The organism is Arthrobacter sp. efr-133-R2A-63, assembly GCF_030209795.1.
In the GTDB taxonomy this organism is placed as follows: Bacteria; Actinomycetota; Actinomycetes; order Actinomycetales; family Micrococcaceae; genus Arthrobacter; species Arthrobacter bambusae_A.
Map to the genome: position 1 here is coordinate 229,399 of NZ_JARVRG010000017.1, position 86,806 is coordinate 316,204.

Annotated in this window: 97 protein-coding genes and 3 pseudogenes (1 of these 100 cut by a window edge); 55 read left to right on the forward strand and 45 right to left on the reverse strand. The window is 65.1% G+C overall.

Annotated features, from left to right (window positions below):
• On the reverse strand, nt 1-65 hold the 5' end (the start) of the coding sequence (locus QRN45_RS09155; protein WP_284763050.1) for an NAD-glutamate dehydrogenase. It extends 4,765 nt beyond the left edge of the window; the window shows 65 of its 4,830 coding nt (coding positions 1-65); it begins with the start codon at nt 63-65; its stop codon lies beyond the left edge, outside the window.
• Between the two features lie 174 nt (nt 66-239).
• Nucleotides 240-416: a CsbD family protein gene (locus QRN45_RS09160; RefSeq protein ID WP_241708619.1), complete on the reverse strand. Its 177-nt coding sequence runs from the start codon at nt 414-416 to the stop codon at nt 240-242.
• Between the two features lie 145 nt (nt 417-561).
• On the opposite strand from QRN45_RS09160, the gene QRN45_RS09165 reads away from it, so the two are divergent.
• A complete protein-coding gene (locus QRN45_RS09165) occupies nt 562-1,533 on the forward strand; it encodes a magnesium transporter CorA family protein (RefSeq protein WP_284763051.1) in 972 nt (323 codons plus the stop codon).
• Between the two features lie 10 nt (nt 1,534-1,543).
• On the opposite strand, the gene QRN45_RS09170 is transcribed toward QRN45_RS09165, so the two are convergent.
• The gene (locus QRN45_RS09170) at nt 1,544-3,202 is read right to left on the reverse strand and encodes a phosphodiester glycosidase family protein (RefSeq protein WP_284763052.1); all 1,659 of its coding nucleotides are present in this window, start codon (nt 3,200-3,202) and stop codon (nt 1,544-1,546) included.
• Between the two features lie 462 nt (nt 3,203-3,664).
• Here QRN45_RS09170 and QRN45_RS09175 point away from each other — a divergent pair, with 462 nt between their 5' ends.
• Together QRN45_RS09175 and QRN45_RS09180 are read left to right on the forward strand one after the other, a co-directional pair.
• The gene (locus tag QRN45_RS09175; protein ID WP_241708624.1) at nt 3,665-4,249 is read left to right on the forward strand and encodes a histidine phosphatase family protein; all 585 of its coding nucleotides are present in this window, start codon (nt 3,665-3,667) and stop codon (nt 4,247-4,249) included.
• The gene (locus tag QRN45_RS09180) at nt 4,215-5,654 is read left to right on the forward strand and encodes an alkaline phosphatase family protein (protein ID WP_284763053.1); all 1,440 of its coding nucleotides are present in this window, start codon (nt 4,215-4,217) and stop codon (nt 5,652-5,654) included. The genes QRN45_RS09175 and QRN45_RS09180 overlap by 35 nt, the downstream gene beginning before the upstream one ends.
• Nucleotides 5,655-5,675: 21 nt before the next feature.
• Here QRN45_RS09180 and QRN45_RS09185 read toward each other — a convergent pair whose 3' ends face one another.
• The 9 genes from QRN45_RS09185 to QRN45_RS09225 all read right to left on the reverse strand — a co-directional run bounded on the left by QRN45_RS09185 (nt 5,676) and on the right by QRN45_RS09225 (nt 14,012).
• Entirely contained in the window at nt 5,676-6,785 is a 1,110-nt protein-coding gene (locus tag QRN45_RS09185; RefSeq protein ID WP_284763054.1) for an AI-2E family transporter, read from the reverse strand.
• 62 nt (nt 6,786-6,847) lie between these two features.
• Nucleotides 6,848-7,300 carry a DUF1003 domain-containing protein gene (locus tag QRN45_RS09190; RefSeq protein WP_241708628.1) on the reverse strand — a complete coding sequence of 151 codons (453 nt, stop codon included), beginning with the start codon at nt 7,298-7,300 and terminating at the stop codon, nt 6,848-6,850.
• A 26-nt stretch (nt 7,301-7,326) separates the two neighbouring features.
• Nucleotides 7,327-8,496 (reverse strand): carboxylate-amine ligase, encoded by a 1,170-nt coding sequence (locus QRN45_RS09195; protein ID WP_284763055.1) that lies wholly within the window; start codon nt 8,494-8,496, stop codon nt 7,327-7,329.
• Between the two features lie 100 nt (nt 8,497-8,596).
• Nucleotides 8,597-8,800, reverse strand: coding sequence for a hypothetical protein (locus tag QRN45_RS09200; RefSeq protein WP_078105172.1), 204 nt, complete (start codon nt 8,798-8,800; stop codon nt 8,597-8,599).
• Nucleotides 8,801-8,879: 79 nt separating this feature from the next.
• The gene (locus QRN45_RS09205; protein ID WP_241708632.1) at nt 8,880-9,494 is read right to left on the reverse strand and encodes a TetR/AcrR family transcriptional regulator; all 615 of its coding nucleotides are present in this window, start codon (nt 9,492-9,494) and stop codon (nt 8,880-8,882) included.
• 222 nt (nt 9,495-9,716) lie between these two features.
• Nucleotides 9,717-10,883, reverse strand: a complete 1,167-nt coding sequence (locus QRN45_RS09210) for an NAD(P)/FAD-dependent oxidoreductase (RefSeq protein ID WP_284763056.1) — start codon at nt 10,881-10,883, stop codon at nt 9,717-9,719.
• On the reverse strand, nt 10,880-11,074 hold the full coding sequence (locus tag QRN45_RS09215) for a ferredoxin (RefSeq protein WP_241708636.1): 195 nt from the start codon (nt 11,072-11,074) through the stop codon (nt 10,880-10,882). Before QRN45_RS09215 ends, QRN45_RS09210 begins: the two co-directional genes overlap by 4 nt.
• The gene (locus QRN45_RS09220; protein ID WP_284763057.1) at nt 11,071-12,243 is read right to left on the reverse strand and encodes a cytochrome P450; all 1,173 of its coding nucleotides are present in this window, start codon (nt 12,241-12,243) and stop codon (nt 11,071-11,073) included. Before QRN45_RS09220 ends, QRN45_RS09215 begins: the two co-directional genes overlap by 4 nt.
• Before the next feature lie 47 nt (nt 12,244-12,290).
• The gene (locus QRN45_RS09225; protein ID WP_284763058.1) at nt 12,291-14,012 is read right to left on the reverse strand and encodes an MFS transporter; all 1,722 of its coding nucleotides are present in this window, start codon (nt 14,010-14,012) and stop codon (nt 12,291-12,293) included.
• Nucleotides 14,013-14,230: 218 nt separating this feature from the next.
• Between QRN45_RS09225 and QRN45_RS09230 the strand changes: the two genes are divergently transcribed.
• From QRN45_RS09230 to QRN45_RS09255, 6 genes and pseudogenes are all read left to right on the forward strand, one after another.
• Nucleotides 14,231-15,241, forward strand: a complete 1,011-nt coding sequence (locus tag QRN45_RS09230) for a phosphotriesterase family protein (protein WP_284763059.1) — start codon at nt 14,231-14,233, stop codon at nt 15,239-15,241.
• Between the two features lie 189 nt (nt 15,242-15,430).
• A pseudogene (locus tag QRN45_RS09235) lies at nt 15,431-16,246 on the forward strand (phosphotriesterase family protein); the annotation flags it as partial.
• 78 nt (nt 16,247-16,324) lie between these two features.
• Nucleotides 16,325-17,467 carry an FAD-dependent oxidoreductase gene (locus QRN45_RS09240; protein ID WP_284763061.1) on the forward strand — a complete coding sequence of 381 codons (1,143 nt, stop codon included), beginning with the start codon at nt 16,325-16,327 and terminating at the stop codon, nt 17,465-17,467.
• 5 nt (nt 17,468-17,472) lie between these two features.
• Nucleotides 17,473-18,405, forward strand: coding sequence for an alpha/beta hydrolase (locus tag QRN45_RS09245; protein ID WP_284763062.1), 933 nt, complete (start codon nt 17,473-17,475; stop codon nt 18,403-18,405).
• The gene (locus QRN45_RS09250) at nt 18,402-19,370 is read left to right on the forward strand and encodes an MBL fold metallo-hydrolase (protein ID WP_264637893.1); all 969 of its coding nucleotides are present in this window, start codon (nt 18,402-18,404) and stop codon (nt 19,368-19,370) included. Before QRN45_RS09245 ends, QRN45_RS09250 begins: the two co-directional genes overlap by 4 nt.
• A complete protein-coding gene (locus QRN45_RS09255; RefSeq protein WP_284763064.1) occupies nt 19,363-21,075 on the forward strand; it encodes a CocE/NonD family hydrolase in 1,713 nt (570 codons plus the stop codon). The genes QRN45_RS09250 and QRN45_RS09255 overlap by 8 nt, the downstream gene beginning before the upstream one ends.
• Here the strand turns inward: QRN45_RS09255 and QRN45_RS09260 are convergent.
• The 5 genes from QRN45_RS09260 to QRN45_RS09280 all read right to left on the reverse strand — a co-directional run bounded on the left by QRN45_RS09260 (nt 21,065) and on the right by QRN45_RS09280 (nt 24,460).
• On the reverse strand, nt 21,065-21,658 hold the full coding sequence (locus tag QRN45_RS09260) for a hypothetical protein (protein WP_284763066.1): 594 nt from the start codon (nt 21,656-21,658) through the stop codon (nt 21,065-21,067). The two genes, QRN45_RS09255 and QRN45_RS09260, sit on opposite strands and share 11 nt — an antisense overlap.
• Nucleotides 21,659-21,730: 72 nt before the next feature.
• On the reverse strand, nt 21,731-22,336 hold the full coding sequence (locus QRN45_RS09265) for a DUF1326 domain-containing protein (protein WP_284763068.1): 606 nt from the start codon (nt 22,334-22,336) through the stop codon (nt 21,731-21,733).
• 78 nt (nt 22,337-22,414) lie between these two features.
• Nucleotides 22,415-22,753, reverse strand: a complete 339-nt coding sequence (locus tag QRN45_RS09270; RefSeq protein ID WP_264637890.1) for a YciI family protein — start codon at nt 22,751-22,753, stop codon at nt 22,415-22,417.
• Complete coding sequence (locus QRN45_RS09275; protein WP_284763070.1) at nt 22,750-24,090, reverse strand: RNA polymerase sigma factor; 1,341 nt, start codon at nt 24,088-24,090, stop codon at nt 22,750-22,752. The genes QRN45_RS09270 and QRN45_RS09275 overlap by 4 nt, the downstream gene beginning before the upstream one ends.
• A 43-nt stretch (nt 24,091-24,133) precedes the next feature.
• Complete coding sequence (locus QRN45_RS09280; RefSeq protein WP_319801850.1) at nt 24,134-24,460, reverse strand: YciI family protein; 327 nt, start codon at nt 24,458-24,460, stop codon at nt 24,134-24,136.
• A 214-nt stretch (nt 24,461-24,674) separates the two neighbouring features.
• Between QRN45_RS09280 and QRN45_RS09285 the strand changes: the two genes are divergently transcribed.
• The 12 genes and pseudogenes from QRN45_RS09285 (at nt 24,675) to QRN45_RS09335 (ending at nt 37,769) form a co-directional block, all read left to right on the forward strand.
• Entirely contained in the window at nt 24,675-25,553 is an 879-nt protein-coding gene (locus QRN45_RS09285; protein ID WP_241708658.1) for an FAD binding domain-containing protein, read from the forward strand.
• A gap of 5 nt (nt 25,554-25,558) precedes the next feature.
• Nucleotides 25,559-26,095, forward strand: coding sequence for a (2Fe-2S)-binding protein (locus tag QRN45_RS09290; RefSeq protein WP_284763072.1), 537 nt, complete (start codon nt 25,559-25,561; stop codon nt 26,093-26,095).
• Nucleotides 26,092-28,485, forward strand: a complete 2,394-nt coding sequence (locus QRN45_RS09295) for an aerobic carbon-monoxide dehydrogenase large subunit (RefSeq protein ID WP_284763074.1) — start codon at nt 26,092-26,094, stop codon at nt 28,483-28,485. The genes QRN45_RS09290 and QRN45_RS09295 overlap by 4 nt, the downstream gene beginning before the upstream one ends.
• A 1-nt stretch (nt 28,486) precedes the next feature.
• Entirely contained in the window at nt 28,487-29,452 is a 966-nt protein-coding gene (locus tag QRN45_RS09300; RefSeq protein WP_284763076.1) for an XdhC family protein, read from the forward strand.
• 43 nt (nt 29,453-29,495) lie between these two features.
• Entirely contained in the window at nt 29,496-30,380 is an 885-nt protein-coding gene (locus tag QRN45_RS09305) for an AAA family ATPase (RefSeq protein ID WP_350309760.1), read from the forward strand.
• A pseudogene (locus tag QRN45_RS21005) lies at nt 30,373-30,609 on the forward strand (hypothetical protein); the annotation flags it as partial. The gene QRN45_RS09305 and the pseudogene QRN45_RS21005, both read left to right, overlap by 8 nt.
• A gap of 357 nt (nt 30,610-30,966) precedes the next feature.
• Nucleotides 30,967-31,668 (forward strand): annotated as a pseudogene (locus QRN45_RS21010) (VWA domain-containing protein); the annotation flags it as partial.
• A complete protein-coding gene (locus tag QRN45_RS09315) occupies nt 31,661-32,599 on the forward strand; it encodes an ABC transporter ATP-binding protein (RefSeq protein WP_284763080.1) in 939 nt (312 codons plus the stop codon). The pseudogene QRN45_RS21010 and the gene QRN45_RS09315, both read left to right, overlap by 8 nt.
• On the forward strand, nt 32,596-33,705 hold the full coding sequence (locus tag QRN45_RS09320) for an ABC transporter permease (RefSeq protein ID WP_284763082.1): 1,110 nt from the start codon (nt 32,596-32,598) through the stop codon (nt 33,703-33,705). The genes QRN45_RS09315 and QRN45_RS09320 overlap by 4 nt, the downstream gene beginning before the upstream one ends.
• Nucleotides 33,705-34,805: an ABC transporter permease gene (locus tag QRN45_RS09325; protein ID WP_264637881.1), complete on the forward strand. Its 1,101-nt coding sequence runs from the start codon at nt 33,705-33,707 to the stop codon at nt 34,803-34,805. Before QRN45_RS09320 ends, QRN45_RS09325 begins: the two co-directional genes overlap by 1 nt.
• A 16-nt stretch (nt 34,806-34,821) precedes the next feature.
• On the forward strand, nt 34,822-36,537 hold the full coding sequence (locus tag QRN45_RS09330; protein ID WP_284763084.1) for an FAD-dependent oxidoreductase: 1,716 nt from the start codon (nt 34,822-34,824) through the stop codon (nt 36,535-36,537).
• Complete coding sequence (locus QRN45_RS09335; RefSeq protein ID WP_264637879.1) at nt 36,534-37,769, forward strand: cytochrome P450; 1,236 nt, start codon at nt 36,534-36,536, stop codon at nt 37,767-37,769. The genes QRN45_RS09330 and QRN45_RS09335 overlap by 4 nt, the downstream gene beginning before the upstream one ends.
• Nucleotides 37,770-37,783: 14 nt before the next feature.
• Here the strand turns inward: QRN45_RS09335 and QRN45_RS09340 are convergent, their stop codons facing one another.
• Nucleotides 37,784-38,683, reverse strand: a complete 900-nt coding sequence (locus QRN45_RS09340; protein WP_284763085.1) for a diacylglycerol/lipid kinase family protein — start codon at nt 38,681-38,683, stop codon at nt 37,784-37,786.
• A 364-nt stretch (nt 38,684-39,047) separates the two neighbouring features.
• Between QRN45_RS09340 and QRN45_RS09345 the strand changes: the two genes are divergently transcribed.
• Nucleotides 39,048-39,929 (forward strand): transglycosylase domain-containing protein, encoded by an 882-nt coding sequence (locus QRN45_RS09345; protein ID WP_264637877.1) that lies wholly within the window; start codon nt 39,048-39,050, stop codon nt 39,927-39,929.
• A 57-nt stretch (nt 39,930-39,986) separates the two neighbouring features.
• On the opposite strand, the gene QRN45_RS09350 is transcribed toward QRN45_RS09345, so the two are convergent.
• The 3 genes from QRN45_RS09350 to QRN45_RS09360 form a co-directional block, all read right to left on the reverse strand.
• Nucleotides 39,987-40,427 (reverse strand): hypothetical protein, encoded by a 441-nt coding sequence (locus tag QRN45_RS09350; RefSeq protein ID WP_284763086.1) that lies wholly within the window; start codon nt 40,425-40,427, stop codon nt 39,987-39,989.
• Nucleotides 40,428-40,517: 90 nt separating this feature from the next.
• Complete coding sequence (locus QRN45_RS09355; RefSeq protein WP_264637875.1) at nt 40,518-41,549, reverse strand: aldo/keto reductase; 1,032 nt, start codon at nt 41,547-41,549, stop codon at nt 40,518-40,520.
• An 8-nt stretch (nt 41,550-41,557) separates the two neighbouring features.
• Entirely contained in the window at nt 41,558-42,430 is an 873-nt protein-coding gene (locus QRN45_RS09360; protein ID WP_264637874.1) for an NAD-dependent epimerase/dehydratase family protein, read from the reverse strand.
• Between the two features lie 137 nt (nt 42,431-42,567).
• On the opposite strand from QRN45_RS09360, the gene QRN45_RS09365 reads away from it, so the two are divergent.
• Complete coding sequence (locus QRN45_RS09365) at nt 42,568-43,152, forward strand: HhH-GPD-type base excision DNA repair protein (RefSeq protein ID WP_078105204.1); 585 nt, start codon at nt 42,568-42,570, stop codon at nt 43,150-43,152.
• A 48-nt stretch (nt 43,153-43,200) separates the two neighbouring features.
• Nucleotides 43,201-43,623: an alternative ribosome rescue aminoacyl-tRNA hydrolase ArfB gene (arfB, locus tag QRN45_RS09370; protein ID WP_264637873.1), complete on the forward strand. Its 423-nt coding sequence runs from the start codon at nt 43,201-43,203 to the stop codon at nt 43,621-43,623.
• A 5-nt stretch (nt 43,624-43,628) separates the two neighbouring features.
• On the opposite strand, the gene QRN45_RS09375 is transcribed toward arfB, so the two are convergent.
• From QRN45_RS09375 to trxA, 4 genes are all read right to left on the reverse strand, one after another.
• Nucleotides 43,629-44,018, reverse strand: a complete 390-nt coding sequence (locus QRN45_RS09375; RefSeq protein ID WP_284763088.1) for a peptidase associated/transthyretin-like domain-containing protein — start codon at nt 44,016-44,018, stop codon at nt 43,629-43,631.
• A gap of 14 nt (nt 44,019-44,032) precedes the next feature.
• Nucleotides 44,033-44,503 carry a cupin domain-containing protein gene (locus QRN45_RS09380; RefSeq protein WP_264637871.1) on the reverse strand — a complete coding sequence of 157 codons (471 nt, stop codon included), beginning with the start codon at nt 44,501-44,503 and terminating at the stop codon, nt 44,033-44,035.
• A 69-nt stretch (nt 44,504-44,572) separates the two neighbouring features.
• Nucleotides 44,573-44,962, reverse strand: a complete 390-nt coding sequence (locus QRN45_RS09385) for a heavy metal-responsive transcriptional regulator (RefSeq protein WP_502870706.1) — start codon at nt 44,960-44,962, stop codon at nt 44,573-44,575.
• Between the two features lie 65 nt (nt 44,963-45,027).
• Nucleotides 45,028-45,354: a thioredoxin gene (gene trxA, locus QRN45_RS09390; protein ID WP_264637869.1), complete on the reverse strand. Its 327-nt coding sequence runs from the start codon at nt 45,352-45,354 to the stop codon at nt 45,028-45,030.
• 194 nt (nt 45,355-45,548) lie between these two features.
• Between trxA and QRN45_RS09395 the strand changes: the two genes are divergently transcribed.
• On the forward strand, nt 45,549-46,286 hold the full coding sequence (locus QRN45_RS09395; RefSeq protein WP_264637868.1) for a hypothetical protein: 738 nt from the start codon (nt 45,549-45,551) through the stop codon (nt 46,284-46,286).
• 10 nt (nt 46,287-46,296) lie between these two features.
• On the opposite strand, the gene QRN45_RS09400 is transcribed toward QRN45_RS09395, so the two are convergent.
• Both QRN45_RS09400 and QRN45_RS09405 read right to left on the reverse strand, forming a co-directional pair.
• Nucleotides 46,297-46,794: an SDR family oxidoreductase gene (locus tag QRN45_RS09400; protein WP_264637867.1), complete on the reverse strand. Its 498-nt coding sequence runs from the start codon at nt 46,792-46,794 to the stop codon at nt 46,297-46,299.
• 22 nt (nt 46,795-46,816) lie between these two features.
• On the reverse strand, nt 46,817-47,413 hold the full coding sequence (locus QRN45_RS09405) for a dihydrofolate reductase family protein (protein WP_241708712.1): 597 nt from the start codon (nt 47,411-47,413) through the stop codon (nt 46,817-46,819).
• 287 nt (nt 47,414-47,700) lie between these two features.
• Between QRN45_RS09405 and QRN45_RS09410 the strand changes: the two genes are divergently transcribed.
• The gene (locus QRN45_RS09410; protein ID WP_241708482.1) at nt 47,701-48,114 is read left to right on the forward strand and encodes a hypothetical protein; all 414 of its coding nucleotides are present in this window, start codon (nt 47,701-47,703) and stop codon (nt 48,112-48,114) included.
• Between the two features lie 77 nt (nt 48,115-48,191).
• Nucleotides 48,192-49,265 carry a DNA polymerase IV gene (locus QRN45_RS09415; RefSeq protein WP_241708481.1) on the forward strand — a complete coding sequence of 358 codons (1,074 nt, stop codon included), beginning with the start codon at nt 48,192-48,194 and terminating at the stop codon, nt 49,263-49,265.
• A gap of 17 nt (nt 49,266-49,282) precedes the next feature.
• On the opposite strand, the gene ggh is transcribed toward QRN45_RS09415, so the two are convergent.
• Nucleotides 49,283-50,638 (reverse strand): glucosylglycerate hydrolase, encoded by a 1,356-nt coding sequence (gene ggh / locus QRN45_RS09420; protein WP_241708480.1) that lies wholly within the window; start codon nt 50,636-50,638, stop codon nt 49,283-49,285.
• 184 nt (nt 50,639-50,822) lie between these two features.
• On the opposite strand from ggh, the gene QRN45_RS09425 reads away from it, so the two are divergent.
• From QRN45_RS09425 to QRN45_RS09460, 8 genes are all read left to right on the forward strand, one after another.
• A complete protein-coding gene (locus QRN45_RS09425; RefSeq protein WP_242598675.1) occupies nt 50,823-51,419 on the forward strand; it encodes a sulfite oxidase-like oxidoreductase in 597 nt (198 codons plus the stop codon).
• Between the two features lie 10 nt (nt 51,420-51,429).
• The gene (locus QRN45_RS09430) at nt 51,430-52,167 is read left to right on the forward strand and encodes a ferredoxin reductase (protein WP_241708479.1); all 738 of its coding nucleotides are present in this window, start codon (nt 51,430-51,432) and stop codon (nt 52,165-52,167) included.
• On the forward strand, nt 52,164-52,511 hold the full coding sequence (locus QRN45_RS09435) for a DUF6510 family protein (protein ID WP_241708478.1): 348 nt from the start codon (nt 52,164-52,166) through the stop codon (nt 52,509-52,511). Before QRN45_RS09430 ends, QRN45_RS09435 begins: the two co-directional genes overlap by 4 nt.
• Before the next feature lie 81 nt (nt 52,512-52,592).
• Nucleotides 52,593-53,576 (forward strand): MTAP family purine nucleoside phosphorylase, encoded by a 984-nt coding sequence (locus tag QRN45_RS09440; RefSeq protein WP_241708477.1) that lies wholly within the window; start codon nt 52,593-52,595, stop codon nt 53,574-53,576.
• The gene (locus tag QRN45_RS09445) at nt 53,573-54,637 is read left to right on the forward strand and encodes an NAD-dependent epimerase/dehydratase family protein (RefSeq protein ID WP_241708476.1); all 1,065 of its coding nucleotides are present in this window, start codon (nt 53,573-53,575) and stop codon (nt 54,635-54,637) included. The genes QRN45_RS09440 and QRN45_RS09445 overlap by 4 nt, the downstream gene beginning before the upstream one ends.
• 74 nt (nt 54,638-54,711) lie before the next feature.
• Nucleotides 54,712-55,536: a glycosyltransferase family 2 protein gene (locus QRN45_RS09450; protein WP_308196788.1), complete on the forward strand. Its 825-nt coding sequence runs from the start codon at nt 54,712-54,714 to the stop codon at nt 55,534-55,536.
• A complete protein-coding gene (locus tag QRN45_RS09455; protein WP_241708475.1) occupies nt 55,533-56,234 on the forward strand; it encodes a TIGR04282 family arsenosugar biosynthesis glycosyltransferase in 702 nt (233 codons plus the stop codon). The genes QRN45_RS09450 and QRN45_RS09455 overlap by 4 nt, the downstream gene beginning before the upstream one ends.
• Nucleotides 56,177-56,995, forward strand: coding sequence for an SAM-dependent methyltransferase (locus QRN45_RS09460; RefSeq protein ID WP_241708474.1), 819 nt, complete (start codon nt 56,177-56,179; stop codon nt 56,993-56,995). Before QRN45_RS09455 ends, QRN45_RS09460 begins: the two co-directional genes overlap by 58 nt.
• Here QRN45_RS09460 and QRN45_RS09465 read toward each other — a convergent pair.
• Together QRN45_RS09465 and QRN45_RS09470 are read right to left on the reverse strand one after the other, a co-directional pair.
• Nucleotides 56,956-57,468, reverse strand: coding sequence for a hypothetical protein (locus QRN45_RS09465; protein ID WP_241708473.1), 513 nt, complete (start codon nt 57,466-57,468; stop codon nt 56,956-56,958). The two genes, QRN45_RS09460 and QRN45_RS09465, sit on opposite strands and share 40 nt — an antisense overlap.
• Nucleotides 57,468-58,685 (reverse strand): molybdopterin-dependent oxidoreductase, encoded by a 1,218-nt coding sequence (locus QRN45_RS09470; protein ID WP_284763093.1) that lies wholly within the window; start codon nt 58,683-58,685, stop codon nt 57,468-57,470. The genes QRN45_RS09465 and QRN45_RS09470 overlap by 1 nt, the downstream gene beginning before the upstream one ends.
• Before the next feature lie 111 nt (nt 58,686-58,796).
• Here QRN45_RS09470 and QRN45_RS09475 point away from each other — a divergent pair, with 111 nt between their 5' ends.
• The gene (locus tag QRN45_RS09475) at nt 58,797-60,197 is read left to right on the forward strand and encodes a glycosyltransferase 87 family protein (RefSeq protein WP_284763094.1); all 1,401 of its coding nucleotides are present in this window, start codon (nt 58,797-58,799) and stop codon (nt 60,195-60,197) included.
• Here QRN45_RS09475 and QRN45_RS09480 read toward each other — a convergent pair.
• The gene (locus QRN45_RS09480) at nt 60,190-60,321 is read right to left on the reverse strand and encodes a hypothetical protein (protein ID WP_284763096.1); all 132 of its coding nucleotides are present in this window, start codon (nt 60,319-60,321) and stop codon (nt 60,190-60,192) included. The two genes, QRN45_RS09475 and QRN45_RS09480, sit on opposite strands and share 8 nt — an antisense overlap.
• 14 nt (nt 60,322-60,335) lie before the next feature.
• Nucleotides 60,336-60,914, reverse strand: a complete 579-nt coding sequence (locus tag QRN45_RS09485; protein WP_241708470.1) for a TetR/AcrR family transcriptional regulator — start codon at nt 60,912-60,914, stop codon at nt 60,336-60,338.
• A gap of 133 nt (nt 60,915-61,047) precedes the next feature.
• Here QRN45_RS09485 and QRN45_RS09490 point away from each other — a divergent pair, with 133 nt between their 5' ends.
• Nucleotides 61,048-61,758 (forward strand): SDR family oxidoreductase, encoded by a 711-nt coding sequence (locus QRN45_RS09490; protein ID WP_284763097.1) that lies wholly within the window; start codon nt 61,048-61,050, stop codon nt 61,756-61,758.
• Nucleotides 61,759-61,811: 53 nt separating this feature from the next.
• Entirely contained in the window at nt 61,812-62,360 is a 549-nt protein-coding gene (locus QRN45_RS09495; protein WP_284763098.1) for an NAD(P)H-dependent oxidoreductase, read from the forward strand.
• A 132-nt stretch (nt 62,361-62,492) separates the two neighbouring features.
• Here QRN45_RS09495 and QRN45_RS09500 read toward each other — a convergent pair whose 3' ends face one another.
• Together QRN45_RS09500 and QRN45_RS09505 are read right to left on the reverse strand one after the other, a co-directional pair.
• A complete protein-coding gene (locus QRN45_RS09500) occupies nt 62,493-62,789 on the reverse strand; it encodes a hypothetical protein (protein WP_284763099.1) in 297 nt (98 codons plus the stop codon).
• A gap of 113 nt (nt 62,790-62,902) precedes the next feature.
• Nucleotides 62,903-63,385: a MarR family winged helix-turn-helix transcriptional regulator gene (locus tag QRN45_RS09505; protein WP_241708466.1), complete on the reverse strand. Its 483-nt coding sequence runs from the start codon at nt 63,383-63,385 to the stop codon at nt 62,903-62,905.
• A gap of 158 nt (nt 63,386-63,543) precedes the next feature.
• Between QRN45_RS09505 and QRN45_RS09510 the strand changes: the two genes are divergently transcribed.
• Together QRN45_RS09510 and QRN45_RS09515 are read left to right on the forward strand one after the other, a co-directional pair.
• Entirely contained in the window at nt 63,544-64,239 is a 696-nt protein-coding gene (locus QRN45_RS09510; RefSeq protein WP_241708465.1) for a maleylpyruvate isomerase family mycothiol-dependent enzyme, read from the forward strand.
• 110 nt (nt 64,240-64,349) lie between these two features.
• The gene (locus tag QRN45_RS09515) at nt 64,350-65,252 is read left to right on the forward strand and encodes an alpha/beta fold hydrolase (RefSeq protein ID WP_284763101.1); all 903 of its coding nucleotides are present in this window, start codon (nt 64,350-64,352) and stop codon (nt 65,250-65,252) included.
• A gap of 28 nt (nt 65,253-65,280) precedes the next feature.
• Here QRN45_RS09515 and QRN45_RS09520 read toward each other — a convergent pair whose 3' ends face one another.
• Nucleotides 65,281-65,742 (reverse strand): GyrI-like domain-containing protein, encoded by a 462-nt coding sequence (locus QRN45_RS09520; protein ID WP_241708463.1) that lies wholly within the window; start codon nt 65,740-65,742, stop codon nt 65,281-65,283.
• 12 nt (nt 65,743-65,754) lie between these two features.
• The gene (locus tag QRN45_RS09525) at nt 65,755-66,060 is read right to left on the reverse strand and encodes a hypothetical protein (protein WP_078105227.1); all 306 of its coding nucleotides are present in this window, start codon (nt 66,058-66,060) and stop codon (nt 65,755-65,757) included.
• 219 nt (nt 66,061-66,279) lie between these two features.
• Here QRN45_RS09525 and QRN45_RS09530 point away from each other — a divergent pair, with 219 nt between their 5' ends.
• Both QRN45_RS09530 and QRN45_RS09535 read left to right on the forward strand, forming a co-directional pair.
• Entirely contained in the window at nt 66,280-67,398 is a 1,119-nt protein-coding gene (locus QRN45_RS09530; protein ID WP_241708462.1) for an alanine racemase, read from the forward strand.
• A 535-nt stretch (nt 67,399-67,933) separates the two neighbouring features.
• Nucleotides 67,934-68,059, forward strand: a complete 126-nt coding sequence (locus QRN45_RS09535; protein WP_284763104.1) for a hypothetical protein — start codon at nt 67,934-67,936, stop codon at nt 68,057-68,059.
• A gap of 229 nt (nt 68,060-68,288) precedes the next feature.
• On the opposite strand, the gene QRN45_RS09540 is transcribed toward QRN45_RS09535, so the two are convergent.
• Nucleotides 68,289-68,636 (reverse strand): UBP-type zinc finger domain-containing protein, encoded by a 348-nt coding sequence (locus QRN45_RS09540; RefSeq protein WP_241708460.1) that lies wholly within the window; start codon nt 68,634-68,636, stop codon nt 68,289-68,291.
• A 90-nt stretch (nt 68,637-68,726) separates the two neighbouring features.
• A complete protein-coding gene (locus QRN45_RS09545) occupies nt 68,727-69,647 on the reverse strand; it encodes a DUF5996 family protein (RefSeq protein WP_241708459.1) in 921 nt (306 codons plus the stop codon).
• Between the two features lie 95 nt (nt 69,648-69,742).
• Here QRN45_RS09545 and QRN45_RS09550 point away from each other — a divergent pair, with 95 nt between their 5' ends.
• The 11 genes from QRN45_RS09550 to QRN45_RS09600 all read left to right on the forward strand — a co-directional run bounded on the left by QRN45_RS09550 (nt 69,743) and on the right by QRN45_RS09600 (nt 78,736).
• Complete coding sequence (locus tag QRN45_RS09550) at nt 69,743-71,014, forward strand: phosphatidylserine decarboxylase family protein (RefSeq protein ID WP_284763106.1); 1,272 nt, start codon at nt 69,743-69,745, stop codon at nt 71,012-71,014.
• Between the two features lie 166 nt (nt 71,015-71,180).
• Nucleotides 71,181-71,597: a hypothetical protein gene (locus QRN45_RS09555; RefSeq protein WP_284763108.1), complete on the forward strand. Its 417-nt coding sequence runs from the start codon at nt 71,181-71,183 to the stop codon at nt 71,595-71,597.
• Nucleotides 71,598-71,606: 9 nt separating this feature from the next.
• A complete protein-coding gene (locus QRN45_RS09560; protein WP_284763109.1) occupies nt 71,607-72,407 on the forward strand; it encodes an MIP/aquaporin family protein in 801 nt (266 codons plus the stop codon).
• Nucleotides 72,408-72,427: 20 nt separating this feature from the next.
• A complete protein-coding gene (locus tag QRN45_RS09565; RefSeq protein WP_284763110.1) occupies nt 72,428-72,880 on the forward strand; it encodes a hypothetical protein in 453 nt (150 codons plus the stop codon).
• A 465-nt stretch (nt 72,881-73,345) separates the two neighbouring features.
• Nucleotides 73,346-74,065 (forward strand): EamA family transporter, encoded by a 720-nt coding sequence (locus QRN45_RS09570; RefSeq protein ID WP_284763111.1) that lies wholly within the window; start codon nt 73,346-73,348, stop codon nt 74,063-74,065.
• A complete protein-coding gene (locus QRN45_RS09575) occupies nt 74,040-74,282 on the forward strand; it encodes a hypothetical protein (RefSeq protein ID WP_284763113.1) in 243 nt (80 codons plus the stop codon). The genes QRN45_RS09570 and QRN45_RS09575 overlap by 26 nt, the downstream gene beginning before the upstream one ends.
• A gap of 99 nt (nt 74,283-74,381) precedes the next feature.
• Nucleotides 74,382-74,795: a hypothetical protein gene (locus tag QRN45_RS09580; RefSeq protein WP_241708452.1), complete on the forward strand. Its 414-nt coding sequence runs from the start codon at nt 74,382-74,384 to the stop codon at nt 74,793-74,795.
• Entirely contained in the window at nt 74,792-75,928 is a 1,137-nt protein-coding gene (locus QRN45_RS09585) for a cysteine desulfurase family protein (protein WP_284763114.1), read from the forward strand. Before QRN45_RS09580 ends, QRN45_RS09585 begins: the two co-directional genes overlap by 4 nt.
• Before the next feature lies 1 nt (nt 75,929).
• Entirely contained in the window at nt 75,930-76,496 is a 567-nt protein-coding gene (locus QRN45_RS09590) for a cysteine peptidase family C39 domain-containing protein (RefSeq protein WP_284763116.1), read from the forward strand.
• Between the two features lie 398 nt (nt 76,497-76,894).
• The gene (locus tag QRN45_RS09595) at nt 76,895-77,464 is read left to right on the forward strand and encodes an RNA polymerase sigma factor (protein ID WP_284763117.1); all 570 of its coding nucleotides are present in this window, start codon (nt 76,895-76,897) and stop codon (nt 77,462-77,464) included.
• Between the two features lie 3 nt (nt 77,465-77,467).
• Entirely contained in the window at nt 77,468-78,736 is a 1,269-nt protein-coding gene (locus QRN45_RS09600) for a hypothetical protein (RefSeq protein ID WP_284763118.1), read from the forward strand.
• Here the strand turns inward: QRN45_RS09600 and QRN45_RS09605 are convergent.
• The 3 genes from QRN45_RS09605 to QRN45_RS09615 all read right to left on the reverse strand — a co-directional run bounded on the left by QRN45_RS09605 (nt 78,733) and on the right by QRN45_RS09615 (nt 81,832).
• Nucleotides 78,733-80,325, reverse strand: coding sequence for a GMC family oxidoreductase (locus tag QRN45_RS09605; RefSeq protein ID WP_241708446.1), 1,593 nt, complete (start codon nt 80,323-80,325; stop codon nt 78,733-78,735). The genes QRN45_RS09600 and QRN45_RS09605 overlap by 4 nt on opposite strands.
• Nucleotides 80,322-81,089 carry a glucose 1-dehydrogenase gene (locus QRN45_RS09610; protein ID WP_284763120.1) on the reverse strand — a complete coding sequence of 256 codons (768 nt, stop codon included), beginning with the start codon at nt 81,087-81,089 and terminating at the stop codon, nt 80,322-80,324. Before QRN45_RS09610 ends, QRN45_RS09605 begins: the two co-directional genes overlap by 4 nt.
• Before the next feature lie 236 nt (nt 81,090-81,325).
• Complete coding sequence (locus tag QRN45_RS09615; protein ID WP_284763122.1) at nt 81,326-81,832, reverse strand: hypothetical protein; 507 nt, start codon at nt 81,830-81,832, stop codon at nt 81,326-81,328.
• 937 nt (nt 81,833-82,769) lie between these two features.
• Between QRN45_RS09615 and QRN45_RS09620 the strand changes: the two genes are divergently transcribed.
• Nucleotides 82,770-83,513 (forward strand): hypothetical protein, encoded by a 744-nt coding sequence (locus tag QRN45_RS09620; RefSeq protein ID WP_284763124.1) that lies wholly within the window; start codon nt 82,770-82,772, stop codon nt 83,511-83,513.
• A 119-nt stretch (nt 83,514-83,632) separates the two neighbouring features.
• On the opposite strand, the gene QRN45_RS09625 is transcribed toward QRN45_RS09620, so the two are convergent.
• The 4 genes from QRN45_RS09625 to map form a co-directional block, all read right to left on the reverse strand.
• Nucleotides 83,633-84,643: a LacI family DNA-binding transcriptional regulator gene (locus tag QRN45_RS09625; protein ID WP_284763126.1), complete on the reverse strand. Its 1,011-nt coding sequence runs from the start codon at nt 84,641-84,643 to the stop codon at nt 83,633-83,635.
• 81 nt (nt 84,644-84,724) lie between these two features.
• Nucleotides 84,725-85,366 (reverse strand): VC0807 family protein, encoded by a 642-nt coding sequence (locus QRN45_RS09630; RefSeq protein ID WP_241708441.1) that lies wholly within the window; start codon nt 85,364-85,366, stop codon nt 84,725-84,727.
• Nucleotides 85,356-85,505: a hypothetical protein gene (locus tag QRN45_RS09635; RefSeq protein WP_284763128.1), complete on the reverse strand. Its 150-nt coding sequence runs from the start codon at nt 85,503-85,505 to the stop codon at nt 85,356-85,358. The genes QRN45_RS09630 and QRN45_RS09635 overlap by 11 nt, the downstream gene beginning before the upstream one ends.
• 66 nt (nt 85,506-85,571) lie before the next feature.
• Nucleotides 85,572-86,354 (reverse strand): type I methionyl aminopeptidase, encoded by a 783-nt coding sequence (gene map, locus QRN45_RS09640; protein WP_284763129.1) that lies wholly within the window; start codon nt 86,352-86,354, stop codon nt 85,572-85,574.
• A gap of 43 nt (nt 86,355-86,397) precedes the next feature.
• Here map and QRN45_RS09645 point away from each other — a divergent pair, with 43 nt between their 5' ends.
• Nucleotides 86,398-86,700, forward strand: a complete 303-nt coding sequence (locus QRN45_RS09645; RefSeq protein WP_284763130.1) for a helix-turn-helix domain-containing protein — start codon at nt 86,398-86,400, stop codon at nt 86,698-86,700.
• Nucleotides 86,701-86,806 lie beyond the last annotated feature (106 nt).

An 86,806-nucleotide genomic window follows, 5' to 3' on the forward strand; every position in this document is an offset into this window, starting at 1 on the left:
TCTTCGCTGGGCTCAAAGGAATCCACTGAATCCGACTGCTCCGCCGGGACCGATTTACGTGCCATGTCACCGCGCCTCCACTGCGGGTACCACTCGCAAAACTGCGGTTGACGATCCAGCCCCCGCGCCTTCATTCATCATGGCGGGCGGCGGGAACCCCGTCCAGTAGTGGAATGAGGCCACAATGCAGATGCGGGCGCGGGCCGCATGGCCCGCGCCCTGCTGTCGACGTCGGAAGACTAGTGCTTCCTGAAGGCGCCTTTGATCTTTTCGCCTGCCAGCTTCAGATCGGCCCGGACCTGACGGGACTTGCCCTCAGCCTTCAGCCGGTCATTGCCGGTGGCCTCGCCGGCCGCTTCCGTGGCCTTGCCATGGAGCTTCCCGGCAGCGTGATGGATCCTCTCACCCCAACCCATGATGGCTCTCCTTAGTCGGCGGCCCGCGGCAGGACACCGTGAGGCCGCACTTAAATTGTAGGGACGGAAGTCCGGCAAGGCACGTCCCCGCCGGGAAACCTCACCACTCAGGAAGCACGGATTCTCGTCCCGTACCATGGGGCGGATGGTGTTCATACGGCTATACCGCGAAGGCAAACTCGAACGCGACGACGTCCGCGCCCACGAAATCGAAGCCCTGGCCCGCCAGGATGACGTGGTGCTGTGGATCGACTACACGGACCCGGCGGCGGATGACCTGCTCGGCGTCGAAACGGTATATGGGCTCCACCGCCTCGCCGTCGAGGATGCCGTCCACGACTTCCAGCGGCCCAAACTGGACCGGTACCCGAACCATCTGTTCCTCTCGGCCTACCAGGCGGCGCTGCAGCCCGGCACCGGCGAACTGGCCGTCGTCGAGCTCTCGGCATTCGTGACCCACAACGCCCTCGTGACTGTGCACGGGCCCGAGTTCGACACCGACAAGCTGACGGCGCACTGGGACGCCGAACCCGACCTGGCGCAGCACGGGGTGCCATTCCTCTTCTGGGGCCTGTTGGACATGATCGTCGACGGACATTTCGATGCCGTCCAGGAGCTCGATGGCTACATCGACGCCCTCGAGGAGTCGCTCTTCGAGGACCACTCCCCTGACCACGACCTGCAGCGGAAGACCTTCGAACTCCGCAAAAACCTCGTCCGGCTCCGCCGCATCGTCCTGCCCATGCGTGAAGTCCTCAACACCCTCCTCCGGCGGGAGGACCTGGTCGGCTGCAGCCCGGCGATGCAGCCCTTCCTGCAGGACGTTTACGACCATGTGCTGCGTGCCTCGGAATGGACGGAGTCGCTCCGCGACCTGGTCACCACCATCCTGGAAACCCACATCAGCATCCAGGGGAACCAGATGAACCTGGTCATGAAGAAGGTCACCAGCTGGGCCGCGATCATCGCCGTCCCCACAGCAGTGACAGGCTTCTTCGGGCAGAACGTGCCGTTCTTCGGCTTCCAGAACGATTACGGTCTCTGGCTATCCAGTGCACTCATGGCCGGCGGTTCGATCTTCCTGTACCTGGCCTTCAAGAAGCGGGACTGGATCTAGCGCGGGAGCCCTACTGTCCGTCCTTGCGGCCGGGAAGCACCAGCAGCGCGTCCCCGATGGCACGTTCCGATCCGCCGGACGGGCTGTTCTGGACCTTCCCTTGGGCAACCGCTGTTGTTGAACCTCCGCCATCGAGGTTCATGGCCTGGACCATGCCGAGCGAGAGTGCGACGTCCGCCTCTTCCTTCAGGCTCAGTCCCAGCGAGGCAGTCGATCGTCCATCCGCGGTTACAAGCATGGTCCTGCCCTGGGCGTCGGTCCCGGCGAAGGTCCGGGGGTTCCGCTTGTGGACCCACCCGTAGTAGAAGCTGTTTCCATCGTTGGGGTGCACCATGCCGTCATGCCGCACCGTCACGTCTTCACTGCCGTCCTTGACCAGCAGCGGGCCGCCGTTGACCACGCTCGTGGCCTTGTTCGTGTGCAAGGGTTTCCCGTCCTGGCCGAGCAGTCCGGCGTCGATCCTCAGCTTCGCGCCTACAGGAGCGAGGGCGCGGAGCCGTGCGACGTCGGTTCCGGTGGCCTGGATGGTGTGTCCGCCCGCAGGGACGGCCGCGCCACGGGTATCGGCGATGGAGGTAACGGTGTCATGGCTGTCTACCATCACTTCAAGGCCTGGACCGGCAGGCGTGGTCGGACCGAACTTCGGAGTGAAGGTGACGAGCTCGTTGGAGTTCGTGCAGGTCACGTCCTGGAGCGGGCCTGAGGTAGGCAGGTCGTTGGCGCCCCCGCAGTTGCGGATCAGGCCGGGTACCCGGTCGATGCCGTCCAGAGCGGCTTCCCCGGAAGGGGCGGAGACCTTCCCCGCCCAGGTCAGCCGCTGGATGCTGCTGGAATTCTTCTTTCCGTCAATGACGAAGGCCGGACGGTCCGCCACGGCTTCGCTGAGAACCCTCCCTCCGTACACACCGACGCCGGCGGGGTCACCTTCGGCGCCGGCCTTCGGGTCGAAGACGAAGAAGCCCGCGTTGACAGCCGCGAGGGCGTGGGCGTCCGATGCCAGCTGGCTGGTCGTCTCCCGCTTCTCAAGATCCGGGCCGAACGAGGCGGCGAGCTGGCCTTGGTACTTCCCCGGGTCGACCGTGATGACGTCAAGGTTCCACGGTCCGCGCGTCGTGGTGCTGGTCCCGGCGTCGCCGTCCCACCCGGTGTAGATCACGGAGGAGGCGAAACCGGCGGCCTTGATCTGCGCGACGAGGGCCGCGCCGTCGGCCTGCGCGGCAAGGTGGCCGGCACGGACCCGGTAACCCAGATCGCCTCCGGCGTCGGCAAGCTGCGGAGACTGGACATGTTCAACGCGGGCATCGACGCCGCCAGCCTTGAGCTTGTCCGCCGTGCGCTGGGCGGTGTCCTGGCTTGAGAGCGCCGACGCCGGAGCATCCGGATCCGGCGAATCCGCGGGGATGGCCACTTCGGCCGTCCAGAAAAGCGAAGAGTCCGCTCCGCCGCGGCTGATTTTGGTCAACGTAACGCCGGGGGCGAGGGTCGTCACCGTCCGGCTCTCGGGAAGGTCCGCGGCGCCAAGGTTGAGGTGCGAACTCTGATCCGTGCCGTTGTCACCAATCCGGCCATCATCCGCCTGGGCTGGGCTCACGGGGCTGAGGAGCGCCGACACGACAGCCACGACCAGTCCGCCGGTGAGGGCAGTGCGGTGCTTAAGGGAGTCATTCATGCGTCCACCGTATAAAGACCGGGCCGTCGCCCGGGCCGGTTTTACGGGTTGACGATGCCTATTGACCGAACCTTCATGCCACGTTCACTTGTACGCGGCATGTTCCCTACGGCCAGAAATCCCGGTTCCGCCAGACCCCGACGGTGGGCCTGGGAACCCGGCTTAACCCCACGGGGTCGAAGGAACCATCCTTGGGCGCCGCGGCGTCCGTATACGACTCTTGAGTATCACCTTGCGATACGTCGTGTGGCTCGTCAGGCGACTGCTGGCTGTTGGACACAACTCCCCCTTGATATTTGTCCAGATTGGCGTGGGTACGAGCTGCCCCTCAGTCCCCACACGCACAATATTATGAACAGCTGGTTATTGAAAGAGTTATAGGCGGTTAACCGAGAGATCTTCGGTGGAATCCCGGATTCCGGCTTGGAGCCACGTCGAAGGACTCAAGGCAGAATGGACAGCATGCCCCAGACTACGTTTGCCCTCGTCCGCCACGGCCAGACAGACTGGAATGCCCAGCGCCGGCTGCAGGGATCCACCGACATCCCGCTGAACGGCGTCGGCCGCGGCCAGGCGCGCGACGCCGTCGCTGTCCTCTCCGGTGACGAGTGGGACGCCGTCGTGTCGTCCCCCCTGAGCCGGGCTGCGGAAACCGCCGCGCTGATTGCTGCAGGGCTGGGGCTGAGCGTGGACCGCCACATACCTGAGCTCACCGAGCGCCGCTTCGGGCCTGCCGAGGGCCTGCGCGCAGGACCAGAACTGGAAGCACTGCGCATTCCCGGAGGCTTCCGCGGGGCGGAAAGCGAGGAGGAAGCAGCGTCCCGCGGCTTGGCCGCGCTGGAAGCCCTGGCCGAAGAGTTCCGCGGCGGACGCGTGCTTGTTGTCGCCCATGGGACATTGCTCCGTCTGAGCCTCGGCCGCGCGGTCGGCCGCACCCTGGACAGCATCGACAATGCCGTGCTCAACCTTGCCCACCACCATGCCATTGACGGGTGGCGGCTCGAATACTTCAATGGTGAACGCGTCATGGCGAACGTTCCCGGCTGAACACCGCCGAACCGAAGGCATATCCGCCAGGACGGCGGCGTGGGAGACTGTTCAGCACGCACAGGAACTCTTTCCGAAGGGGATGGTCACCGTGGCGGCAACCGGTCTCAACGCCGTCGAGCACATTGTCGTCTTGATGCTTGAAAACCGCTCATTCGATCACATGCTCGGATACCTCCATGCCGATTCCGGCAATGTTTCCCCCGCGGGCGACCCGTTCGAGGGCTTGACCGGCACGGAGTCCTGCCCCGGAACCGATGGCAGTCAAGTGGGCGTCTATCGCTTGCTCCCCTCCACTCCTGACGTCTACTTCATGCCGGGCGCCGACCCCGGAGAGGGATACCAGGCAACGAACGAACAGCTCTATGGCACCGCCGCCGCGCCGAAAGCGGGGACGGTTCCGTCCATGACCGGCTTTGTGAGCAACTATGCCGGCGCCATCAAGGACAACCTGGCCAAGGGCTGGCATGTGGTGCCGGGAACAACGGAGCACATGATCATGGGCTGCTTCACTCCGGAGACCCTGCCCGTGTTGTCGGCAATGGCTAAGGGATTCGCCGTCTGCGACGCGTGGTTCGCGTCAGCTCCCACCATGACGATGCCCAACCGGGCCTTCGCCTGTGCCGGCACCAGCCAGGGCAACCTTGATGACAAGGCCAAGCGGTTCACCGTACCGAGCATCTTCGGGCACCTGGGCAACCACGGGATTCCGTGGAAGATCTATGGCGAAACCGCGTCGCCCTTGACGAAACTCGACTTCGACGACACCCGGCACGCTCCGGCGTCGAACATTGGCCTGTTTACGGACTTCCAAGCCGACGCTGCGGCCGGCAAGCTGCCCGCGTACGCGTTCCTTGAGCCTTCCTGGTCCTCGACGGGCAACAGCGAACACCCCAACTACAACGTCGCGCTCGGCGAGCAGTTCCTGCTCGACGCTTATCGCGCCGTCCACGACGGGCCGGCGTGGGACTCCACCCTGTTCATCGTCACGTATGACGAACACGGCGGCTGCTACGACCACGTGGCTCCGGCCTGGGGCGCGACGCCGCCGGACAACACCCCAGGGGAATTCGGCTTCGATTTCACCCGGTTCGGGGTGCGGGTGCCGACGGTATTGATCAGTCCGCTCATCCCGGACGGCACCGTCTTCCGGGCTCCAGGTCCTGTCCCGCTCGATCACACCAGCATCCTGGCGACCGTCGAACATCGATGGAATCTGCCGCCCCTCACCCACCGGGATGCAGCGGCGCCCGACGTCGGCGCGGCCTTGAGCCTCGCCGTCCCCCGCACCGACGACCCCCTCGCGGGCGTTCAGGCACCTGCTCCTCCGCCGACCACGAGGGCACTGGCAGAACAACCGTCCCACCTGCAGCAGTTACACGACGAACTCCTCGCGCAACCGTAGCATTTTGGCCCTGGGTTCTGTTCAGGCCACGGTTCCATCGCCGGACTCGATGCCCGCCGCTTCACCGCGCCCCGACCACGTCTTGATGGCGGTCCAGGCAACAGCTGCGGTGGGCACTGCCAACAAGGCACCGATAATCCCTGCGAGCATCGTGCCGATGGCCAATGCCAGCAAAATGGCCAGTCCATGAATGCTCAGGACCTTGCCCATCAGGACGGGTTGGAGAAAATGGTGCTCGAGCTGGTTGGCCGCCACAAGAACAGCGAGGACGATGAGCGAGGTCACCGGACCGTTCGAGATCAGGGCGACACCCACGGCGAGAGTACCTGCCGCAGTGGAACCAATGATGGGGATGAACCCGCCGATGAACACAAAAACGCCCAGGGGCAGGGCGAGCGGGACACCGAGGATAGCCAGGACGGTCCCGATGATCAGGCCGTTCACTGCTGCGATCAGGGCTGTGCCCCGGACATAGCCTCCCAGCACGGTGGCGCTTCTTTCCGCAGCCAGGTGCGCCTTTCCGCGATGGGCCGCCGGAAGGAATCCGAACAGGAACGTCCTGATCCTCTCGCCGTCCTTGAGGAAGAAGAACAAGATCACCACCATGAGAACCAGGCCGGCCAGGATTTCACCGACAGTACGGGCGCCGGTCAGCGCTTCGGCACCGAAGCTGCTGCTCGTGAAGAAGCGCTGGATGGAATCGGCTACGGAGCGGAGTTGCTCGTCGCTGACTCGGAAGGGCCCGTTGTTCAGGAATTGGTGCAGTTGGTCGATACCGGCAGTGAATTTCACGGCAAGTTCCTTGGATTGCGCCCTGATAAGGAGGACGATTCCGGTGATGACCCCGCCGAAAACTGCAAGGATCCCCACGAACGATGCTGCGACAGCAAGGGCACGTGGCCACCGGTGGTCAGTCAGCCAACGCACCAGAGGTGAGATTGCGGAGGCAAGAATGAGCGCGATGGTGACCGGGATCATGACGAGCGGCACCCTGGTCATCGCCCACACAATCACCGAAACAAAGATGATGACCAGGAGCATCTGTGCCGAACGGATCCCGGCGCGGCCCAGGCCGTCAGACCAGATCGTTGACATTTTGGGATTGTTCGGCGAGTCATTGCTTTCAGTCATGGAGTTCCTTCCTGGTGGTTCCGGCGCGGATGCCCCGCCGTCGTGCCTTTAGCCATCGTGCATTAAGAACGTTCCAAGCTCTTGCCTGCGCTTGTGTCGATCCTGATGTTCCCTGCGGCTGCCAGTTCCTGAAGTTCCCTAAGGATCTCCAGTTGCTGGCTGTTGATGGCCATGAGCAGGTCGATTTCCTCTTTGGATTTCACGTTGGTGTCATGATCGTGCCGGGACATCACCGCGGCAATCGCATCCTGGCGCTTGGCGGCGATGAGGAGGATGGCTCCCTGCAGCCCTGCCAGCATCGAGAGGAAGAGATTCAACAAAATGTAGGGATATGGATCCCACGAGTTGTTCGCCAACGCCCAGCTGTTGATGACCGCCCAGAGAATCATGAACCCGACAAAACCGCCGACGAACGGCCAACTGCCCATCCCGTTGCGCATGACATCCGCGGCGCGTTGACCCTTCGTCAGTGATTCCTTGTGGCTTTCGTGCCAGGTCTTTCCCTTATCGCTCATGCCTCACCCTAACGGGGCACGACCAGCTAGCCCGCAACGAGCGCGGCGGTCCCTGCTTCAGAAGCGAGGTACGGTTCGCCGTTGTGCTGGTGATCAGCGGGGTCGAGGTGGGTAACGCCTGTTGCGTATGCGACGACTCCGGCGAAGCTGCCGGTGCGTTCGTAGGCCTGCCGTTGCCGGGCGGCTCCCGTGCCCTGGCTGAAGATCCTCTGCAAACCGTCCGTGGCGTAGAGTGCGTCCCCGGTCTCTTCGAGGGCATCGCGGACGTGGGAGAGGAGAGCACCGAGGACATGCGCTGCCGTAGCGGGCTTGTGGGTTATCGGGTCGAGCAACTCTCCGTGCAGGCCGAAACGGCTCGACCGCCACGTGGCCTGGCGCAGGACCGTGGCAGAAACCATGTCCGGCAGTTGGCCGGACTGCCATTCCCTGGCGGCAGTCTCCACCAAAGCACGCACCAAGGCCGCAATCAGGACGGAATCGCGGGCATCAAGGCAAACATCCGACACACGGATCTCGACTGTAGGGTGCCGGACGGAAAGCCTTGCATCAAAGTCCGGGTTCATGACCACCCCGGTACCCGACAGGTCCGCCACCAAGGAGTGATAAGCCGCGGCTGATCCGAAGACATCGGTGGGACCGGCGCTGGACCATCGGTTCCAGGCTTGGGTCCGGAAACTGGCATAACCGCTGTCGGCCCCGTTCCAGAACGGTGAATTCGAACTCAGGGCAGTCAGCACCGGGAGCCATGACCTGATCCGGTCCAGCACTGCGACGCCTTCCTCATCCGAGTCGACGGAAACATGGACGTGATATCCGCAGGTCAACTGCTCTCTGGCCGTCAAGGCGAACTTTTCCAGGAGGGCGTCGTAGCGCTCAGTGTTTGTCGCATGCGGCGTGACCGCCAGCGGCGACGTCGCGAGAGCGGCAATTCGGGCCCCCGCCTTCCGGGCGAGCGAATCGGCGTACGAACGTCCGGCCCGTATTTCGGCGGCGAGCCCACTCAGCCTGCTGTGCGGCGAGGTGATGACTTCGACTTGCTCCTGCTGAAGCTCGATCGCCAGCGTCGGGCCGACAGGAGGAGCCACGCCCTGGAGGCCGGCGCCATGAAGGCGCAAGATATCCCCGGCGAGGGGCACCGGACTGCCGTTCTGGGGATCTACGATCAGGAATTCTTCTTCAACGCCAAAAGTACGCACTTGCCAAGTGTGGGCCACAAAAGCTGCCGCCGATGACCACAAGTCGCAGGACCTCTAAAGTCAAACGTCTCTCGCCTGTGTCCGAGGCGCGCAAGTGCTCTCAGCTGGCCGGCGTCACGACGTCTTCCAGGACTGACCTGTCAAAGAATCGGATCTCGCCGGTCGCCTGGAAGTACACGGGAACAACCGATGTGTTGGCGTCCTTCGAGGTTTCGTAGATCTCCGGCGCGCTGCCGTGTTTCCGGGCGATGGTTCCTACCAACTCGGTGCCGCGAACGCGGACGGTTCGATACTTGTAGCTCATGTGGACCCCTATCCTCAGCCAAGGCAAACGCTACTCCTGTGAAGCGCAAAGACCAGCTGAGCAGCTGCGTAGAGCTTGATTATCCTTCATCGCAGAGCAAGTGGTACCAGCTGTCGGCGAGGACTTCGAGCGCGTGGTCGCGGTGTGGTTCGAGCTTGCGGCGCGTCCAGAGCGTCGCGACGTAGTCCAACTGGGTGAAGGCGAGTGTTCCGCGGATGTGGTGCGTTTCTTCGGGGAAGCGCCCCGCCAGCTGCATGCCACGGACGATGTCGGAAATCACTTCCTGATGCCATCCATCCACCAGGGTCCGCACTTCGCGATCGACTGCAGCGGCTTCGTCCAGCACATCGAGGTACGGACGGAAGACCGGCCAGAGCGCAGCACGCGACTCGAGCCAGCCAAGGATGCCCGGTAGCTTGCCCTCCCGTACCACGTCGACGAGTTCGACGGCGGTAGACGCCTTGTCGGGGCCGTCGGCGCGGTCGAGCACGGCGTTGACGCGCGCCATGAAGTCCCGCATCAGGTCACTTCGCGAGGGGTAGTAAGCGTAAAAAGTCACGCGGGTGGTGCCTGCAGCAGCGGCGATCTCGTCGATCGTCGTGGCAGCGTAGCCCTTCTCGGTGAAGAGCTCCAGCGCCCGTTCCACGATCATGTCGCGGGTCAGCTGCTTCTGGGCTTCTCGCAACGACGACATGGCTCAATCCTAACCGTGGTGTGCGGCAATTGTGCGGAGGAAGAACAAAGGATGCACGTCGCCAAGCGGCCTGACATGCCGTAAAGATGGTCCCGCCTCCTGGAATTTGGCGATATAAGTGAGCGAGGGTCTTGGAATCTGGCGGTTTATCTGAGCCGGGGTCCGGGAATTTGGGCGTATATGTGAGCGAGCGTCTGGGTTGAGGCGCCACCGCTGGTTCCGTTAGGGGCCGGCGTCGGCCAGGCGACGCAATTTCGGGACCGGGATCCGATAGTTGATCGCCGCCGCTGTCCCGGAACCGTCCTTGTTCGTCCAGCGCAGGAGCATCGAGTCGCGGCCCTCCCCCGGCTCGCAATAGTCCGGTGCGCCGGCCACCGGCGTGAAGCCGATTGACTTGAGCGACAAGCCGAAGGCCTCCGTCCAGAAGTATGGCTGGAAGGTAAACCGTGGCGCCGCGTCGCCCTTGAGCAGTCCGACGGCGGCAGCCTTGGCCTGGTCGATGGCACTCGTCCATAAGGGCACTCGCCGTACCCCGCGGCTGCTCGGGAAGTACGCGACGTCTCCGGCGGCGACGATATCCGGCCGGAGCCTGCCACGGGAGTCCACCCGCAGCCCTCCATCGACGAGGAGTGGCGTGCCAGCCAACCAGCCGGTGTTCGGCTCGTCGCCGACGGCGGTGACCACCAGATCCGCCGAAAGCTCGGTGCCGTTGGCCAGCGCAACCCGCGCTCCGTCGTCGGAGTCCAGCAGGCGGGCTTTCCCGCCGGCAACCACGCGCACTCCACGCCGGATGGCAGCGGAGGTGAACACCTCCGCCAGGTGGTCGCCAAGCTGGCGCGTTAGGGGCTTGGCGTCGGCGACAAGCGTGACGTCGCAGCCAAGGTGCAAGCATCCCGAGGCGACCTCCATTCCGAGTGGCCCACCGCCGATCACGACTACCGAGGGACGCGATGCAAGGCGTTCCTTGAGCATGATCGCATCGTCGATGGTGCGCAGCGTGAGTTCCCGGGTGGAGCCATGACCGTCCGCTCCCGCCGCGAGTCGCTTCGCCCGGGAACCGGAGGCGATGACGAGGCCGTCGTACGGCAGTGCATCGCCTCCATCGAGACGGACCAGCCGTGCGTCGACGTCCAGTCCCTTGGCGCTCACGCCCAGCAGTTCGATCGCCCCGTGGCCCGGCTCGGGAAGTTCGTGCGCCTTGAGAGCGTCAATTCCGTTCCCTTCTGTACCGTGCAGCAGGGCCTTCGACAGGGCCGGACGGCTGTACGGTTGATGGCGCTCGGCGCCTATCACGGTCAATTCGCCATCGAAGCCCGCCGCGCGCAGCGAGTCGCAGGCTGTGAGCCCGGCGATGCCGTTGCCGACCACCACGATCCTGCGCATGGTCATGCCGCAGCCAATCGGAGCGCCGCGACCGGGCAAACCCTGACCGCCGCCTTCGCGGCATCAAGACCGGCCCCCTCCACGACCGGCACATCGATGACCAATTCGCCGTCGAGATCCAGGTGCATCAGCGTGGGCGCGGCCTCTTCGCACAGGCCGTGGCCTTCGCACCGCGGACGGTCCAGTTCGATCCTCATGCCGCCACCACTCTTTCAACCTGGAGCGCCTCGAAGCTCCGCGTAATATTGCTTGGCTCACGGACCCCATCGGAGAGGGTCAGGGATTTCACCCTGCGGGCAAGCGCTTCGATGATCGCATGCGCCTCGAGTTTCGCGAGTCCCTGGCCGGCGCAGCCATGCGGTCCGTAACCGAACGAGAGGTGGTCCACGGGGTTGCGTTTCACATCGAAGGTGTCGGGGTTCGCGTAGTGGCGAGGATCCCTGTTGCCGGCGCCGAAGAGGATGCCCACTTGGGCGCCTGAAGGAATGGTGACTCCATCGACCTCCACGTCGCGGGTAGCCTTGCGCCCCCAAATGTGGACCGGCGCCCAATAGCGCAGCACTTCGGCGAAGGCCGCGGGAACCAGGTCCGGGTTCGCCCGCACCAGTTCGAACTGATCGGGGTGGTGGCCGAAGAGCGCGACGATGTTGCCAATGGAGGCGATGGTCGTGTCGACGCCGGCTCCCAGGTACTGGTGGATGATGTGGCCCGCGGAGCCCGCCGGAATGTCCCCGCGGGTCTCGGCGTCGAAGATGCCGCGGCCGATGGAGCCGGGAGCAAGGTCGTCCGCGGTAACCGATGAGCACCAACCGTAGAGTTCGCCGGCGATCGGGAAGCTCTCCTGGGTGCGCTGGTTCAACGGACCTATGACCTGCATCGCTGCCTGGCCCCAGCGCAGCATGTTCTCCTTGACATGACCGCTGAAGCCAATGAGGTCGGCGACGATTTCGATCGGGAATGCCCGGGCCAGGGCATCGATTGCCTCGAAGCTACCGCTCGCGGCCAGTTCGGCGACGAGTTTGTCCGCCTTTTCGTCGATGACGACTTTGAGGCCGCGGAGGGCCCGCGGGGTGAGGTTCTGCGACAGCGTGGCGCGGAGCTGCGTGTGGATCGGCGGGTCGGAGGCCAGGGAGGTGCCCTGAAGTGCCTCGTTCACCATGGGGTTGAATCCGATGCTGGTGGACGAGAAGGCCTCCGGATCACCGAGCGCGTTGCGGATGGCGTCGTAGCGCGTCAGGACGTAGAGATCGTTCTGAGGAAGGTGGACCACGGAAGCCTCCTCGCGGAGCGCAGCGTAGCTGGGATAGGGGTCTACGAGGATGTCGTCGTCCCAAATGTCGATGTCTGACTCGATGGGTGCAGTCATGGTGTTCTCCTTGCGGTTCGTAGGTGGTCGGGTCAGTGCCGGAGGACTTAGACGGCGGCCTCGGCGCTTGCTTCGGTGGTCTCCGCCATGGCGTCCGCGGCAGGCGCCGAGGACCGCGCGGAGATGAAGAGTGTGAGAACTGCGGAGAGCGTCGCCGCGATGCCCGCGCAGAGGTAGACGGTCTGGAAGCCTTGGCCGAGGGACGTCCCTGCGACCCCTTGGATGTGCGGCTTGGCGGCGGTGAGGGCCTTGACCACGCCGTCGACCGCCTGCGCTGGTGCACCACCCGCCGCTGCTTGGCCGGAGAATTGGGCGACGACGCCGTCCCAGCCTGAGAGGAAACCCAGGGGCGGAACGTGCGCCAGTCCCGCCACGGCATCTGCGGGCAAGCCTGCCGCCCCGAGGATCCCGGCAAGGGGACCCGCGAAGACTGTGGCTCCGATGCCGAAGGCGATGGCCGAGCCGATGACCGGGCCAAGGGCGAAGCCAAGGTCGCGCAGGAGATTCGTGGTGGCGGAGGCCATGCCGATTTGCCCGGCCGGGACGGTGTTGATGGCCACGGCCGTCACGGAACCGACCGTGAGGGCGAAGCCGATACCCAGCAAGAGCAGCGGCGGGATGAATGCCGTCCACGGGGTGCCACCGAAGGTCTCCGGAGTGCCGAGGGCGAACGTGGAGAGCCAGAAACCGGAGACGGCCATGAAAGCGAACCCCGCCGTGAGCACCCACCGTGGAGCGACGTGATGAATGAGCCACCCGACAACCGGGATGAAGGCGAACGCCGGGCCTTGGATGAAGACGAACAGAACTCCGACCTTCCAGGTCTCGGCCAAGGCCAGGCCGCTGACGGCGACGCTCGTGCTGAAGCAGATGGCGAGGAAGGCGAACATCCCGGTGACTGCCACAACGCCGGTGATCGAGTAGGAGCTGTTCTTGAACAGCGAGAGGTGGATCAGCGGCTGCGCGGTGCGTGACTCGATGACAACGAAGGCGAGCAGCAGGGCACCTCCCGCGATGTAGCTTGCGATCACCTGCGCGCTGCCGAAGCCGGCGTCAACCGCCGTCACCGTGGCGTACAGGACGGCGATGAGGCCGACGGCGAGGGTGAATTGGCCGGGCATGTCCGGTTTGCGCCCCTCGGCGGCCGCGGAATCTTTCGCCCGGACCGCGATGAGAAGCACGACGACGGCAACAGCTGCCGCGATCAAATACGCCGCCCGCCAGCCGCTGAAGGTGTTCGGGGCGCCGGGCCCACGCCCCGCCACGGTGAAGAACTGCGCCGTGAACCCAGCGAGAACCGGGGAAATCACCGCGCCGAGTGACAGGAATCCGGCCCAGGTGGCGATGACCTTCGCCCGGGCACGGTGGTCGGGAGTAATCGCCGCGATCATGGAGAGCGAAATGGGAAACAGGATGCCGGCTCCGATCCCGCCGATGGCCTGCGCCGCGATCATCATCCCGGTGGAGGGCGCCATCGCGGCCATGACGGAGCCGACGATGCTGACGGCAGCGCCGGCATAGAGAAGCTTCTTGCGTCCGAACATGTCGCCGAGGAGTCCCCAGCTGAGCTCGAAGACCACAATGCCCATGAGGAACATGCCCGCGATCCATGTCAGTCCGGCGCCCGAGGTGTGGAATTCGACGGCGAACGTGCCGCTCAGGGCTCCCGGCAACGCGTTGGTGATCTGCGCAAGGGTGACCGCGCTGTAGGCGGCGACGAAAGTGGCCCGTACAGAGCCGCGGCTCTGCACGGAAATGGGCTGACTCATCGATGAAACTCCTTTGTTCCGGTCGATCTGACGGAGAGGGACTGTATGAGACAGTGTGGAGTTAAGTCTTACAGTGTGTCAAGGAAAATTCGAAAAGATAATGTTCTTGACATGATGTAAAGGAAAATGTGATGCTGGCAGCACCGCAACGGAGCGACGGCATGGTCACACTCCGCGGCGTCCCTGCATTCCGAACCCGATCTATAGGGAGAAGCCCCGTGAGTCACACCACCCCCGCCGGCACCGCCGACGAGACTGCTGCCCCCGGCGGGCAAACCGTCAACACGGTCCTGGGTCCCGTACCCGCAGCCGAACTCGGCGTCGTGGCGGTCCATGAGGCCTTGTTGTCCGTACTCCCGGGCGCCCAATACGCTCCGGACATCTCCATGGACCGGGCAGGGATCTTCAAGGCCCTGGCCGCGAAACTCACCGAGTTCCGCGAGCACGGCGGGCAAACGATCGTCGACAGCACCGGAATGTTCCACGGCCGCGACCTCAGGCTCTACGAGGCGCTTTCCCGGTCCACGGGCGTCCACATCGTCGCTTCCACAGGCCTGGGCCCGGAAGAAGAACTCGGCGGCTACTTCCTGACGCCACAGACCAACCCGCCCACCCCGTGGCCGGCCGAAAAGTTCGCCGAGCTCTTCGGCAAGGAGGTCAGCGAGGGGATGGTGGTTCCCCGGCTTGAGCGCCGCGCCCCCGCAGGCATCGTTGCCACCATCGCCGACCGTGCCGGGATGACCCCCACCGAGGAGAGCCTGTTCCGGGGCTCCGCCCGCGCCGCCAAGGACACCGGCGTTCCGGTCTCCATGCGCTTCGGCGCCGATGTCCTGCACGATCTGGACATCGTCCTGGATGAGCAGATCGACGCCGGGCGCGTGCTTGTCGGCGAACTGGACCGCAGGGACGCCGCGGGCTCAGCCCTTGAGGTGGCCCGCCGCGGAGCATTCGTCGGGATCGACCACGTGGGCTTGAACGACCATCCGGGCTACCTCGGCGACGACGAACGCACCGCGCTGGTTCTCGAGCTTGTCCACGCCGGCCACGCCGACAAGATCATCCTTTCCGGCAACTCGATCGGAGTGGCCAAGGGACTCCCCGAGTACAACCTGCCTTACAGCCACGTGCTGTCCACGTTCGTGCCCTACCTCAAGGCCTGCGGCCTGAGCGATGAGGACTCCCGACGCATCCTTGTGGTCAATCCACGCCGGTTGCTCACTGTGCGCTAACCGCGCCTACGACCCACCCCCAACAAGCTTGAGAACCCCCGAGGTGAACGAATGACCAAGGTCAACACAGTGCTGGGAACCATCCCGGCCGAAGAACTGGAAATCGTGGCGGTCCACGAACACATCGGCTACGGCATGCCCGGTTCCGAACTCGACACCAAATAGTGGAAAACCCCGGAACAGGCCTACGAAGAAACCGTGCCCAAGCTGCGGCAGTTCCGGCAATACGGCGGCGGCACCTTCGTCGATGCCACGGGTATCTGCAACGGCCGCGACGTCGACTATTACAAGTCTCTGTCCCGGAAAACCGGCGTGCACATTGTGGCCAGCACGGGGTTCGTCGGCGGCGACACCGCCTTGCCGCATTTTTCCCGCGCCACCGTTGACTACCTTGCGAAAGTCTTCATCCACGAGCTCACGGTGGGCATCGGAAACACCGGCGCCAAGGCCGGCGTCATCAAGGTCGGCGTGAGCCGCGGTGGACGGATGACATCCTTGGACAAACGCATCTACCGGGCCGCGGCCCGCGCCGCCGTCGTCACCGGCGCGCCGATCCTGACTCACCTGGCGATCGACCCCGAACCGGCGGTGTCCATCTTCAAGGAAGAGGGCCTCTCCCTGGACCGCGTGCTCTTCGGCCACGCCGACGACGGGCTAAACGCTGCGATCACGCCGCACGACTGGATCTACGAGCAGGGCGGCCGAATCGGCTTCGATACCTTCGGCTACGACCTGGAGCTTCCGGATCCCCCGTTTTGGGGCCGCAAGCGCGCCGAACGCATGCAGCACTTCGTCAGCCTCGTGAACAAGGGCTACGTGGACAAGCTCCTCGTTTCGGCAGACGCGAATTGCAGCCCGCTGGGCTGGCCGGGGGTGAAGGGCCACACCATCAACTACATCTTCGAGGACATGATCCCCGACATGCGCGCGGCGGGAATCGACGACGCCACGCTCAAACTCCTGCTCGAAGACAACCCGGCCGACTTCCTGTCGCTGCACGCCTGACGCCGGTCAGGCACCCCAAGCTACCGCTTCGCCAGACTTGGCCGCGGCCAAGGAAGAGTCCAGAAAGTGATCCACGCAATGAAATCTGAAGATATCAAGAAGCTCAATATCGCCATCATCGGCGCAGGGTATGGCGGCGCAGCTGCGGCCAAGGCCCTGAGCCTGCTCGGTGCGAACGTCAACGTGTATGAGCAAGCGTCGCAGATGCGGGAGGTCGGCGCCGGCATAGGATTGCGTCCCGCCACGATGGACCGTTTCAGCACGTGGGGCATCTTCGACGCAATCGCGAAGGTCAGCTCGCCGAGCGACTATTTCGAAATCCTCACGGCCGCCGGTGTTCCGATCATGAAGGACACCTGGCCGGAGTTCGGCGGACAGGCCCGCACCTACCTCATCCACCGCGGCGACTTCATCGAAGCCTTGCTGGGCGTGCTCCCGGAGGGAATGGTGCACCTGGGCCACAAGCTCGAGAGGATCGAGGAGAAGGACGGCCATTCCGTGCTGAGCTTCACCAACGGCAACACTGTCGAGGCAGACCTCGTGGTTGGTGCCGATGGCATCAAATCCGTGGTGCGCGAGCAGCTCTTCAGCGACAAGGGCCCCGTGTTCTCCGGAGAGCACGCCTATCGCGTGGTCATTTCCGCCGACGACGCCCACGGACTGGTGGTCGACGACAACCTTCGGATGTACATCGGCAAGGGCACCAAGGTCTATCTGTTGCCGCTTCGCCACCGGAACCAGGTGTCCTTCGACATCACTGCACTGAACCCGGACGGCACCTGGGCGCCTGAAGTAGGCAAGGAAAGCCTCCTGGAAACCGTGCGCGGATTCGACGAGCGCATCGTGAACATCACGCGCGGCCTCGACATGAGCGCGGTCAACATCCGTGCCGTCTACGACATCAACCCCGTCGACTCATGGCACACCGACTCCGTGGTGCTCGTGGGCGACGCAGCGCACTCGATGCTGCACCACCAAGGACAAGGCGCGAACTCCGCCATCGAGGATGCAGGCGCGCTCGCCGACGCGCTCGGCGAGGCCGAGACGGTCAAGGAGGCACTGGCCCTCTTCCAGGCAACCCGCAAGCCCGTGACGGACGAGCTCCAGCGCATTTCCCGCCAAGGCTGGAGCGAGGAAGAAGTCGACGATGTCTTCCCGGGTCAGAAACCTACGTCCCAAAAGCCCTCCAGCACGCCAGCAACAACAGAAGCGAGGGCCTGAAAGCCATGGCCATCCACCCGCAAATCGCCAAGGTCCTGGCCACTTTGCCGGCACCCGATGGTTCCCCCTTGGACCCCGGCGCCCTGCGCGCCGGGGAGGCAGCCCAGGTCCCGCCGCTGGCGGAGCGGCTACCGCTGTACTCGGTGGACGACGCCACAGCCGTGACGCCGTCGGGCGAGGTCCCGGTGCGGATCTACACGCCGATGGAGGCCGACTCCTATGGCCTGCTGGTGTACTTCCACGGCGGCGCCTTCTTCCTGGGCAGCCTGGACACCCACGACCACGTGGCACGGGCCTTGGCACAGGAAACCGGGCACAAGGTCATCTCGGTGGGGTATCGTTTGGCCCCCGAGGCCGCCTTCCCGGCAGGGCTCGAAGACTGCTACGCCGTGGTCCGCTGGGCGGCCGGGAAGGGTGGAAGCCTGAAGTGGGACGGGAAGAACCTCGCCATCGCCGGCGACAGCTCCGGCGGCAACTTCGCCGCCGCCGTCGCCGCGATGGCCCACGACGACGGGTTCAACCGGATCACCCACCAAGTCCTGTTCTACCCCTCGTTGGACCTGGACTTCGACGTCGAGCGGTACCCCTCATTGCGCGAGAACGCCGAAGGGTACGGCCTGGAGACAGCGGGCCTTAAGCCTTTCAACTCCTTCTACCTCGAGAGCGGGGCCGACCGTGGGGACCCGCGCGTCTCCCCCGTGAAGCGGGAAAATCTCGCCGGACTGCCGGCGGCGCTGGTCATCACGGCCGAGCACGACCCGCTCCGGGATGAGGGCGAACTCTACGGCCGGCGCTTGGCGCAGGCCGGCGTCAAAGCGAAAGTGGTGCGCTACCCCGGCGCCAACCATGGTTTCGTACAGCATTTCTCCTGGATCCCGGAGCTCTACCGGGCCTTCGAGGAGACAGCGGAATTCCTGAACGCGGGGGCCGGACAATGACGACACCGGTCGCTGTGCATCCGCTCGTCTCGCCGTGGGGCCGCTTCGGGCTCTATAGCTTTTTCATCGACGCCGCCGAACCGGCCATCGTCGATACCGGGATCGCGTCCTCCCCGGCTGAAGGCATGATGCCGGCGCTGGAGGCGATCGGACGCCGGATCGAGGACGTCCGCTGGATCCTGCTGACGCACGGGCACATCGACCACATCGGCGGCGCCTACGCCTTGTGGGAGCTCACCGGGCGGCGCGCCCGGGTGGTCATCCATGAGGCCGACGCACCGTTGCTCCGCTCGCGCCGGGCCCATGTGGACGAATACCTGTCCGGGCGGGCGCAGTATGTGCAGGATCCCGACGGCGAAGCGAAGCTCACCGCGGCCACGAATGCCGTGATCTCGGGCGAGATGGAGCCGACGTTGCTGGTGCGGGGCGGCGAGAGCATCCCGCTGGGCGGCGGCGTCACGGTGTCGGTCCACTCGATCCCGGGCCACACCCCGGGGTCGGTCGCTTACGTCCTCGACGGGCAGAATGACGTCTTCGTCGGCGACGCGGTCCAGGTTCACGGCGCGGCCAACGGCTTCCCCGGGTTCGTGGATCCGGCCGCCTACCGCTCGAGCCTTGAATACCTGCGCGATGAAGTCCGTCCCGGGCACTTGTACCTGGGGCACCCCTATCGCCGCGGGGACGGCACGCCCTACGGCGTGGAGCTCGACGCCGAACAGGCCAGGGAAGCGCTCCAGGGGAGCCTGGACATCGAGGCCCGCGTCAACAATGCGGCGTGTGCCAGCTTGACGTTGGGCCTGCAGGACACGGACTCGCCCTACTCCCCCTTTGCGCCCGCGGCCAAGGAGCTTGGATACGAAGGAGATCCCACGCTGGAGCCCTCCCCGTTCTTCACCACCCTGCACGGGTACCGCACGTCGCTGGACCATTTGATCGAAGATGAGGAGACCACCACTCATGGATGACTTTCAGTTGCTGAATGCCAGCGGGCAATCCATAGCTGTCCGCAAGGACCTTCGGGTCCCGATGCGGGACGGCGTCGAGCTCGCGGCGGACGCCTACCTCGGCACCGAAGACAAGCCGCGGCCGGCCCTGGTTGCCCTGAGTCCGTACGGCAAGGAACTGCAGGCGCTCGCCCTCACTACTCCCCCGCAGCGGCGGCCGAGCCCCATGTGGGACGGCTGCATCGAGGCCGGGGACATCGCCAGGATCGTGAAGGAAGACTACGTCCACGTCATCGGCGACCTCCGCGGCTCGGGCTTCTCGGGCGGCGAGCACATCGGCAACTACAACGCCGGCGGTGTCCCGCTCGGCGAGGATGCCTACGATTTCATCGAATGGGTCGCCGCGCAGCCCTGGTGCGACGGCAACGTCGGCATGGTGGGCATCTCCTACTTCGGTTCCATGCAGGTGCTGGCGGCAGCCGAGCGTCCGCCGCACCTCAAGGCGATCTTTGTCTCCGGCGGCCACTACGACTTCTACGAAACGACGTACCACGGAGGCATCATGTGGTTCATGCCGCGTGCCGCCCGCGAGGGCCGTGGAGGCGACTCCGGCTGGGCGTTCACCGACGACGTCAAGTCCCGCATGATCGAGACGTATTCCCCAGGGGAACTCAAGAAGCTCGTCGCCATGCGCCTTGAGGACCCGGACATCGGTGCCTGGCCGAACCTCGTCCACCTGCTGAACTACCCTAAGAACCATGAGGCCTGGTTCGACATCGTCATGAACGAGCTGGACGGCGAATGGTACGAAGAGCGCAACCCCATCACGCTGGCCCCGAACATCGACATCCCCGTCTGGCTGCAGCTCGACCAGGGCCGCGGGTGGACCCTGGACGGCACCATCGAGCTGTACAGCGCGCTGAAAGGACCGAAAAAGCTGACCATCGGCCCCTACCCGCCCATGCAATCGCGTCCCTTCATCGAGGAGCACGACAAAATGTTCCGGTGGTATGACTACTGGATCAAGGGCATCGACAACGGGGTCATGGACGAGCCGCCCGTCAGCGTCTTCGTGGAGGGCTCGCGCGAGGTGGTGACCGCCGGGCAGTGGCCGCCGAAGGACATCGAATACACGTCCCTCTACTTCCGCCCTCGCCACAAGCTGTCGCAAGAGCCTGAGCCGATGGGTGCCGAGTACGCAGCCCCGGATGGTTTCTATCAAGCCCCGCTAACGGTAACGGACAAGGTGGAGATCCTCTCGTGGAGCACCGACCCGTTCGAGCAGGATACTGAACTCATCGGCGCCGGCGCCGCCCATATCTTCGCGGAACTCGACCAGGCCGACACAAACTTCATCCTGCGGCTCTGGGACTCCGCGCCGAACGGGCAACGGCAGCTGATCACCACTGGATACCTCAAGGCCTCGCACCGCGAGCTGGATGACCGGACCACTGAGGGGAACCCGTACCACCCGCACACCCGGTCCGTGCCCGTGGAGGCCGGGGCGATCGAGGAGTACGTACTGCGCCTCTACCCGTTCGCGAACAGTTTCAAACCAGGCCACCGCCTCACGGTTGAACTGTCCAACAATGAGCCGCTGGCCGACGATCACAACGCACTGCTCCCGCCTGACGCCTTTCATCTGCCGGTGGGCCGCCCCGTCACGCACAAGATCTACCGCGACGCCGCCCACCCATCGCGGCTCGTCTTGCCGTTCACGACGTGAGTGGCTGGGAAGCGGCGTTGATGAATCCGATGACGATCGCTGTCCACCAGCACAGCTGCGAGATGGCCAGGCACGAGAGCATGTGGAAGCGTTGGCCCAGGGTGAGATCCAGAAACGATGCCGAAGGCGGCAGGTGTGCCAGCCGCCTCATGAGCGGGATGAGCATGATTCCGTTCAAGGTGAGGACCAGCACGGCCAGCAGCTTGACGTCCGTCAAGGGGCTGCTCAGGCGGGCGTCAAGGAAGACTCCGCTCGCGAGCAGGCCGGCGAGTCCACCCCAGATCAACGGTGTCGCGGCCCCGTCGAGCCGGAGTGTCTCGGCCAGTCCACGCCTGCCAATCAGCCACAGGAACCCGTGCCAGTCCACGAGGAGGATGGCGCCGAAGGACACCACCATGGCAAGAATGTGGGCGATCAGCGCGTAGGTGTGAACGACGCCGACGACGTGCGTGGTCGCCGCCATCAGCACGGAAGCCAGCCACGCCGTGGCCGCCGAAATGCTCAAGATGACAACCAGCCGGCGCGTGGCCTGTTCGGACTCGCGGCGTCGAGCCGTACGCCTGCTCACTGCGATATAACTCATAACTACCCCGTTGCAGCCCGGAGCGCTGACGGCGGGGGAAGAGCCGCCATGGACGGCTATCCCCTGCCGTGCCTAGGCCGACCAGGCAAACGGAGCCGAGAAGGAGTTCTTCCCGGCGTTGTCCCAGGTCATCCCGAACACGTCCACGCGGGCCGTGCTGGCGGTACCCGCCGCCAGGGTGTCGGCCGGGAAGCCGATTCCGCTGACTTTCACTCCCAGCCCGGTGGCATCCAACGGGGACACGAAGTCCTCAACAGCCATGTCGACGGCGCTGCCAATGCGGACCTGGTGCGAAGGCCCGTCCTCGGTGTAGGCCATTTCCAGGGACTCCATTCCCGCCATTTCACCGATCAAGGGGGTCAGGCCCTCCATCGGTCCGCCGAGCTGTCCACCGAAGACGCCACCGAGCGCTTCCGCCTGCTCCGGCGAGGCAGCGGCATCCATCAGAACGCCGATCTTCCATCCCCCGTCGCTCATGAGGGCGGGTGTATCGGCGACGACGCAGACTGTCAGGCCCCCGACGTCGACGCCGTTCACCTCACCGGAGTCCACATGAAAGGCGAGGGCCACGTTGCAGCGATCGTTGTCCGCCGGTGCGGTCAACCCGGAAGTGGAACACGGGCAGACCATGTCGCAGTTGCAATTCTCAAAATACGTACCCTCGACGTGCCACGACATCTGGGGCTCCTTTCGACGAGGCATCCCCAGAAAAAGTCTCCTCGTGGCCCGGAACAGTGTCAACGCTCTCCGGATCCCTCACGGATCCATGGGACGTACCTCGATCGGCCACAGCCTGGCCTCCCCGAACTTGCCCGCAATTTCCACAGCCCGGGCCATGTCCACGCAGTCGACCACGTAGTAGCCGGCCACGATTTCCTTCGTTTCGATGAACGGGCCGTCGGTCACCGTAGGCCCGCCGCCGTTGTTTCTCACGAACTTCGCTTCCTCACCCAATTCATGAGCCTCCACGAACTCTCCGGAGGCCCTGAGTTCCTTTTGCAAGGAGGTGTGCGCCTCCATGATCGCGTCGATCTCGGACGCGGGAAGCGCGCTCCAGGTGTCGAAGTTGTTTTGAATCAGCAAGAGGTGTTTCATTTTTTCTCCTTAATGGCAGGGGTGCGGCTGTTCCGTTTGGGTTCAGACAAGGACGAGGACGCAGAACTAGTCTCCGCGAGGCGCCTGCCAAGGTAGCGGCGTTCCGCCTCGGACGGTGCGAGTTCGCAGGCCCGTTGGTATTCGTCCCGCGCCTCCGACCTCCGGCCGAGCCGCCTCAGGAGGTCCGCTTTCGCGGCAGGCAGAAGGTAGTACCCCTCGAGCGACCGCGACTGGTCCAACTGCTCGATGAGGGCAAGCCCGGCTTCGGGACCTTGGGACATCGCGACGGCGACAGCGCGGTTGAGCTCGACAACCGGCGACGGCGCAATCTGCGCCAGGGAGTCGTACAGCAGGGCCACCCGGGCGAAGTCTGTACTCCCAGGGGTTCGGGCGGTCATATGGCACGCCGCAATCGCGGCCTGGACACGGTAGCTCCCCGGCCGGGAACGGCGTGAAATTCCAAGCCGTTCGGCCGCGGCAAGGAGCGCAACGGCCTCGGCAATCTCAGCGTGGTCCCACAAGCCGCGGTCCTGCTCCTCCAACGTCACCAAGTCCCCCGCGTCGTCGGTTCGCGTGCTCCGCCTGGCGTGGTGGAACAGCATGAGGGCCAGGAGACCCGCAGCCTCCGGTTCTTGCGGGGAACCGGCGAGCAGCGAAACGAGCAAGCGGTTGAGGCGTATCGCTTCCCGGGCAAGGGACTCGCGGATCAAGGATTCACCGCCCGTGGCGGAATAGCCTTCGTTGAACATGAGATAGAGCACCGCCAAGACCCCGGACGTGCGTTCAGCCCTCAGCTCCGGCGGCGGTACCCGATACGGGATTCCTGCGTCACGGATCTTTGCCCGTGCGCGGACGAGCCGCTTTGACATGGTTGCCTCCGAGACGAGGAATGCGCGCGCAATCTCACCCGTGGTCAGCCCCGCGACGGTGCGCAGCGTCAACGCAACCCTCGCGTCGAGCGGGAGGGCGGGGTGGCAACACGTGAAGATCAGGCGCAGCCGGTCGTCTTCCGCGCCCGGATCAATGCCACCCCGTTCTTCCAGGCTTTCGAGCTGGGCGATAATCGCTAGTTCACCGACCGCCCTCTTTTCGCTGGCGGCACTCCGCATCCGGTCGATTGCCCTGTTCCTGGCCACAGTGGTCAGCCAGGCCCCGGGATTCCTCGGAATGCCGTGCTCGGGCCAGTCGACGAGGGCCTTCGCAAACGCGTCCTGGACACAATCCTCTGCCAGGCTCCAGTCGCCCGTCACGCGGATGAGGGTTGCAGTGATGCGCGCGGTCTGCCCGGAGGAGGCTGCCTCGACGGCGGTCCGGGTATCCGTCAGTCCTGAATCCACGTCTCCCCTCCCACGTTCACGACGCCGGCCACCGGGCATACCGCTACAGCCCGAGCGGCCACACTGGCCTGATCTCGATCTTGCCGAATCGTGCCATGGGATGCTTGGACGCCACCTCAATGGCCTCATCGAGATCGGCGCACGCGATGATGTCGTATCCGGCAATCCATTCCTTTGTCTCCGCGAACGGGCCGTCCGAGACAACCACCTCGCCCGCCCGCACCGTGACGGTGGTCGCGTCCTCGACAGGACGCAGCCGATCACCGTGGCGGCTCACGCCCCGGCTTTCCATCTCGGCCACCCATTCCTCGATATTGTCCTCGGCGGCGACATATTCCGGCGCTGCTGGATCGCTGCAAATGAAAAGCATGTACTCCACGATGACTCCTTTTTATCGGTTGATACACCATGACGACGGGCGGGACCCCGCGAAAAGGACACTGCCACGGAAATTCTTTTCTTCAAGCAAAAAAGGCCGTGATCCTGCCCCCTTGACCATGTTGACACCCACAAGGGCGGGGGCAAGACTGATCATAGGTTCGCGTCCTGCGCGCGGCAGGACGTCTGGCCCTAAGGGGTGGACAATGCAGATTCCGGCTCCATTTGATTATGAGCGCGCGAGTGACGTCGCAAACGCGCTGGCCCTCCTCGAACGCCACGGTCCCGAGTCGCGCATCATCGCAGGCGGACACAGCCTGCTGCCGATGATGAAGCTGCGGCTGGCGCGGCCGGAGTGGCTCATCGACATCAACGACCTGGCGGAACTGGAATTCATCCGCCGGGACGGTGAAGAGTTGCGCGTGGGAGCATTGACCCGCCACACGGCGCTCCTCGAGTCCGCCGACGTCGCCGATCTCTTCCCGATCATTCACGACGCCGAGCAGGTGATCGCGGATCCTGTGGTCCGCAACCGCGGAACAATCGGCGGCTCCCTCTGCCAGGCCGATCCGGCGGAAGACCTCTCTACCGTTTGCGATGTTCTGCGCGCCCAGGCCGTGATCCGCGGGCCCGACGGCGAACGGACCGTCCCGATGTCGGATTTCCACCGCGGCCCCTACGAAACCGCGGTGGCGCAAAACGAACTGTTGTACGAAGTCCGCTTTGCGATCCGCCCGCGCTCGGGCAGCGCCTACGAAAAGGTGGAACGGCGGGTGGGTGACTGGGCGGTCGTCGCGGCCGGGGCCGCCGTCGGGCTGGCCGCGGACGGCACGGTGGAGGAGGCCGCAATCGGGCTGACGGCGGTCGGACTGGACGGCACTATTCCCGAGGCCGAGGCCGTGCTCCTCGGACAACAGCCGCATGAAGAGCTGTTCGTCGAAGCCGCACGCATCGCAGCCGCCGCATGCCACCCGGTGGACGACCAGCGTGGGCCGGTCGACTACAAACGGCACCTGGCCGACGAACTTACCCGCAGGGTCCTGCGCCGTGCTTGTGCGCGTGCCGCAGGTGCACAGGAAGGCTGAAGGCAATGCAGATCAGCATGGCGGTCAACGGGGACGAGGTGACCCGGGAGATCGAACCCCGCGTGTTGCTGGTCCACTTCATCCGCGAAAACCTTGGATTGACCGGCACGCACTGGGGATGCGACACGAGCAACTGCGGAACCTGCGTGGTCCTCATGGATGGACAACCGGTGAAGTCGTGCACCGTGCTGGCAGCCATGGCCGACGGACACGACATCCGGACCGTCGAGGGACTGGCCGTCGGCGGCACGCTCGATCCCGTGCAGCAAGGGTTCATGGAGGAACACGGCCTGCAATGCGGATTCTGCACTCCCGGCATGATGCTCACCGCCAGGGCCCTGCTGGACCGCAAGCCGCATCCCGACGACGCCGAAATCCGCCAAGCCATCTCCGGCCAGATTTGCCGGTGCACCGGGTACGCGACGATCGTCCGCTCGGTGCAATGGGCCGCAGCCAACCCGCCTGGTTGGGACACTGAGACGGACGCTGGGACGGACGACGGCGGTGCCGCCGGCACCACCGCGGAAGAGGTGACGGCATGACCACCGTTCAGGAGCATGCACCCAACCCGGCGGCCGGAGACCCGGGCCGCCCGATCGGGTTCGGCCGCCTCCAGCGCAAAGAGGACCCGCGGTTCGTCCGCGGCAAGGGCAATTACCTCGACGACATCGTGTTGCCCGGCATGCTGCACGGAGCCATCCTGCGCGCCCCCGTCGCGCATGCACGGCTGGTGTCGATAGACACGTCCGAAGCGTTGGCGCATCCCGGGGTCCGCGCGGTCATCACCGGCAATGACCTGCAGGCCCTCAACCTCGCGTGGGCGCCTACCCTGTCGGCCGACGTGCAGGCAGTCCTTGTCACGGACAAGGTCCGCTTCCAGGGCCAGGAGGTCGCTTTCGTCGTCGCCGAGGACCGCTACGCCGCCCGGGACGCCCTCGAGCTGATCGACGTCGAATACGACATGTTGCCACCCGTGATTGATGCCCGCCACGCCCTCGACGCCGGCGCGCCGGTCATCCGGGACGATATCGAGGGCCGGACGGACAACCGGATCTTCGATTGGGAGATCGGCGATGCCGCTGAAAGCGAGGCGGTGTTCGCCGCCGCCGACATCGTCGTCACCCAGGAGGTCGTGTACCCGAGAGTGCACCCTGCACCCATGGAAACCTGCGGTGCCGTGGCGGACTTCGACCCGATCGACGGCAGGCTGACACTCTACGAAACAACCCAGGCCCCTCATGCCCACCGGACGCTGTACGCGATAGTCGCCGGCATTCCGGAGCACAAGATCCGGATCGTCTCCCCCGATATCGGCGGGGGCTTCGGCAACAAGGTGGGCATCTATCCCGGCTACGTCCTGGCCGTCGTCGGCTCGATCGTCACCGGCAAGCCGGTCAAATGGGTGGAGGACCGCTCGGAAAACCTGATGTCGACGTCGTTCGCCCGCGACTACATCATGCAGGGCGAGATCGCAGCCACCAAGGAAGGCAAGATCCTGGCAGTCCGGACCAGCGTACTGGCAGACCACGGCGCCTTCAACGCGACCGCGCAGCCCACCAAGACCCCGGCCGGCTTCTTCTCCATCTTCACCGGGAGCTACGACCTGAAGGCGGCCTACTGCAAAGTCACGGGTGTCTACACCAACAAGGCGCCCGGGGGCGTGGCCTACGCCTGTTCCTTCCGCGTGACGGAAGCTGTCTACCTCGTGGAGCGCATGGTGGACATCCTGGCCCGGAAACTGGAGATGGATCCGGCAGAGCTCCGGCTGAAGAACTTCATCAAACCGGAACAATTCCCGTACGCCAACAAGACCGGCTGGGTCTACGACTCCGGCAACTACGAGCCCGCCATGCGGTTGTCCATGCACATGGCCGGGTACGAGGACCTCCGGCGCGAGCAGCGCGAAAAGCGGGAGCGCGGCGAGCTCATGGGCATCGGCGTCTCCTTCTTCACCGAGACCGTCGGCGCCGGGCCCCGCAAGCACTTCGACATCGTCGGACTCGGGATGGCCGACGGCGCCGAACTCCGCGTCCACCCCACTGGCAAGGCCGTCGTCAGGATCTCGGTACAGAGCCAGGGGCAGGGCCACGAGACCACGTTCGCCCAGATCGTGGCCGAGGAGCTCGGCATCCCGCCGGAGAGCATCGACGTCGTCCACGGCGACACCGACCAAACGCCTTTCGGCCTGGGCACCTATGGGAGCCGCTCGACGCCGGTCAGCGGCGGCGCGGTGGCGCTGGTGGCGCGGAAGGTCCGGGACAAGGCGCGGTTCATTGCGGCGGCCATGCTTGAGACGCGGCCCGAGGACCTTGAGTGGGAAAAGGGCCGCTGGTTCGTGAAAGGCGATCCAAGCGCCGGCAAGACGATCGCCGAGATCGCGTTCGGCGCCCACGGCACAGTGGCTCTCCCGGACGGCATCGACGGCAACCTGGACGCGGAGGTGACCTATGACCCTCCCAACCTGACGTTCCCGTTCGGCGCCTACATTTGCGTGGTGGACGTCGACGCCGGGACCGGCCACGTCAAGGTCCGGCGCTTCATCGCGGTGGACGACTGCGGAACCCGGATCAACCCGATGATCATCGAAGGCCAGGTCCACGGCGGGCTGACCGACGGCGTCGGGATGGCGCTCATGGAAATCATCGCGTTCGACGAGGACGGCAACTGCCTCAGCGGATCCTTCATGGACTACCTCATCCCGACGGCGATGGAAGTCCCCGACTGGGAGACAGGGTTCACCGTCACACCGTCCCCTCACCACCCCATCGGCGCCAAAGGCATCGGCGAATCGGCCACGGTCGGATCCCCTCCAGCCATCGTCAACGCCATCGTGGATGCCTTGGCGCCGTACGGCGTGACCCACATGGATATGCCGTGCACGCCCGCCCGGGTGTGGGAGGCCATGCAGGGCCGAGCCAGGCCACCGGTGTGACATGCCCTTGCACGGAGAAGCCTTGGCCGCGAAGGCGCAGGAACTGGTAGGACGTCGGGAACCGTTTGTGCGCGCCACGGTAGTGCGCGCGCAGCATCCCACCAGTGCTCATGCCGGGGACACCGCCCTGGTGTTGGCCAACGGAGACATCGACGGGTTCCTTGGGGGCACATGCGTCGAGGCTTCCGTGCGTGAATACGGATTGCAGACGTTGTCCAAGCACGAACCGCTGTTGCTCCGCGTTGTTCCCGGCGAACCGTCCCGCACCCGCGAGGAGGGCGCCGTCGAGGTCGCCAACCCCTGCCTCAGCGGCGGCGCGGTGGAGATCTTCCTTGAGCCGCACATGCCCGCTCCCCGGGTGGTCGTAGTCGGTCCAACCCCCGTGGCGCAGGCCTTGGCTGCCTTGGGTGCCATCCTCGACCTGGACATGGAACTCAGCGACGGAACCGCTGCTGAACCGCGGGCCGACGACGCCGCCCTCATCGTCGCGTCCCAGGGGCGGGACGAGGAGCCCGCGTTGGAGGCAGCGCTCCGGCTGGGGGTACCGTACGTCGCCCTCGTCGCGAGCCGCACACGCGGCGCGGCCGTCCTGGCCTCGCTCGACGTCGACGACGAGCAGCGGGCGCAGGTGCACAGCCCGGCGGGCCTGCTGCTGGGCGGCCGGACACCTGCCGAAATCGCGCTGTCGATACTGGCGGAACTTGTGTCCGTGCGCCACCTTGGCAGGTCCGCTGCGGCGGCGGAGACTGAGACGGCGGATCCGGTTCCGGCGAGCGCCGAACCGGCGAGCGCCGAACCTGCGAGCGCCGAACCTGCGAGCGCCGTGGATCCCGTCTGCGGCATGAGCGTCGCGGCTGTGGAGTCGACGTTGCACGCCGAGCATGCAGGAACGACGTATTACTTCTGTTCCGCTGGATGCCGGAGGGCCTTCCTCGCCGATCCGGAACACTATGCCGCCGCGTCGTGAACCCCCCGCCGCCCGAGCGGCGCGCGCGGGCGCGGAAGACGAGGTGCGGCGGCTTGTCCCGGATGTTTCCGCGCTCATGTCCGCCCTCGACGACGGCGACTACCTTGCCGACGTCGGGTTGGCCACTGCTCTGTTCCTGTCCGTCCGGTTGCCGCAACCCATCCTGTTGGAGGGTGAGGCCGGCGTCGGGAAGACCGAGGCGGCGAAGGCCCTGGCCAAGGTGCTCGGCACTCCCCTGTACCGTCTGCAGTGCTACGAGGGCATAGATGTGGCCGAGGCCCTCTACGAGTGGAACCATCAACGGCAGCTTCTGGGCATCCGTTTGGCCGAGGTCCGGGACGTCCGCGTGGAAGAGGCTGATCTTTTCGGGGAACAGTATTTGTTGCGTCGACCGCTGCTGAAGGCGATCGAGCATCCCGGGCCGCGCCCGGCCGTCCTGCTGTTGGACGAGATCGACCGGGCGGACGCTGAGTTCGAGGCCTTCACTTTCGAGCTGCTGGCCGAGGCCGCAGTGACGATCCCGGAGCTGGGCACGATCCGGGCCACGCATCCGCCGGTCGTCGTCCTGACCTCCAACCGGACGAGGGACCTGCACGACGCGCTGACCCGGCGCTGCCTCTACCACTGGATTGACTACCCCCGGCCCGAGCGCATCGCCGCGATCGTGCGGCGCAGGGTGCCCGGGAGCGCCGAGCCGCTCGCCTTGGACGCCGCAGCCGCGATCACGAGGCTGCGGTCCCTGGACATGGCCAAACCCCCGGGGATCGCGGAGGCAATCGACTGGGTGGCCGCCCTCACGGTGCTCGGCGTGGAACGGCTGGACCCGGCCGCGGTGAAACAGACCTGGGGTTCGGTCCTGAAGAATCGCGACGATCTGGACACGGCCTGGGCGCGCGGCCCCGCGTGGGTGGCCGGCAGCCATGACTGAATACCCGCTCAGGAATGGCCTGGCGCATGTCGATGCCGCGGTTTTGGCGGTGGGGCTCAGCACGGCCCTGCGCCGTGCCGGACTGCCGGGTTCTCCTGATCGCGCGGCCTGGCTGGCGCAGGCACTCAGGCTCGTTTCCCCTCTTGCGCGTGAGCCGCTGTACTGGACGTGCCGGGTGGCCCTCGTCTCCTCGCACGAACAACTGCCGGTATTCGATGCCGTCTTCTCTGCCGCGTTTGACGGGATCCCCGATCCAGCGGACACCCGCGGCGATGCCAACAGCCCTCCGGCAGGCCGCGCGGCAGAGCACATCCGGGCCGCTCCCGGCGAACGAGTACCCGCTCATGCGGGCAGCCGCGTCCCGGCGTCGCGGACACCCGTCGCCACCCCCGGCGTGGAGGGCGGGAACGGCGAATCCGACGCACCCTGGGTCGAGGCAATCCTGGCGATGGCCTCCCCTGACGAGCACCTGCATGAGAAGTCCTTCGCCGAGCTCACTCCCGAGGAAACAGCCCGCGTGCGCCAGCTGGTGCGGCGCATCATGCTGGCTACCCCGGAGCGGCGAAGCCGCAGGACACGCCAGTCGACCCGCAGCGGCGCCAAGCTGGACCTCCGGCGCACCATCCGCGCGGCCCGGCGCAGCGGCGGTGACGCGAGCTCCCTTGTCTATGCCCGCCGTCGTCCGCGTCCGCGCCGCTTGGTGTTCCTGTGCGATGTATCCGGCTCCATGGAACCGTACACGCAGGTCTTCCTTTCCCTGCTTCAAGGCGCAGTAGCCGGGGCCCAGGCCGAAGCTTTCGTGTTTTCCACCCGGCTGACCAGGCTGACCCGGCAGCTGTCGAACCGCAACGCTGACGAAGCCCTGGCGCTGGGAGCCGCCGCCGCCCGGGATTGGGCGGGTGGCACCCGCCTTGCGGAGAGCATCCAACGGTTCATCGATGGCCATGGACGCCGTGGATTGGCACGGGGTGCGGTGGTTGTGGTGCTCTCGGACGGTTGGGCCCAGGACGCACCGGAACTGGTGGACGCCCAGATGGCGAGGCTGCGGCGCCTCGCCTTCCGGATCGTCTGGGTCAATCCGAGGAAGGCGGGGACGGACTTCCAACCGCTTGCAGGTGGCATGGCCGCTGCGCTGCCCTATTGCGACGCCTTCGTCAGCGGCCACAATTACGCCGCGTTGGCGGAAGCCGCAACCGCCATCCGCTCGCAGCGGTCACGTCCGGCAAGGGGCCGCGGAAACGGCCGCGTAGGGCAACTGAACAGGTCAGGAAAGGACAGGCATGACTGAGACCGCCATAGAGCTTGTCGGCGTGACGAAGCGGTTCGGTTCCCTCACCGCCGTCGACGACCTCAGCCTGCAGGTTGAACGCGGGGAGATTTTCGGCCTCCTCGGACCCAACGGCTCAGGCAAGACGACCACCATCGACATGATCAGCGGCCTCAGCCGCCCAAGCTCCGGCCACGTCACGGTTCTGGGCGTCGACCTGCTCAAGGATCCGCGCGGGATCCGGCGCTCGCTCGGGACAGTGCCGCAGGAGAACGCCCTGTACGAGGAACTCACGGCGGAGGCCAACCTCCGGTTTCATGCCGACCTCTTCGACGTGCCCAGGCACGGCCTCGAGAGAAAGATCACGTCGCTGCTTGAGCTTGCGCAGTTGGTGGAACGCCGGAAGAGCCGCGTTTCAACTTTCTCCGGCGGCATGAAGCGAAGGCTCGCATTGGTCCGGGCCATGCTCCACGAACCCGAGCTGCTCTACTTCGACGAACCGACCCTCGGCGTCGACGTGCAAAGCAGGCATGCCCTCTGGGACCGGATCCTCGAGCTCAAGGATCACGGCACCACCGTACTCATCACCAGCAACTACCTTGAGGAAGCCAACGCCTTGTGCGATCGCTTGGCCATTATCGACCGCGGACGGCTGGTAGCGCTCGATTCGCCGTCCAAATTGCGGCGCAGCTTCGGTGACACGGTGCTTGAAATGCGCACGCATCCAGCGCCCGGGGAGGAGATCGTTCGAACGGTTCTCGCGCTCCCCGGCGTTGTCTCGGCAACTGCTTCCGACGGCTCGCTGAAGGTCACGGTGGAGGGCGGCGCCGATGCCACCGGCAGGGTGGTGACCGCCGTCGTCGGTGGAACCAGCCTGGAGGAGATCCAGAGCCGGGAGCCGAGCCTCGACGAGGTCTTCCTGAGCCTGACAGGCAAGGAGCTTCGGGAATGAGCCTCCGCCATGACCTGCGTGTGGTCCGGGCCGTCGCGGCAACGGACATCCGCCTGACCCTCCGGGAACCCTTGTTCGCGGTCATCGGCGTCCTCATCCCGATCAACTTCCTGCTTCTCTTCCTGCTCTTCGCGATCAGCGGCGGCCAGGCACCGATCGCCGTCGTGATGAATGACCATGGTCCGCTCGCGGAACGCTTCGTCCAGGCCATGGACGGCGCGCATTCGTTCATCATCCACACCGCGACCCCCGCCGATGCGGAACGGGAGATCCGCTCCGGCGGCATTGTCGCCGTCGTGACCGTGTCGCAAGGGTTCGACTCCGCCCTCGCCGCCAGAGAGCGGATCGAGATTCCGGTGGAAGTCAACAACTTGAACGTCGACTTCACCAACGACATCCGGCGGGCCGTTCCGCTGTCCATCACGTCCTTCTACGCGGATGCCTTCCCCGAGCAGGTGGTGGTGACAGCCCGCGAGTCCGATGTGCAGGCCCAGGACACCGGCTACATTCCCTACCTCGCCGTGAGCATCATGGTTGCCGGCCTGATGCTCGCGTCCCAACTGCAGGGCAGCGTCAATACCGCGCGCGACTACGAGCTCGGGACCATCAAGGAACTCGCGCTGGCGCCTGTGAGCCGTCTGACCATCGGTGTGGGCAAGGTACTTGGTGCCGCAGTCCTCGCCTCGGCGTCCACGCTGCTGCTACTCGCCGTCGTGGTCCTCTTGATCGGAGTCCGCCCGCTCCATCCCCTTGAAGTAGTGGGCTTCGGACTCCTGATTCTTGCGACCTTCCTCGCCCTTGGTGTCCTTGTCGGGACGCTGGTCCGTAGGAGACAGCAGGCAATCCCCCTGTCGATCGCGGCTGTCCTTCCCCTGTTCTTCTTGAGCGGACCGTTCGGGCCGGCGAACTGGCTGGGTGCCATCCCGGGCGCGATCGCCGCGATATCGCCCCTCACGTATGCGATCGCGGCCTTCCAGCACGCCTTCCACGGTTACCAGACTGCTCCGCAAGGCCTTGCTGTCGACGCGATCGTGCTGGCAGCCTTCACCGTGGTGGCCATCGGGTGCGCGGCTTTCGTGTTCGGCCGGCGGGGGGCGGGGCACTAATGGCCGCCGGACGTGCCGTGCTCGCCATTGCGGCGAAAGACATCCTGACCTGGTTCCGGACGCCGTCGGCGATTCTGGCCAGCCTCCTGCCGCCAGTCGCGTTCATGCTGATCATCTTCGTGGTGGCCGGTGCGGTGGGCCGCAACCCGGTGGCGCTGGTGGTGGAGGACAGCGGACCGCAGGCTCAACGACTCGTCTCGATCCTTGAGAACTCGGATGCCTTCCGCGTCCAGCGTGCCGACCCCGCTGAAGCCACACACCTGCTGGACACCCTTCAGGTTGCGGCGGTCATTACCGTGCCGGCCACGTTCGACGACGACTACCGGGCACAGCGGCCCGACCCCGTCAGCGTGCAGATCAACAACCTGAACCTCGACTTCACCAACGATCTGCGCCGCTCGGTTCCCGCTGCGATTACCACCTTCTATGCCGGCCAGCCGGACACGCCGATCATGGTGGGCGTCGCCGAATCTGACTTGAGGCCGCACGACGTCGACCTGGTCCAGTTCCAGCTCGTGCCGATCCTGGTGCTCCTGCTCACGATCATGGGAATCGTGAACGGCGGACTGGCCGCCGCCCGTGAGTTCGAGGATCTGACCATCAAGGCCCTTTTGCTCTCGCCGATCGCCCGCGGCACCTTGATCATCGGCAAAATCCTGGCGTGCTGGGTCACGACGATGCTCGTGGCGGCGGTGGTGCTGGTCTTGTCGTTCGCCTTCGGGGTCCTCCGGCCTGCCGGCTGGTATTGGTTGCCGGCGCTGGCCGCGATCGGGCTGATCGCGCTGGCGGCCTCGGGGCTCGGCACTGCCCTGGGAGGTGCGCTGCGGCGCTTCTCAGCCGTCGCCGGGGCCGGAATCAACCTATCGATCTACCTGTTCTTCCTCAGCGGAGGCATCAGTGTTGCAGCGTTCCTGCCCGGATGGATCCAGGCCATAGCGCACTTCACCCCGACCTTCTACGGCGTGGACGCGCTCGAGGCGGCGATCTTTTACCAGTCGACCGACAACCTGGGCCGCGACTTCGCGGTGCTCATGGCGACAGCCGCCGTCGGGCTCGCGTTAGGGACGCTGTCCCTTAGACGGCGGCTCGCCGATTACTAGGAAGGAGAAACTCGGCATGAGGATCGTCGTCGATCTCACGAAATGCCAGGGTTACGCCCAGTGCGCTTTTCTTGCCCCGGATGTCTTCACGATCCAGGGAGACGAGGCGCTCACGTACGACCCGGACCCCGACGACGCACAGGGCACGAAGGTCCGGCGCGCTGCCGCTGCATGTCCGGTCCAGGCCATCCGGCTCGAACAGCCGCCCGCCCCGGGCACCCTCGATGGACAGTCCGGTCCGGACATGGCTTACCAAACAAGCACGCGGCCCGGAATGTCCGACCCCGTGCTCAACAACGGAGGCGCCTTCAAGAAAACCGGACGGATCGTCATCGTCGGAGCCTCACTGACGGGACTCCACGCCGCAGAGGCGCTGCGTGAGGAGGGCTTCACGGGCTCCCTGACGTTGATCGGCGAGGAACCGCACGAACCCTATGACCGGCCGCCGCTGTCGAAACAGCTCCTCGCAGGGGCATTCCGGTCGGCGGACACTTCACTGCCCCAGCGCCGGGACATCGGCGCCACCTGGCGGCTGGGCGTGGCCGCGACCAGCCTCAATCTGGCGACGAAGCAGGTCCAACTCGCCGACGGCAACCGGATCGGCTTCGACAAGTTGCTGATTGCCACCGGCTTGCGCTCCCGCCCCTGGCCCAACACGGCGGAGGCCGCCCTTGCAGGAGTGCTGACGTTGCGCACCCAGGAGGACTCCGCCACCCTGCGCCACCTCCTCGCAGGCCATCCCCGTCGGGTGTTGGTCATCGGCGCCGGATTCATAGGTTGCGAAGTCGCGTCCGTGTGCCGCGAACTGGGCCTGCAGGTCACCGTCGCCGAGGCTGGTCCGGCTCCGCTCGTCGCTGCCTTGGGAGGCACAATCGGCGCAATAGCCGGCGAACTGCAACTCGAGAACGGCGTGGATTTGCGCTGCGGCGTCCGGGTCACGTCCCTTGAAGGCGATGCCACGGGGCAGCTGCGCCGTGCCGTTCTGTCGGACGGAACAACCCTTGAAGTCGACGTCGCGGTGGCCGCGCTGGGTTCCGTCCGCAATGTCGAATGGCTCGCGGATTCCGGATTGGCATGCGGAGTGTGGGGCGTCGCGTGCGACGCCGGCTGCCGCGCCTTCGACGCGAACGGACTGGTCACCGACGACGTCTTCGTCGCCGGCGACATAGCGCGCGCACCGCAGCCGATGTACGGATATCAATACCTCGCCGTCGAGCATTGGGGCAACGCCATCTCGCAGGCCGAAGTCGCAGCGCACAACATGGTCAGCCAGGAGACCGAACGGTGGCCGCACTTGGCGGTGCCGAAATTCTGGTCGGTTCAATTCGGCACCGAGATCAAAAGCGTGGGAGTGCCTTCGGCCGCCGACGAGGTCGCCATCGTCCAAGGGTCGGTGGCGCAGCGGCGATTCCTGGCCGTCTACGGGTACAAGGGCCGCATCGTGGCGGCGGTCGCCTTCAACCAGAACAAGTGGCTCGACTTCTACGAACCGCTGATCGAGCAAGCGGCCCCGTTCCCGCCGGCATTCCACCACGTCGACGAAGCAACCCATGCCGATCCCGTGCCGGCAGGGTTCAAAGCCGCGCCCAGCCCCACGCAGGACGCCACCGTCGTCGTCACCGGACACGATCCGAATGAACGCCGGGCGAGGCTGACCAACCCAGCCGCCGGCGAAACACCGTCACGCAGACCGGCGGAAAGCGCCGCGAGGACAAAGGAGGGGTCACCATGACCGTGGACAACATTTGGGAGCAGATCCTCGACTACTCACACAGGGCCAATCCCTACCCGCTATACGCTGAGCTCCGCCGGACGCCCGTGGCCAGGCTTCAGGACGGCGCGTATGTTGCCAGCGGCTACGCAGAGATCGCTGCGCTCCTGCATGACCCCCGGGTGAGTTCCGACTTCAGCCACAACCCGGTCGCAGCCGCGGCGGCAGCCGGAGAGAACGGAGACGGCCCCGGCATGTCTCCGACGTTCTTGAGCATGGACCCGCCCGACCACGACAAGTTCCGGCGAATCACCATGCGACACTTCGGCCCACCCACGACGCCGGGCCGCGTCGCCGGGATGGAGCCAAGGATGACGGACATCGTCACGGATCTGATCGACAAGATGGAGGGCCGGACCAGCGTTGACATCGTGGACGAACTGGCATACCCGCTGCCCGTCACCATCATCTGCGAGCTTCTCGGCGTAGCCCCCGGAGACGAACACCGGTTCCGGGCCTGGGTGGAAGTCGCCCTGCAATCCACCGACCCCGGGCTCGACCCGGAAACGCAACAGAAGAAGAGAGCCGAAGCCGGCAAGGAACTACGGGCCTTCATGGAAGAACTGGTGGAAGCCCACCGCCAGGCCCCGGGAAACGACCTGCTTTCTGCGCTTGCCACCGATGACGGCCCTGAAGGCCGCATGCCTGCCGATCAGCTGGTCAGCACCGGACTTCTCCTGCTCATTGCCGGACACGAAACCACGGTGAACCTCATTTCCAACGGGATCCTCACCCTGCTTCGCCACCCGCACGAACTTCGGAGGCTGCGCAACGACCCGGACCTGGCCATCCCGATGGTCGAGGAGCTGCTGCGCTACGAGCCGCCGGTCCATTTCATTCCGTTCCGCACAGCCCTCGACGATATCGACATCGGCGGAACGACCATCACGGCGGGCTCCTCGATCACCCTGCTCCTGGCCGCGGGAAACCGCGACCCCGCCCACGTCGCCGACCCCGACGTGTTCATCCCGGAGCGGCGCGACAACCAGCATCTGGGCTTTGGCGGCGGGATCCACCTCTGCTTTGGCGCCCCCCTCGCGCGACTCGAGGCGCAGACCGCACTCACGGCATTTGCCCGCAGGCTCGAGAACCCGCGGCTCGTGGAGGATCCGCCGAGCTACCGGCCGAGCCCGTTCCTGCGCGGGCCTTCGCACCTGCCGATCGACATCGACGGCGTCGTGGCGCGGCGCTAGGCCCCCGCGCCGTCCTATCCCAGGGTGGAGAGGGTCGCCGGAGCGCACTCGATTCTGACAGGGACGTTCGCATCAACGGACTTGACTTCGCCGTCGATCTGATAGGCCAGCGGCTCGATGGTGGTGAACGAATAGCTGCTCATGCTGGGCTGGTCCCCCAGCCCCATCGTGGCGGCCCGCAGCGCCATCAAGAGGACCCGCCATTTTGGCCTGTGGGCAAAGAGGACCACTTCGAATTTGCCGTCAGCGAGCTTGTCGTCCGCGTCGCTGAGCGTGGCGTACTTCGCCATCTCCGGAATGTTGGCGAGCACGAGGCTGTCCAAACGGCGGCGCTTGCCGTCGGCCTGGCGTATTTCGAAGGGCTCGAACTTGGAGAAGGTCCGCATCACGGAGACCATTTCCTTCAGGGCCCCCTTGCCGCCCTTTTCCAGGTCAATCGCCACGACCGGGGTCAGTCCAAAACCAACATAGGAGTGCGCGTACTCCGCGGGCGAGTCCGATCCTTTGCCTGTGTGGACGCGCAGCAAGTCGATGCTCCGCACACTGCCCGCGGCGATCGCTTCACCGAGCGGCTGGGTGCCGGTGCTCCGCCGGTGGTCATTGGCATTGCCCGCCCCAAGCACCGCGCAGACGGCTTGGGGATTTCCGCCCTGCATCACGCCGTTGACAACCTCGTTGTAACCGCCGTCACCGCTGACGGACACCACCAACACGTCCCCGCCGCCGCTCACCGCATCCCGTGCCAGCTCGACGGCATGTCCGGCGCGGGCGGTCGGCTGGAGCCTGATGTCCACCGGGTAGCTCAGCAGACCCTTCAGCTCACTCTGCAGACCTTCGGCCAGTCTGCGCGCATCCCCGGTGCTGTTGGGATTGAAAATGATGACGATCGATTCAAACGTCCGTGCAGAAGTCATGTGCCGCTCCGATTTTCGCTCGTGATCACTTCGCTAAGTGTACTTACAATCCTCCGCCGCACCCTACGGGCCGTCGGCGAGGACTGCTCTTACCCGGCTGAGCGCGCCTGGCTGAACTGAACAAGCAGCAAGGCCCGGTAGACTTTCGTGCCATCCTCAACCCCTTTCAGGGGTTCCGTGCGGGACGAGAAGCGAAAGCAGACCGATGGACAATCCAACACCACCGACCTCGCCTCGGCGTCCGCAGCCAGGGCGCCGTCCTTCAGCGGGCCGCACTCATCAGGCGCGGGCCAAAGTCACCAGCTACCCCGTGCCTGTCGCCATGGAGCCGGAGGGAGCCGTGCAGGACCCGTTGAAGCGGCCCGTGACGGAGCCTGATCAAGCCCAACCGCCGGCCCCTGCAAACGGCAAGAAGGCCAAGCGATCCAAACGGAAATGGCGCCGCAAGCTCTTGCTGGCCCTGATCACCCCGCTGGTCCTGGTCCAAATCATCGCCTTCATGTTCAGCATGGGCGTGACGCCGGCGCGCACCGCATACATGCTGGAGGCGGGTGAACCCAACGTCTACCAGTTCGTCTCGATCAACCACATGAGCCGGCACTTGCTGGCCGCGACCATCGCCCACGAAGACGAACAGCTCGGCACCCGCAGCGGGGCCTTCGACCTCGGCGACCTCCAGGCGAGGGCCCAGGCATATTTCCAAGGAAAGCCCGACCCGAGCGGTTCCACGATCCCCCAGCAGCTAGTCAAGAACATCTTCCTCTGGGACGACCAAAACGCCGTGCGGAAGGGCATTGAAGCTGTCCTGGCAACCCAGTTCAGCTACACCTTGAGCCCTCAGCGCACCTTGGAGCTGTACCTGAACTATGCGCAGTTCGGCCCCCATCTGTATGGCGTCTGCGCCGCCAGCTGGTACTACTTCGGAACACCGCCGTGGAATATGACCGACTATCAATCCGCGCAGCTGATGGGCGTCCTTCCGCTGCCGGATCTGGTCAAGCGGGATCCCAAGGGAGGCATCTACCTGGGCGCGGGCGTCGACCCCGCCGTGTGGAACCTTGTGAACGGGGCCGCGAATGTCTGGGTCCCCCGGCAGCTCGTTGGCTTGGGCGGATGGCAAGGAGCCGTTGGGACGATCGGCATCTCGGACACTGCGGACAGCCATGCCGACCAGCGCTCCGACAACGACGCATGCTCGACCATGCCCCAAAGCGTGAAGGACCGCATTCAGGGCGAAGCCGGTTAGGTGTGCCTACCGGCGTCGAACCGGGAGCAAATCCCGCCCCGACGGGAGGCTCCGGGCTCAGCCACGCGGCGCCGGCAGGTCCAGGTTCCAGTGGCGCGAGACCATCAGCAGCCAGTCGACGTCGTCGTCGTGGCCTGCGCCCGCGGGTCCCGGGGTGATGAAGAAACGGGAGACAACGCGCTGCGAGCCCTCGGCGTCTCCGTAGAGCACGTCGACGGCGAAGCCCTCGCCAGCCGCTCCCGCGGTGGCGTTGCGGAAGTCGGCCGACTCCGGGTCCCGGATCGCGACCTGGCAGAATCCGGCGTCATTGGCTGGCACGTAGATGTCCCGGGTCAGCCGGTGGAACTCCCCCACCGGCGACAACGGAGCCCTGGAGTCCGGTGGAAGGTGCCAGCCGTGCCGATGGTTGGCCGATCTCGTGGAGATGAACGTCGCGACGGCGAGAACAGTCGTGCCAAGCGCGGTGCCGAGGTTGGAGAGCAATACCCAGTCGACCATAGCCACATTCAACGCCTGTCCCGCGTTGTGGGCAATCGACGTCGGATGTCTACGACGCCCGGCACGGGACCGGGCGCCCGGCGCTGTGCGTTACCGGCCGCCCTCGATCTTCCGGCTGCGCTGATTCTGCGCCATCGGACCATACGGATAGACGCCGACGCGCGGTTGGCTGGCCTCCGTGAGCCGGCTTGTTTCCTCGGAGCTGAGTTCCAGGTCTGCCGCGGCCAGGTTGTCCGCGAGCTGTTCCGTGGTGCGGGCGCCGAGGATCACGGAGGTCACGGCGGGCCGGTCCGCCAACCACGCGAGTGCAACCTGGGAAGCACTGACGCCATGATCCGCTGCGATCTTTTCCACTGTCCCGATGACGTCCCAGGTGCGGGGGTCGTCGTTGCGGGCCTGCCATGCCTCCATGCCACGTTCCGGGTTTTCACCCAGGCGGGTGGCCCCGGTGGGCGGCACGTCGCGCTTGTACTTACCGGAGAGCCATCCGCCACCCAACGGCGACCACGGCAGCAGCCCGATGCCGGCATCCAACGACGCCGGGACGATTTCCGATTCGATTTCGCGGACGAGCAGGCTGTACTGGGGCTGCAACGTCACCGGCGCGCTCCAGCCAAAGGCCTTGGCCACGTGGACGGCCTTGGTCAACTGCCACCCCAGGAAGTTGGAAAAACCGTAGTACGCGATCTTGCCGCTGCTCACGGAGTCGTGCAGGAAACGCAGCGTCTCCTCCAACGGCGTAATGGGGTCCCACGCGTGCATTTGGTAGAGGTCGATCTGCTCCACGCCCAAACGGCGCAGCGAATCGTCCAACGCCCGGGTGAGGTGGCGGCGGGAGGTGCCGACGTCATTCGGTGCCGTCCCCATGGGGAAGCGGCCCTTGGTGGCCAGCACCACGCGGTCCCGCGCGTCGGGCCGCTCGGCCAGCCAGCGGCCGATGATCTCCTCCGATGCGCCGGCGCTGTAGACATCGGCGGTGTCGATGAAGTTGCCTCCCGCCTCGACGTAGCTGTCCAGGATGGCGCGGGACGTTTCCTCCGTTGCCTCGGCTCCGAAAGTCATGGTTCCCAGCGCGTAGTTCGAAACCACGGCGCCGCTGTTGCCCAAAGTGCGGTATAGCATGCTGTTCCTCAATCCTCGACGGGGGTAGTGCGGTTCGAATGATAGGTGCGCCACGTGTGTTCGGGCTCGAACCCGAGCAAGCGCTTGGCCTTGTCGATGGAGAGCATGGTCTCGTGCTCTTCCAGGTCCTTGACCACCTTCACATCAGGGAACACCTCCGCAGCCAGGCTGGCACTGGACCGGCTCATGACGGTGTCCGCGTTCGCCACGATGAACGCCTCGAATCCGGGCTTGCCGTATTCAAGGGCCCGGGCCACGGCCTGCGCGCCGTCCCGGCCGTCGATGTAACCCCATAGGTTCCATTTACGCAGCCTCGCGTCGGCGTCGAAGGACGGGAACCGTTCGTAGTCTTCCACGTCCATGACATTGGAGAACCGGAGCCCCACGATACTCAGCCCAGGGTCCCAGCGCGTCAACTCGATGGCCATCTGCTCTTCGAGGTGCTTTACGAGCGAATAGGTGCTTTCGGGCCGCGCCGGGTATTCCTCATCCACCGGGATATAGGGAGGGTCGACGTCGAACGGCAGTCCCAGCACCGTCTCGCTTGAGGCGTAGACAATCTTCTTGATCCCGGCCCGGCGGGCCGCTTGGAACACGTTGTACGTCGAGAGCATGTTGTTCTCGAATGTCGCGACATCCGGGACGATGCCGGGTGCTGGGATGGCCCCCAGATGCACGACGGCGTCGAAGCCGCTGTGCCGGTCGTCCAGGCCCAGGAACACATCCAGCACCTGGCCATAGTCACGCAGGTCGACGATCGCCAGGCCCGGACTCCTTTCGCCCGCACGGTCCAGGTTCAACACCTGGTGGCCGTCCCCGCTCAGCCGGCGCACCACGTGCCGGCCCAGTTTTCCGCTTCCACCCGTCACTGCAATTCTCATCGGTACTCCTTCGATAGGGCTTGCTGGTCTCCTCATCGACACTAGGGCAGAAACCGGCTCCTGCGCATGGCCCTCCGGATCCTAGGAACGTCAGGCACCCGCTCCCGCGGGACTAATCAAGGTGGGAGGATGGGCGCATGGAACTGCACATTACCGGCGACCCCGCCGCCGACCAGCTGCTCAGCGATGACGCGTTCGCACTTCTCATCGGCATGCTGCTAGACCAACAGGTGACCATGGAGTCTGCCTTCGCCGGACCCGAAAAGATCCGGACGCGCATCGGATCCATGTCCCCTGCCGCAATCGCCGAATATGACCCTGCAGGTTTCGTTGAGGTCTTCAAGGAGCGTCCGTCCGTCCACCGTTTCCCCGGCTCGATGGCCGGCCGCGTCCAGGATCTCGCCGCGACCGTTCAGCGCGATTGGAATGGAGACGCCACTGCCATCTGGACCCAGGACAACCCGGACGGCCAGGAGGTGCTCCGCAGGTTGAAGGAATTGCCCGGCTTCGGAGAGCAAAAGGCAAAAATCTTCCTGGCACTGCTCGGGAAGCAGCGCGGACTCCAGGCACAAGGTTGGCGCGAGGCTGCCGGCGCCTACGGCCAGGAGAGCGCTTTTCTTTCTGTCGCCGACATCGTGGATCCGGAGTCGCTGAGAAAAGTTCGCGCCAACAAGCAGGCTGCCAAAGCCGCGATCAAAGCGGCGAAGGCCTCCGGAAGCTGAGAAGCAGCGGGGCGGGTGTTCCCGCCCATATCGTGAAACGCTTGCAGCATGGATCTCGAAGTGTCGCCCGCGCTCACGATTCCGACGTCGGAACTCGGCTGGCGGTTCTCCCGCTCGTCAGGGCCTGGCGGTCAACACGTCAACACCTCGGACAGCCGCGTCGAACTGTCATGGAATGTCGCCGACTCGGCAGCGCTTTCCGATGACCAACGGCTGCTGCTGGTCACGCGTCTTGGACCCCGTCTCGTTGCCGGGGTGATCACCCTGGCCGCCTCCGAGCAACGGTCCCAGTTGCGGAATCGCGAAATCGCACTGGCCAAGCTCTCGAGCCTCGTGGCGGAGGGTCTTGCTCCCGAAGCGGCTGCCCGACGGGCGAGCAAACCCACCCGGAGCTCGAAGCGCCGGCACCGGGTCGCAAAGGAACACCGGGCGGCGACGAAACAACAACGAAAACGGCCGTCCGCCGAGTAGCTCGCTTAGCGAATCCCGCTGTCGACAACCAGCGTGACATGAACGGGGATCTGCGAGATGACCACCGTCTGGGTCGCCGTCGAAAGGTAACCGCCGATGTTGCTCGCCTTGATCACGTAACGACCGTCAGGCAGCGTGAGATGGAAGGAACCAGTGCCGTCGGTCCGTCTGGAGCCTCGGACAGCGTCCCCGTCCAAGGCGACAACCGCGGCGCCCGAGACGGGGCGCGGCGGACACTCCTGACCGACACGTTCGACGGGACATGCCGGGGCGGTCAGGACAATGCCGGTGACAACGCCGGTATGCCCCGCGTCCGGACCTCCCGGACCGGCGCATCCGCCCAACCACAGGGCCGCGGCCAGCAGGGTCACGGGGAATCGCTTCACTGCACTCACCAATATGTGTCGATTCAGGGCGCAGGGTGAAGGGGATCGATCCACCGGACTATTTCCGGTGGCTCAGCGGACTCGATATCCAGGTTGATGACTATTGGGTCCTGGCCGCTGCGGACAAGGACGCAATTGAGAGCCTCGGTCTGGCTTGCGTTGATCTCCTGATGGGGTACGAACGGCGGAACGAATATGAAGTCGCCCGGCCCGGCGTCGGCGACGAACTCCAGGCTGTCTCCCCACCGCATGCGTGCCCGGCCGCTGACGACGTAGATGACGCTTTGCAGTTCCCCGTGATGGTGGGCCCCGGTCTTGGCATCGGCATCAATGGTGACGGTGCCCGCCCACAGCTTGTTGGCTCCCGCCCGGGCATGCGTGATTGCCGCGGCTCTCGCCATGCCAGGGGTTTGGGGTGTGTTCGGATCGAGCTGCGAACCTGGAATGACTTTGACTCCGTGGTCGCGCCAATTCGGCTGTGAGTCAGGGCTCATTTTCATCCTCCGCGAAGCAGTGGCGGCACCCCTGAGACAATGATAGGCGCGTCAGTAGTGATGCGGTCGTCAGAGGTAGCTGCAGATCCTATCGGCGTCGCACGCCTCCGGATCCGCGGCAGCCGCGGCAGCGTGGTATCCGGCGACGGTGGTGCGCAGCGCGACGAGGTCGGCGATCTGCGCGTCGAGGTCGGCCAACTGCCCGGCCAGAAGGTCGCGAACATGGGTACAAGGGGAGCGGCCTGCGTCGCGCAAAAGCAGGATTTCACGAATCTGCGCGAGTGCCAGTCCTGCGGCGCGCCCACGGCGGATGAAGTCGAGCCGATTGACGGTTTCGTCCGGGTAATCGCGGTATCCGCTGGCAGTGCGCTTCGCCGCAGGCAGCAACCCGTGCTCTTCATAGAATCTCAAGGCCTTGCTGGTCATACCCGCCGCCTGGGCAGCTTCACCGATTCGCACCATGCACCTCGTCTTCCCCCGTTGACCTCCACTGTAGGGGAAGGCGTTCATGGGGTGAAGGCGGACTAGCGCAAGTATTCAGCGAACTCCATTTCGAAGTACCTCTTCGCCCCCACCCCGATCACGGAGATTCTGCGTTCGCCGTCCTTGAACAGGAACACCGACGGAACAGAGCTAATCCCGAAGGCAACCGCGGTTTCGGGATTCTCGTCGACGTTGACTTTGACGACATCGATTTTGTCGGCGTATTCCACCGCGAGCTGTTCCAGGACCGGGAAGAGCCTGGTGCAGGGTCCAGACCAGCCCGCCCAGAATTCCACGACGACGGGTTTGGGTGACTTCATCACCTCGGCGTCGAAGGACGCGTCGGTGACTTCCTTGGTTTTTGCCATGCTTTTCCCCCTATTGAATGGCCCGGTCTGTGATGCCGGACTACTCCTGCGCTCCGTCCCCTTCGCTGTCACCCCGACTGGAAGCCTGCCGTGCCCTCCACCTTCGCACCTTCCCCCAAGGGAAAAGTCAAGGGGAACGGCGGGCGGCCGGACTGGCGAGTCGCACGAAAAGCCATCAAGCTATGTAGGGGGTAATGAGGGAAGAACGCATTCCCTCCGCACAGGAAGGCCCCGCAATTCCCAGCCCAAAACGATCATTCAGTCCCTGGATCCGCACGTACCTCAAGGGCAGTGACGCGGGGCGCGCAGATGCCAAAGGCCTCGGCGCCCTCAAGCCTGTCGAGCCGGCCACCCGGCGGGAGGGCAAGCCCCTCCTCGGCGAAGATCAGGTCTATGTCATGAAATACGAAAAGGAGTACCACCCGGCGTGGTGCCGCGTCGTCGCCGAGAAATGGAGCAGCGCCCCCCGAGGCTTGCTTGTGACCCTTTTGGCCGACGTCGGGATGCGGACCAGGTGCCCGGAATGCGATCGATCCGTGAATTCGGCCACGGAGCCACCCGTGCACGAACACGCAAGACATCCCCAACCCACCCGGCAGCCTGACCAGGTCATCCCGTTACGCGTCGTCGGGTTCTCCCACGGAGTCCTGTTCTTGGCGGCGGGGCCAAAATATCAAGAGCTCCTCAAGGGAACCGCCGTCGAGCCGGCCACCCCGCTGCTCGTCGATGGTCGACGGCACGGAATGCTGCTGCGGGTGGATGCTTCCCGCCAGGAGCCGCTCCTGGTGATCCAGATGGATCCCCGCTACAAGTTCCGAAACGGCGCCTATCAGGTGCGCTTACGACCTCCGCTGCAGCGCTCCGCCACCAAACCGTATGCCGTGGACTTCGTTGAACCGGCGGCGCGGGCCAGGCATGCCGCCCCGCACTGAATCCGCCGCGTCACCTCCCGACCACACCGGGCACCCGTTGAGTGAGGAACTCATCCCAGGTCTTCCGCCCGACGGCCATTTCCTCGGACAGGTTTGCACCCTCCCTGATCGCCTTGGCGGCCTTCCCCGGCATGTGAACGGGAACGAGAAGGCGTCGCTGACCGGCCGCGGAGAGATAGGAGCGGATGAGGTCTCGCATTGGATAGCAGAGCGGCCCGGCAAGATCGGGCACCAGGCCGGCCGGCTCATTGAGGGCGAGTTCCACGAGCCGGTCCGCGACCTCGCCAGCGTCCACCGGCTGGAACCGGAAGCCCTTCGGCACGGGAATGACGGGAAGCTTCGCCATAGCGCGCGCAGTCAGCAGCGTCAGTTCGAAGAACTGGGTTGCGCGGAGTGTACTGAAGGGGATCCCGGATCCTGCCACGACGTCCTCCGCATCCCGCAAGCGCGAAGCCACGAGCCGGCCAAGCGTGCCGGTACCACCCGTCACCAAGATCGTCGAACTCACCTCCGCTTCCCGTCGCATTGGCTCACACCGCGCCGCTGCCCGGCGGACCGCTGAGTACTGTGGGGACATACTCGAGCAGCTGGAGCCGACCATCGAAGGTCTTGCTCTCCACCATTTCGAGCGAAACGTCCGGATAGCCGTCGTAGATCCGCTCCCGACCGGTGCTGCCTGTGATCACGGGGAAGACGACCAGCCGGAACCTGTCCACGAGTCCGGCGCTCAGCAGTGACCGGCACAAGCTGACGCTCCCCAGAGTGCTCAAGGGTCCTGTCCGGGTCCGCTTCATCTCCGCCACAGCCCGGACCGCGTCCCCGGTGACAAGCTCCGAGTTCGGCCACGTCAGGGGCGCCTGCAACGTGGACGAGAAGACGACCTTCGGCACGGCGGCAAGGCCGGTGAGGGTAGCCCCCTCATCATCGGAGAATCCCGAGCTCGCGGCCGCCGCCTCCTCGGACATCCTGGACATCAGCCGGTAGGTGTTCGCCCCGAGAAGGAAGGTGTAGCCCTTCTCCCCCTCCTGCTGAAGCCAGTCAAGGTATTCCGGCCCCTCCAGGCCCCACCAGCCGGGCCATCCCACGGCCGAGGCATACCCGTCCAGGGAGATGATCAGGTCGACCATCAGCTCCGCTGAGGACGCAGCCGCAGTTGTCTCGCCCACGCCTCCTCCTCGAAGTTGATCGACGTCGGTCCCGCCCGGCCGCAAGGCCCGGGACGGACGGGTCCGGTGGCGGCCATGCTATCCCCGGAGCGGTCGGGGGTTCAAGGGACCGCATCACGAGCAAAATCGGAAGGATCTCCAGGCCGCCGGTTCGCGCGCGGGAATCATGCCGGGTTCCCGTCCGTTCTCTTCGTTGATGACCTTCTTTCGGAGGCGGGAAAGACACACACGAAGTTTGGGGACTGACCATGACGATGAACGAAACCATTGCCCGTCTCCGGGCCGGACACCTCATGGTCCGCGACGCCGAGGAATGGGACGAACTATCGACAGACCTCGAGCGCGCTTACGGGAGCAACGACGACGAGCTCATTGAACAGCTGCAGCCCCAGTTCCTGCAGTCATGGAGGACAGTCACAAGATACGTCCTCCGCGACACCTTCGACGCAGCAGGCATCGCAGTCACCGATCCCAGCCATCCGTGGGGAATAGCAACCCTCACCGCGAACGGAACGAGTTGCGAGCCGCTTCTCTGCCGCCCCGACGATGCTGGTACCGAAAAGGCTGGCGCAGGCGGCGGACTCCAACTTCTCACTTTCGCAGACGCAATGACCCACTACACCGACTGCCTGGCGCTTCTCTTCGACGAGCGGGACTACTGAGATAGGACCGCAAGCAACAGAACTCAAGCCGGGCGGAATCCGATGCTTGGCAGGGACGTTTACGGCAGACTAGTGCCGTGAGCGGAATCCCGTGGGTACTGCACGTTGATCTCGACCAGTTCATCGCGGCCGTCGAGGTGCTCCGGCGGCCGGAGCTTGCCGGCAAGCCGATCATTGTCGGCGGCCGGGGCGACCCCACGGAAAGGGCTGTGGTGTCGACGGCGTCCTACGAAGCCAGGGCGTTCGGTGTGGGTTCCGGGATGCCCCTGCGCATTGCGGCCCGGAAAGTGCCCGACGCCGTGATCCTGCCCGTCGATCACGAGGCTTACCTCGCGGCATCTGAAGCGGTCATGGCCACCCTGCGCGCGCAGCCCGGCGCCACCGTGCAGGTGCTGGGCTGGGATGAAGCCTTTGTAGGCGTTGAGACGGAGGATCCGGAAGCCTACGCCCACCGCGTTCAGGCCGCCGTGCTGGCGCGAACGGAACTCCATTGCAGCGTGGGCATCGGCGACACCCTGGTCCGGGCCAAGGTCGCCACCGGGTTCGGCAAGCCGGCCGGCGTCTTCCGCCTCACCGCCGGGAACTGGCTCGACGTCATGGGCAGCCGGCCCACCAAGGACCTGTGGGGCGTCGGCGCCAGGGTGTCCGCCAGGCTGGCCAAACTCGGCATCAGCACCGTCGCCGAACTCGCCGCGTCCAATCCCCAGGACCTGGTCCCGGAGTTCGGCCCCAAGATGGGTCCGTGGTATGCGCAGCTCGGACGAGGCGACGGCGCCAGCGTTGTGGATGACACCCCGTGGGTTGCCCGCGGACATAGCCGGGAGACCACCTTCCAGCACGACCTGATCGACCCGGTCCAAGTGGAGGATGCTGTGCGCGAGCTGACAGCGCATGTCCTTGAGGACGTCGAGGCCGAAGGACGGGCCGTCATTGGACTGACCCTGAAGGTCCGGTACGCGCCGTTCCTGACCACGACCCAGGGGAAGAAGATTCCGGAGACATCCGACCGGAACGAAATCCTCGCGCGGGCCATGGACCTCGCAGCCGGAATCGAGGCCGGCCGTCCGATCCGGCTCCTTGGCTTGCGGGCCGAAATGGCAATGCCCGACGATGCCCGGAAAGGACACACACCCACGCGCGGCGGTTGGTGACGCCGTCGTTCCCTTCCTTATGCGGTCCGCACCTGCCAATCCGGCCCGATCCATTCGAGGCAGGCGGCGGCTGTCCACGCCTGATTCAGGCTCCCGAGCGGTTCTCCGGTGAAGGGTTCGTAGTATTCGCCGAACTGGAGGTCGGCTAACTGATCGAGTGACGCGGCCTTGAGCGCTTGGTAGATCTCGTTTTGCCCGTCACGGTGCGCGGCCCAACCAAGGAGGAGATTCAGGAAGGGCCAGACGGGGCCGCGCCAATAGGTCCGGGGTCGGAAGGCACCACTGGACGGCGAGGTGGACGGCGGGAGAGGAAACCGCAGCCCGGGATGCCCCATCCAGTCCGGCCCGAGAAGGAGCTTCCTTTGCGCCGCGAGCAACGGCTCCCCGCCTCCGGACACCAGCGGGGCAAATCCGGAAACGGTCTCGGTCGAGATCCACTCCTTGGCCAGGATGTCGTAGTCGCGGGCAAGGCCGCTCAGGGGATCAATCGTCGACGCCACCCCGTCGCGGAAGCGCCGCGCGAAATCCCGCAGCTCCCCGGCGTCGGAACTGCGCCCGATCTCCTCGCCCAGAGCGGCGAGGACATCGCTGGCAGCAGCCATGATCGCGGAAAAGAAGACGTCCCGCACCCGGAAGTCGACGACGTTCCGCACGGCCTCGTCGTCGTACTCCACGGAAGCCATCTGCTGAACGAGCCACAGATACTTGGTGTATTCGCTGTCGTCGGGCCGTTCGCCCGTGTCTGCAACATGCAGGGTGTCACGCCGCGTGAAGGCAGGGACGGTACCGGCCTGGACGCGGGCGTAGGGCCCATCCCAGCGCGGGGAATTATCGAATCCGGACTCCCAACCGTGATGGATTTCAATCAGCCCTGCGGCGTCCGGGTCACGCACGGTGGCCAGCCACCGGTGCCACGCGAGCCAGCCGTCGAAGGATTCGGCGAGGAAGGTCTCTGCCGCTTCCTGGTCGGCGCCGCCGTTCGCCCGCCCCCGGTCCAGGATATGACGCAGGGCGATCGCATGGACGGGAGGCTGGCAAATGCCGCTGCTCTTGATGCCGGAAGGACGTGCGCGGGCGGACTCCGTGCCCCAACGGTCAAAACCTGGAAAGTAGTCGGTGCTGTTCTCGCTGAAGACGATGTGCGGGATCATTCCCGTGGACCACTGCGCGGCCAGCAGGGTCCGGAGTTCCGTGATGGCGCGTGGGACATTGATCCGCGCCAGTCCAATAGCTACGAAGGCGGCGTCCCAGCTCCACATATGGGGGTACAGATTGGGCGCCGCAGTGGTCATGGTGCCCAGATCGTTGAGCCGGAGGACCTCGGCTGCTGCCCTGTGAAGGTCCTGCACACTGACGCGAGGAGTGGTGTTCATGTGGCCTCCGAGCCATTGGCTTGGTGCGGATCCGTGACTGCGCGAAAGCGTGCACGACACTTACCAAGCTACTGCAGCGGCCGTGACCCGGTCAGGCTTTGCCAGGCACCTAGACCGCGCCCGGCCGTTGGCCTATCGTGGGGGAACCGGGCACGGCCGGCGTGAGTCTCCGCATCGGAGGTACATGGTGGGCATCATCTCTTCTGGATTTCATGGAAGACGGCAGAGCGGCAATCCGGCGTTGCCGCCGGGCCAATACGAGACCGGCAGCTTCCCGGTCCTCACCGCAGGCCCCGCTCCCCGGATCGCCCCTGACCGCTGGGAATTCTTCATCACCACTGAGGCAGGGCAGCGCCATGCGTGGTCCTGGGACGCTTTCATGGCATTGCCCCAAACCGACATCCATACGGACATCCATTGCGTAACCAGCTGGTCCAAGCTGGGCACCACGTGGCGCGGAGTGTCCCTGGATTCCCTTTTTGAAAACGTGGAAACAAGCTGCAGGTTCACGATGGCCCACTCCTACGGCGGATACACAACCAACGTCCCCCTGGCGGACCTTCTGGGCGGCAGGGCATGGGTGGCCTGGGAGTTCGACGGCGAGCCGCTTGATCGCGTCCACGGCGGACCCGCCCGACTCCTGGTGCCGCATTTGTACTTTTGGAAGAGCGCAAAGTGGATCAACGGCATCGAGTTGACCCAGGATGATGTTCCTGGTTTCTGGGAATCCAACGGCTACCACCTCCACGGCGACCCGTGGCGCGAGGAGCGCTACTCATGAGGTGCGCACGATGAGCACGCAATGGCGCGTGGCCGACGTCGTCAGCAGCATGCCCGAAACGGATACCGCCCGGACCATCGGGCTCCGGGCAGCCGGCCTTAACGGCAACCTCGCCGGACAGCACATCGACATCCGCCTCACCGCAGACGACGGGTATTCGGCCGTCCGCTCGTACTCCGTGGCGCGGGCAAGCATGGACGAAACCTTGGAGATCACCGTTGACGAATTGGCCAACGGAGAAGTCTCCCCCTATCTGGTCAGGGAACTGGCCGTCGGAGACCATCTGGAGATCCGCGGACCTGTGGGTGGCTGGTTCGTCTGGAAACCAACGGATACGAACCCGGTTCAACTGATTGCCGGAGGATCCGGGGTGGTGCCGCTCATGTCGATGATCCGCGCGCACCACGCTTCGGAGAATCCTGCGCAGTTCCGGCTGCTCTATTCGCTCAAGTCACCCGAAGCGGGGTTCTATCGGGAAGAACTCCTCACCTTGGCCCGGCAATCCGGCAAGCTCACCATCGACTACGTATACACACGCAAGGTCCCGGAGGGTTGGCCGGCTGCCCCGCAACGGCTCACGGCGGAAACCCTGCTGGCCAACATTTTGCCGAAGGACCGTGCCCCGGACGTCTTCGTCTGCGGCCAGACCGTCTTCGTGGAAACGGTCGCGGAATGGCTCGTGCAAGCGGGATATCCCGCCGGGTCGATCAAGACCGAGCGCTTCGGCGGAACAGGAGGAACCGGGTGAATGGCAACAATGGGCCCGATTCTCCGGGCGCAATGGATCCGGGCTTCGCGGATCAGGACATCGCGGGAACCACTGGCAATGCGATACCCCACCTGGACGGAAACGCGCTCGCCGGACCGCTCTGGGAACTCTTCCGCTTCGATATCGTCGCCGCGATCGGACGCTGCAAGCACTGCGGAGCGGTCCGCGTCTTCGCTGAAACGATGGTCTACGTCGACGCGCCGGGAATCGTTGTGCGCTGCGCTTCCTGCGAGGGCGTACTGCTCCGCCTCGTGGAGACGCCCACGCGATACTGGCTCGATGTGAGCGGACTCAGTTACCTGCACATCGACCGCGACGGCTAGGGCGATTCGCACCAGTACGCGTTCCGGACACGTAAGGATTCCACCCGCGACGGCGCGGGCCTGCATTGGCATGATGGGGTCATGTCATTGCTCCCGGAAGACACCGCAGCACCCCGCTCACGGATCGCCATCATAGGCGGCACCGGCCTGTACAGGCTGCCCGGGGCCGTCATGCTCGACACGCTGGACATCCCGACGCCGTTCGGGCCTCCTTCCAGTGCCGTGACGGTCGCCCGGCTCGCCGCGCCGGACGGCCTCGCCGCGCCGGACGGCCCCGGCGGCGATGACGGCGACGGCGGCCCGGTGGTCGCATTCCTGAGCCGGCACGGCCGCGGGCACAGCGTTTCACCACAGCAGATCAACTACCGCGCCAACCTCTGGGCCCTCAAGAGCCTCGGCGTGGAGGCCGTCATCTCCTCCGCGGCCGTGGGCGGACTGGTTTCCAGCCACGGAACCGGCACTTTTGCCGTACCCGACCAGGTCCTGGATAAGACCTGGGGACGGGCCGACACCTTCTACGACGGCTCGTCGCCCACCGGGGTGCAGCACCTTCCCGCCGCCGAGCCCTACAGCGCCCCGTTGCGCGCAGCGCTCATCTCGTCCCTGCAGCGGCACGGGGAAGACTTCGCCGGGGCGGGCACCGTGGCCGTGATCAACGGTCCGCGATTCTCCACCAAGGCTGAGGCCGCGGCCCTGGTCCAGGCAGGCGCACATCTGATCAGCATGACCCAATACCCGGAACCCATGCTCGCGGCTGAATTGAACATGCACTTCGCCGCGCTGGCATTCATTACCGATGCCGACACCGGGCACGATGGCTCCGAACCAGTCACGGCGGAACTGGTGCTGGGCCGGCTGGCGGGGGCGCAACCGCGGATCCTCGCGGTGTTGTCCGACGCGGTGCGGACGGTGTCCGAGGCGATCACTGGCGCCGATCCAGCGGACGACGACGGGCCGTGGCGGATGGCTCCCATGCCGCCTGCCGCGGTGGCCACCGTGATGGGCACCGCCGGCCCCGCCGGCGACGGCCCCGTCCTCCCCGGCACGGGGCGAACAGCGCCGTGAGGCTATTGGTCACGGGCGGGGCCGGTTTCATCGGCAGCCACATTGTGGAGGCAGCCGTGGCACGCGGCTGGGAGGTCCGGATCCTGGATTCACTGGATCCGGCAGTACACCCCGATCGGCCGCAAGGAATTCCCGGGGCGCACCTGACGGCGGGCGATGTCGGAGACCCAGCCGCCGTGGCAGAAGCGCTCGCGGAAGTCGACGTCGTCGTGCACCAGAGCGCCAAAGTGGGTCTCGGCGTCGACTTCTCCGACGCGCCGGACTACATCCGCAACAATGACCTGGCCACAGCCGTGCTCCTGTCAGGCATGGCATCCGCAGGTGTTGGCAAGCTCGTCCTGGCTTCGTCCATGGTGGTGTACGGCGAGGGCGCCTACACCGACGCTGCGGGCAGGCTGGTGCGCCCTGGCCCGCGCCTGGTGGAGGATCTGGAGCACGGAATATTCGATCCCCGCGACCCTGCCACGGGCGAGCTGCTCCTGCCGGCGCTGGTCAGCGAAGACGCGGCCATGGATCCGCGGAACGTCTATGCCGCCTCCAAAGTGGCACAGGAAAACCTGGCTTCCGCATGGGCGCGCGCAACCGGAGGCACCGCCGTCGCCCTCCGCTACCACAACGTCTATGGCCCCCGCATGCCCAAAAACACCCCCTACGCGGGCGTAGCCAGCCTGTTCCGCTCCGCCCTGGCCCGCGGCGAAGCCGTGCGGGTGTTCGAGGATGGCGGCCAACGCCGCAGTTTCGTCCATGTCCGGGACGTTGCCGAGGCGAATCTGTTGGCCATTGACGCGTTGGCAGGGGGCCGGATGGCCTCGGGCAGCCTTCGGGCGTACAACATCGGCGCCTCTGAAGTCCACACCATTGGGCAGGTGGCGGCCATCTTGAGTTCCGTGAGCGGGGCTCCCGAACCTGTGGCCACCGGCGGTTTCCGGCTAGGCGACGTCCGGCATATCACCGCGAGCTCCGCCCGGGCCCAGGCAGAGCTCGGTTGGATCCCCGCGCAAGGTTTCGAGGACGGAATGCGCGAGTTCGCTACCGCGCCCTTGCGCGGGGACCATAGCTAGGCCGGTGGCAAACGTCCCGGTTCCGTAAGGAAATCCGCCTGTCGCACCGGGCCTGCGGATTCTACGGTCAAAGGGTGGAGAAAGAGCAAAGCGGTTCGCGCGGTTCAAACGATGGCATCGGCATGGCCGACATTCTCAAGGGACCGGCGGGTGACGACGGAGGCCCACCCGCCCCACTCGTGGACGTGGTGTTTCCGTGCCTCAACGAGCGTGCGGCCCTTCCCATGGTGCTCGGAGCCTTGCTGCCCGGGTACCGCGCAATCGTCGTGGACAACGGATCAACCGATGGATCCGGAGGGCTGGCCGCCGGTCTGGGGGCCACAGTCGTCGAGGAACCGAGGCGCGGCTTTGGCGCGGCAGCTCATGCCGGACTGCTCGCGGCCACGGCGGAGTTTGTGGCCTTTTGCGATTGCGATGGGTCGTTGGACCCTGCCCAACTGGCCCCGATGCTTGACCTCGTCCGCACCGGTCGCGCCGACCTGGTGCTAGGTGCCCGGCGTCCGGCGTCGGGCGCTTGGCCGCTTCACGCCCGCTTGGCCAACAGGGCCCTGAGCTGGCGGTTGCGTCGGCTCACGGGGATCGCCATCACGGACCTTGGCCCACTTCGCCTTGCCCGGCGCAGCGCGCTCCTGGGACTGGACCTCAGGGACCGGCGCAGCGGCTATCCGCTCGAGATGTTCCTCAAGGCCCACCGGGACGGCTGGCGCGTGGCCGAGGTCCCCGTCGATTATGCACCGCGGCTGGGGAACTCCAAGGTCACGGGGACACTCCGCGGAACCGTCACGGCCCTCAAAGACATGGGGACCCAGTTGGCCGCCGCTTCACAGCGGACTAAGGCGACGAAGGCCGCCGGACCGGCCGGTCGACCATCGGCCGATGCCCACGGAGCGACGCCGTGAACCTCACCGTCGCCGTCATTGCCAAAGAATGCAGCCCCGGCAAGGTCAAGACCCGCCTCACTCCCCCGCTCACGCCGGAGCAGGCCGCAGCCTTGGCCCAGACGAGCCTGAGCCAGACGCTGGAAACCGTACGGACCCTTCCCGCGGCCAGGCGATTGCTGGTGTTTGACGGCACGCCGCACCACGCGGACGCTGCCGGTTTTGAAGTCTTCCCCCAAGGGGCCGGCGGCCTGGACGAACGGCTGGCGGCCATCTGTTCGCTCACTGCGGGACCGCTGCTGATTCTGGGCATGGATACGCCCCAGCTACGCCGCGAGCAGTTGGCCCCGCTGCTGGCGGACTGGGAAACCCCCGCCCCGGCACCCCGCCGTGCCTGGTTCGGCCCGGCGTCGGATGGTGGCTTTTGGGCGTTGGGCCTGTACACGCCCGACGGCGGCCTGCTCCGCGGGGTGGACATGTCCACCCCGCACACCGGGGCGCAGCAACGGGGCCGGCTGGCCGGAGCCGGCCTGCACGTGGGCGTGCTGCCCGTCCTCAGGGACGTGGACTACTTTCCCGATGCTGTGGCTGCCGCGTGGGAATGCAGCGGAAGCCCGTTTGCCCGCGCCGTGGACCTCCTGAGCGAGGGACTGCCGGCGGAATGGACAAGGACGGTGCCATCCGACGCCGCACCCATGCCATGGGCTGCCCGGACATGAGCATCCACACAGTCCCGAGGGATCCCGGTGCCCGCGCCGACGCTTTTGCTGCGGGCTCCCGCCCGCGCGCCCTGTTTGGACCGGCTCTATTTGGCCAAGCGCTCTTCGGGCAGGGCGGCTACGAGCCTTACGCCCGCAGCCTGCCCCTCGGAGTGGGGCGACTGACGTTGCGACCGGAATCGGCCTTGCCGGAGGGCATCGGGCCAGTCCACTTCAACATGCTCTCCTGGTCCGGCCCGGCCACCACAAGTGAGCGCGAGCTGCTCCGCACCCTCCGCGGGCCCGTCCTCGATGTGGGTTGCGGCCCAGGCCGGATGCTGGAGGCCGCCCGGGAACTGGGGCTGGCCTCCATGGGTGTCGATTCGAGCCCCGCCGCCGTGAAGCTGGCCACCGAGCGAGGCGGCGCGGCCGTCCTGGGCTCCATCTTTGACCCGGTCCCGCACGAACGGGGTTGGGGTTCGGCCTTGTTACTGGATGGCAACATCGGCATCGGCGGAAACATCCGGATACTGCTGGAGCGTGTTTCCTCGTTGCTTGCCCCGGACGGCCAAGTACTGGCGGAAGCCGAAGCACCGGATTTTCTCGACGTGGCCTACCTGGCGGTGCTGGAGGATTCAGACGGACGTGCCAGCGCGGCCTTTCCCTGGGCGCGCGCAGGCAAAAAAGCGCTCGCGCGCCACGCGGCCCGGGCCGGGCTCAAGGTGGTTGCCACCCGCACCGTTCAGGAGCGGATCTTCCTGACCTTGGAACGGCGGCCGTAAAGTCCGACGGCGGCCACAACAACGGCCGCGGCGACCGCCAGGACCACCCAGAAGACACCCAAGGCCAGCGCATAGTCCCCCTGCAGGACCGTGTTGTTCACGCCGCTGCCCGGCCCCCTCGGCTGCAGCACCTGCTGGGCACGGATCAGCGGGGCCGCGACCAAGGTCGCCACCGCACCCACGAGAAGCGCGCCGCGCACTATCCCCTGCTGGACAGGGGACAGCCCAAACGTGAACCTCGACAATCCGCCACCGACCAACGTTGTCAGCGGGACCAGCATGCCGTCGTGCACCAACAACGCCACGGCAAGCCACGCTGCCACACCGATCAGCTGGGCGGGCGGCACGTTGGCCAGGAATCCGAAGAGCGCATACCCGAGGGCAGCCACGCCCAAGGCGCCAAGTGCTGCCCGCGCCCACCAGAGAGTCCTGCGCCCTGACGATGCCGCAGCACCCACCAAGGGAAGCCGCATCAGATCACCTCCACCTTATGCACCCATTTGGTCTGCAGCACTCCCGGCCGACCTGGTGCGATGATGCGTGCCGGATAGCCATGGTCAAGGTCGAGTGGCTTGCCATTCAGCTCAAGTGCCAGCAATGTCTGCTCGTCCTGGCTGTATGCGGCGGGCATGAAGGAACGCCCATAGACGCCGCCCTTCTCCATGCTGGATATCTGCAGCTCAGCATCTACGGGTGCGCCCACCGTTGCCATCAGGTCCCGGATCCGGACACCACGCCATTGCGCCCCTTGGCTCCAGCCCTCCACGCAGGCGATGGGCAATCCGTAGCTGTATTGCGGCAAGGCCGCGAGCTGCGCCAGCGTGAACGTCTTCCGGACCGATCCCGAGGACACTGTCAGCACCCAGTCGCGGGCAAGCGCAGCGTCCGCCACACCGGCCTGGGCTGCCGTCCTGTTGATGGGTACGGCCTGCGGGCCGGTATCCATGCGGCGCGGCGCGAACAGGTTCAGGCCCGACAGCCAAGCGAACGACTGGCCGGCCGTCGTCAAGACGACGACGCCGGTGCCGGCGGTGAGTGCCGCAAGGAACCCCCGGCGGCTCCAGCCGTTCCCGGTTCCACGCTTTACCGCGGCCGGAACCGTTTTGCTGTCCGGCAAAACCTCCTCAGTGTTGGCGGCGGTGGCGGCCGCGTCCGATCTACGGCTCCAATGAGCCAGGATGACGGGCATCTTCACAGCGATGTGGAGCGCCAAAGATCCGATGATGACCCAGGCCAGCCAATAGTGGACATCCCTGAAGGAAAACGGCCACGCATACCACTGGAAAGTGTTGAGCAAGCCGATGGTGACTTCCACGAGGGAAGCGGCCACGAAGAGCGCAATCGAGGCGCGTTCGAGTGCATGCACCACGGATTTCAGCGGAGGCCAGCGCAAGAGTTCGGGGTAGACGGACCAAAGCTTGGCTGCCAGGAGCGGGATGGAAGTTATCCCGGTGGTGACGTGGATGCCCTGCGTAGCCACGTACAGCCACGCGGGACGGGTAAGGAAAACCATCCAAGCCGGCGGATCCTGCAGGAGGTGGCTGAACAGTCCGGTCAGGAAACACACAGTGAAGGCAAGGCCGAGCCAACGGCCCAGCACCACCGTCAGCCGTCTGCTGCGCAAAGGCGAGGAGAACCGTCCGTTCACCGCTTCCATCCGCTGTTGGAGGAAAGTGGTCAATCTGTCCATACCTTGATCAGACCACCAAGACCCGTCGGTCGTCCCGGTCCAGACCTTACGAAACGCAAACGGTCCCTTGGGTTCATGGCCCCCGGCCCGCGAGTGATGCAGGATCAAAGGGTGAGCGAATCAACACCCCGGCGCGCGTCCGGTATTTCGGCTGCGGTGGCGCTCGCCTTGGTGGCCTTGCTCGCCGTCGTCATCTGGTGGACGGTCACTACGGATCCGTCCGCGGAGTGGGTTTCCCCCCTTGGCACGCTCGCGGCCTGGACCGTCTTCGTCCCGGCAGCACTGGTGGCGCGCCGGATCCCGGCGCGGTACGCGGCCGCCGTCGTGCTCCTGGGCTCCCTCCTGGTGGGAGTAGCAGCCATCGCCGCCCCGCCCGCCACCAGCAACGACTCCGCCCGCTATGCGTGGGACGGCATCGTTCAAAAGGCCGGGATCTCCCCTTATGCCCACGTTCCGGCGGACGAGGCGCTGCGGCCGCTGCGGCCGTCCTGGCTATTCCAGGATGCCGGGCCTGACGGAACGTGCCATACCAATCCCTTCCCGACCGGCACCGAGACCACATCCAATATTCCCGGCGGGAGCACCCTGTGCACGGCAATCAACAGGCCCACCGTACCCACCGTGTATCCCGCAGCGGCAGAGTTGTATTTCCTGGCGGTGCGGCTCATCCCTGGCTCCGAGGTGGGGTTCGTCGCCTTCCAGCTGGCCGGGCTGCTCCTCAGTCTCGCTGTGACGGTGGCGCTGCTTGCGTTCCTGCGCCGCACCGGCCGGCCCGCACACCAAGCGGTGTGGTGGGGATGGTCTCCGCTGGTCGCTTTTGAGGCCATCAATGGCGCTCACGTGGACGCGCTGGGCACCGCACTGGCCTTGGCGGCAGCACTGTTGTTGGTGGGCGGACGCACCCTGGGTTCCGGAGTGGCGTTTGGCGCGGCGGTTGCCACCAAGCTCATTCCCGTCATCAGCGCCCCGGCCCTGCTGTATCGGAGGCCGGTCCGCTTCGTCGCCGCGGCCACGGCAACCTTTGCCGTGACGTACGTCCCGTACCTGCTCGCCAGCGGCTGGGCGGTACTCGGCTATCTGCCCGAATACCTTCGATCGGAGGGCTATGACGGGCAGGACAGTCCGCGATTCACCTTGTTGAAGCTGCTGCTCCCGGCCGGTTGGGCAGGACCGGCCGCACTGGTGCTGCTGCTCGGCCTGGCCCTCTACGTGTGGCGGACCACCGACGCCGCCCGGCCTTGGGACGGGCAGGTCTTGATGGTCGGAGGAACGCTGCTGATCGTGTCGCCGAGCTACCCCTGGTATGCGCTCCTGCTCCTGCCGTTCGTGGTGCTGAGCGCTCGTTACGAGTTCACGGCGATCGCTCCTGTGCTGGCACTGATGTATTTCACCGGAGCGGAACCTTACGGCCAATTGGCGGCGCGACTGGGCCTGGGCGCCGCCGTCGTGCTCTTGCTGGTAGCCGCCATGGTGAGGCGACGGTCGCGGCAATTCCGGCCGTCGATCACATGACGTCTGTGGCGCCATCTGATGTGGCCTCGGTGACGATGGGTTCCAGCATGGGATCCCCGGCTATGCCGTCCACGGTGAGCACGGCTGCCACCGCGACGATCCACATCAAGTCTTTCGCCTTCACCGGCCCGGACAGTCCTAAGAACCCGGGCAGGAGTCTTCGATCAGGAACCGGGCAAGGCGGAGGGCGCGCCGGCCGTAGGTCGCGCCGTCGAGGACGGCCGCGGTGGCATAGGCGCCGTTGAGGATGATGAGCAGTTCATCGGCGAGCTGCCCGGGGTCCTGCGCGCCGGCGTCGGAGGCGAGGGAGCGGAACCAGTCCCGCACTTGCTGCTTGTGCCCGACGGCGACGAGGTGCGCCGGGTGCCGCCCCTCGGGGAACTCGGTGCTGGTGTTGAGCATCGGACACCCGCGATACGCGGGACCGGCTGTGTCCCCCGCGAGCACTTCGAAAACAGCCATCAACTTGCCCGCCGGGGACGACGCTTCCCCGGCGGCCTGCTCCATCCGCTCGAACCAGGCATCCGCGCGCCCCTGAACATAGGCGGTGGCCAGGGCGTCCTTGGTGGGAAACTGGCGATAGATCGTGGCGTTGCCCACCCCGCACTCCTTGACCACGGTGTCCATCCCGACCGCCCTGATCCCCTGCTGGTAGAAAAGGCGCGTCGCCACATCGAGCACATTGCGCCGGTTCTCCTCGCCACTCCTGCGTGCCACGGAAACCACACTCCTTCTGAAACCTTCGTCCGCTGTTGCCTTGCATCCAGTTTGACAGACGGATCGTTCCGTCACAAACTGTTTGAGAACGATCCGTCACATCTGATCGACGCCCTACTTACGGGAGAACCCCATGAGCTCTTACAACTTCGCCGGGAAGCACGTCCTCGTCATCGGAGGCACCTCGGGCATCGGACGCGCCGTCGTCGAGCACGCAGCGGCACAAGGCGCCCGCGTCACGGCCGCCGCCCGCAATACCGGGAATGCCAACCTCCCCACAGGGGTGGCGATTGAGCACGTGGACCTCACCTCCACGTCCTCGGTCGAGTCCCTGTTCGAACGGATCGGGGCGTTCGACCACTTGGTCCTCTCGGCCGGGCCCGGCGCCATGGGCGGAATCCGTGAGCTGAGCTCCGAGCAGGTGCGGCCCTTCATGGACATCAAGTTCTGGGGCTACTACGAAGCGGTGCGTGCGGCGGCCGACCGCATCGCCAAGGACGGATCCATCACCCTTGTGGGCGGGGCCGCCAGCCGCAAGCACGCTCCGGGGCGTCCCATGATGGCCGCAATCAACGCGGCGCTCGAGGCCTTCGGCAAGGCCAACGCGATCGATCTCGCCCCGATCCGCGTCAACGTGATCGCCCCCGGCTTGGTGGACACCCCGGCCTACGCTGGAATGCCCGAAGAGATGCGCCAAGGCATGCTCAATGGCTACGCGGCGAGCGTGCCGGCCGGCCGTGCGGGACTGCCTTCGGACGTGGCCACCGCGGCCATATTCCTCATGGGGAACACCTTCATCACGGGCACAGTACTGGACGTCGACGGCGGAGTCCACGTCAGCTGATTCGCCATCCGACCCGTCCTCGACTCCGATCCTGAAAGACGTACAAACCTTCCATGACCCCCACCCGCACTCTCATCGTCGTTGCCCTTCCTGATGTGGAAAAATCCAGGATTACCGCACACCTCGCCGCAGCCGCCATGGACGTCGAAAACGTCACCGTCCATGATCTCTCAGCCACTTACCCGGACCGGCGCGTCGACGTCATCCGGGAGCAGGGGCTTCTGCGCGAGCACGACACCATCGTGTTCCAGTTCCCGTGGCATTGGTATTCCGTTCCGGGCGTACTCAAAGAATGGATGGACCAGGTGCTCACCTACGGGTTCGCTTACGGTTCCGGCGGAGGCGCGCTCCACGGAAAGCGCCTGCGCCTTGCCATCTCGACCGGCGGCCCGGAGTCGTCCTACGCGCCCTCGGGAAGCAACCGCTTCACCATGGCCGAGCTATTGCGGCCCATGGAAGCCACCGCGCACCTTTGCGGCTTGGAGTTGGAGGAACCGCTGATCCTGCATTCGGCTCCGCGCGTGACGGATGAAGAATTGGCGGCCCATGCGACCCGCTACCGGGAGCTGCTTTCGGCCGTTCCCGCAACTGCCGGCCGCTGACTGCCCCCGGTCCTGGCGAAAGTCCGCCCGACCCTGGGGAATCCCGGAGCGGAACCGAAGGGCCCCTCACCCTCCGCCTGTCGGCGGATCGGCAAGGGGCCCTTCGAGGCCAACGCAGCTCCGGGATGCGTGTCAGGCCAGGGCCTGATTGATCTGCAGCGTTCCGCCGCGCGTGACGAACGGGTGGGAGGCGAGCAGTTCGCTCACGGCTTCGGCCGAGTCGGCTTCCAGAATGGAATAGCCGAGGATATCCGCAACAGCCTCCGGCGTCCCGGTGGCGACCTGGCCAGCAAAGCCCAGCGGCGCACCGGGATCAGTAACGGCCGGACCGGCATTGCCGAGCCACGCCATGAAGTCCTTCCGGGCAGCTTCCATTTCGGCCGGATCCGGATGCCCGGCGCCGTGATAGGTGATCAGAAATCTGGCCAAGATGACTCCTAAAATACGAATCGTCCACTGCGGGATCTCCCGCAGCACCGCCAGTGTACCCGGCCACTCTGACGGCCCCTCACAAACTCCGTGAAGGGATACGCAGCCGGTACCTAGCCCTGCTCGGGCAGGGCCCTGTCCTTTGAGATCGGCGCCCGCTCGGGCTTCTCTTCGCCCCAACGGGCAGACCCGAGCCAGCGGATCACGGCCGTCAGCTTGTCGCGCAGTTCCTCCACACCGATGTCGACGCCGGGAGTCAGGCTCCGATCAATCTCCCGAGCCTGGACAAGGGCCGCTTTCCCCAGGTCCGAAACTGCGACCCTTTGCGACCGCCCGTCCAGGCGGCTACGTTCCCGGGTGATGTGCCCGTGCGCCTCAAGCCTGGAAAGTGTCTGTCCCATGGTCTGCGCCTGCACCTGGACTTTGGCCGAAAGCCTGGCCTGGACCATGGCCCCTTCCGCATCGAGAACTTCGAGCGCGATAACGCCCGCATGGGTCAGGCCCAGGACGGCAAGCTCCTCGTTCCAGGCATGCTCGACCAATCGCGCTGCCGTTGAGAGCAACCGTGGAGTCGTCCAGTCGTTTAGGTCCGGCATGGTCCCACCATAGTAAGCCTGCTTCCTATGTGCAGGCTGAGTAATCCATCAGATGGACTTGCAAAGACCTTAGCCTCACCCGGTAGCCAGGAAATGAGCTGTCCTGGCATCGGGCCGACTCGGAAAGAATCCTCCGCATCGCCCGTTATGCTCAAGACATGTCGCCGGATCTCTATCTTCCCGAGTTGATCAGCTCCCTGGACCGTCTTAGCCTCCTGGCACGCCAACCCGAGAACGTTCTGACTCGTCCCGTGCCGGCTTGTCCCGGCTGGAACCTCAAGGATCTCTTCGGCCATCTGGGTTCCATTGAACGTTGGGCGGCCGAAATAGTCCTTTCGGGCAAAGTCGCCGAAGAACCGGTCCCACCGGCCACCGGCGCCGTAGCGTGGTTCCTTGAGGGCGCGGACGCTTTCCTCGGGACAATGTCGGCGCTCGATCCGGAAGAACCATGCTGGAACTTCGGCCCTCCCCCGCGCACGGCCGGGTTCTGGCGTCGACGCCAGGCGCATGAACACGCCGTGCACCTCATCGACGCCTGCCAAGCATCGGGCTTGGCGGACCCCGCTTTCTCAGCCGATTTCCTGCTCGACGGAATCGACGAGATCCTCACAATGTTCACCCCGCGCCAGCTCCGCCTCGGACGGATGCCGCAGCCAGAGGGCGCGGTGACCTTCGAGGTAGCAGGGGCCGGCCGCTGGAAAATCGGCGAAGGAGAAGCCAAAGCTTCGATTTCCTCGACGCCGGGCGGGATGTACCCGGGTCTGTGGGGCCGCTCCAACCTCGCAGAATCAGCGTCCATCGAAGGGGACAAGGCCCTCGCGGTCCGCGTCCTGCGAGGTCCGCTCACCCCCTGACCACGAGGGTGCCGGCATACGGCGCATCGTGGACCAGCTCGTCGAAGTTGATCCAGTCCAGTACCTCCGCGGCTACGAACCACTGTCAACGAGCAAGAGCGAAGGCGACCATGAGTGTTCAACAGAAAAACGCCCCTACGCTGCGGCGCCATGTCCTTCCCACCGAGTTGGGTCCCTGCATGGTGCGCGTCCAGCAGGGCACCCACGGGCCGAGGGCCGAATCCGGCACCCCGGAGGTCTACCTTCACGGAGCCGCGGGGTCATGGACAACTTTCCAATCACTGCTTGCCAGGGCAACGGCCCATGACCGGGTATTGATCGACCTGCCGGGCTGGGGCGAATCCACGGCAGGCGCCCGGCGTGAACAATTCAGCATCGAGGCGATGGCACGCGCCGTCGTCGGGGTGCTGAGTGCGCTCGGCTACAGGCGGTGGAAACTGGTGGGCCACTCCATGGGAGGTTTCCTGGCCTTGCACATGGCTGCGGCTTGGCCGGAGGAGACCGCCGGGGTAGCCGCCATTTCGGCCACCACATTCAGTGTGTCCGACGCCTGCGGCGCGCCACTCCGCGGCCTCTACAAATTCCCGGCGTTCACCGGCATGCTTCTGGCCATGCGCTCCATGGCCGCCCTCGGCGCGGCAGGGACCGCTGTGGTCCGTACCATCGCCACCACGCCCCTGATGCGACCGCTGATGTCCCCGTTCTTCGCAGATCCTGGAGCCATACCCCCGGCCGTGTTAAGGGAGCTCGGCGACGATGCCCGGCCCGCCAGCTTCTCCGCTGCCGCCCGGGCCGGCTCCCACTACGATTTCGGCCAGTGGCGCGGCATCCTCTGTCCGGTCCTGGCGATCCGGGGCGACAGGGACGTGTTCACACCCGAGTCCGACCTGGCCCGGTTGGCTGTGGTGGTCCCCCAAACCCGCTTGGCGACTTTTGCGCGGTGCGGCCACTTCGCCCACATCGAGCAGCCGGATCACGTTCACCGGCTGATCGACGAATTGTGGTCCCGGTGAAGAGTCCCGGGCGCGCGAACGGTCAGTGCTACTTCAGCAGGTGCACGACTGTCGTTTCGGTGTCAGCCGGATCTGGGGTCGGATCTCCGTAGATCTCCCAGGAGTGCCCGGCAGACTCCCTATGATTCGCCGCCATCCACTCCTCGATCGCCTTGTACGCCTCGTTCATGAGGTGGTACGGCCCATGGTGGACTGCCACGGCAGCTTCGCCTCCCGGTGTTTCGCTCGCGTACACCTCGCCCGCTGTTTCGAAGGTGCGGGTGACTTCGACGCCGAAGTCGCACAAGAGCGGCGCATCGGGCTTGTTCGGGTGGTGGTAGACAAAGATGTTATGGCCGTCCGTCCACAAGCCGGGCTGACGGCGAATGAAGTCCCAGACAAGGCCCACCGGAGGGCCCCATGCCGAACCGACTTCGCCCGGCGCGACTTTGCGCCGGACGGCGGCCAGCGTGCGCGGGAGGACAGTCTGGACGGTGACGGTAACCGACATGCAGGGAGTCCGCTAGTACTTGTCCGCGGAGTCGACGGATTCCCCCACGGTGACTTCGGGGGCCACGTTCGGATCTCCGCCGACCGAGCCGATGAACGCCTGGATCTCGGACGCCCCGAAGAATTTCTGGAATGCCTCTGTCGATTCCCATTCATCGACGACGAGGACAAACCCGTCCCCCACCGCGAACTGATGGTGGATCGCTCCTGCCGCCCGGCCGCGCTCGCCCCATTGGCGGTACTCGTCCGCGCGTTCCTCAAGCGATTTTGCAAAAACGCTCGTGTCACCGGAAATCTTGGTTGCAATGATGACAGACATGATGTGACCTCCTATGGCCTGAACTCAGCTCTTTGCAGCCGGCCACGCGGCGATGCGCCTGAACGGCCTGACACGTGAAAGACCATACTCACTCCGCCCGGTTACCGCCCGAGTGGCCGCTACCTGTCATTCGCCGCGATCCGTCGAGGGTTCTCTAGTTAGTGAACCCGGATAGGATCTCGGGGTACCCAGCTTCCCGAACCATCCTGAAAGAACCGCATGCCGCACCTTGATCCTGCCCTCCCGCTCCGCACCTTGCCGCAGATGCTCCTGGACGTTGCCGCCGTCGAGCGCAATATCGGCATCAAAGAGGGCTGGACACGTGAGCACGGCATGGTGCTGGCCCCACACATCAAGACCACCATGACAGGTGAGATTGTCCGCCGGCAGCTGCCCGGTTCCTGGGGCGTGACCGTGGCGACAACCGCGCAGGCCGCGCAGGCCGTCGAGTGGGGAGCCACCCGGATCCTCATCGCGAACGAGGTACTGTTCCACGGCCACCTCGAGCAGTTGCGGGCCTGGCTGGCCGCATCGCCGGAACTGGAAATCTACTGCCTGGCCGATTCGGAGGCGGGCGTCCAGGCCATGGCCGAGGTGTTCGAGGAGTCGCCACAGGCCCTGAAGGTGCTGATCGACGTCGGAACTCCCGGCGGCCGCACCGGGATCCGCACTGCGGCCGAAGCCGGGCCGCTGGCGGCGGAGATTCGCGCGGCCAGCGGGCTGCTGCTGGCCGGCGTCAGCGCCTACGAGGGCGTGGCACCGAACACCCGGACGGATGAGAACCTGGCCGGGATCGATTCGCACTGCCGCTTGGCCCGCGACATTTTCGATGAACTGCACCCCATCTTCGAGGTGGAGCTCCCGGTCTTCACCAACGGCGGCTCGGCGTTCCAGGACCGTGCGGCCGCTTTCCTGCCGCAGAACGCCTCCGTCAATGTGCTGCGTTCAGGCTGCTACGTAGTGCACGACCACGGCACCTACCAGAGCGTCTCGCCAGTCCCCGGCCTCACCGCCGCAGCGGTGGTGCGGGCTTTGGTCATCTCCGCCCCGGAACCCGGGCGCGTGGTCCTGAACGCGGGCAAGCGCGAATTGGCGTACGACGCCGGCCTGCCCGTGATCGTTTTCCGGTACCGCGACGGGGCCCTCCTGCATGCCGGTGCACGCGCCACGCTGACCCGCCTCTTCGACCACCACGCCATCGTTGACGATGCCGAAGGGCTGCGGGTCGGCGACATCGTGGACCTGGGTATCTCCCACCCTTGCTCGCTGTTCGACCGCTGGCGCGAAGTCGTGGCCGTCAGCAATGACGCCGTCGAGACCTGGCGGCCTGTGTTCTAGACGGCCGGTTCGACTCTGCTTAAGGGGGCTCACCGCCGCTGCGGGACCCCTGCGAACGCGGGCCGGACCTGGCACCCGACATCGCGGATGTGCAGCCCCGGCTGGACCGCATCCTGACGGCGCTGATCGACGGGTTCGCCGGCCCCGAAACCCGGGATGGAGGGTTTCGTGGAGTAATGAGCGCCCTACTGCTTGGTTTCCCAGGGTAGGGCCCTGCGACGGATCGCTTGGCATTATTATCTGCCCTGTTCTTGCCTGTCGGGGTGCTCTTCTGCCCACGTCCTCACGCTTCAACAACCGAAGGGCCCAAGTCGGAACCCACATTCGTGACGGCAGTTATCCGGCCAGCTGTTTGTGAAATCAATTCTCTGGTCAATCAAATGGAGGCAATTGCGAGATTCGGGTAAACACTTTTGCAGAGGGCGTACCTTTTCCGTGGACGCAGACGATTAAAAGAGTGCGTACACAACCGAGTCAGCCCTCGCGAAGCCCGCAAGACAACGGTGCGCCGTACAACCCGGGAAAGAACACATCAATGACACTCACTGCCGAGGCCGTACACACGCTAGAAGAGATCGCCGTCCGCTTCAGCCCCGATGGCATCCCGTTGGCCGTCCGATATGACGGCATCATCTTGGCCGTGGATCCCGACGCGTCCTAGAAACCAGCCATCCCTCGGCTCGTTCCGTTCGTCCATCTATGGACACTGTCGGATTCTGCGGATCACTCACCTCGCCGGAGTCGAGTGATTGAGTAGAATGCCACAGGCGAGCGACGCCAAGTCGACCGGAACCCAAGTCACCGACGCGACCTCGGCGTTCAGCCCGGAAGCCATGCACTCCTAAAATCAGAGCTTGAGCGTCTCCGTCCTCATGGAAGCGTGCGCCCCGTCAATGCAGCCGCTGTTCCCAGTCAGTCGGGACGCGTGACGCCGGGCCCGGAACGCTTTGATCGAGAGGATGATGCGCCGGTGGTTCAAGCTCAGGTCCGGCGAAAAATGCCGAGTCCGGATAGTTGAAGAACCAGTCCTCGCCCGGTTCAAAGCTGCGGATGACCGGGTGTCCGCTGGATTGCGCATGGGCCGTGGCGTGTTGCCCGGGCGAGTTGTCGCAGCAGCCGATGTGCCCGCACTGGGCGCATCGCCGCAAGTGCAGCCACCAGCCACTGTTGGCCTCGCATTCAACACAGCCCGGCCCGCTGGGTGGAATCGAAACGTCGATTCCTTGATATGCATTCATTGCGGCTTTCCCTCGCATTGGAGTGCCTCTAGACCACCCATTACTTTACGCCCACAGCCATTCCGCGCCGAAGGAATGTCGGCATCGTCGTCAGCGCCGCCCACGGGCCGGATCCACATCCAGTGCGGTACGGTCCCACCGTCCCGTTTCAGCCGCCGCCTCGTAGGTGGATTGCAGGAACCGCAACAGCATCTTGTCAGCGTCCGACGCCGTGCGGACGTTCTCGTACGGGAGGAGATACAACTTGCCATCGCTGCTATAGAAGGCGCCATCGGCATCGTTGACATATTCTGCGTAACCGGCCGGCTCCGGATAAGAGTATGCATAGAAGGCTCCTTCGTCCCCTCCCCCGGGCCAAAACCCACAGCTGCTGAGCTCGTGGGAATAACCCTCCACCATCACCCAGTCGGCGCAGTTCGGGACACCACCGGGGTGAATAGGCGCGCCACGCCCGGAGAAGCGGGAGTGTGCCAAGTCCATGCCTCCCCAGAAGAAATGGACGGGACTGGCTTTGCCCCGGAATCGCGACCTGAATTCATTCATAACCCGGTCCGACTGGACTAATTGCCTCCAGAACAACCGAATAGCCTCCGGGTCGTAGGAGGCATGTTGAAAGTCCTGGGCAAACGGTATGGCCGGGTCCACCTCGTTCGGAATGCCGCGGATGGTCGCCTCGATACCGAGCCTGCCCAAGGCTTCGAATACTTCGGAGTGGAATTCGGCCACCGACTTGGCTTCGAGGACAACGGATGCCGACGTCCCGTTGCTGGCACGTATGTGCAGCCGATGGTCAAGGAAATCGAATTCGATGTCGTACGCACCGCCGGCGTACGGGATCGCTGATGTGGTCAGTCCGCGCGGGGTGACGTACAACGTTACCTGCCACCAGTGGTTCAACATCGGGGCATGCGCCATACGGATTTTTCCCACAATCTGGGTCCACATGTGCACTGTCTCCCTGGTTGGGGTCCACTCATCGGCGCGAAGCTCGGGCCATTCCGGGTGAGCCATCTCACAATTCTGCCACTCCTGCCGCCCGGACCGCCGGGGATTCTCTGACGCGTTCCCATCGCCCGCCCCGGTCGAGGGCGCGTAGGCTCGGCGCTATGACTATCAACTCTTCATCTGACCGTGTCCGCCGAACGGGTGGCTGGCTGCCCGAGCGACAGGACGAGCTCGAGGAATGGATTGCCGGCCACCGGGAACGGGCGGAGGCCCGGGGCGACGATGCTCCTCTGCATCCCGTGATCGCGGAGTTCAAAGAGCTTATCGCCGGCGATCCGGTTGTCCGCCTCTACATGACAGAGATGATCGAGCAGGTTCCCAAGTCGAAGCCCTACCGCAAACGGCACCTGACAAGCGTTGACCAGATGCTCCGGCTGATCAACGAGGTGCTGACGACCGCCCCGGAGTTCAGCGAAGGTGGCATGGTCACCACGCCGTTGACAGCGATCCTTGACTGGACCATGGGAACCGAGGCCGGGTTCGCCGCCCATCGCGATCCTCGAATCGTCGCCATGTTCCGCAAGATACTGAATGCCTGGTGCGAGTTCCTAAGCAGCGAGGACTCGCTGTACGTGCTGAACGACTCGCCGTCCGGCTGGATGTCGGAGAAGGCGCGGCAGGTTGTCGGGATGGACGACTATGAACATGATCCCCTCGCCGAGCACTGGGGTTTCACTTCGTGGAATGATTTCTTCACCCGCCGCCTCACCTCGACCTCCAGACCCGTTGCTGCACCCGAAGACGACAAAATCATCGTCAGCGCCTGCGAATCGACCCCCTACAAGATAAGCTCCGACGTTCAACGCCAGAGCCGGTTCTGGGTCAAGAACCAGCCTTACTCACTCGAGGATCTGCTCGCCCGGGATGAATCGGTGGATCACTTTGTTGGCGGAACGGTGTACCAGGCGTTCCTGAGCGCACTGAACTATCACCGGTGGCACGCGCCCGTCGCCGGAACGATCGTGCGGGCGTACCTCAAGGACGGTACATACTTCTCCGAGGCAGAATCAGAAGGGCCCGACGCTGTCGAGCCGACCCTCTCGCAGTCATACCTGGCACATGTCGCGGCACGCGCGATCATCCTGATCCAGGCCGACGACCCAGTCATCGGCCTTATGGCGGTGATACCCGTGGGCATGGTCGAGGTCTCGTCCTGCGTCATCGATCCGGAGATCGTCCCGGGCCACCACGTGAACAAGGGCGACGAATTGGGGTACTTCCAGTTCGGCGGCTCCACAGAGTGCCTCGTTTTCCGCCCCGGTGCTATCGACCAGTTCGCTCTCACCGCTATTCCCCAACCGCAGAATCCGGACGCACCCCTCGTACGGGTCCGGTCGAAGCTTGCCACCGCCAGGCATGAGGAGAACGCATGATCAATGCCGACGCCGCGTCGCTGGAGGCAATCGGTGTCAATCCGCTGGATCCGGGGTCGCGTGCTCCCGCAGCTCGCGCCGCCCGGGATCAGGGCTGTCGCCTCGCCGATAATCCGGACCACCGGCAACGCAGGATGCGCGCCACCAACGGATCAGAAGGAGCATCATGACCAAACACGGCCAACCTTCCAACGCCACAGACCACTCCAAGCCGCTGGCGAAGTGGCTGGACAAACCGCAACAACACGACTATCCGGCCGCCGCCCCCTACCTCTCCCTCATCGCCGGGCCCAAAGCCGTCAGCCGGGCGGTCAAGGCCCTGGAGCAGGCGGACACCGTGTCGTTCAAAGCCAAGGACCTTCTGCGTGCGGCGGGGTTGCCACTGCTGCCGGCCGATGACCCGGACGTTGCCAAGGAACTCGGCCGGGTCAGGGCCGGTACGGCACTCTCACCCTGCCTGGTCATCCGCGCCAGCAGGAAAGCCGGGACCACTGCCCGGATCGCGGACGGCTACCACCGGATCTGCGCGTCCAATCATCTGAGCGAAGACACGGTCGTTTCCGCGCGTATCGCCGGGTTCTAGGCTGGAGAGATGCCAATACGCGACGCGGCAGGCCGGTCCGGACGGCGAAGGCACCCCGGCCTCTCGGTCCAAGACCACCGCATGATCCGGACCTTCAACCAACCCGGCAACGGATCACGGCGCCTCATCGGTGAGTTCCTCGGGACCTACCTTCTGGTGCTGGCCGCAGCCGGCGCCGACATCGTAAACACCGCCACACACGGAGGCCTCGGGCACACGGCCATGGTGATGACCCCGGCGCTGACCATCATCGCCGTCGTCCTCTTCGTAGGACCCATTTCCGGGGCCCACCTGAACCCCGTGGTGACTCTGGCGTTCGCCCTGCGCCGGGACTTCCCCTGGCCAAGAGTTCCCGGCTACATCCTCGTCCAGGCTGCCGGGGCGGCGCTCGCGTCCGCCACGCTCCTGGCCGTGTTCGGCCACTACGGCAAGGACGGGATGACCGTTCCGGGCCCGGAATTCACCGATTTTCAGGCTTTCACCCTGGAAGTCCTGCTGACTGCGGGACTCGTCAGCACCGTGCTCGCCGTCGCCTCCGGGGCGCAGAACGTCGGCGCCTTGTCGGCATTCGGAATCGCCGCTTACATCGTCATGGCCGGGCTTTGGGGTGGCCCGGTCAGCGGAGCGTCGATGAACCCGATCAGGTCGTTCGGCCCCGACCTGATCACAGGTGACTTCAGCCGATACTGGATCTACGCCACCGGTCCGGTCGCTGGGGCCCTCCTCGCGGTCGCCATAGCGCATGTCCTGCGGGGCAGGGGCGGCAGGGCCGCCGCCGAAAAAGCCGCCCAGGGCTCCCTGAGCGGCTGAGCCGGGGCGGGCGGACCGGGATGCGCACAAGCGATGGGGAAACCGCAGCCGGACGGCTCGCCGCGAATCGGCGTTTGGCAGCCGTGGCTGCGGCGGCTGTGGCCGCCACGATCGTGGCGGCATTCCTGGTCACCCAGCCGCGGGCCGGCGTCGACGGTCCGCTGCCATCGCCTCCCGGGCCGAGCATCCCGACGACCTCGTCCCAGTCTCCTTCGAGTCCAGGTTCGCCGCCGCAGTCGAGCCCTTCCGGCGTCCCGGGCGATCCGATCAGGCTGATCGGATCGACAATCCCGGTTGGCGCAGCAGCACTGTGGCCGGATGTCACGTTTCCAGTGTCGCCGAGCGCGGGACGCCCAATAGCCCAGGCCGGATCGGTCATCGTGGAGGCGGGATTGCGGGGCAGCACCTTGGTGGTGGCCCACAGCTCCGATTCGGGCGCCACCTGGACGAGCAACCACGTTGGGGTCGCTTGAGAAAACGGACGTCAGAGTACGCTAAGGGCCCCGTTCTCCCTTGGAGGTGTCCCTGGAGGACAAGTAACACAGACTTGTAAAAGCGAAATATCCGTCATCCCGACCTCGGCAGGAAGGGGAGGAAGCTGTCCGCACCGGTTTTTTGACTTGGAAGAGCATCCGCTGGTGCTGTAGCGTGCCGTTGAATTGCGGAGTGTTACGACATATTGGGGAATATAAGCGTATGGCGGCATGGGGGACGGCTGGCGTGGTTTTGTCGTGTGCACGGATCACATGAGGAAGCCAGGGACTGCTTCGGCAGGTGTGGCTGCGGTTGCCGCGAGCCTCACCGCACTGCAACTCGGTAACGGCGTGGCCGTTGGGCTCATTGAAGCCGTCGGCGCGGGAACAGCGACGTGTCTGAGGGTGGGAATCGGAGCTTTGGTGCTCCTACCTGCCCTCTGGTTTGCACGACATTCTGCTGCCGTGTCCGTGCACCGCATCGTTGCTTACGGAGTCGTCTTGGGTTTGATGCAGCTTTGCTTCTATCAAGCAATTTCGCACATCCCGCTGTCTCTGGCGGTTTCGGTTGAATTCGTTGTCCCTTTGGCAATCGGCTGTCTGCGTTCGCGCTCTTGGGCGGTCCGGCCTGCGGTTTTGGGCGCCGTAGCGGGACTTTTCCTCATTGTGGACTACGCCGGTCAGCCGGATCCTGCAGGGATCCTGTGGGCCGTGGCTACCGGGATTCTGTTGAGCGTCTACATCAGGGTAGGGACGGCCATGCCGGCCACGACCCATCCACTGGCAGTGCTATCCAAGGCTTTGTGGGTCGCGTTCCTGGTTATTCTCGCCGGACAGCTCCTGGCCCCGGCTCCCGATTTGCAGACAGCAGGCCCGTTGGCGGGCCAGGCGCTTGTCGTAGCACTGCTGACCATTGTTATTCCATTCTCTCTGGAACTTTTCGCGATGAAGCGTCTGCGCGCGCTTCCCTTCGCGATGGTCTCGGCTTTGGATCCCGCGCTGGCTTCGGCCGTTGGCGTACTTGGCCTGAACCAGTTCCTGGACGGTCGGCAGATCATGGGGCTGATCGTTCTGACCGGGTGTGCCGCACTCAGCGTCTGGACGGATACACGCGCTCAAACAAGCAACCAACTGACATCTGAAGAACGAGGAGTAGAAGTTGAAAACGAACCAATTGCTGTCTGAATTGGACTTGTCCTTTCCGTTAAAGCGTGACACCCAGGTACTGATTGCGTGCGGCTACTTCGACGTCTCAACGGGAATCGATGACTTCGCCGTGGAATCGATGAAGTCGGGCCTACGTCTCGGGGACGAACTCCAAAGCACCTATTCTCTGACGCGGAGACCGGCGTACACCATCATCGTCAACGACCTGGGCATGGACTGTTCCCAGGATGTGTGAGAGCTGCGGACCGCAGCCACCGCCGAAGTCGATACGTCGGCGCTTCTGGAACTCTGTGCCCCTTTCGGGGTGAGCTTCGAGGTTGTGAAGGAACGTACGTTGCGGAATCGTTCCGCCCGGTTCCTCAAGCGATGGCTGAAAGACATGGACTCGGACGAATCGCTGCGGCTGGAAGGGACCGAAATCCTCTTCGACTCCGACCTCTACCCGAAAGTCATTGCCGGGGCCGTCAACGAGGCAGGGGCGGGCATTCCACGTTGCCCGCTCATTGTCAGCGAGTACCTCGATTTGTCGTTCAAACGACTAAGCGCATCACGGCAGCGATCCTCCCGGGTCGTCTTTGATTTCAACCGGGTAGCGGACAAGGACAAAGTCATCAAGGGAACAGAGATGTACCTCGCCCGGAAATCCCAGGGGCAGGAAGCCGTTGTGCAGGTGTTCTTCGATGCAAAGACACACGATTTCGTCTCGATCCCCTACAGTTCCGAGGACCTTGGGCGGAGAGCAGCATGATCTACCTGGATTATCAGGCAACGACCCCGCTAGACGACGAGGTTGCTGATCTCGTTGACAGCGCCGGACGCCGGTTCTGGGCCAACCCGTCCAGCCCGCACATGGCAGGGATGAGGAGCCAGGAGGCCATCGAAGGCGCGCGACGGAAGATGGTCCGGCTTCTTGGCTGCCGTCCCCGTGAGCTGTTCTTCACTTCAGGCGCCACCGAGGCCAACAACTGGGCCATATCCATGGTCAAAGCCAGCCAGGAACACCACATCATCACCACGGCGATAGAACACAAATCCATGCTGGATGCCTGCCGGGCCTTCCAACGGGGCGGCGGGGACCTCACCGTGCTCCCGGTAGACAACAACGGATTCGTGAACCCCACCGAGGTGAAGAGGGCCATCAAACCGACGACGCGGCTTGTCTCGGTCATGGCGGCCAACAACGAAATCGGCTCGGTCCAGCCCATCGCCGACATCGCTTTGGTCACGGGAGAGGCCGGGGTCCCTCTTCATTCCGACGCCACCCAGGCCATCGGCTACCTGATTGAGGACATCACCCAGTACCCCGCCGACCTGGTCAGTTTCTCCAGCCACAAGCTTTACGGGCCCAAAGGAATCGGTGCCCTGTACATCAGTGACAAGTTCCAGACCTCCAACAAGGGTGTCCCCTCCCTGCTTCACGGCGGAGGACAAGAGGGCGGCAAACGCCCCGGAACCCAGAACCTCCCGGCGATAGTCGGCTTCGCGAAAGCCCTCGAGCTATCCCGGGCAGCATTGACGGACGAACGGTCACGGGTCAAACAGCTCAAGAGCATGTTCCTGGATCTTCTGCTATCCCACCACCCCGACATCATGACCAACTCCCCGCAGGAGCTTTGCCTGCCGAACTGCCTGAACATCAGGATCCCCGGCCTGGACGCCGGGGAACTCATGTCCGCGGTTCCGCACGTAGCGATCTCGGCCGGTTCTGCATGCAACAGCAACGACCAGCAACCCTCCCACGTGCTCATGGCCATCGGGCTGTCCGCAGCCGAGGCCCGGTCCAGCCTACGAATAGGATTCGGAAGAACAACAACCCCCGAAGAAACCCGCGACGCTGCGCTGGCCATTTCCGCGGCCGTTTCCCTCATGAAAGCCTCGTGAAATGCCAGCGGCTGAGACCGGTGAAAGAGTTCCCTTCTACAGCTCCATGGTCAGCCACGACTGGGAAGCCCTGGGCTACCCGTCCCGGAACGCGGCACGGTTCTGGGACACCAGATCCTGCGGCGTCGCATGCCTGCGCATGGTCTACGCACAGCTCCTCCCCGGCATGCATGTTCTTCCGGCAACGATCACCGAGGAACTTCTCCATGACGGCGCCTACACCGAACAAACCGGCTGGCACCACGCCGGACTGGCCCGCCATGGGCAAAAGAACGGACTCGAAGCCGACCGGTTACAGTTCTCGACCACGGAAGAATTCATCGAAACCGCCCGAGGGCCGGGGGCACTCATCGTTTCCGTCGGCCCCTCCTTCGAATCTCCCGGCAAATCAGGTGACCTAGCAGTGCTAGCAGCCATAACGACTTCCAGCGACCTGCTGATCCACCGGCCCTCAAGCCATCACCCTATCGAAGGGCGAAACATCCGTCTTGATCCCGCGACGTTCTGGGACCACTTCTCAGGCCGGGCAATTCATTTCCGGAATAGGCGGCAAGAAGCCGGGCTTTGAGTCCTCAAAGCCCGGCTTCACAGTTGTTTACCGCTCGAGGCTGGGAGCAAGCGGTAGTTGGCGGGCACGGAGATACTGAGATCGCGGGCGACGTCGACCACGAGCGTTTTCAATGTTCCGGCCCGTGGCTGTGGTCCGGGTTGGGTGTCTTGGCGTGGCTGGTCGCTTTAGCGCGCTGGTTCTGGGCGGCGCGGCCGGCAAAGGCGCGGCCCTTTGCTGCCTCCTGGGCGGGTGTGCCTCGGGTGGGCGGCTTTGGCCGGTACTACTGTTCGGTGCACCATTTCGGTTCGGTCTCCTGGACAGCTGCGAGTTTCCGGGCGGCGTGGGTGGAACTCGGGCACTGGCAAGGCACAGCGGGAACTTTTGTGCTCGCGGAGACATGAATGGGTATGGAGACCATGAGTTCGTCCATCTCAGACCAGGTGTTGTGGGACCGCAGCGTTGCAGGCGATACAGACGCCTTCCGCGACCTGTTCGTTCGACATCGCGACGCGGTCTACAACTACTGCTTCCGCCGAACGGCCTCGTGGGACGCCGCGGAGGATCTCACGTCCTCCGTGTTCCTGGAGGTCTGGCGGGGCCGACGACAGCTGGCTCTGGATCGGGAGTCAGCTCTGCCATGGCTGATCGGAACCGCATCGAATCTGGTGCACAGCAGGACGCGGTCCGCTGCGCGACGTTTCGCTATCGAGCGGCAAGCGGCTCCGCGCGACGAGGTCACAGATCCCGCTGAGGACGTCGCCGAGCACATCGATTCCGAGCGGCGGATGGCCGCCGTTCTGGCTGCCATAAGACGCCTCCCCCGAGGCGAGCAAGAAGTCCTGGCCGCGTGTGTGTTCGCCGAGCTCGACTACAAAGCGGCCGCGGATGCCCTGCATGTGCCGATAGGCACCGTGCGCTCACGGCTGTCCCGCGCCCGGGCCCGCCTTCAGGAGATCAACCGACCCGCAGAAGCCCGAGGGGAATAGACGATGAACATCTTCGATGAAGTGCCCGCCAAGCGGCGCATGCCCGAAGACGCCGAGCGCCGTGCATGGGCGCGAATCAAAGAAGGCATACACGCAGGCGAGGAGAAAACAGCACACGGGCGGCCCCACGCGAAGTGGCGCTTCACAGCCTTGGCTGCCGCGGCGGCTGCGGCCATCGCCGCGGCGTTCCTGATCATCCAACCGTGGGCAGGCGTCGGCGGTCCGCCCCTATCGGCTCCAGGGGCCAGCAGCCCGAACACCTCCCAGTCTCCTTCGGGCACTGACTCGCTGCCCCCGTCGAGCCCTACCGGTGTCCCGGGCGAACCGATCATGCTGATCGGATCGACAAACCCGGTTGGCGCGGCGTCACTGTGGCCGGATGTCGTGTTTCCGGTGGCGCCAAGCACGGGCCGCTCGATCGCCCAGGCGGGATCCGTCATCGTTGAGGCAGGGGTGCAGGGCACCACCATGGTAGTGGCCAACAGCTCCGATTCGGGCGCCACATTGACGACCAACCAGGTTGTCCTGCCGACCCCGGTGCCATACGTCGACGTATCGCTCTCCGGTGACGGCAAGCACTGGATAGTCGGCCCGCCACACGAAGGAGGGGCGACGGTGTCGACCTACACGGGCGCCTACGTCTCGACGTCGGGCGGCGCTCTCCAGCGGGTCTCCCTGCCAGGCCCGGCATCGCATGCCGCCTGGGCTGGATCAACCCTGCTCGTGAGCGGCGGAGCGATGGACACCCACCTCTGGTCGAGCACCGACAACGGCCAATCCTTCACGGACATCAGCCCGAGCATCCAAGGATCGATGCCGCCACCGGGGTACCAGGGCGCTCCCTCGATCTCGCTCCTGCAACTGGGCACCGGGGTGGCAGCTGTCGCACTAGCACCGAATGGAACCGGAAGCACTGCGACCGTCTACGTGACGCATGACGGCGCCACGTTCAAAAAGGGCGCCTCGGCGGAGCTCCCGAACATCGCCCCCGGGCCGCTCAACGGCCTCGCCAGCACCTACGGCAGCGACGCCGCCATCGTGACCAGCGCCGTACAGCTACTCAAGGTCACCGCCGACGCCCAGTTCCAGCCGATCGCGACGTCGGGGATCCCCTTAGGGGCTAACTCGCTCGGAATCCAATTCCGAGACGCCGCCAAGGGCCTCGTCGACGCGACCAAGACCACCTGCACTGCCGGGAAGACCGGCTGCACCACACTCACCACCCGGTACACGACCGCCGACGGCGGCACCAACTGGACCCCGGCACCTTAGAGGATGCGCTCGGCGATGCGGTCGGCGACGCGCAAAGCGTTGGCGATGATGGTCAAAGTCGGATTCACCGCGCCGATGGAGGGCATGAAACTGCCATCGACGACGTAGAGGTTGTCAAGGTCGTAGGCTTTGCAGTCCAGATCCAGGGCTGCAGCCGCGGGGTCGGATCCGAAGCGGACCGTTCCGGCCTGATGGGCGGTGGCTGCGATGTCCATGTCCTTGTGGGGGTAGATGCTGCGTGCGAAAGAAGTCGAACGTGCATCGAGTCTGTTCAGGACGCCGTCGAACGCTTTCCGAAGTCGTTTGACGCCCTCGGTGTTGTTGTCGGGCTGAAGTGCCAGCTGCACGGACCCGTCGGCGCGCAGCGTCACCCGGCTCTCGGGCAAGGGAAGGTCTTCCCCCGCCAACCAGAAGTCGAGCGCGTGCGACGCGACCGCCCCGAAAGCGGCGGACGGTCCAAGCCCGAACGGCTTGGGCGCTTCCGCTTTGATCTGCCAGTCGTCCGATTTGCCCAGCATCTGGACATTCCCCATCGGATATTCCCATTCCGCGCTGGGACCGTAGAAGTCGTTCAGGGCCAATGTTTTCTGGAACACGGTGGGATTGGGGTCTTTTGACACGGCCATCAAACCGACGTTGTTATGCCGCATGTAATGCCTTCCAACGACGTCGGAACTGTTCGCCAGCCCGCGGGGGTGCCGCTCGTTGGCTGACTGAAGCAGCAGCACCGTTGAAAGGATCGATCCGGCTGAGAGGACCACGATGTCTCCGACGAAGGTTCGGGCGCTTCCGTCCTCCATGGTTGCGTGGACCCCCGTGATGGTGCGGCCGGTCTCATCGGTTGTGAGGCGCTGGACGGTGGCCCGGGTGATCAGGGTCAGGTTTGGGTGCGCGGCCAATGCGGGGCTCACGGCCGCGGTTTCGGCATCGGACTTGGCGCCCAGGAGGCAAGGGAAGCCGTCAACCCGGTCGCAGCGGATGCACACGGAGCCAACCGCGGCAGTGCCGTCCTGGTTTTGATCCAGATTGATGCCCAGGGGCAGGTGGAAAGGGTGGAGTCCGAGTTTTTCGAGCCCGTCGGAGAGTTCCTGGATCCGTGGTTCGTGCTTCACCGGCGGGTGCGCATAGTCGCGGCTCGATGGCCCGGCGAAGGGATCCTCACCGTGCAGGCCGTGGACCATGAACTGGTGTTCGGCCTGGACATAGTAGGGTTCAAGATCTGCATAGCTGATGGGCCATGCCGGCGAGATCCCGCCGTGGTGGCGGATTTGTCCGAAGTCTTCCGGGGTAAGCCTGAAAAGCGCAGCCCCGTAGACCTTCGAATTGCCGCCTACGTAATAGTGCAACCCTGGATGGAACGGTTTGCCGGTCCGGTCGTAGAAGGTTTCGGCTGCTGTGTAGCGGCCCTTGGCGAACACCTCGCGGGAGTCCCAGTTGGCCCGCTCGCGCTTGAGGTAATCGCCCCGTTCCAGGAGCAGGATCCGCTTGCCGGTCCTGGCCAGTCTGCCGGCAAGGGTGCCGCCGGCGGGTCCGCTACCAATGACGACGACGTCGTACGCGTCACCTGCGTCGGTGGAGTGCGCGTTCACAGGCCGACGCTCCCCTGCATGATGCCGCCATCGACGAAGACGGAAGTCGAGGTCACATAGGCAGACGTGTCGGAGGCAAGGACAACGGCCATGCGGGCGATTTCCTCCGGCTTTGCCATGCGTCCGAGCGGTATGGCAGCATTCAGGGACTTCAGCTTCCCGGCATCAGCCATGGTGGAGGCATTGATGGGAGTTTCCACCGCGCCGGGGCACAGGTTGAGGACACGGATACCGTGCTCGCCAAGTTCAACACCGGCCGTGCGCGTGAGCATCCTCATCCCGCCTTTCGAGACGCAATAGGCGGTGTTGCCGGGCATCGGCCAATCCTCGTGGACGGAGGAAACATTCAAGATCACCCCGCCACGGCCTTGGAGGATGAACTGCTTCGCCGCCAGTTGGGTGCCGAAGAACGCGCTCTTGAGGTTGATGTCGAGCACTTTCTGGTACTGCTCCTCCGAGGTTTCCAACACGGAGGTCCGGGTTTCGATCCCGGCATTGTTAACGAGTACATCCAAGCTACCGAAGGCTTCGACTGCCTTTTGCACGAGTGCCTGCAAACCCGCGAGCGAGCTGATGTCGGCTTCGAGTCCGACAGCTTTCCCGCCAGCCTCCTCGACGCGGGCGATCAGGGATGAGGTCTCTTCGGGGTGCGCTACGTAGTCGATGACAATGTTGGCGCCCTCGGCCGCCGCGGCGAGCACGATCGCTTCACCGATTCCGCTGTTGCCGCCCGTCACTATGACTGTCTTGTCTTTCAGGAGCATGGCTGTATTCCGTCCTGTTGAGTTCTCCGGCTGATGCCGGGCGCTTGTACCGGATGATGATGGTCCGGGAGCGTCCGGTGTGGATGTAGGGCTCATGGTACCCAGTCCAGCTGGATGCACATGGGGTGGCAGCCACAACGGTCCAGCCGGGGGCGACACGCCACCGGAGCCGGCGCCCCTTTGGGGCTCGCGTCAACTCGCGGCGAGGACGCTCTTCGTGACTGGTGGAGATTGGCTCAAGGATCCCCTGCATGGGCTTTGCTTGGACCTCCGGAAGGCGTGCGATGCAACAAGGCCAACGCCCGCGTAACCGACATGTCCGCCCGGGCGACTATCAAGGCTGTCAGCAAGGCAGCGGCAACGTGCGTGTCCAGCATCAGATCCGGTGAGTGCCCGGACGAAACGAAAGGCACCGCGGTCAACTGCCCAGGCTGAAATCCCGTCACCCCATGCTGATGCTGGGCAGGTGCCGGAACCGAGAAGCTTCCGGAGAGCCGGTCGAAAGCCAGATGCAGAACCTGCTGGGTCACGCCGCAGAGTATGAGCAACAACCAGTTCGGCAGATATATCCGGGACACCAGCGAGGCGCACATGCTCAGCAGAGCCGTCAATGCGATCAGCACCGGGGCTCCGGGAGATACTCCACCTGAGACCAGGTGGGCTACCAGCCCCAGTCCGACCGCCGCCGGCCCGACTTCCCACCCTGGGAATCTTCGACGTCCATGGGATTTCTGCTCATCCACGCCCGGTCTCTCCGTTCCGTCGTTGGACGGGTTCCGCTCTCCTCCATGGTGCCGCCGTTTCGCACCCGAAGGAAGGCTTTCCGGGGCACATTCACCCGATTGGCGCCTGCGCTCCCGCTCAGCTCAACGATGTGTCGGCATCGGCGAGACCCACGCAATAATCATCGGTTATTTGAGAACAGCGACGGCGAGCGCGCGTACCCGCACCCCTTGGAACCTTTCAGGGTGAGTGCTTCGTGATCCGGATCTCGGCGCGGGCGGCCGAAGACCCGACGGTTCCCGAGGGGAGAGCGACCCGGGCCGACACAGGCCCAACCACAAAGTGGATCTGCTCCACGTGTGGGCTCCCGCATGAAAACGAAACACTCACCTTGGAACTGCTGCTGGAGCCTTGCTGGGAAACAGTCAGCAAAGCCTGGGGTGCGCCCACGCAGGCCGCGGTCACAGAGTAATCCCCGCTGTCCACGGCGTTATACCCGACTGCGAATGCCGATGGTGGGCCGGTAAGTCCTCCCGATCCCTCCAGCACCGTTCCAGCGGGCTTGAGCCCCATGACTTGCCGGAGGTCAGCCACTGTCGAAGAGGCCCCAGTCAGCGCTGCCGGGGTTGTCTCGGATTGTGGCGAGTAGGAACACGCGCTCAGACCGGCTATCAGCAGGACCGATGTGGCCGTAGCCGCGGTTCGCACTGGACGGCCTTCCATGCAACGGTCCCGCCGATTTACACCTCTCCGGACCTTTGGCGCCATCATCGTTGCCCCCACACGCCTCTTTGGCTGAATTGAACAAACGGTAGCCCCTAGCCAGGCGCGGCGGAAGCGGCATCCTGTTCAGAGCCAGGCTAATTCCCGGATCTAGGATCTGGATCGACTTTGTCTTGCCAGGAATCGCGTCCAAAGCACGTGGACAAGTCCAGTGCCACGTGCTGACATGTAGGCATGCAGCCCTCGGCGCGCGATAAGCGGATCCGGATCTGCGGCGGACTGGTCATCATGGCCTTGGCGATCCTCTCGCTGGTCATGGTTTTCGCGTCCGGCCGCGAGCATTGGGCTGATATTCCGCTGGACGCCTTATACGGAATCCAGGCGCTGTTCACACTGGGCGCAGGCATCTATCTCGCCAGCGGCTGGCGCAAGGCAGCTCAAATGGTGATGGCTCCAGGGCGGCCCCGGCGTATTGCGCTGGCCGCTATTGCCGTGGCCGGAACAGCCGCAGTCGCCTGGGGATTCACGAACGGCGCCAAGGCTCTCATCACAGCGGCGTTGTGGCCGAACATGGTTGGCTTGTGGACTCTGCTGCAGTTCAGGACCATTGCCGAGCGCTTCCAACACAAGGAGCAATGGACCACCGCGTTGACCCTCGAATTCGCTTTGGAGTCCCTGGCCCGCGTCTTCCGTCAGCCCGGGCTGAGCGTGACGACGGCCGGCCAGGACGTGTGGGTCAAGATAGAACGGGAATGGAACGGAGGAACCTGGTCCCACAAGGACGCAGCCCGTTATATGAAATCGGTGACGGGCCTCCATTTTCGGATTGAAGAGATCGTCGGCGGGACCCGGATCACTGCCAACAGCGGAGACCGGACCGTGGGAGGCATGTACGACGTTCTGAAGCTCTCCGAGGAGATGAGCGCGACCGCGGTGGAACTGGCCCGGCAAGCAACCGCCCGCCACCACGAGGGCTGACACTGTCCTGGCTTTCAATCCGGATGCTTGCCCTCACGAACGTACGCAGATCGGACAGGACTCCCGCGTCCCGGGCCTTGACCGGAAACGTTCCCAAGTGCGTGGCTACCGCGGGGCGGTCAAGCGGGGGCCGACGTGCTTTGGCGCACCACCAACTCCGGCTCCACCAGGGTGGCGCCGGTGCTTTCCCAGCCCTCGATCCCGCGCAGTATGAGGTCCATGCAGCGGCGGCCGAGTTCTTCGAAGTCCTGGTGCACGGTGGTCAACGGCGGCGTGAAGTAGCCCGATTCGGGCTGGTCATCGAAACCCACCACCGAAACGTCCTCGGGCACGCGGACGCCGGCCTCGTTGAACGCACGCAGCACGCCCAAAGCCATCTGGTCATTTCCCACAAAGAGCGCCGTGGCGGTCCTTTCACCGGCGAGCTTCCTGCCGATCTCATAGCCGCTACCGGCGCTCCAGTCCCCCACCACCAGCAAGTCATCCTCAAGGCCCGCGGCCCGCAAGGCCGCACTCCACCCTTCGGCTCGGGCCGCCCCGTCGATCCAGTCCTGCGGACCGGCCACGTGCCCGATCCTGCGATGTCCCTGCTCCACCAGGTGCCTCACGGCCAGTTCCGCGCCGCGCTTCTGGTCCACCATGGCGCCGCCGACGGAGGCGTCGCCCAGCGATCCCGCGGCCACTACGGGAACCCCTGGGTTCATTTCCGCCACCGCCGGCAGGGTGTCCGGATGCGGCACGATCACCACGATCCCGTCCACCGACTGGTCCAGGAAATGCCGGACCGCATCAAGGATCACCTCGCGATTGACCGTCCGAAGGGCTGCGATACTGACGAAATAGCCGGCATCCCTCGCCGCCTGCTCGACGCCCAGCAAGGTGTTCGCAGGGCCGTATTGAGCCAGCTCGCTCGCCAGGACGCCGATGGTCCGGGAACGCCGGGTCACCAGGCTCTGTGCAGCAGTGTTGCGCCGGTATCCTAGTTCGGCAATGGCCGCCTCCACCCGCTCACGGGTCCCCTTGCTCACGTTGGGGTGGTCATTGATCACCCGGGACACCGTCTGGTGCGAAACTCCCGCCCGCTCCGCCACATCCTCAAGCCGAGGCAAGCGCCCGCTGGTATTTGTCATGGGGCTATTGTGGTCGATCCGGTGCGCAACCACGCAACGCGCCGCGAGCACCAGGCTTCCGACGAGCTGACAACAACGCTGTCAGGACGACCACGCTGCTTGCCGTCTTTTCCGGTCCCAGACTGTCCATGCGATGAGGGCGGCGAAAGCGATCACTGCCAGGGCGGCGGAAAGCCCCACCATGACATCAATGGGCAGCAAATAGAGTAGGACGGCCCGTACGCAGGCTTCGGCAATCAGTCCCGCACCCCAAACGGCGGAGACCTTCAGGTGCCAGCGGTGCGCCGCCGGATTACTGTGGAAATCGCGGTCCATTTCCGCGGCGCGCTCCGGTCTCCACGTTTTGGCTGCGTCCAAAGTCAGGGGATGACCCAGCGCGGCGAGAACCAGGAACGAAATGCCCATGCCACCGGTGATTGCCGAATCCTTGAGCAGCAGAAACCGCGGGTCACCGGTGAGGAAGGACAGAACCAGCCCGAGTCCGAAGACGATGACCATCAGCATCGCAAACGGGTTCAGGGAGTGCCGTTTGGAGGCTGTCCAGAACAGCCGGCAGCCAGCTGCCGCCGTCGCCGCCAGCAGCGCAGCCCAGTCCGTGGCACCGGCTAGGTGCAGGGCGTAGTAGACGGCCAGCGGCGCCCCCACGTCCCAGGCGAGGCCGCGCACCAACGTACGCATCATGAATGTCGGACGCAACGGTCCCGAAGCTTGCTCAGCGTTCACTGGCGCGCGTCCATTTACGGAAACAGGGCCGTTCCATTGTCCCGATTGGCGGAATCGCCGCAACGGCGACCGCGCCGAAATCGATGATCACCGGAGCCGCCATTTCAGCTCCTCCTCCGCTCATGACCGAGAGCTTCATGCGCCAGCAACGCCATGCTAGGTCCGTGCAAGAAGCCTCGTCAACGGGTCGCGGGCTCGCCTCACTTCACGAGTGCGCCTGCGTCGCCATCGTAAGGATTTCAGCCCCGCCCTCGGTGATCGCGATCGTGTGCTCACTGTGTGCTGTCCGGCAGCCTGTCGCACTTCGGAGCGTCCACCCGTCCGCGTCCGTGATGAGTTCGGCGGTGTCCGCCATGACCCACGGCTCGAGTGCCAGCAGCAGCCCTGGACGCAGTTCATATCCGCGTCCGGGCCGTCCGGTGTTCGGAATGTGCGGGTCCTGATGCATCGTCGATCCGATGCCGTGACCGCCGAACTCGGTGTTGATCGGGTACCCCGCCTCGCTCAGGACGGAGCCGATGGCATGGGAGATGTCGCCGATGCGGGCCCCCGGCACGGCAGCAGCTATCCCTGCGCTCAACGCGCGCTCGGTGGCGCCGATCATCGCGACGCTCGCCGGGGGCCGGGAGTCCCCCACGATGAAACTGATGGCAGAGTCCGCGGCGACCCCACCCTTGGAAACGGCGAGGTCCAGAGTCAACAGGTCGCCGTCGGCAAGCGAGTAGTTGCGTGGAAGTCCGTGGAGCACGGCGTCGTTGACTCCCGTGCAGATGTAGTGGCCGAACGGTCCACGACCGAAGGAAGGCGCGTAGTCGACGTAACAGGACAGTGCACCCGCCTCGACGATCATGGCCTTGGCCCACCGGTCGATGTCCAGCAGGTCCGTGCCGACCGTGGCGCGGCTCTTCAGCGTCTGCAGGATGTCAGCGACCAGCGCGCCTGTCTCTTTTGCACGTGCCAGTTCAGCGGCATTCAGAATCTCAATCATCCAATAACTATACCGGCCATATTATCCCGGTATAATCGGAGGCATGGTCAGATTGCCGCTCACATTAGACGAGGTGGAGCGCGGACGGCGCCTCGGTGCCCTGTTGCGTCGCGCCAGGGGCCAGCGCTCGATTCTCGACATCGCCCTCGATGCGCAGGTCTCACCGGAAACCCTCCGGAAGATTGAGACGGGCCGCGTAGCGACCCCTGCCTTCCCCACCATCGCCGCGATCGCCGAGGTCCTGGGGCTCTCCCTCGATGTGGTGTGGGCCGAGATCAACCAGCCCGAACGTGCCGTCGAATCGACCCTCCCTGATCACAAGACACGTGAGCGCTTAGCCTCGTAAATCCCGCAACTGCCGTTCACTTCTTCTCCATGACCGCTATCTGTGGGGTGCCGCGCTGGGTGGCGGCCCAGCTGGCGAGGACTTTCAGGGCGTCCTCGGAGGGGGT

Coding starts and splice junctions, on each gene's coding strand:
- QRN45_RS09160 (WP_241708619.1), bottom strand. CDS start 416: ATGGGTTGGGGTGAGAGGATCCATCACGCTGCCGGGAAGCTCCATGGC.
- QRN45_RS09165 (WP_284763051.1), top strand. CDS start 562: ATGGTGTTCATACGGCTATACCGCGAAGGCAAACTCGAACGCGACGAC.
- QRN45_RS09170 (WP_284763052.1), bottom strand. CDS start 3,202: ATGAATGACTCCCTTAAGCACCGCACTGCCCTCACCGGCGGACTGGTC.
- QRN45_RS09175 (WP_241708624.1), top strand. CDS start 3,665: ATGCCCCAGACTACGTTTGCCCTCGTCCGCCACGGCCAGACAGACTGG.
- QRN45_RS09180 (WP_284763053.1), top strand. CDS start 4,215: ATGGTGAACGCGTCATGGCGAACGTTCCCGGCTGAACACCGCCGAACC.
- QRN45_RS09185 (WP_284763054.1), bottom strand. CDS start 6,785: ATGACTGAAAGCAATGACTCGCCGAACAATCCCAAAATGTCAACGATC.
- QRN45_RS09190 (WP_241708628.1), bottom strand. CDS start 7,300: ATGAGCGATAAGGGAAAGACCTGGCACGAAAGCCACAAGGAATCACTG.
- QRN45_RS09200 (WP_078105172.1), bottom strand. CDS start 8,800: ATGAGCTACAAGTATCGAACCGTCCGCGTTCGCGGCACCGAGTTGGTA.
- QRN45_RS09205 (WP_241708632.1), bottom strand. CDS start 9,494: ATGTCGTCGTTGCGAGAAGCCCAGAAGCAGCTGACCCGCGACATGATC.
- QRN45_RS09210 (WP_284763056.1), bottom strand. CDS start 10,883: ATGACCATGCGCAGGATCGTGGTGGTCGGCAACGGCATCGCCGGGCTC.
- QRN45_RS09215 (WP_241708636.1), bottom strand. CDS start 11,074: ATGAGGATCGAACTGGACCGTCCGCGGTGCGAAGGCCACGGCCTGTGC.
- QRN45_RS09220 (WP_284763057.1), bottom strand. CDS start 12,243: ATGACTGCACCCATCGAGTCAGACATCGACATTTGGGACGACGACATC.
- QRN45_RS09225 (WP_284763058.1), bottom strand. CDS start 14,012: ATGAGTCAGCCCATTTCCGTGCAGAGCCGCGGCTCTGTACGGGCCACT.
- QRN45_RS09240 (WP_284763061.1), top strand. CDS start 16,325: ATGAAATCTGAAGATATCAAGAAGCTCAATATCGCCATCATCGGCGCA.
- QRN45_RS09245 (WP_284763062.1), top strand. CDS start 17,473: ATGGCCATCCACCCGCAAATCGCCAAGGTCCTGGCCACTTTGCCGGCA.
- QRN45_RS09250 (WP_264637893.1), top strand. CDS start 18,402: ATGACGACACCGGTCGCTGTGCATCCGCTCGTCTCGCCGTGGGGCCGC.
- QRN45_RS09255 (WP_284763064.1), top strand. CDS start 19,363: ATGGATGACTTTCAGTTGCTGAATGCCAGCGGGCAATCCATAGCTGTC.
- QRN45_RS09260 (WP_284763066.1), bottom strand. CDS start 21,658: ATGAGTTATATCGCAGTGAGCAGGCGTACGGCTCGACGCCGCGAGTCC.
- QRN45_RS09265 (WP_284763068.1), bottom strand. CDS start 22,336: ATGTCGTGGCACGTCGAGGGTACGTATTTTGAGAATTGCAACTGCGAC.
- QRN45_RS09270 (WP_264637890.1), bottom strand. CDS start 22,753: ATGAAACACCTCTTGCTGATTCAAAACAACTTCGACACCTGGAGCGCG.
- QRN45_RS09280 (WP_319801850.1), bottom strand. CDS start 24,460: ATGCTTTTCATTTGCAGCGATCCAGCAGCGCCGGAATATGTCGCCGCC.
- QRN45_RS09285 (WP_241708658.1), top strand. CDS start 24,675: ATGCAGATTCCGGCTCCATTTGATTATGAGCGCGCGAGTGACGTCGCA.
- QRN45_RS09290 (WP_284763072.1), top strand. CDS start 25,559: ATGCAGATCAGCATGGCGGTCAACGGGGACGAGGTGACCCGGGAGATC.
- QRN45_RS09295 (WP_284763074.1), top strand. CDS start 26,092: ATGACCACCGTTCAGGAGCATGCACCCAACCCGGCGGCCGGAGACCCG.
- QRN45_RS09300 (WP_284763076.1), top strand. CDS start 28,487: ATGCCCTTGCACGGAGAAGCCTTGGCCGCGAAGGCGCAGGAACTGGTA.
- QRN45_RS09315 (WP_284763080.1), top strand. CDS start 31,661: ATGACTGAGACCGCCATAGAGCTTGTCGGCGTGACGAAGCGGTTCGGT.
- QRN45_RS09320 (WP_284763082.1), top strand. CDS start 32,596: ATGAGCCTCCGCCATGACCTGCGTGTGGTCCGGGCCGTCGCGGCAACG.
- QRN45_RS09325 (WP_264637881.1), top strand. CDS start 33,705: ATGGCCGCCGGACGTGCCGTGCTCGCCATTGCGGCGAAAGACATCCTG.
- QRN45_RS09330 (WP_284763084.1), top strand. CDS start 34,822: ATGAGGATCGTCGTCGATCTCACGAAATGCCAGGGTTACGCCCAGTGC.
- QRN45_RS09335 (WP_264637879.1), top strand. CDS start 36,534: ATGACCGTGGACAACATTTGGGAGCAGATCCTCGACTACTCACACAGG.
- QRN45_RS09340 (WP_284763085.1), bottom strand. CDS start 38,683: ATGACTTCTGCACGGACGTTTGAATCGATCGTCATCATTTTCAATCCC.
- QRN45_RS09350 (WP_284763086.1), bottom strand. CDS start 40,427: ATGGTCGACTGGGTATTGCTCTCCAACCTCGGCACCGCGCTTGGCACG.
- QRN45_RS09355 (WP_264637875.1), bottom strand. CDS start 41,549: ATGCTATACCGCACTTTGGGCAACAGCGGCGCCGTGGTTTCGAACTAC.
- QRN45_RS09360 (WP_264637874.1), bottom strand. CDS start 42,430: ATGAGAATTGCAGTGACGGGTGGAAGCGGAAAACTGGGCCGGCACGTG.
- QRN45_RS09365 (WP_078105204.1), top strand. CDS start 42,568: ATGGAACTGCACATTACCGGCGACCCCGCCGCCGACCAGCTGCTCAGC.
- arfB (WP_264637873.1), top strand. CDS start 43,201: ATGGATCTCGAAGTGTCGCCCGCGCTCACGATTCCGACGTCGGAACTC.
- QRN45_RS09380 (WP_264637871.1), bottom strand. CDS start 44,503: ATGAGCCCTGACTCACAGCCGAATTGGCGCGACCACGGAGTCAAAGTC.
- trxA (WP_264637869.1), bottom strand. CDS start 45,354: ATGGCAAAAACCAAGGAAGTCACCGACGCGTCCTTCGACGCCGAGGTG.
- QRN45_RS09395 (WP_264637868.1), top strand. CDS start 45,549: ATGAGGGAAGAACGCATTCCCTCCGCACAGGAAGGCCCCGCAATTCCC.
- QRN45_RS09405 (WP_241708712.1), bottom strand. CDS start 47,413: ATGGTCGACCTGATCATCTCCCTGGACGGGTATGCCTCGGCCGTGGGA.
- QRN45_RS09410 (WP_241708482.1), top strand. CDS start 47,701: ATGACGATGAACGAAACCATTGCCCGTCTCCGGGCCGGACACCTCATG.
- ggh (WP_241708480.1), bottom strand. CDS start 50,638: ATGAACACCACTCCTCGCGTCAGTGTGCAGGACCTTCACAGGGCAGCA.
- QRN45_RS09425 (WP_242598675.1), top strand. CDS start 50,823: ATGGTGGGCATCATCTCTTCTGGATTTCATGGAAGACGGCAGAGCGGC.
- QRN45_RS09430 (WP_241708479.1), top strand. CDS start 51,430: ATGAGCACGCAATGGCGCGTGGCCGACGTCGTCAGCAGCATGCCCGAA.
- QRN45_RS09440 (WP_241708477.1), top strand. CDS start 52,593: ATGTCATTGCTCCCGGAAGACACCGCAGCACCCCGCTCACGGATCGCC.
- QRN45_RS09460 (WP_241708474.1), top strand. CDS start 56,177: ATGGACAAGGACGGTGCCATCCGACGCCGCACCCATGCCATGGGCTGC.
- QRN45_RS09465 (WP_241708473.1), bottom strand. CDS start 57,468: ATGCGGCTTCCCTTGGTGGGTGCTGCGGCATCGTCAGGGCGCAGGACT.
- QRN45_RS09470 (WP_284763093.1), bottom strand. CDS start 58,685: ATGGACAGATTGACCACTTTCCTCCAACAGCGGATGGAAGCGGTGAAC.
- QRN45_RS09490 (WP_284763097.1), top strand. CDS start 61,048: ATGAGCTCTTACAACTTCGCCGGGAAGCACGTCCTCGTCATCGGAGGC.
- QRN45_RS09495 (WP_284763098.1), top strand. CDS start 61,812: ATGACCCCCACCCGCACTCTCATCGTCGTTGCCCTTCCTGATGTGGAA.
- QRN45_RS09505 (WP_241708466.1), bottom strand. CDS start 63,385: ATGCCGGACCTAAACGACTGGACGACTCCACGGTTGCTCTCAACGGCA.
- QRN45_RS09510 (WP_241708465.1), top strand. CDS start 63,544: ATGTCGCCGGATCTCTATCTTCCCGAGTTGATCAGCTCCCTGGACCGT.
- QRN45_RS09515 (WP_284763101.1), top strand. CDS start 64,350: ATGAGTGTTCAACAGAAAAACGCCCCTACGCTGCGGCGCCATGTCCTT.
- QRN45_RS09520 (WP_241708463.1), bottom strand. CDS start 65,742: ATGTCGGTTACCGTCACCGTCCAGACTGTCCTCCCGCGCACGCTGGCC.
- QRN45_RS09525 (WP_078105227.1), bottom strand. CDS start 66,060: ATGTCTGTCATCATTGCAACCAAGATTTCCGGTGACACGAGCGTTTTT.
- QRN45_RS09530 (WP_241708462.1), top strand. CDS start 66,280: ATGCCGCACCTTGATCCTGCCCTCCCGCTCCGCACCTTGCCGCAGATG.
- QRN45_RS09535 (WP_284763104.1), top strand. CDS start 67,934: ATGACACTCACTGCCGAGGCCGTACACACGCTAGAAGAGATCGCCGTC.
- QRN45_RS09540 (WP_241708460.1), bottom strand. CDS start 68,636: ATGAATGCATATCAAGGAATCGACGTTTCGATTCCACCCAGCGGGCCG.
- QRN45_RS09545 (WP_241708459.1), bottom strand. CDS start 69,647: ATGGCTCACCCGGAATGGCCCGAGCTTCGCGCCGATGAGTGGACCCCA.
- QRN45_RS09550 (WP_284763106.1), top strand. CDS start 69,743: ATGACTATCAACTCTTCATCTGACCGTGTCCGCCGAACGGGTGGCTGG.
- QRN45_RS09555 (WP_284763108.1), top strand. CDS start 71,181: ATGACCAAACACGGCCAACCTTCCAACGCCACAGACCACTCCAAGCCG.
- QRN45_RS09560 (WP_284763109.1), top strand. CDS start 71,607: ATGCCAATACGCGACGCGGCAGGCCGGTCCGGACGGCGAAGGCACCCC.
- QRN45_RS09565 (WP_284763110.1), top strand. CDS start 72,428: ATGCGCACAAGCGATGGGGAAACCGCAGCCGGACGGCTCGCCGCGAAT.
- QRN45_RS09585 (WP_284763114.1), top strand. CDS start 74,792: ATGATCTACCTGGATTATCAGGCAACGACCCCGCTAGACGACGAGGTT.
- QRN45_RS09590 (WP_284763116.1), top strand. CDS start 75,930: ATGCCAGCGGCTGAGACCGGTGAAAGAGTTCCCTTCTACAGCTCCATG.
- QRN45_RS09595 (WP_284763117.1), top strand. CDS start 76,895: ATGAGTTCGTCCATCTCAGACCAGGTGTTGTGGGACCGCAGCGTTGCA.
- QRN45_RS09600 (WP_284763118.1), top strand. CDS start 77,468: ATGAACATCTTCGATGAAGTGCCCGCCAAGCGGCGCATGCCCGAAGAC.
- QRN45_RS09610 (WP_284763120.1), bottom strand. CDS start 81,089: ATGCTCCTGAAAGACAAGACAGTCATAGTGACGGGCGGCAACAGCGGA.
- QRN45_RS09620 (WP_284763124.1), top strand. CDS start 82,770: ATGCAGCCCTCGGCGCGCGATAAGCGGATCCGGATCTGCGGCGGACTG.
- QRN45_RS09625 (WP_284763126.1), bottom strand. CDS start 84,643: ATGACAAATACCAGCGGGCGCTTGCCTCGGCTTGAGGATGTGGCGGAG.
- QRN45_RS09635 (WP_284763128.1), bottom strand. CDS start 85,505: ATGAAGCTCTCGGTCATGAGCGGAGGAGGAGCTGAAATGGCGGCTCCG.
- map (WP_284763129.1), bottom strand. CDS start 86,354: ATGATTGAGATTCTGAATGCCGCTGAACTGGCACGTGCAAAAGAGACA.
- QRN45_RS09645 (WP_284763130.1), top strand. CDS start 86,398: ATGGTCAGATTGCCGCTCACATTAGACGAGGTGGAGCGCGGACGGCGC.